Below are 115,343 nucleotides of genomic sequence, written 5' to 3'. Positions count from 1 at the left end.
AAGCTGCCGATACATCAAAGGCAACCACATCACCAAGATCTAATTTAGCTTGTAATTCTGTAGCAGAACTAGGAAAGGCATTAACAGATGTTGCTGTTGCGACAATAATTAAACCAATTTCTTGTTTATCAATATCCGCCATTTCAATAGCTTTAATTGCCGCTTCATAGGCCATACTAGTAACAGTTTCATCGGGTGCAGCTATCCGTCTTTCTTTTATACCTGTACGAGTAGTTATCCATTCGTCACTAGTATCCACCATTTTTTCAAGATCGGCATTGGTTCTTATTTGTTTTGGAAGATAACTTCCTGTTCCTAATATTTTTGTATACATCTAATTATTCGCTCTTGGGTAGTGCAGAAGAAAGGCTGTTGGCAATCTTCTCTGGTATATTGGTTTCGATAGCTAAAATAGCTTGCTCTATTGCTGCAAAAAATGATTTTTGATTGGCACTACCGTGACTTTTAATCACAATACTCTGAAGGCCAAGTAAACAAGCGCCATTATATCGCCCAGGGTCTAAATAACCAAAATTTTTTACTATTTTTCTTTGCAGCCATTTACTCAAAAATTTCATAACAAATGAGTTGTGCCCTAAAAGCATTTTGAACGAAGATAGAAAAATTTTAATTAATCCTTCTACCGTTTTCAAAGTTACATTACCAACAAAGCCATCACAAACTAATACATCAGTTTTACCAGTTAATAGCTCATTACCTTCTAAATAACCAATATAATTGATTTGATGATTAGCTTTTAAAATAGACGCAGCAGCACGAATTTTATCCAATCCTTTAATATCTTCTTCACCAATATTAAGCAAAGCAACTCGAGGATTTTCAATATGAAGAACCGATTTTGCTAGTATTTCACCCATTATGGCAAATTGAACCAGCATATCGCTATCACATTCAGCATTTGCTCCCAAATCAAGTACCACAGTATTTTGATTATTTAACGCCGGAATGGTGGCAACTAATGCTGGTCTATCAATACCAGTTAGAGAATGTAATAATAACTTAGACAACCCCATCAGCGCACCAGTATTACCAGCACTAACACAAGCTTGAGCTTTATTATTTTTTACTAACTCTAATGCAATTCTCATTGACGAACCTTGACTATGCCTAATAGCATAAGAAGGTTTCATATCATTAGTAATGATAGATGTTGATTCTGTCACCATCAAACGACCAGTTTCTTGATACTGGGTAACTAGCTTGATATTTTCTTTAGACAAAAAAAATCTAACTTCCTTTATGTCACCAACAAGGAAGATAGAAAGATTTGGATAATGATGTAATGCTTTAATTGCAGCAGGAACAACAATACGAGGACCAAAGTCCCCGCTCATAGCATCTAACGCAATGGTTAGATTATCCAAAATGTCACCTGAAGATTTCTAATTAGTAATTAATTATTTAGAAATCACTTTTCGGCCGCGATAATAACCATCAGCGGTTACGTGATGACGTAAATGAGTTTTACCTGATTCATCAACTGAGATATTAGCAACAGTTAATGCATCATGAGAACGACGCATACCACGTTTTGCACGAGTTTTACGATTCTGTTGAACAGCCATGGATTTACCCCTTATTCTTTAAACTAACTAAAATTGCAAATGGATTTGGTTTTTCATTCTCAGCTGGAATTTCACCAAACACCATATCTGCCTCTGACACTTCGCAGTGTTTACTATCATGCACCGGCGCAATTGGTAATGAGAGAATAATTTCGTCCTCAATTAACGCTAATATATCTACTTCACCAAACTCGTTAACTAAAACGGGTTCATAATGTTCCGGTAATGTCTCTGCTTGAGCATCGCTCTTAACAGGACTAAATTTATTCATCACATGAACTTCAGTGATAAAAGGTTTAAAACAACGCTGACAAATTTGTTCTAGCGTTATTTTTGCATCAATAGTGATAACGCAAAGCCTTTGCTCATCAAAATCAAAAGACAAATGACATTCGATATCACTTTTTGGACTTTCAATCCTTGTTGCACTTTGAGCTGGATAATATCCAACATAATCAAGTCTTTTCTGTGCTGCTTTGATTGGGTCAATTGTTAATGGTAATTTATTTTGCATAAGATATGCATGCCTACCTTAAAAATTATTAAGTGCAGCTAAAAACCACACAAAGCCATAAGGCGCGCATAATACCTTTAAATCACCATTTCGTCAATGGGCAAGCACATGATAATTTGTTTTAATTGTTGATTATTTCTTAAATATTTATAATTTTTATTTTACTTATTTCTTAACAAAAAATTTTGAGGAACGGGGTTTTTTAGCGCTCACAATTGCTATTTATTTAATCATTTAATAACTTGTGTTATTCGCTTAGTTGAATCCCTTTCTTAATTGCAAATTAAATCAAGTTTATTACGATAAACGCCCAAAACTATCTTTTACAATAGCTCGAAAATCATCGAAATTACGACTATTTAATAATCGCTTAGTTGATCTTTCTTTAACAAAATTGACGACTAAGTTATAAATTCGCATCGCATCTTCATATTCATCTTTGCTAATTGCTAATAAAAAAATAACATGCGCAATTTCATTTTTATTCCATTCAATACCGTGGGGCGCCAAAATAGTGGTAACCACTGTCTTTTTAGCTAACAACCCAACTGAATGAGGAATGGCAATATTTTCACCGATTAAAGTTGATACAATACTTTCTCGTTCTACTACCGATGGATAAAAGTCCTGTCCCACATATCCAGATTCTTCCAACCGCTGACAAACAATCTGGAACAATTCACTTTGCGTCATCGGTTTGTCAATAATTAGGAAAAATTTTTCATCAAAAAAACGCTCAATAATATATGGCATAGTACGATCAACCATAGATAAACGCCCTAATTGTTCAAGTTGATAAGGCGTTGGAAATGGTGCTATTTTCACTATTTGCTTATCTTTTTCGGTTAAACGAACCGTAGACACCACAAAATCTTCTTCAATATGCGTTAACTGTTCATACTCTCTATAAGAAAGCGTTCGATTAATTAAAATATGAGGAAAATCGCGTTTAATTTTTGATTCAATCATACGCAAAGTTGCGTTACCTAATTCACTAACCAATAAAATTTGTACTAACCTTTCATATCCTGCACTATAGTTTCGCTCTAATGCTACCCCTATATGAATTGCTAAATAGCTGATTTCATCTTCAGTCATTTTCACATCAGTAAATTTATGAATATTCGCTAATGCCGATAAAGTAATATCATAAGCAAAAGGATAATATTGTTTAATTTCATGTAATAGCGGATTGGAAGTATGAATTTGATATTTTATACGAGATAGCATCGATGAAATATGAATTAACATATCTTGACGTAACTTCATATCTTGTTTCAAATTATAGTGATAAGAATCATTGATATAAGATAAGATATGTTCAAATAACTCTAAACTTTTGGCTTGGTTAGGTGATTCCATAATAGTGCGCGACATAATCTGCACACATAAATAGTTAAATTCAGCATCAGAAAGGGTACTACCTAAAAAATAGGACAAGCCTTCAGAAACCTCCCGTGCAGCACCAATAACTGTCGAATCAATATGATCGACTTGATATTCTACTAATTCATGCCCTTGCGTAATTCTGGTTATTGAAACGGCACAACAATAGAGCAAATACCCTTGCCCTTCTGCGGTTAATTTTAATTCAAAACGTTCAAACTGATTTTGCAGTACACTTTCCAGATAATCTAAATCAATATCAGATAATATTGTCTGAATTAACCGATTAACATTAATAGTGTCCCCTGTGATATGGTTTTGCCATAATATATCAGTTAAACACGCTCGAATAGCCGACTCTTCACCAACTAATCGCATACCGGAATAAGGACGATTATCCAGCGATAAATGGTATTTATCTAAATATTGCTTAACTTCAATAACATCATTTTGTAATGTATTACGACTCAAAAACCACTCACCAGCAATATCATCCAATTTTACCGATTTTGATTGGGTTAAAAATGCAATCAATAAGGCGGAAACACGTTCTTTATTAGTTCGAGGAACCCGTTCTACTTGCTGGATAATTGGTATGGTCGCATACAGATTAGGATCTGTTATGACAAGATGATAACCAACGTTTTTAATATAATCAACTTGTGCACCATACATGTCTAATACATCGTTAAGAGCCACAATATCAGACCGAATAGTCCTTATTGATACTGAAAAACGATTTGCTAACTCTTTTTGAGGTAGCAATTCGTTTTTTATCGTATCAAAAATATACGCTAATCGTTGATAAGGGAATAGCAATTTAGATGCCATTACTCATCCTGCTAACTTTTGCGTAATCGCTAATAGTTGTTTAACATCTTCAGTTCTTGTCGCCCCAGTTGTTTTATCAATAATTGAGGTATAAATATGTGGAATAACTTTTTTCACACCAGCATTCAAGGCAATTTTTAAAATTGTTTCATAATTGTCTAAATCGATACCACCAGTAGGTTCTAAATAGAAATCATGTTCAGCACAACATTTAGCCACATACTCATATTCATCTATATGTTTTAACCCACCCATAGGGAAATATTTAATTGAGCTTCCCCCCATATCTTTTAATAAAGCAATTGCAGTTTCCACCGGCACAATAGCAGCTGGTGATTTTGAGCTTAGTGGACCTGTAGCAATATTAACTAATCCTACTTTTCCGGTTGGTGATACAAGACCATTGATTACCGTTTCTTTTTGTCCTAATAAAGCGCGACTTGTTGCTACTCCTGTAAAAACTTGATTTACATGTTGAGGCTGTAGAACTGCAGATATTTCTGACACCATAATAGATTGGTTAGGATCACCCGCTCCCAGACCAACTGAAATAGCATTATCAATGGCTAATGCATATTTTTTCATATCTTCTATTGCTTGCTGATTATCTGGATAATTTTTAGATAATACACCCACAACAACATAAGTTTGTGCAGCTTCATAAATAGCACTAGCATTATCGATCGAATTGGCTAATACGTTTAAACAAACACGATCGTTAAAATAATTTGGTGTCAATTGCATTATTTTACTCCTTGGATAATTTTTATAATTTTGTTATAGACAATATCAAGCTGTTCCGCCGTTACACTGCGAACATCTGCATCTACTTTGCCTTCATTGGCTTTATATTCCCGAAAATAGACTGCAATCTCACCTTGCTTCATCAGATCTATCATTTCAAGAGCTGTTTTACCAATAACCTTTGCATCAAATGATATTTCTGCACGAGCAATATCTCGGCCAGCACCATCCCAGACAACTTTTGCCGATAGACCATTAATAGAATTTAATTTTTCGATAAATGGTGTCATTTTGGCAACCATTTCTTGTCCAGTTTCTTGTTTAGGATCGTTAATATATAACTCAATTGCCTTAGTTAGGCCTAAAATCCCTTCTTTACCAACCTTCATTGGTCGGCCAATACCTTGAGACTGAAGTTTAAGCCATTCAATGGTTTGATGACGGCCAATAACTAAGCCACTAGTAGGCCCTTCAATTGCTTTTGCACCACTATAAATAACTAAATCAGCGCCTTGTTGATAATAAGTTTGTAAATCCTCTTCCGCTGCGGCATCAACAATTAATGGAATATTATATTTTTTGGCCACTGTTACGGCTTGCGCAACTGATAACATACTTTTTTGCACACAATGATGTGATTTAACATATAAAATAGCCGCGGTATCAGAATTAATTAATGATTCAATATGCTCTGGTTTACACTCATTTGCATAACCCGCTTCAACTACAATTCCACCACCTAAAGCGACCATCGTACCAATAGGAGCGCCAAAATTTACGTTATGTCCTTTTGGCACAATAATTTCCCTTGCTACCCATTTAGCAGAACTATGTAAATTAAATAATAAATCACGATCATCTTTAACGATTAAACCTGCGACAGCTTGCGCAATGCCAGCAGAAGCACATGATACGACTACAGCGTTTTCGACATTGAGTAATTTAGCAATGTATTGACCAGTTTTATCAACTAAATCTTTTATTTCAAAATATTCATTTAATCCATGAGATACAGTATCAACTACTTCTGCTCTGGGTGTTGAAACACCTAAAATAGTCATTCGCCCCGAAGCATTAATCACTTTTTTTAAGTGGTATTTACTGTATATTTCTTTTTCAGTTTGAGATTCTGAGCTCATTTTTACTACCTTCTTGTGTTATTTCAATGTGTGTAACTTTTTTGGTTGTATTTGTTACGATAGCGGCTAAAGGAACAAACTGTTCATGGCATTCCCTCTTTTCACCTTCTGAATCAGTTAAAGAGACGGTTTGCTGTTTTATATCAAAAATAGTCAAATCGGCATCATAGCCAATGGCTATTTCCCCTTTATTGTTTAAATGCAAAATTTGTGCCGCATTTCTAGTGACACTATCAATAATTCTAGTTTTGCTATAACCTAGACAGATAAATTTATTCATCACATTTGCTAAGTTAAATACAGGACCTTGCAATCGATTTTTAGAATATATATCAGAGCTGATAGTGTTTGGATAAACATCTAAGCATTTAGCTCGCTCAGCTACCGCAAAACTGAAACTTTCACCACCATGACCAATATCTAAAATTACCCCACGTTCAATGGCACGTTTAATTGAATCACGCAGATTATTTTGCTTATCAAATATTTGGTTTGGCTTACCATTAAAACAATGAGTAATAATATCGCCTTTAGTTAATAAATCAGCAATTTCATCAAGTTCAGGCGGATTATTTCCTACATGAATCATTAGTGGTAGACCCGTCTTTTTCTGCATCTCTTTGGCTTTGATTAACGGTAAAATACCATTTTCACCAACAACGCTTCGACTCATCCTAACTTTTATTCCAATAATAAAATTAGGATATTTAACTAAAGTTTGGTCAAATAACGGCACATCGATATCTTGCATATCAGCAAGTTCACTTTGCCTTATTAAGCCAATTTTTGAGATATTTAAAAAAGAATAAACATGAGTTTTAGCCTGCATCGCTAAATCATAAAATTCGTCCGCATCAAGTGCGCCAACACTACCAGCATCAACCACTGCCGTCACACCAGTTTTAACACCAATGAGATCGGGTTCATCGTAATAAATTGGTGAGTGAGCAAAGCAATGAGTATGGGAATCTATCCAGCCGGCACTTATATAGTGTTGATTTTGTAAATCCAACACTTGATTTGATGGTGCGATTATATTTTTGCCAATTTCTACAATTTTGCCTTGTTGAATGACAATATCAGTTATTGAATTATCAATGAGTTTGGCATTTTTTATAATTAAATCATACATAATTTAATCCAATCCCCTCGATCATAATCATGATAGAGGGAACATAATATTATATAATAGGGAAGATACCGCCAAAAATCATGGCACCTAATATTGCACCGCCAGTAATAGGCTTTTTCCATACATAAAATAATAGTGCACCAAGCAATGACCCGATACCAATAGGGATAGATGCAACCATAGCTGATAAAATAATCATTGGACCAAGAAATCGACCTGATGCATTTCCCGCTCCCATCATGACATCTGCGCCAAAGGTTGAACCACCACCACTGTTAACCGTAAATTTACGAATAAGGATGATAAGTAAACCAATTACCATACCGAGTAATAAGCCGGTTAATAACGCTACCAAAAAGTTTTCAATTGGCAATGTATAGCCACCAGCTAATAGCAACGCTGGCACACCTAAACCAATACCTGTTTGTAACGCACCACCAATATCAAGTATCCCAACCAGAGATCCCTCAATGACACGTGCAAATAAAAAGCTAGCACCAAAAGCGGCTACTGCACCATAATCGCCTGTCGTCATACCTGATTTAAGCATTGCAACAAAGGCTATTTCGTTAAAAGCACCAATCCCATATACATAAAAAGTATGCGTTCCAGCGAAAATACCCGCAGAGAGTAATCCACAAAGAATAGGGAATGACCAATCGGCATACCAAAAACTTTTATTAATGGTTGTTTGAGTATTCATAATCTATTGTTCCCTATATTATTTAAACCAATAAGACAAACCATCTCGGAATGAATTAATCATTTTCATATCAAACCCACGGAAATATCCGCTCATGACAAATAAAACAATTACCGCAGCTAACATGATTTTCATCACTCGATTCCAACCACTGTCATCCACTCCTTTACCAATCAAAATACCTAACACTAAACCAGGTACTGCATTACCCATAATTAATTGCGCTAGCCCACCAAACAACGTACCCCAAAAACCACTTCTTCTACCGGCATCTAAAGCTGCCAACCAGAAAATAACCGGCATTACAGTTGCTACCAGTAAATTCGCAGCAGGAACTAAAACTTTAGTCGCGGTAATTTTTAAAGAATCAGGAATAACTGATGTAGTTGTATTTAAAAATAACACAACAATCACACCTACAAATGCACAAGCAAAGGCCATTTTCTTAGGATCATGTAACGTTTGTGCTAAATTTCGGTTTTTTATCATCAATAATGCAGCACCCCAGTTTGGAATGATGCGATGATCAACATCTTGGGTAAATGAACCGGCAGCAACTGATGAAGCCCAAGCATTAAAAAAGAATCCTAAGCCAAATGAAAAATGCGCAGCAGGATCACCCTCACAAGAGTTAAGTTCGCCTAAGGTACGAAATGCCCCCATACCTTGATAAGTTGGAGCATGAAACATTCGAGCTGCACCCGCGCCTACTCCAAATCCACATAGTCCACCAATTACAATGGACTTCAATGCTATAATTAGAATTTCCATGACTTTCCTTTTACGTTATTTAGAGATAAATTTAATATCGTTGAGATCGATAAACGTAACATTTATTGAGACATCAAGCGTGATGTCATAAAATGTCTTTTTTCTAGGTAAAAAGATAAATAAAAAACGTTCTGTAGTTATCTTTTCAATAGCAGAAACAACACTAATATCAAGCGGTTCAATTCGTAGCATGACATTATTAGTATTTTTAAGTACTTGCTTTTGCACTTGATTTAGCGCTATAGCGAACGCACGCTGCTTTGAATCTCCTTGCCCAGTTACTCTTACTTGTATCTGCTCAGTTTTTTTCATATTTCTAACCTATTTAAGAACGAGGATATTTTTTCAAAAATGCTTGGGCTATACGTTGACCAAGTTCAACTGTATCCATAAAACCAAATCCTAGTACTTTACAACCGTCATTAATGGCTGTTTCTCCTTCTTCAATTGAACGCATACCATGTCGTTGAGAATAGCCATATTTATTTTGTGCCGTTATGGCACCTGCACCACCACTGCCACAAAACGAAAGTCCTAAATCTGCATTCTCATTATTCATTACGTCGCCTAATTTCATATCAGCTGCCATACCTGGAATAACAATTGCACGACACCCTTCAATAGAATTAATTCCCTCTGCTATTTTTTGTCCTTTGCCCATTCTATCGCCGATGACAATGATTACTTCTGCCATAATTATTCTCCTATTAATTATTGTTTTTTAGATTTAGTAATTCGTTTAATTTGCTATAGCTACTTCATAATGAACAGCCAGTAAATAAGCCTCTTCCATTGGTAGACTATTGAATAATTTTACTGTTTTACGTGCGAGCATTAAGGATTGCTCTGAGAGCTCATCAAATAAAGAAGGATCAACCTCAGGTAGTTTTTCTAGTGTTTTTGCTCTTTCAACCATTGCTTTAACATGTGATAACAACATCGCTTTTTGTACTTCATTTTGGGTTATTTGATGCTCCGTTAACCAACGATTAATGATTTCTATCGTTTGCGCAGTCACAACTTCGGGATCTAAATCATCTTCGATCATACGGAATTGTATTTGTGGCATAGTCATTCTCTTGTTTTTTTAAAATGACTTAGCCTAAAGGAAATAATTATCAATGTGGAGAGAGACTTTTTCCTATTGCAAAAGGAAATTTATTGTCAGGCTAGCTGAAAGCTGTTGTAAACAAGGATTATTATGTAGGATGTGATTGAAGATTAACTAAATTGATTTTAAATTTAAACAAACTATTGCTTAAAAGTATCATTAATAAATTTTTTTGATATAAAAAACCCCTTTCCTCAAAATTTTTTCAAGCAAAGATAGTTATTTTTGTTATTGAGGCTATAAACCTATGTAGTAGTATTAAAAAAGTAAATTGACAATTTCTTTTTGGTGCTTTTTAAGAAAGTTTACCAGCTTCCAGAGGCGCCACCGCCGCCACTACGTCCACCGCCTCCGCCACCAAATCCGCCGAATGAACCTCCGCCAAAACCACCACCATTATCCCCACCGAAACCGCCTCCTCGACCACCACGTCCGCTACCACCACTCATGGTTAAAATTCCACTTAAAATCGCACTGGCAACAAATGCTAAAAATATTAGAGGTAAGACAATATGTAATGAATAACCATTGAACAAAGTAAAACCACCAACTGATATACCATTTAGTAAACCAGTACCTAAACTTCGGCTAGCACTACGTTTAGTGGAAGTAATCGAAAATAAACTAGCAATAGTGAAACAGATAAAAAAGGATGCTAATCCATAATTAAATAAATTAGCACCAAAATCACCAGCAAGTACCGTTTTGAGATCTGGATCATTATTAGTCGCCGGTACCTGTTGAGGATCATTCAACTTATTAATTAAAACTAAAAGTGCATCATGTATACCTTGATAATAGTTATTTTGTCTAAATTGTGGCACTAATTGTTCACGAATGATATGACTAGCAATTAAGTCCGTAATGATTCCTTCAAAACCATAACCAACTTCAATTCGCATCAACTTATCATCTTTAACAATTAATAATAAAACACCATTATCTTGCTCTTTTTTACCTATTTTCCACTGAATAAACACCCTATCAGCATACTGTTCAACCGTTTCATTATCGAGTTTTGGGATCACTAATACCGCGATCTGTGCTCCATCAGTTCGAGTTTTTTCAAAAGTAATCAAGCTTGATTCCAAATCATCTATTTGTGATGGTTCTAAAGTATCTGACGTATCAATAACACGGTGATCAAATGTTGGAATTTCAGTTAATGCATAACTTACCGCACTAAAAAACAGTAAACAAAAGAGCAGATAATATTTTTTCATTATGTTTATTGTCCAAAATTGACTGCTGGTGGATTAGAAATTTGTTGTTCATTTTCAACAGTAAACTGTTGTTTTGGTTGTACCCCTATAATATTTGCAATCCATTTGGTTGGTAATTGACGAATATAAGTATTAAATGATTGTACTGTTTCTATATATCGACCTCTAGCAACCGTTATCCGGTTTTCAGTACCTTCAAGTTGGCTCATTAAATCTTGATAAAGTGTGTTTGCTTTAAGTTCTGGGTAATTTTCACTAACAGCAATTAAGCGACTTAATGCGGAACTTAATTCTGATTGGGCTTGTTGAAATTTTAAGAATAAAGCGGGATCACTAAGTTGATCTGCATTAATTTGGATAGAACCCACTTTCGCTCTCGCATCTATTACCTGAGTAAAAACGTCTTTTTCATGAGTTGCATATCCTTTTACTGTATTGACTAGATTCGGAACCAAATCTGCTCGACGTTTATACTGATTAATCACTTCCGACCAAGATGCAGCGATTTTTTCATCTTGAGTTTGAATACTGTTATAGTCTTTAAAAAAGAAAAATCCACCAACAATAATTAAAATAAGAATCAGCAATAGTAATTTGGATTTCATGACGAGCCCCTGTAAATAGTTAAACTTTCAAATAGATTAAAAAAGCAATGATAATTAGAAAATACTAACCAGTAGCCTAAAAATTTTGTTACTAAACAAACTTATAATGCTTAATTGAGGAATATATTTTTAAAACTTTTTATAAAAATAATTATGAACTATAAAATACAAAGAAGAGACTTTTAGATAGTAGACTTAATTTACATGGACTGATCGAGTTCTTTAATAGATGTTATGCCCATGTAATGTTATTAGATTATATCTTTTTTTATACAATTTGCGAAGAATTATCATCGGTAATTTTTTATTGGTATTGCTCACAATGCTTATTTTTAAATTTGATTTTTTAGTTTAAAAATTACCTAGATAATGACTTCAAAACATTCAAGTTGAGCCGGTTCAAAATAGATATCTGCGTTATTTGGACGGCTATCTGTATTACGGTGAGTATGTTTGAAATGAGCAGAATTAACCCAATTTTCAAAATCTTGTTTTGATTCCCATTCGGCATATGATGAAAACAATGTGTAATCTTCATAAGTATTTCCTTTAAGGAAATAAAAACGATTAAAACCTTTCATCTCTTTTAAATGACTATCACGATTACGCCATATTTCAATAAAAGTGTCTTCACTACCTAACTTAATTTTAAAACGATTCATTACAATATACATCTAATACTCCTTTCATACACCATACACTCGACAAAAAAATAGCACGTGATAACACGTGCTACTTTAATCGATTTATCTAAAATTTATTGATTTTCTTCTGCTGAATTCAATAACTCCGCTAAGTTAGCTGTAGCTTCCTCAGCTGAAACAGTTGTTGGTTGAATTACATCATCAGATGGCATTGCGCGTTTACGCAAACGCTCTTTATGATATGCATAACCAGTACCAGCTGGAATTAAGCGACCAACAATAACGTTTTCTTTCAGGCCACGAAGTTCATCATTTTTACCAGCAACTGCTGCTTCAGTTAATACGCGAGTCGTTTCTTGGAACGATGCCGCAGAAATAAATGACTCAGTAGTAAGTGATGCTTTAGTAATACCAAGTAAATCATGCAAGTAAACAATTGGTTCTTTACCTTGTGCTTCAAGCTCACGATTAATAATCTTCAAGCGTGAAACTTCAAGTTGTTCACCATCAAGTAAACGAGAACCACCAGGATGAATAACAGTTGCTTTACGTAACATTTGACGAACAATAACTTCAATATGTTTATCGTTAATTTTTACACCTTGTAAACGATAAACTTCTTGAACTTCATTCACAATGTAACGAGTTACTGCATTAACACCTCGTAGACGTAAAATATCATGTGCTGATTCAGGACCATCAGAAATCACATCACCACGGCCAACTTGTTCGCCTTCGAATACGTTAAGTTGACGCCATTTTGGAATCATCTCTTCATATGGTTCACTACCATCTAGTGGAGTGATAATTAAGCGACGTTTACCTTTAGTTTCTTTACCGAATGAGATAATACCATCAATTTCAGCAAGAATTGCCGGCTCTTTAGGTTTACGAGCTTCAAATAAATCAGCAACTCGTGGTAAACCACCGGTGATATCTTTAGTACCTACAGATGCTTGTGGAATACGTGCAAGTGTATCACCAACATTAATTTCCGCACCATCTTCTAATTGTACTAATGCTTTACCTGGTAAGAAGTACTGCGCAAGCATTTCTGTACCTGCCACAAAGATATCATTACCTTTAGCATCAACAATTTTAATCGCTGGACGTAGATCTTTACCAACACCAGTACGTTCAGCTACATCTAAGATCACGATAGATGATAAACCTGTTAACTCATCGGTTTGACGAGTAATGGTTTGGCCATCGATCATATCAACAAAACGAACAAAACCTTTCGCTTCCGAAATAACTGGCATTGTATGCGGATCCCAGTTTGCTACCGTTTCACCAGCATCAACCGCTGCACCATTACCTTTAGTTAGAATCGAGCCATAAGGAACTTTATAAGTTTCTTTCATTCGACCTAATTCATCAATAATAGTTAATTCAGCATTACGTGAAGTAATAACTAGTTTCTGATCTGGATTAGTTACAAATTTAGCATTAGTCAGTTTAATACTACCTTTGTTTTTAACTTGAACACTAGATTCTGCTGCTGCTCGAGATGCCGCACCACCGATATGGAACGTACGCATGGTTAACTGTGTACCTGGCTCACCGATTGATTGAGCAGCGATAACACCGATTGCTTCACCTTTGTTCACTAAGTGACCACGAGCTAAGTCACGTCCATAACATTTCGCACAAACACCAAAATCAGTATCACACGAAACGACTGAACGAACTTTAACGCTATCTACAGATTCTTGTTCAAGTAGATCACAATAACTTTCATCAAGTAATGTATTGCGAGGGATTAAAATATCCGCACTACCTGGTTTTAATACGTCTTCAGCTGTTACACGACCTAATACACGTTCACGTAATGGTTCTTTAACATCACCACCTTCAATCACAGGTGTCATTACCACACCTTCTAACGTGCCACAGTCATCTTCAATAACAACTAAATCTTGAGCCACATCAACTAAACGACGAGTTAAATAACCTGAGTTCGCTGTTTTCAATGCGGTATCAGCAAGACCTTTACGCGCACCATGGGTCGAGATAAAGTATTGAAGTACGTTTAATCCTTCACGGAAGTTTGCCGTAATTGGTGTTTCGATGATTGAACCATCTGGTTTAGCCATCAAACCACGCATACCCGCTAACTGACGAATCTGAGCTGCAGAACCACGAGCACCAGAGTCGGCCATCATATAGATGCTATTAAATGAAGATTGAACTTCTTCTTCCCCTTCACGGTTAATCACTTTTTCAGTTGATAAGTTATCCATCATCGCTTTAGCAACACGCTCATTAGCTGCTGCCCAAATATCGATAACTTTGTTATAACGTTCACCTGCAGTTACTAAACCTGATTGGAACTGTTCTTGAATTTCCGCAACTTCGATTTCAGCTTCATTGATAATTTGTAATTTCTTAGCAGGAATTTCCATATCATCAATACCAACCGATACACCAGAACGAGCTGCATAAGCAAAGCCGGTATACATAACTTGGTCTGCTAAAATGACAGTTTCTTTCATGCCTAATTGGCGATAACAAATATTTAAAATTCGTGAAATCGCTTTTTTACCAAGCGGTTGATTGATAACTGAGAAGCTCATACCTTTAGGCATAATTAACCATAAGATAGCACGACCAACAGTAGTATCAATTACAGAAGTTGTATCTTCCCACTCGCCAATGCTGTTACGATGACTTTCAGTTATACGTACTTTAACTTTAGCATGTAATTCAACTAGACCTAAACGATACAGTTTTTCTGCTTCTTTAGGACCAGTTAATACCATGCCTTCACCTTTAGCATTGACTTTATCACGAGTCATATAGTAAAGACCTAATACCACGTCCTGAGATGGAACGATAATAGGTTCACCACTTGCTGGTGAAAGAATATTGTTGGTTGACATCATTAACGCACGCGCTTCTAATTGTGCTTCTAACGTTAATGGAACGTGAACCGCCATTTGGTCACCATCGAAGTCAGCATTAAATGCCGCACAAACTAATGGGTGCAATTGGATCGCTTTACCTTCAATTAGGATAGGTTCAAACGCCTGAATACCAAGTCTGTGAAGTGTTGGTGCACGGTTTAATAATACCGGATGTTCACGAATAACCTCATCTAAGATATCCCAAACAATTGCATCTTCACGTTCAACCATCTTCTTAGCAGCTTTAATGGTTGTTGCATAACCACGACGTTCTAATTTACCGTAGATAAATGGTTTAAATAGCTCAAGAGCCATTTTCTTCGGTAAACCACATTGATGTAAACGTAAGTATGGACCAACAGTAATTACTGAACGGCCTGAATAGTCTACACGTTTACCTAATAGGTTTTGACGGAAACGACCTTGCTTACCTTTAATCATATCGGCAAGTGATTTTAATGGTCGTTTGTTCGAACCAGTGATTGCACGACCACGACGACCATTATCTAATAATGCGTCTACAGATTCTTGTAGCATACGTTTTTCGTTACGTACAATAATATCTGGTGCAGCTAAATCTAATAAACGTTTTAAACGATTATTACGGTTGATAACACGACGATATAAATCATTTAAGTCTGATGTTGCAAAACGACCGCCATCAAGTGGTACTAATGGTCGTAAATCTGGTGGCAACACAGGTAACACATTTAAGATCATCCATTCAGGCTTATTTTCTGATTGGATAAATGCTTCAATAATCTTAATTCTTTTGGTTAACTTTTTACGTTTTGTTTCAGAATTAGTGGTTGAGAGTTCATCACGTAATGCTTCACATTCAGCTTGAACATCAATATTACGTAATAATTCTTGAATAGCTTCTGCACCCATGCGTGCATCAAACTCATCACCGAACTCTTCTAACGCATCTAAATACTGTTCTTCAGTTAAGATTTGTCCACGATCTAAATTTGTCATGCCACCATCAAGAACCATAAATGATTCAAAATAAAGTACACGTTCAATATCACGAAGTGGCATATCAAGTAATAAACCAATACGAGATGGTAATGATTTTAAAAACCAAATATGTGCAGTTGGTGATGCAAGTTCAATGTGGCCCATACGTTCACGACGTACTTTCGCTTGTGTGACTTCTACACCACATTTTTCACAAATAACACCACGGTGTTTTAAACGTTTATATTTTCCACACAAACATTCATAATCTTTAACTGGCCCGAAAATACGCGCACAAAACAATCCATCACGTTCAGGTTTAAACGTACGATAGTTAATTGTTTCAGGTTTTTTAACTTCACCAAAAGACCATGAACGAATCATATCAGGAGAGGCAAGGCCTATCTTGATAGCATCAAAATCTTCAGTTTTTGTTTGTGCTTTTAGAAACTTTAGTAAGTCTTTCACAATTGACTCCTATGGAGTTAAACCAATTAGATAACTTATCATTACTGATAAGTTATCCCTATAAATAGAAATCATTTTAGTTAGCTAAGATTACTCTTCATCTAACTCGATATTAATACCTAACGAACGAATCTCTTTTAACAATACGTTAAATGATTCAGGGATCGCAGGTTCCATACGATGATCACCATCTACAATATTTTTATACATCTTAGTACGACCGTTCACATCATCTGATTTAACAGTTAACATTTCTTGTAAGGTATAAGCTGCACCATATGCTTCAAGTGCCCATACTTCCATCTCACCGAAACGTTGACCACCAAATTGAGCTTTACCACCCAATGGTTGTTGAGTAACCAGACTATATGAACCTGTAGAACGGGCATGCATCTTATCATCAACTAAGTGATTCAATTTCAACATGTACATATAACCTACAGTTACTGGACGTTCAAATTGTTCACCGGTACGTCCATCATACAAGGTAATTTGACCTGAAGTTGGTAAATCACCAAGTTCAAGTAATGCTTTAATTTCTTGCTCTTTTGCACCATCAAATACCGGTGTTGCAAGTGGCATACCATTACGTAAATTTTGCGCCAATGTCATCACTTCCTGATCGGTAAATTCAGCAACATTTACTTTTTGTGCTGCACCTAAACCAAGGTCATAAGCTTTTTGGATGAAATCACGTAATTTAGCTAACTCTTGCTGTTCTTTTAGCATTGCATCGATCTTCTGACCAATACCTTTCGCTGCCATACCCAAGTGAGTTTCTAAAATCTGACCGATATTCATACGAGAAGGAACACCAAGAGGATTCAATACGATATCTACTGGGCGACCTTTATCATCATATGGCATATCTTCAATTGGGTTGATTTTAGAGATAACCCCTTTGTTACCATGACGACCAGCCATCTTATCACCAGGCTGAATTTGACGTTTAACAGCTAAGTAAACTTTAACGATTTTGAGTACACCAGGTTGTAAATCATCACCTTGAGTGATCTTCATTCGTTTAGCTTCAAGTTTTTTGTTAAACTCAGTTTTAATTTCTTCGTGTTGTTCAGCTAGTTGCTCTAATTGAGCTTGCTTACTTTCATCGGCAATACCAATTGTTAACCATTTTTCACGTGGTAATGCATCTAATTTTTCTGCTTTAATGCCACCAGAAATCAATACATCACGAATACGAGCAAATAATGCTGCTTCAAGGATTTTAAGTTCTTCTGTTAAGTCTTTGCGAACTTGTTTAAGTTGCATCTCTTCAATTTCAAGTGCACGTTTATCTTTCTGTACACCATCACGAGTAAAGACTTGAACATCAATAACTGTACCTGAAACACCATTTGGTACACGAAGTGAAGTATCTTTAACATCTGACGCTTTTTCACCAAAAATAGCGCGTAGTAATTTTTCTTCTGGAGTTAATTGTGTTTCACCTTTTGGTGTTACTTTACCAACCAGAATATCGCCACCTTTAACTTCAGCACCAATATAAACAATACCTGATTCATCTAGTTTAGAAAGAGCCGCTTCACCAACATTTGGAATATCTGCGGTAATTTCTTCTGCACCTAGTTTAGTATCACGAGATACACAAGATAATTCTTGAATATGAATCGAAGTGAAACGGTCATCTTGTACCACTTTCTCAGAAACTAAAATAGAATCCTCAAAGTTATAACCATTCCATGGCATGAATGCCACACGCATGTTTTGACCTAAAGCCAACTCACCTAAGTCAGTTGATGGGCCATCCGCAAGAACATCACCGCGCTCAACTTTTTCACCTAATTCCACACATGGAATTTGGTTAATACATGTATTTTGGTTTGAACGGGTATATTTAGTTAAATTATAAATGTCAATCCCTGTTTCACCAGCATACATTTCATCATCGTTAACATTAATTACAATGCGTGATGCATCAACATATTGTACTGTACCACCACGACGAGCAACTGCAGTTACACCTGAGTCAACCGCTACTGCACGTTCCATACCTGTACCAACAAATGGTTTTTCTGCTTTTAACGTTGGTACCGCTTGACGTTGCATGTTTGCACCCATCAATGCACGGTTCGCATCGTCATGTTCTAAGAATGGAATTAATGAAGCACCAACCGATACGATTTGTTGTGTTGATACGTCCATATAATGAACTTGTTCAGGACTATATAAACCAGACTCACCATTTAAACGACAAGTCACTAAATCTTCTTTAAAACGACCATCGTCATCAAGATTTGAGTTAGCCTGAGCAATAACAAATTCACTTTCGTCGATTGCTGATAAATAGTTAATTTCATCAGTCACCACACCATCGATTACTCGGCGATATGGAGTCTCAAGGAATCCATACTCATTAGTACGAGAATAAACCGCTAATGAGTTAATCAAACCGATGTTTGGACCTTCCGGTGTTTCAATCGGACATACACGACCATAATGGGTAGGATGTACGTCACGTACTTCAAAACCTGCTCGTTCACGGGTTAAACCACCTGGACCTAATGCAGAAATACGACGTTTATGCGTAATTTCAGATAATGGATTATTTTGATCCATAAACTGAGATAATTGGCTTGAACCAAAGAATTCGCGGATAGCCGCTGAAATTGGTTTAGCATTAATCATATCTTGTGGCATTAGTGAATCTAGATCACCTAATGATAAACGTTCTTTTACAGCACGCTCTACACGCACTAAACCAATACGGAATTGGTTTTCTGCCATTTCACCAACACTACGGATACGACGGTTACCTAAGTGGTCGATATCATCGACTTCACCGTGACCATTACGAATGCTGATCAATTTCTTCATTACATCAACGATATCAGTTTTAGTTAAGACACTTTCGCCTTCAATATCGTCACGTCCTAAAGAACGATTAAACTTCATACGACCTACTGCTGATAAGTCATAACGCTCATCAGAGAAGAATAAGTTATCAAATAAAGCTTCAGCTGCTTCTTTTGTTGGCGGCTCGCCAGGACGCATCATTCGATAAATTTCAACTAATGCACCTAGTCGATCTCGAGTAGAGTCAACATTTAAGGTTTCAGAAATAAATGCACCATGATCTAAATCATTAGTGAATAATGTTTCAATTTTCTTATAGCCAGCATTAGTTAATTCAAGCAATAGCTCTAGTGAAATTGGTGTATTAGCAAAAGCAACAACTTCACCTGTTTCTTGATTTACATAATTTTTCGCTAATACTTTATTAACAATATACTCAACTGGAACATCGATCTTAGTTACTTTATCTTTTTCAAGTTCACGAATATGACGAGCTGTAATACGACGACCTTTCTCTGCGTAAACTTTGCCTTTTGATTCAATATCAAATAACGCTGTTTCACCACGTAAACGCTCTGGCACAAGATCCATTTTTAATTTTGATTTGCCCACTTCGAAAATAGTTTTTTCGAAGAACATATCTAAAATTTCTTCAGTTTCATAACCTAACGCACGCAAAATGATTGTTGCAGGAAGTTTACGACGACGGTCAATACGAGCAAAAAGATTATCTTTTGGATCAAATTCGAAATCAAGCCAAGAGCCACGATAAGGAATAATCCGAGCATTGTATAAAACTTTACCAGAAGAGTGTGTTTTACCTTTATCACTATCAAAGAACACACCTGGACTACGGTGTAATTGTGAAACGATAACACGTTCTGTACCGTTAATCACAAACGTACCATTGTCAGTCATTAAAGGAATTTCGCCCATGTAGACGTCTTGCTCTTTAATATCTTTAACTGTTCCTTCTGGCGCATCTTTATCATAAATAACTAAACGTAATTTAACGCGCAATGGTGCTGAGTAAGTGATCCCTCTAATTTGACATTCTTTTACATCAAATACAGGTTCGCCCATCTTAAAGCTCACATATTGTAACTCAGCGCTACCACTATAACTTTTTATCGGAAATATTGAACGAAAAGCGGCTTCTAATCCATATTGACCTTCAGGGTCTTGCTCAATAAACTTCTGGAACGAATCAAGTTGAATAGAAAGAAGATACGGTATATCCAAGACTTGTGGACGCTTACCAAAATTCTTACGAATTCGTTTTTTCTCGGTATAAGAGTAAACCATTAGTTCCTCAACTTGCTTATCTGCTATTTTAGCATGATTAAATATTCATCAGGGTACTACGAAATAATAACGCCTGACACCTCATCGAAAATATCTATAAATATCAATTGATTAGGCTTAATAAATATATTATTTCTTTATTACTTTTTATTGATAATCTTCAAATAAAATTCTTTGACTTATTACAGCGCAAAAAGGCTGGAGGTATAAAACCCCCAGCCAATTAGCTTGTTATCGATAAACTTACTTAAGTTCGACAACTGCACCAGATTCTTCAAGTGCTTTTTTAAGTTCATCTGCGTCAGCTTTACTAACACCTTCTTTAACAGTTGCTGGAGCTGATTCAACAAGGTCTTTAGCTTCTTTTAAGCCTAAACCAGTTGCACCACGAACTGCTTTGATAACAGCTACTTTGTTAGCACCAACATCTTTTAAGATTACATCAAATTCAGTTTTTTCTTCTGCTGCTTCAGCTGGACCAGCTGCTGCAACTGCTACAGCTGCTGCTGCAGAAACGCCAAATTTTTCTTCCATCATAGATACAAGTTCAACAACATCCATTACAGACATTTCAGCAACTGCATCTAAAATTTGTTCTTTAGTGATAGACATAATATAGTTTCCCAAATTTACATTTTTTTAATTAATAAAATTCACAATCATACTACTATTAAGCAGCTTCTTTTTGATCGCGAACCGCTGCAAGAGTACGAACCAATTTGCCAGCTGCGGCTTCTTTCATGGTTGACATCAAGCGAGCTAATGCTTCTTCATAAGTAGGTAATGTTGCTAAGCGATCAATGTTCGCTGCAGTAATCAACTCACCTTCAAAGGCTGCGGCTTTAATCTCAAAATTATCATTTTCTTTTGCAAACGCTTTAAAAATACGCGCTGCAGCACCTGGGTGCTCATTTGAAAACGCAATTAGAGTTGGACCAACAAACGTATCTTTTAAGCACTCGTATTGAGTTCCCTCAACAACACGGCGTAATAAGGTGTTACGAACAACACGCATATAAACACCAGCTTCACGAGCAGATTTACGTAATGCAGTCATTTTTTCTACAGTTACGCCACGAGAATCAGCAACAACTGCAGATAGCGCACCTTTGGCTATTTCATTAACTTCAGCAACAATTTCTTGTTTATTTTGAAGATTTAGTGCCATTGGTATTGCTCCTGGATTAAACTAGGCAAAGCCTAGAATTACTTTAACTAACTACAAATGTAGCTAGCACAATCACGATGAGCAGAATTCCTGTATTATATCTTATCAGGTTCTGTCACCGTCTACGTAGGAAAATTAAGTAATTAAATATCAATTACACCTACGGTCTTGGACGGGGTCTGGTTAAGGCCAGACACCAACCGATTCTTTGTTCAATTATTAATTAAACAGATGCATTTAAAGTTGCTTGATCGATAGCAACACCAGCGCCCATTGTAGTAGAAAGATTAACTTTCTTCACAAATACACCTTTTGAAGATGCTGGTTTTGCACGTTTTAAAGCAACAAGTAATGCTTCTAAATTCTCTTTAAGTTTATCTGCATCAAAATCAGCTTTACCGATAGTAGTATGGATAATACCATTTTTATCATTACGGTAGCGGATTTGACCTGCTTTAGCATTTTTAACAGCTTCAGCAACATTAGGTGTTACAGTACCAACTTTAGGGTTTGGCATTAAGCCACGAGGTCCTAAAATTTGACCTAATTGACCAACAACACGCATAGCGTCTGGAGATGCGATAACAACGTCAAAGTTCATTTCGCCTTTTTTGATTTGATCTGCTAGATCATCCATGCCAACTAATTCAGCACCAGCTTCTTTAGCAGCATCAGCGTTTGCACCTTGAGTAAATACAGCAACACGAACACTACGTCCTGTACCATGAGGAAGAACGATAGCACCACGTACATTTTGATCTGATTTACGTGAATCGATACCTAAATTAACAGCAACATCAACGCTTTCAGTAAATTTAGCTGTAGCAAGTTCTTTTAATAAAGCGATTGCTTCATTGATATCATATAATTTAGTTGCGTTTACTTTTTCGCGGATAAGTTTAGCTTTTTTAGATAATTTAGCCATGAATTAACCCTCCACTTCCAAGCCCATTGAACGTGCAGTTCCTTCGATAGAACGCATCATCGTTTCAATGGTTGCACCATTCATATCAGCAGCTTTTAATTCAGCGATTTCGCGAATTTGAGCGCTAGTTACTTTACCGACTTTTTTCTTATTCGGTTCACCAGAACCAGACTTGATTTTAGCCGCTTTCTTTAATAATACTGCAGCAGGAGGAGTCTTAGTTACAAAAGTGAATGAACGGTCAGAATATACAGTAATAACTACTGGAATAGGTAAACCTTTTTCCATGCTTTCTGTTTTAGCGTTAAATGCTTTACAGAATTCCATAATATTCACACCGTGTTGACCAAGTGCTGGACCAACTGGTGGACTAGGATTTGCTGCACCAGCTGCAACTTGCAACTTGATGTAGGCTTGTACTTTTTTTGCCATTTTAGTTTCCTTCTCTCGGGTGCAAACGCCTCTATTAATAATAGTTATTAATAAATAGACAGCTCCCCTAAGTTAAATGAGGGCGAAATTATCCTACAACTAATACAAAAATGCAACATTTATTTGTTGAAGGATAAAACAAAAGCAGAGTTCATTACTCTGCTTTTATATACAATAAAAAATATTAAAAAGTTTTACAGTACGTCGATAGCGTTAAGTTCTTTAAATGCAAGTTCTAAACGAGCAACTAAAGATTCTTGTCCTTTACGTAACCATACACGAGGATCGTAATATTTTTTATTCGGCGCATCAATACCTTCAGGGTTACCTAATTGACCTTGAAGATAAGCTTCATTCGCTTTGTAGTAATCTAAAACACCAGCCCAGTTTGCCCATTGAGTATCAGTATCGATATTCATTTTAACAACACCATAGCTAACTGCTTCTGCAATTTCTTCTTGAGTTGAACCTGAACCACCATGGAAAACGAAGTTTAATGATTTAGCTGGTAAATTAAATTTCTCAGATACATATTTTTGAGAATTATCTAGAATTTTTGGCGTTAATTTCACATTACCTGGTTTGTAAACACCGTGAACATTACCGAATGATGCAGCAATAGTAAAACGTGGGCTAATTTCGCTTAAACGCTCATAAGCATAAGCAACATCTTCTGGTTGTGTATATAACGCAGAACTATCCATATGGCTATTATCTACACCATCTTCTTCACCACCAGTACAACCTAGTTCTAACTCTAATGTCATTTTCATCGCAGACATACGAGCAAGGTATTGACAACAAATATCAATATTATCTTTTAATGTTTCTTCAGAAAGATCGATCATATGAGAAGAGAATAAAGGTTTACCTGTTTTAGCAAAGTGAGCTTCACCAGCATCAAGTAATCCATCAACCCATGGAAGAAGTTTTTTAGCACAGTGGTCGGTATGAAGAATAACTGGTACACCGTATTTTTCAGCCATAAGATGAACATGTTTAGCACCTGAAACCGCACCTAAAACTGCAGCTTCTTGTCCATCTAATTTTAAGCCTTTACCAGCGATAAATTGAGCACCGCCATTAGAAAATTGAACAATTACTGCTGAACCAACTTTAGCTGCCGTTTCAATTACTGCGTTAATTGTATTTGTATCAACACAGTTAACAGCAGGTAAAGCAAAATTATTCTCACGCGCAATTTGAAAAACTTTTTGAACATCATCACCAGTAACAACACCAGGTTTAACGACATCAGAAATCTTTGTAGCCATTTTAATTCCTATAGATTTATTTATATAAAAAGCAAAGGATGAGTAATTGGCTCATCCTTCTTATCGAAATAGAATATTAAGCTTTTGCTCTCTCTTCTAACATTGCAACAGCTGGTAGTTTTTTACCTTCAACAAACTCAAGGAATGCACCACCACCAGTAGAAATATAAGAAATTTTATCTTCAATACCAAATAAGTCAATTGCAGCTAATGTATCACCGCCACCAGCGATTGAGAAACCTTGGCTATCGGCAATTGCTTTAGCAACAATTTCAGTACCACGACGGAAATTAGGGAACTCAAATACGCCAACAGGACCATTCCATAAAATAGTTTTTGCGTTTTTGATAATTTCAGCTAACACTTCTGCTGATTGGTCGCCTAAATCAAGAATTTGTTCATTTTCTTTCACATCTTTAACTGATTTTTCAGTTGCAGTAGCTGTTTCGCTAAATTCAGTTGCTACACGAACATCGGTAGGAACAGGAATTTGACAGTTAGTCATTAATTTTTTAGCTTCAGGAATTAAATCAGCTTCATAAAGTGATTTACCAACATTATAGCCTTCTGCAGCGATGAATGTATTTGCGATACCACCGCCAACAATAATTTGGTCAGCAATTTTTGATAAAGAATCAAGAACAGTTAGTTTAGTTGATACTTTAGAACCAGCAACAATCGCAACCATTGGACGAGCTGGATTATCAAGTGCTTTACCTAAAGCATCAAGTTCAGCTGCTAATAATGGACCAGCACAAGCAACTGGAGCAAACTTACCAGCACCGTGAGTAGAAGCTTGAGCACGGTGAGCAGTACCAAACGCATCCATTACATAAATGTCGCAAAGTGCTGCATATTTTTTAGATAAGGTTTCATCATCTTTACCTTCACCTACGTTAAAACGTACGTTTTCAAGAACAACAAGTTCACCTTCGTTAACATCAACACCATCAAGGTAATCTTTAACTAAACGAACAGGGAAAGAAACATGTTCTTTTAAGTAATCAACTACTGGTTGTAAAGAGAATTCCGGGTTATATTCGCCTTCAGTTGGTCGGCCAATATGAGAAGTAACCATTACTTTAGCACCTTTTTTAATGGCTTCTTCAATAGTAGGTAATGATGCTTTAATTCGCGCATCTGAAGTAACCTTACCATTTTTAACCGGCACATTAAGATCTGAGCGAATAAATAAACGTTTCCCTTTTAGATCAAGATCTTGCATTCTAATGATAGACATGAGACTTCCTCTTATAAATATAAAAACAATAAAATTTTTGCTATTCTAACATAAAATTTCTAATTAGGTTACAATCAATATCGGTTATATAGTAAACATTTACTCGAAATTAGTGATTTATATTTTTTATAGTAAATTTTTTTATGTAACAGCATTGACAATGGAAAGAAAATCAGGCATATTTCCCCGCCTTATTAATATGTATTTTTATTTAAACTTGGGAGTTGACTTTGGCTAATATCAAATCAGCTAAAAAGCGTGCGGTTCAATCCGAAAAACGTCGTAAACATAATGCTAGTAACCGTTCAATGATGCGTACTTATGTTAAAAAAGTTTACGCAGCTGTTGCAGCTGGTGATAAACAAACAGCTGAAGTAGCATTCAAAGACATGCAAGCAGTTGTTGACCGTCAAGCGGCTCGTGGTCTAATCCACAGAAACAAAGCAGCACGTCATAAAGCGAATTTAATTAAACAGATTAAAGCATTAGCTTAATTTTCTAATCTGTTGACAATAGAGTTAAAGAAAATTAAAAAAAGTGGTGTAAGCCACTTTTTTTATTTATATACTGTTATTTAAATTTATATGAATAAAAGAAAAGAGAGCATATTGTGGTTCAACGTGATTATGTAAGAAAAAAGAGCCAATCAAAATCAAAGGCTAAAAAAAATAAGTCACGGATATTACCATCTTTAATGATAGTTCTTGCGATTATCATTATTGGTTTGTTTTCTACTATTTTATATTTGCTTTCAACAAATCATCCAGAAAAACCGATTGAACGTCCGAAAGTAAAAACCGAGTCACCGGTAGCAACTCTACCTGAACAACCACAAGAACGTTGGACCTATCTTAAAGAATTAGAAACACCAAATGCGAGTAGTGGAACCAATTCCGCTGCAAAAGAAAGACAACAAATCTTAGACAGTTTTATCAATAATTCTTCTACGACACCTACTACATCAACAAATGCTGAAAATAGTAAATGGTTACTACAGTGTGGTGCATTTAAAGAAAAAACAAATGCAGACACATTAAAAGCATCCCTAGCAATGACTGGTACTAGTGGTAATATAACCTTGAGTCAACAGTTATATCGAGTTACTGTTGGTCCATATACAAACAAAACTGATGCACAAAAAGTATTAAACACATTAAAAAATAATGGGATAAATAATTGCATTATTTCTAACTAAGTGAAGGTATATTATGGGTATACTTAAGCATATGCAGTCATTTTTAGTAATGTTATGGGTTCGAATAAATCATGATAGATTAACTACTTCGGCAGCAGAACTAGCTTATACAACCATACTTGCACTAGTCCCTCTGATTACAGTTATTTTTTCATTACTCTCAGCATTCCCTATGTTTGACGAAGTAAGTCTGTCATTAAAACAACTCATTTATAGTAATCTCGTTCCCACTGCTAGTGATACTATCCAAAATTATCTTGAGCAATTTATCGCCAATACAAAAAAAATGACCTTGGTTGGCATTATCGGTTTAATAGTAACATCGCTATTACTGATTAACTCTATTAATAACGTACTTAATCGTATCTGGCGAACCAAACGAAAACGCTCTTTCATGTATAACTTAACTATGTATTGGACCATTTTGACTTTAGGCCCTATTTTAGTTGGCTCAAGTGTTGCTGTAAGCTCTTATATATTTTCACTAAAGTGGTTATCCGATGCTGCTAGTGGCGATGTACTACTAAGTACTTTGCCATTTATTATATCTATTGTCGGGTTTTGGTTACTCTACAGCATTATACCTACCGAATCAGTACCATTTAAAGAAGCCGTAATCGGTGCATTAGTTGCTGCGATATTATTTGAAATTGGTAAACGTGCTTTTGCGCTGTACGTAACATCATTTCCTACTTATCAACTTATTTATGGTGTAGTGTCCTCAATTCCTATTATGCTAGTTTGGATCTATTGTTCTTGGTGTATTGTCTTATTTGGTGCTGAATTTGCAGCAACACTCAACGACTACAATAGACAGAGCAAAGACCACTTAAAACATTCATCCCAATCGGAGTAATATAAAAATGATTGCCTTAATCCAACGAGTAAAACACGCTTCAGTTGCTGTAAATAACCAAATTATTGGCGAAATAGATCAGGGATTATTGGTTTTACTTGGTGTTGAACAAGGCGATAATGAACAAAAAGCGATCCGTTTAAGTGAAAAAGTGCTGGGCTATCGTATTTTCAGTGACAATGATGGCAAAATGAATCTCAATGTTCAACAAATTAATGGCAAACTATTGATTGTTTCTCAGTTTACACTAGCCGCTGATACTCAAAAAGGTATGCGGCCAAGTTTTACAAAAGGGGCTTCGCCAGATATGGCCAATGAACTTTACCAATTTTTTGTCAAACAGTGCCAACAGCATATTGAAACACAAACAGGGCAATTTGCAGCCGATATGCAAGTAGAGCTGATTAATGATGGCCCAGTAACATTTTGGCTACAAGTTTAACCATTCAGTCTTAAAGGAACGATCTTCTAAATTTTTTAAATAAATATAACTCACTTATTTAATTTTATTCAGCCATTTTAATACCAATCCTTGGTGAGTAAGGCCCCAATTATTTAATTTATTTTCATAGAACTGCTTTAATTCGTCCCATTTGTAGTAAGGATAATTGTTGGTTTTTAAAGGTAAATGGACTTCTCGCTCATTTAGCATCACTTTAACTAATATAGGCTGATCAACTTGTTCACTTCTATAAAATATCCATTGAATGTTGGCTGCCATTGGAATAATTTTATCGGCTTGCCAAACATAAGGATAATCAGTTACAGGATTTGCTACTGTATTGGTACCTTCAATTTCCATCAATGTCGCTAAAGGTGATACAGTTTCGGCATGAGCAAAGCGTAAATTAGCATCAATATCATTATTAGCTATCGCGTTATCAGCTGTTGTTAACATATCTAATAATAATGGCGCAGCAATCTTAATTTGGATGCCATTACTATCAAAAGCAGGACCAATTTGTAAATAATTTTTTGCCGTAACAACAGTACTAAACCATAATAACTGATCTTTAGTGAAGTAACCGCTAAAATCAAGATGATTATCGGCTAATACTGGCGGTGAAAAGGATAATAATTCTTGATAAAGTTGATAAACAGCAAGCACAAAATTTTGCGTTTTAACTATAGACTTTTCTGATAGCGAGATACCATTATTCAATTGATGAATAAAATCAGATGTGAAGATCAAACTTGCGATATTTTTACTCATCTCTACTGATTTAGTATCATTTTCTAATGATTTTAGTGTATTTTTAATTATTCTATTTTTCTTATATTTAGCATAAGCAGGTGAATATTCAAAAAAACGTAACAACGTTTGCTGATCTTCTGGTTGTTGATTAACGTTTAGATTAAGATATTTGGTTTTGAATGTATTAATAAAGATTTCAGCCGTTTCTTTAGCCCGTGGAGAAGTTGATGAAATAACCGCTATTTTTTGACCTTTAAACACTGTTGGATTATTCGTTAACATCCGTTGACTAATTAAACTTATATCTTTTCGTCCAAGATCACTAAGCTCACCATAGTGATTTTTATTAAGTTCTCTAATAGTAATAATCTGCGTTAATAATAATTTCCCTTTTTCAGTTAGTTGATTATTTTTTTCCGCCAAAACTAAAATATTATAAGCAATATCTTCATATTTAGCTTTACTGATATAACGAGAACCATGACGACCAATATGATCAATATAAAACGCTTGATACCCACTAGGAGCAGGAGTAAGGGATTGTCTTGCATTATATTGATATGCAGTCTTTGAACCTGAAATCATCGTTTCAGCAAAACTCAATGGCGTAAAAAGCGTAAGCATAATAGCTAACATCTGATTTGCAGGCTGAATAATAAAAAAATTTTTTATAAAAGACATAATTACCCCTAACTATAATTAATAATATAAGAGCAAAATAGCAGACCAATATTTTTAAGCTAATTGTATAACATTAATAACATTATTTAACTGAAGATTATGCAATTATTTTAATAACACTCTTTCAATTTTTAAAAAAAAGATTATCTTATTATATATTTTATCCAACTAATTTAATTGAATTAAAACATAATGAAATTATATGGCCTTTCTGGTACTAAAATTAGTAGTGCATTTATTTCGTCATGCATTAATACTCCTTATAACACAACTCGTTTTCTTAAAGATTTGATTGCCGGAATAACTGTTGGCATTATTGCTATTCCGCTAGCTATGGCGTTAGCTATAGCAAGTGGTGTTGCACCTCAACATGGGCTATATACAGCGATTATTGCTGGTTTCGTGATAGCACTTACAGGCGGTTCACGCTTCAGCGTTTCCGGTCCAACGGCAGCTTTTGTGGTAATTTTATACCCGGTCTCGATACAATTTGGTTTATCGGGCCTATTAATTGCCACCTTACTTTCAGGCATATTTTTAATATTAATGGGTATAATTAGATTAGGCCGCTTAATAGAATATATTCCTCTACCGGTAGTATTAGGTTTTACCTCTGGTATTGCAATAACAATTGCAACGATGCAAATTAAAGATTTTTTCGGTTTAACACTGGAACATATGCCTGAAAGCTATATCAATAAAGTTATTGAATTAGTGAAGACATTGCCAACGATTAATATCGCCGATACATCTGTGGGATTAATCACACTTGTTGTACTAATCATTTGGCCAAAATTTCGAATGAAAATCTCTGGCCATTTACCAGCATTAGTCGCAGGTGTATTAACAATGTTAATCTTCAATCAATTTGGATATCAAATAGAAACAATTGGCTCACGATTTACTTATACATTGGCAGATAATACTACTGGTCATGGTATTCCGCCAGTTTTACCAGAATTTATCTTACCATGGGAACATGCTAATTTTACTTGGGATTGGGCAACATTAAGTGCTTTAATTCCAATCTCAATTACTATGGCAATGTTATGTGCTATTGAATCACTACTTTGTGCCGTAGTTTTAGATGAGATGACACATACTAAACATCATTCGAATAGTGAATTGATTGGCCAAGGTCTAGGTAATATTATCGCCCCATTTTTTGGTGGAATTTCAGCAACAGCAGCTATTGCACGTTCAGCAGCAAATGTAAAAGCCGGAGCGACTTCACCTATTGCAGCAGTATTGCATGCGTTAATTGTTTTATTGGCCCTCATCTGTTTTGCACCACTATTATCCTTTATTCCCTTATCAGCAATGGCCGCACTATTATTAATTGTTGCATGGAATATGAGTGCCGTGCAGCGAGTTATTTATATTATTAAACGTGCCCCTAAAGATGATATTATAATCATGCTTATTTGCATGTCACTGACTGTATTATTCGATATGGTTATCGCTATAACAATTGGTATTGTATTAGCTTCTATCTTATTTATGCGTCGTATTGCAAGAATGACTCGTTTGGTCGAATTAAGTCATGGAAATGAGAAAACATTAGTACTACGTATTAGTGGTCCATTGTTCTTTGCCGCTGCTGAGCGTACCTTTTTAGAGTTATACCAAAAAATTAATGGTTATCAACATATCGTTTTACAGTGGGATGCAGTACCTATTCTTGATGCAGGTGGTTTAAATGCGCTTATTCACTTTATTGATGAATTACCTGCGCAAGTGGATCTCTCAATTTGCGAATTACAATTTCAACCATTAAAAACTTTAGCCCGCGCAAAAATTGTACCAATTCCAAACAAATTAATGTTTTATTCAACTTTAGATGAAGCACTGAAAGATAAAATTTAAATGCGAAATTCGTTTTATTATATTGCTTAAATACTATACTTAGTGAAAACATAGTATCTGATTTTCACTAAGTATTTTGCATCACCTATATACCTTGTCCTTTTCCAAAATAATATAAGTAAAAGTTAGCCTTGCAAGATAGTACTTGTTTAATTCTTTACATTAACAACAAAAATAGGAAATTAATATGACAACTAATAAAAACACTATTCAAGATGTTAAGCATAAAGCGAATTGGTTTATTGTAATTGGTGTGATTTTAATTGTTCTCGGTTGCTTGGCATTGGGTTATCAATTCATGGCTACCGTTTTTTCTGTTTATTTTATCGGGTCACTGCTGTTAATCGCCGGCATCATTCAAGTTATACACGCATTTAATATCAAAGGTTTTGGCCAAACAGCCTTATGGGCAATCATGGGGATTTTATATATCTTTATTGGAGGGATGGCTTTTTTCCAACCGATTACCGTCTCATCAGCACTAACTTTACTGATTTCATTATTATTGACTATTAGTGGATTTAGCCAAATTTTTGCAGCAATGAGTAATCGCAATATCCCTCGTTGGGGATGGGTAGTTTTTTCGGGAATTATTAACATCATTTTAGGGCTAATGCTAATAGCTGGTTGGCCATATGATAGTGTTTGGGTATTAGGAATGTTTTTAGGTATCGATCTAGTTTTCCAAGGTTTTGCCTATATTGCTATTGGTTTCGCATTAAAAAATCACTAAATAGCGATAGTTTATCTTATTGCTCACAACACAGCTTGTGAGCAAGCAAAATTCCGCAACATATCAAAAATAAAAATCTGATAATTAGCAATGGCTATTTATAACTTTTATTGGTTTTCGCTTTAACCTCACGCATTGATTGCAAAATTCGATGATAATTATCTAATCTTGATGGTGCGATAGCTCCTTCTGATACCGCTTTTTGTAATAGACACCCTGGTGTATCTAAGTGATTGCAATCTCTAAATTGGCAACCACCTAAATAATCATCAAACTCAACAAAACCACCAATAACTTGCTCTGGCTCTAAATGCCATAAACCGAATTCTCGGATTCCCGGCGAATCAATAATATCGCCACCATTAGGTAAATGGTAAAGTCGAGTTGAAGTTGTGGTATGTTGGCCAAGACCCGATATCTCAGAGACCTCACCAGTTAACGTCGCTTGATCATGAGGTAATAGCAAATTAATGATACTTGATTTGCCCACACCAGATTGGCCAACCAATATCGATATTTTGTCATCCAGCACCTTTTGTAAAGGTTCAATACCCTGCTGTGATAGACATGAAACATATAAAACTTGATAACCAATTTTAGTGTAAATTTGTAACTGCTGCTCAATTTCCTGTTTTTTGTGCTTATTAAGCAAATCAATTTTATTTAATACGATAATTGGGGTAATTTTAGTCGCTTCACATGCAACCAAATAACGATCGATGATATTAAATGATAATTCAGGTAATACCGCAGAAATAATAACAATTTGATCGACATTTGCAGCAACAGGCTTAACGCCATCATAAAAATCAGGTCGCACTAATTCAGAATGGCGCGGATGAACAGCTTCAATAATACCATTAGTATTTGGTTCTAAACTTTCACGCCATAATACTTTATCACCCGTTACCAAAGATGGCAGCGTACGACGAATACTACAACGATAAATAATTCCAGTGTTATCTTCAACATCAGCAGATTTGCCAAAGCGACTAATCACCACCCCTTCTTGTGGCGCAGAGAAATTAGACAGATTTTCATCTAGCTTAGTTTCTAAACGCTGCTGATGCTTAGCGGCCATACGCCTTTGTTGATTTTTTGAAAGTTGTTTTTTTGCCACGATAACTAATTTTTTGCTCAAACGATTTAGTACTTATGCTACACTACTCGGCATTAAAAAGAAAATTAATACCGCAAATTATGACTACACAATCAAATATAAACAGTAATAATCTAATCTGGATTGACCTTGAAATGACAGGGCTCGATCCAAACAGAGATCGTATTATTGAAATTGCCACCATCGTAACTGACTCTAATTTAAATATCCTTGCTGAAGGTCCAGTTATTGCTGTTCATCAATCAGATGAACAACTTGCACTTATGGATGATTGGAATCAAAAAACTCATGGTAAATCAGGCTTAATCGAACGTGTTCGACAAAGTACCATTGCCGAACAGCAAGCAGAACAACAAACAATTGAATTTTTAAAACAATGGGTGCCGGAAAACTGTTCACCAATCTGTGGCAATACCATTGGTCAAGATCGCCGTTTTCTCTTTAATTACATGCCAAATTTAGAAAAGTATTTTCATTACCGTTATCTAGATGTTAGTACGATTAAAGAATTAGCCAGACGTTGGAAACCGGAAATTTTAAAAGGTATCAGTAAACAGAGTTCACATCAAGCGTTGGATGATATTCGTGATTCAATTGCCGAATTAGTTTATTACCGACAACACTTTTTTAATCTAACTAATGAATTATCATGAGTATTTTATACACGATTTTACTTTATTTAATTCAACCGTTTGTCTGGATAAGACTACTTTGGCGTAGCCGTAAAGCGCCAGATTATCGTAAACGCTGGTTAGAACGTTATGGATTTTGCAAAAATGAAGTCAAATCAGGTGGAATTTTAGTACATGCCGTATCGGTCGGCGAAACCCTTGCTGCAATTCCGCTGATTAAAGCACTGCAAAACCAATATCCACGGTTACCCATTACAGTCACAACCATGACGCCTACAGGATCAAAACAAGTTAAATCATTACTAAAAGACAGTGTTAGCCATGTCTATTTACCTTATGATTTACCTTGCGCAATACATCGTTTCTTAAAAACAGTCCAACCTAAATTAGTAATAATTATGGAAACAGAGCTTTGGCCAAACTTAATTAGCCAATGTCATAACAAAAAAATTCCATTGATCATTGCTAATGCCCGTTTATCTGAACGTTCAGCCAAAAGATACCATAAACTAGGGAAAGCAATTAATAAATTACTCGCTAAAATCAGCACCGTTGCCGCCCAAAATAAACAAGATGGTGATAGATTTATCTCATTGGGTCTACCAGTCGATCACTTAGAGGTAACAGGTAGTATTAAGTTTGATATTGAACTCACTGACAAACAGCAACAAAATATTACGCAGTTAAAACAGCAATGGCAATTACATCGGCCTGTATTAATCGCTGCCAGCACCCATTCAGGGGAAGATGAAATCATTTTATCAGCATTTAAACAACTTCTTAAAAATCACCCTAACTTATTGCTTATTTTGGTCCCTCGCCACCCAGAACGTTTCAAAACCGTTGAAAAATTAATTGCAGACAATGGTTTGAATTATATTAAACGTAGTAGCAAACAGAATCCAACATCTGAAACACAAGTAATTTTGGGTGATACTATGGGAGAGCTGTTAGAACTTTATGGGATGGCAAATATTGCCTTTGTTGGCGGTAGTTTAATTGAGCATGGCGGTCATAATCCGTTAGAACCAGCACTACACCATATTCCAATTATTAGCGGTAAACACTTTTTTAACTTTAAAGTCATTGGCGAACAATTGATCGATGCTAATGGTATGCTGGTAAGTGATAGTGATATTGATTCGCTCTATTTAACCATAAATAGTTTATTAAATGACGAAAATCGCTGTCAGCAAATCGGCGAAAATGCCTATCAAGTATTAAAGAATAATCAAGGTGCTTTAAATCGTCTATTGACAGTTATTCATCACTATCTTGAGGAATGACTTGTGAATAAAAAACAGGGGTTATTGATAGTTAATTTAGGAACACCAAGTGCCGCAACGCCAATGGCAATTCGCAACTACTTGACTGAATTTTTACTCGATCGTCATGTTGTCGATCTACCTGCTTTTATTTGGTATCCAATTTTAAAATACCTTGTACTACCTAAACGCGTCCCCTACATCATCAACCATTATCAAAAAATATGGATTGAGGGTGAATCACCATTACTTCATTACAGTAAACGCTTAATTAATCAATTACAATTAGCATTACCTAATATGCAATGTGAATTAGCTATGACCTATGGTGAACCAAACTTACTCTCGGCGTTAAACAAGTTAACGTCATGTGAACAAATTACATTATTACCGTTATTTCCACAGTATTCTACGACGACAACTCAAGCGGTATTAGATAAAGTTAAGCAATTTATTGCAGATAATAATATCAATATTAATCTTAGCTATATTCATGATTATGCCGACCACCCAAGTTATATTGATGCTCTTTATTCACAAGTCCAGCAAGCGTTTTCAATCCAAGGGCAGCCTGATGCATTACTCCTTTCTTATCATGGTATTCCCAAACGCTATATTGATAAACGCCAAGACGACTATGTGCAAAGATGTCAGTTAACCACTAAATTATTGACAAACAAATGCCAAGCAAATGGTATCGACTCAACAATAATAATGGCTTATCAATCAAAGTTTGGTAAAGGGAAATGGGTTGAACCCAACACTAGCGATATATTAGAAAAATTGGCTAAAACAGGCACTAAATATGTTCAGGTTATCTGTCCAGGTTTTTCAGCGGATTGTATTGAAACCCTTTATGAAATTGATGAACAAAATCGAGAAATATTCCTAAATGCTGGTGGTAAAAAATTTTATTATATCCCTGCCTTAAACGATACGTATCTACAGGTTGAATTAATCAAAGGTATACTTGAAAAAACGCCTTTCCTCAAAAAATTTTAACTGATTAAGATTTATTTTTAACAGGAATTAAATCTTATCAACACAAGTTTAAATTGATTAATATTAAAGCTAAATAACCAACTAATCTAACTAGTGTGATGAACCTGTGTTACGATGATAGTTAAAAATTATTTGCGCTCAAAGGAGAATACTCGATGAAAATAATCATCATTGGCGCTCAAGCTGCTGGTGCCAGTGCCGCAGCAAAAGCCAAAAGAAAGGATCCCAATGCAACCATTTGCATTTATGAGAAATCAGATATTGTTTCATTTGGTGCTTGTGGACTACCTTATTTTATTGGCAATCATTTTCAAGATGAAAATGAAATGATATCTAGAACACCAAATCAATTTGCAAAAGATGGGATTGAAATCAAAACGTTACATGAAGTTATTGCTATTGATGCAAAATTAAAAAAAATTACAGTCAAAGATCTTAATACCAATAACTGTTTTGATGATGATTATGACAAATTACTTATTGCGGTTGGAGCAGCACCAATAATTCCACCTTTAGAAAATCGCCAACTGGAAAATATTTTCACTTTACGTGATATATATGATGGTCTGGCAATAAAAAGTGCCTTAGCTAATCCACAAAATACCAATGTTGTAGTCATTGGTGCTGGCTACATAGGGCTTGAAGTAACCGAATCTTTAGTGGAATTAAACAAAAATGTAAAATTAATTCAATTAGATGATAGAGTATTGGTCGATGCCTTTGATGCGGAACTTACCGAGATTATTGAAGAAAACTTAAAACAACGTTGTGATTTACATCTACAAGAACGAGTACAAGGTTTTGAAGGTGTACAGAAAGTTACCCATGTTATTACCGATAAAGCTAAATATGCAGCAGATATTGTCATTATAGCTACAGGGGTAAAACCTAACAGTGAAGTATATAAAGATTTGGATATTGAAACGCTTAATAATGGTGCAATTATTATCGATAATTATGGCCAAACAAATATTGCAGATGTTTATGCTGCTGGTGATTGTGTCGCACTATATCATCGAGTTAGTCAATCAATGACTTATATACCACTAGCTACTGGTGCCAATAAATTAGGTAAAACAGTTGGTGACAATTTAGCTGGTGGAAATAACCAATTCCCAGGCACACTTGGTACATCAGCATTGAAAGTATTTGATATTGAAGCCGGCCGAACAGGTCTAACAGAATCACAAGCAATCAAAGCAGGGATTCCTCACAAAACGGTAATCGTCAAAGATAAAAATCACAGTAACTATGTCGAAGGGCAAACTGGCATAATCGCTAAACTCATTTATCACGCCGAAACCCGTATTTTATTAGGTGGCCAAATAGCGGGAGGAAACGGTGCTGCATTAAGAACCAATAGTTTAGCCACAGCCATCTGGGCCAATATGAAAATTGATGAATTAGCCATGATGGACTTTTTATACGCACCACCTTTTTCAAGACCATGGGATATTTTAAATATAGCTGGTGGTATTGCTAAATAGTATTAAAACATATTAATTATTTACAATATGTTAGGTTATTAACATTAAAAATCTGTGGTAGGGTTAATTTATTATTAACCCTACCACAATAAGATCATTAAAGAATTAATTCAATTTTATCCAAAAGCTGGGGGTAAACCATGTCAGATGCCATTTTTCAGGGGACTTTTTTTGAAAAGTTCTTATCTATCACCCATTATCAAACCTTAATAGGCATTGGCTTATTGCTGTTTTGCTTTTTTGCGATAATGCGACCACTGCAAACCAAAAAAGTTAATTTTTCTATTCGTATGCTAGTTGGCTTAGTACTTGGCGCCGTACTGGGTTTAGGTATTCAAGCAGCTGCAGGTTTTCCAAATAGCTCAACAATTTGGATGCAAGAAACCGCAACATGGTATGGCCTATTCGGCCGAGCCTTTATAGCCTTTATTCGCATGCTGGTTATCCCACTCATTTTCCTCTCAATTGTAAAAGTGATTATTGATTTTTCTGGTAAAGAAAATTTACCGCAAATCGCATTCAGAGGTATTTTTTGGCTACTGTTCACTACAGCAATTGCCTGTATTATCGGGATTATCTTAGCTAATGTATTATCATTAGGTGAACTAAGTTCAACCGCAGCCAAAACTGCGGTTGCCAAACAATACACCAATATTATTGATACATTCGTCAATCTTATCCCTAGTAACATCATTGCTTCCATGGTAAAAGAGAATATTGTTGGTTTAGTCATCTTTTCGGCATTAATGGGACTCGCTGCTAATCGCATGGAAAAAAAGAACCCTCAACCTATTGCCCTTTTCAAAACCTTTATTGAAGCACTTTATAAAATTATCATGTCAATTGCCATGACGGTCATCAAATATATGCCTTATGCGGTAATTGCCTTACTTGCTCGTACCATTATTTCAAATGGCATACCTGCAATTATTGAAGTTTCAAGCTTTGTATTAGCAATTTACCTTGCAACCATATTAATGCTTGTAGTACATATTGTGATTGTGATGATGCATGGAGTTTCACCAATCATATTTATTAAAAAAGCGCTTGGCACATGGTTACTGGCCTTCACCAGCCGTTCATCAGTTGGTACATTACCTATGACAATATCAACATTGACGGTCAGAATGGGGGTAAATACCGGCACGGCTAATCTAGTAGGATCATTGGGTAGCACAATGGGAATGAATGGTTGTGCTGGATTTTTCCCTGCACTGCTTGCCGTAATGGTTGCCCATATGGTAGGGATTAATACTGATATCCAATTTTATATTATGCTAGTGATTGTGGTGGTTATTGGTTCGATTGGTATCGCTGGTATCCCGGGTACCGCAACTGTTGCAGCAACAGTCGTGCTATCAGGTATGGGAATGGCAGAATACTTTCCTCTAATCGGTATGGTGCTAGCCGTTGATCCCATCATAGATATGGCCAGAACCTTAGCCAATGTATCTGGTGCAATGACAGCAGCAATTGCAACTGATCATGAAGTTGGATTGATGAATATGGATATCTATAACGATCCTAACGTCACCTTGGATAATGAGCAGTCAGAAGTTTAATGATCAAAATACGCTTTCGATTTATTATTCTAAACAAATAGCAAAAAGACGCCAATTGGCGTCTTTTTAATATCAATGATAAGACAAATTAAATCGTTTTTAACCATGCTTTAACATCATCACCTAAACTCTTGTGACGCATTGCATAATGTACAAAAGTTTGGACATAACCTAATTTATTACCACAATCATGGCTTCGCCCTTTAATGCAATACGCATCGACAGGATCATTTTCTAGTAACATTGCAATTGCGTCAGTTAATTGAATTTCTCCGCCAGTACCTAATGGTGTTTTGGCTAATAAAGGCCAAATTTTTTCAGACAATACATAACGCCCTACCACAGATTGATTGGACGGTGCTTCTTCGATGGCTGGTTTTTCAACTACACTATACATTTGTGTTACATTACCAGCAGATAAGTCTTCACCGCCACAGTCAACAATACCATAAGTCGAAACAAGTTCTTTTGGTACTGGTTCAACCATGATTTGGCTATGTTTAGTCGCATGATAATTATTAATCATCGCCGCTAAATTATCTTGAGAGAGATCACTATCATACTCATCAATAATCACATCGGGTAACACAACAGCAAAAGGCTCATTACCAACTAAAGGATAAGCACAAAGTACCGCATGACCAAGACCTTTGGCTAAGCCTTGGCGAACACTTGTAATAGTGACATGTTTTGGCAATATCCCTTGTACTTCTTGCAAGAGTTGACGTTTAACTCGTGCTTCTAACATGGCTTCAAGCTCGAAGCTGGTATCAAAATGGTTTTCAATCGAATTTTTAGACGAATGTGTAACAAAAATAATTTCAGTTATTCCTGCAGCAATACACTCTTTGACAACATATTGAATAAGTGGTTTATCTACCACAGGTAACATCTCTTTAGGAATCGCTTTGGTTGCAGGTAACATTCTCGTACCAAGACCTGCAACAGGAATAACCGCTTTTTTTACTTTCCCCTTTAAAGATGGTTCAAAATTTGACGACATTTTAGTTCCTTAAAAAATAAATTAACTAATAATATTATTATAACTTTCCACTCAACGATGTCCATTTACAAATGTGTTCTTAACGCGCACTGAATTTAGCATATACAAGATCCAAATAATGCCCCAAAGAGTGCTGTTTGTTATAATAACAATATCACGGATTTCAAGTTTAAATGTAGTAAATTGATAAGTAATAAACCGGTCTAGAAGATTAAATATAATAACAAAAAATTCCAAACAGATCATTGAAGATGGGAATTTATAATTTTTAGTAAAGAACAGATAGAGCAAATAGATACTAAAAAAAATAATAATCAAATTGATACCGATTTCAATTGGATAAATCCAGTTAAGATTTTCAATATAAAAATTGGAGTCTGGATTAGTCAATTGAGACCATCCCATAAAGACAATGGCTGAACTAAAAACCAACAATAAACTACTGATTAAACCAAAAATTAATCTTATTGCAACAATAATAAGCCAGCCACCTAATCCCTTAAGGGGTGAGTTGTCAGTCATATAAATTCCTTATTTGATAATAGATAACTCTTTTGATTCAATTATTGACGGATTATCCCTGTCTTTAGCTAAAGAATCAATGGAAATATATATAATCTGACAGTTTTCTAATACCGCTTCTTTCTATTTAGGACAAATATACATATCTTCAAAACCATCATCATACATTGATGCTCGTTCAAATATATTAGCACTCCACCAAAATGTCTGTTTTGGATAATCTCGCATAAAAGTTTGACTTGTTAATTTGCCCTTTAAACCAACATAACTAGTTACTAAATGCCGACTATCTCAACTTTGAGAAGGATAAATATGAGGATATGTTGAAAGATTGCTTTCAAGTTGGTTTAACTTAAATTCAATACCTGAACGATTTGGATACTAGCAATTTTCTATTATTAAAGGTGCAGTTCGAAAATTTAACGAACCACACCCTACAAGTAAAAATATAAAGAAAATATTAAAAACACGATACATCATTTATTGTTCACTTATAAAATATTTATAAGTAACTTCAGCTACTATTTATATCTTTTCACTAACATTTTCAGCAGTATTCGTAATTGCTTTACCACCAGATTGAACATCTTTACCAACACCTTTAAACGTGTTACAACCGACAATCAATGTTGTCATCACAATACTTACCATTAAAATAAATACTTTACGTAACATATGGATTCCCCTCTAGTTAGTAATATTACAATTTTATTGTGGCAAATGCTTCTGCTACACGATGTATATTATGGTGGTTTAATCCCGCCACACACATTCTTCCGCTGCCCACCAAATAAACGGCGAAATCATCTTTTAGCTGTGTGACTTGCTCTTTAGAAAAACCTGTATAACTAAACATACCTCTTTGTTTAACTAAATAATCAAAATTTTGTGTCGGTACTGCTGTTTTTAATAAATCGACTAAGGTTGAACGCATGGTTACAATACGATTGCGCATAGTTTGAACTTCTTTAAGCCATAAGGCTTTAAGCTCGGTATTATTTAATACATATGATACCAGTTTTGCTCCATACGCAGCTGGGCTAGAATAGTTACGACGAACTGTCGCTTGTAACTGCCCAAAGACACAATTCGCTGCTTGACTATCATCACATAATACGGATAATCCACCTACCCGTTCTCCATACAGTGAAAATGTTTTGGAAAAAGAATTACTAATCAAACCACATAATCCTTTCTCAGCGACTTTTTTGATTGCATAACTATCGCTTTCGATACTTTCACCAAAACCTTGATAAGCAATATCCATAAATGGGATAAGATCACGATTTTGTAAAACTTCAATCACTTTATCCCACTGCGGCTGTGTTAAATCGGCGCCGGTAGGATTATGACAACAAGGATGTAATAACACGATACTTTTAGCCGGCAAGCTATTTAATGTATCTAGCATAGCGTCAAATTTTACACCACAAGTTGCTGGGTCAAAATAACGATATTTGTTTACTTTAAAACCTGCACCACTAAAAATAGCAATATGATTTTCCCAAGTTGGATCACTAACCCATACTTGAGAATTAGGAAAATAGTGATAAAGAAAATCAGCACCGACTTTAAGGGCTCCTGATCCACCTAACGTTTGAATAGTTGCAATTCGTTTAGCTTGAATTGCAGGATTATCTTCACCAAAAAGCAGCGATTGAATCGCTTGGCAATAACTAGGTAAACCACTCATTGGCAAATAAAGTTGCGCACCTTGTTGATGTTGATAAATATAATCACGAGCCGTTTTAATACATGATAATTGCGGAACCTCACTGTTTTCATCATAATAATATCCAATACTTAAATTGATCTTATCCTGACGACTATCATTATTAAATTCTGCAACTAATGACAAAATTGGATCACCGGCATATGACTCTACTTTTTCAAACATTTTTCCAACCTAATTAACTAGTAAATAGCAATGTATAATTGTAGATTATTGCACCAACTTAAATAGCAATCAATCACTAAATAACAGTTTAAATATAAATAATTTTAGGCGAATAAAATCGACTGTTTAACAGTCTGATAAAGATAGAAAAACGTCATAATTGATGACAAAAAAATAGGAAATTTAGCAAAAAAGCCACAAGAAAACCCTTTCCTCAATTTTTTTGCGTCATTAGCACTTTTTGGTGCTAATGACTTTGGCAAACTTATTTAACAGCAATAACTTCTATTTCAACTTTAGCATCTTTCGGAATTCGAGCTACTTGCACACAAGAACGAGCTGGAAAGCTTGCTTGATTTTCGGTAAAAAATGCTTCATAGACACTATTAACATCAGCAAAATCATTCATATCGGCTAAAAAAATAGTTGTTTTAACGATATTGTTAACTTGATAACCGGCCTCAGTAACAATGGCTTTAACATTAGCTAAACTTTGCTTAGCTTGTTCTTTAACGCAAGTTGGCATCTCACCGGTTGCTGGATTAATTGGGATTTGACCTGATGCAAATAACATATTGCCCAAATCGACACCTTGCACATAAGGACCAATAGCAGCAGGTGCTTTATCGGTATTAACTACTTTTGCCATATATAACTTTCTCCTTTTATTTATTATGACTCTCATTTCAACAGGAACACAATTTTGTGTCAAGCCATAACAAATTTATGATCATGGGACTTCTGCAAATTTTCTGATATGATAGGCGATAATTTTTTTCATTTGTTGAGAGTTAGTATGTTTGAGAATTTAACTGACCGTTTATCACAGACATTCCGCAATATTAGTGGTCGTGGGCGTCTGTCTGAAGATAATATCAAAGATGCGCTACGTGATGTCAGAATGGCATTACTTGAAGCCGATGTTGCGCTACCTGTAGTACGAGAATTTATTAACCAAGTTAAACAAAAAGCCATCGGTTTAGACGTGAATAAAACGTTAACCCCAGGCCAAGAGTTTATTAAAATCGTTCAAGCTGAACTTACTTCGGCAATGGGTGAAGTTAATAGTTCACTTAACTTAGCTACTCAGCCTCCGGCGGTTATGCTAATGGCTGGTTTACAAGGTGCCGGTAAAACAACCAGCGTTGCAAAACTAGCAAAATTCTTAAAAGAGAAACAGAAAAAGAAAGTATTAGTTGTTTCTGCCGATGTCTATCGTCCCGCAGCGATTAAACAATTAGAAACACTTGCTAAAGCAATTGATGTCGAGTTCTTCCCATCAGATATCAATCAAAAACCAGTTGATATTGTTAATAAAGCAATCTCACATGCCAAATTACAATTTTTTGATGTACTGATTGTCGATACCGCCGGTCGATTACATGTTGATAGTGATATGATGGATGAAATCAAAACGCTACATGATGCAATCAATCCTATTGAAACACTATTTGTTGTCGATGCTATGACCGGGCAAGATGCCGCCAATACAGCTAAAGCATTTAATGATGCCTTACCCCTTACCGGTGTCATTTTAACTAAAGTTGATGGTGATGCTCGTGGTGGTGCGGCACTATCTATCCGCCATATTACCGGCAAACCAATTAAGTTTTTAGGGATGGGCGAAAAAACGGATGCATTAGAGCCTTTTTATCCTGATCGTATCGCTTCGCGCATTTTAGGCATGGGAGATGTTCTCTCTTTAATTGAAGAATTACAGAGTAATGTTGATCGTGAAAAAGCGGAAAAAATCGCTAAAAAGTTAAAAAAAGGCGATAAATTTGACTTTAATGATTTCCAAGATCAGCTTAAACAGATGCGTAATATGGGCGGAATGGGGGCCATGCTGGCTAAATTACCAGGGGTAGGTCAACTACCGGATCACATTAAAGCGCAAATGGATGACAAAATCACCATCAAGATGGAAGCAATAATTGGCTCTATGACATTAAAAGAGCGAGCAAATCCTGAAATCATCAAAGGATCACGCAAACGCCGTATTGCAAATGGATCAGGTACACAAGTACAAGATGTCAACAAACTACTTAAACAGTTTGAAGATATGCAAAAAATGATGAAAAAAATGAAAGGTGGTGGCATGATGAAAATGATGCGTCAAATGAAAGGCTTAATGGGCGGAGGCATGGGTTTTCCGCCTCGATAAACGTTCACTATACTTCTCTTTCACTTAATTACTATCGCGTGTTTGAGCGCGATAGTAATTCAATACACTCAATCCTCTCGATTTAGCGCTTTAATTTTACTTGGTCGATGCATAGTTAATACCGTACCAATCGAAGAAACAATAATAAACATAATAGCTAACCACTGGTAATGTGTTAACTGTTCATGTAAAACAATTAATCCCGAAAATGCCGCAAATACTGGCGACAAACTCATTAAGGTACTAAAAGTTTGGGCTGGTAAACGCGGTAATGCGACCATATCAAGACCATAAGGAATCGCTGACGCTAGCAGTGAAACCATAAAAGCTAATGGCAAAATATCCAAGGAAAACATTGTACTACCACTTTGCCATACACCAATAGGAAAAAGTAATACTGAAGCAACTATCGATCCAACTGCAACACTAGGTGCTCCATATATTTCGCCAGCTTTACGACCAAAAAGAATATAACCAGCCCAACAGCTTCCAGCACATAAAGCTAATAAAAGACCAATCGGATCTAAATCACTGGCTGCTTGATGAATAGGCAACAACATAATCAATCCAATTATGGCTATACCTAACCAAATAAAATCGATTAATCGCCGACCTGAAAACATAGCCACCATAATTGGCCCCGTCAATTCAATTGCCACAGCGATACCTAAAGGAATACGAGATATAGCATTATAAAATGATAAATTCATACAGCCCATGGCAATACCATACAAAATAATATATTTAATTGCTGGTTTAGAAATCGTTTTACGCCATGGTTTAAAGACTATAACCAACAAAATAGAGGAAAAAAATAAACGCCATGCAGTCATTGCTTCTGGTCCAAGTACTGGGAATAAATATTTAGCAAATGAAGCACTTGCTTGTACAGAAATCATCGATATAAAAATTAAAAAAACCGGCCAAGATCTTTTGAACATAATAATAACCTTATTTGAACACTGAGATTGTTATCAAAAGGGCACAACTTGTTTGCATAACATAATAAAATCCTATTTGATATTTTTACCATTAATAGTAAAAAACAATGTTAATTAAACAAATTGTATAAATAATATATTTAAAATTATCAAATAAAATTCACAGTTAGTTTTCCCTTTTTACTGATAACAATGCCAGATCTTGTAGCGCTTTTTTATAAGGAGAATCTGGTAAAATTGAAATCACATTAAACGCTTTGTTTGCCTCTTGCTGAGCTATTTTTAAAGTAAATTCAAGCGATCCGCATGATTTCATCACCTCTAAAACATGCTCTAACAAATGACGGCCATTTCCTTGTTCAATCGCTTGCCGAATTAAAGCGGCATCCTGTGGATTAGCGTGATGCATTGCATGTAATAATGGTAATGTCGGTTTACCCTCATTAAGATCATCACCCAAATTTTTACCCAATTTTTGATTACTATCGGCACTATAATCTAATAAGTCATCAATAATTTGAAAAGCAGTACCTAAATATTTTCCATATTCTTGCAAGGCAAATTCTTGTTCTGGGGGCGCTCCAGCAAGGACCGCCGCTGAATGAGAAGTCGCTTCAAATAGTCTTGCTGTTTTACGATATATGACTTGTAGATATTGTTCGGTAGTAATATCAGGATCATTACAATTAAGTAGTTGTTGGACTTCACCTTCTGCGATAACATTCGTAGCTTCAGACATAATTTGTAATACTTTAAACGATTCAGTACGAACCATCATTTGAAAGGAGCGGGTATAAATATAATCGCCCACCAAAACACTGGCGGCATTACCAAATAATGCATTAGCTGTTGATTTACCTCGTCGTAAATCTGACTCATCAACCACATCATCATGCAATAAGGTGGCAGTATGAATAAACTCAATAAAAGCAGCCGTTATAATATGTTTATCACCCTGATAATTCAGTGCTTTAGCAATGAGTAAGGCAATGATTGGACGAATACGCTTACCGCCACTACTAATAATGTAATTACCTAATTGATTGATCAATACAACATCAGAGCTAAGCTCTGCTTGTATTGCTTGATTAACCTTCACTAAATCTTCTTGTACTAGATCGAGTATCTGTTTTATCGATGGATTATTCATCAGTCTAACCGCTACAAATGAGAGATATTTACTTACTATTATCTGATAAATATTTTTATGCAACAAGTTATTGATAAATCATATTTAAAAAAATGCTACAAATGATAAGCATTTTCATTTAGAATACACGCCCTAAGGGAAAAATTATTACTGCTATGAAGATCAATTTTGATATAGATATCAACATCGAAAAAGAGCCACAATCACCTGCTAATAAACAAAAGGATGATTATATATACATATTTGTCTCTATCGCTGTAATATCACATCTACTTTTATTAGGATTATTATTTAGCTCGGCGTTGTTCGCAAGTAATATCATGGTTGATGAAGGTGATGATTCAATTAAAGCCGTAATGGTTGACCTTACTCAGTTAGCAGCCCCTGAACAATCATTAGTTGAAAATACGCCTGATATTCAAGGCGTTGAAAACAGCGAAATCATAGATAACAAACCTATCGAAGAACAACCGGTTGAACCTGTTGTAGAGCCGGAAATCGTTAAAGAAGAAACTCCTGAGCCTACACCAGAAAAAGAACCCGAAAAACCTACTGTTGAACCAGATAAACCAACAATAGTAAAACCAGAACCAAAACCAAAACCGAAACCAAAAAAGAAAAAGCCACCAACACAAAGAGCATCTCGTCAACAAGTTAGACAAGAAGCAATTAGTGATAATATGGCAAAAACGTCGGTGGCAGCTAAAATTTCTGATAATCAGCAATATTCGAGCAATCCAACACCGATCAGCCGTAATCGCCCAGAATATCCAAGAAGAGCTCTTGACATGCGCTTAGAGGGTCATGTTATTGTGATGTTTGATGTCAATAGTGAAGGACGTGTTGAAAATATCAGAATTATTGAAGCTCAACCCAATAATATTTTTAATCGCTCAGTGATCACGGCAATGAAGACATGGAAATACAAACCAATTGCCGGTAAAGATATCAAAATGAAGATTATCTTTAATCGCGATAGTTCAATTAGTTTAGGTAATAACTAAACTGATATTTATCAATCCATAACTATCATTCAATAGTATTTATTTGAAATAAAACTTAATGGCGCTAATCGTAACTTCTTGATTAGCACCTTACTTGATCATAAGTTTATTTATTGACTTGCATTAACTGTTCAATTTGTTGAGGATCTTTAGGCACCGTTGCGGTTAAAACTTCATTGCCTGAATCAGTAATTAAAATATTATCCTCTATACGGATGCCAATACCTTTATAACGTTCAGGAACATCCGCTTCTTGATTAATATAAAGCCCTGGTTCAACCGTTAACACCATACCAGGAGCCAGAATACGGTCACGATCGCTCCCGACATCATGTACATCAATACCTAACCAATGCCCTAAACCATGCATATAAAATGCCATGTAAGCTTTATTTGCAATTAACGTCTCTATATCGCCCTGCATAATGCCAAGTTTAACCAGGCCTTCAACCATAATGCGAATAATTTGTTGGTTTACTATTGATATGGAAGTACCTGGTTGTAATAATTTGATTGCCGCGTATTGTGCCGCTAACACAATGTCATATATTTCACGTTGTACCTGACTGAATTTACCATTTATAGGAAACGTACGGGTGATATCCCCAGCATAATACTGATATTCACAACCAGCATCAATTAAGACTAAATCGCCATCTTTCAATTGGTCGCTATTATTTTCATAATGCAATATACAACCATTATTTCCCCCACCAACAATAGTGTTATAAGATGGCGAACGAGCACCATACCAAGCAAATTCATGTAAAATTTCCGCTTCTAACTGATATTCATACAAACTAGGCTGACACTTTTGCATTGCGCGAATATGTGCCTTAGCACTTATTTCACAAGCTTCGCGCAATATAGCCATTTCGAAATCCGATTTAAACATACGCATTTCATGAACAATAGGTCGCCAATCAATTATTATACTTGGGGCAACTAGTTTGCTGCGAACACCTTGCCTTAAATTATGTAATGTTGTTTTAACTATTTCATCAGCATATTCGTATAACTGGTCAGCATGATAAATAGCCTTTTTACCATTCAATAAATTTGGCAAAATATTATCAATATCATCAAAAAGATGAGCTTCATCTACACAAATTTTTTCTAATGCAGCTTGCTGACCTAACCGATATCCGGTCCATGTTTCCGCTAAAGGATCCTTTTTTCGATTAAATAATATATAGCGAGCTTGATTATCAGATTCCTTGATTACCACCAATAGTGCTTCTGGCTCAGCAAAAAAAGTAAAATACCAAAAATCACTATCTTGTCGATAAGGATAGTGAGTATCATTACTTCGTGTAACCTCTGGTGAAGCAAAAAACAAAGCGACGCTATTTGGCTCCATTTGTGCCAATAATTTATTTCGCCTTGCTAAAATTTCTGTTTTGCTATGCATATCTACCATAACTTGCACCTTAAAAATCAATAATATTGAATATTAATGAATAGTTGGGGTTATATCAGATTCGTTAAACTCATCAAAACAGAGCATTGCCGTAATTCGAACGTATTCTTTAATTTCTTCAAATGCAAAGCCTAACTCTTGCTGATCTTCATTTTCATCATAACCCAATTTAACGATTTGTCTCAGGTCGTATATTGCCTCACCAACATCACCTTTAACACGATTAATTTTAGGTTGAACCAAACCAATTCCTAATAAAAAATGATTAACCCATCCGACTAAATCATCAATCTGAGTAAATAGATCTTGATCGCCAAGTAACAATTGAAATTCAAAATCTTCATCAATAAGTTGTTGTTTAGTTGAATGATATAATTTTTCAATTTCTTTGTTTAAAGGTTCAGCAATGCTTTGCCCATCATTTAACATATCCTTAGTTAAAATTTTCCAGCTTTCATCATGATTACCTCCTGCTAAAATACCTGATAAAAAACCATGTAATTCAGCCGCGGTCATGCCGATTTTATTTTGGATAAGTTGGCGATTAAGCTCATTGTAATTATTGCTATTAGTCATTAAATCCACCTTAGTCTTAAATACCGTGAAAACACACCCCTGCACTTTCACGGATTAATAGTATATAATTTATGCCTAGCTATAAATAATAAACAGGTTATTGTGCTTTATAAAGGAAATATTTTGAACATTTTTAGATTGATCGTAGCATTGCCCTCGCTATTTTTATTCTTTGTCATGTCGTTAACTGCATGTAGCTCATGGGCCCCCAATAAAGGCGTGATTGTTCTTAATGTACAGAATCAAACAAATACCTCTATAACTAGTCAAGATTTACCTAAAAATTATCATTTAGGTAATAGTGAGCAAGAGCTTGAAAAATTTGAATATTTTTGCCACGAAGAGATCCGCGCTTCCCAACTTGATGGTAGTGAAGAAGTTGTGTTTGAAAATATCAAACGAGGAATTCACGGGCAGGTAGAATTTAAAAAATGTCGTGATAAAATCACCCGAATTTACCGATATTAACTATAATATCGGCTAACTTGGTTGATTATCACTCATAAGATTAGACGAATTGTTAAAGATCTGTGAAATCTTACTAGCCTTTCACGCTGTTTTTATTTATATTGTCGTCTGAAAAAACATATTTTTGGGAGTAAAATAATTATGTATAAACAAGATGTAACCATTACTGCATCGAATGGCCTTCATACTCGCCCTGCTGCGCAATTTGTAAAAGAAGCAAAAAACTTTAATGCTGAAATTACTGTCACATCAAACGGAAAAAGTGCTAGCGCTAAAAGCTTATTCAAATTACAAACATTAGGCTTAACTCAAGGCACAACGATTACTATTTCAGCCGAAGGTGAAGATGAAAAAGAAGCAGTAACTCATTTAGTAAAATTAATTCCTGAATTGGAATAGTACTCCCAATTATTATTGAACGGTTTTAATATTGAATAAGGATTAAATGTTATGGTATCAGGTATACTTGTTTCCCCGGGTATCGCTTTTGCAAAAGCGCTATTATTAAAAGAAGAACCTATTGTAATCAATAATAGGCAAATTCTTGATAACAAAATTGACGCTGAAATTGAGCGCTTTAAAGAAGCGCGTCAAAAATCAAGCGAACAATTAAATGCTATCATGGAGAGAGCAAAGACCACATTAGGTGAAGATAAAGCTGCCATCTTTGAAGGCCACATAATGCTTCTTGAAGATGAAGATCTTGAACAAGAAGTTATCTCACGTATCCAAAGTAAACACTCAAGTGCTGATGCTGCCGTACAATCTGTATTTGAAACGCAAGCAAAAGAGTTAGAAAACTTAGATGACGAATATTTAAAAGAGCGTGCTGCAGATATCCGTGATATTGGCAAACGTCTATTAAAAAACATTCTCGGTATTGAAATTGTTGATCTAAGTGCTATTAGCCAACCTTGTATCCTAGTTGCAACTGATTTAACACCATCAGAAACTGCACAATTAAATTTAGATATGGTATTAGGCTTTATCACTGATGCAGGTGGCCGTACGTCACATACCTCTATCATGGCTCGTTCTTTAGAAATTCCAGCAATTGTTGGTACCTCTAATGCAACACAAGCAATCAAACAAGGTGATTTTGTTATTTTAGATGCAATTAACAATGCAATCTATATTAATCCTGATCACACAACTGAAGAAAAATTAAAACAAGTTCAAGCAAAATATATTGCTGACAAAGAAGAATTAGCAAAATTAAAAGATTTACCTGCGGTAACTCTTGATGGTCACCAAGTGGAAATTTGTGCCAATATCGGTACGGTACGTGATATTGCCGGTGCGGATCGCAATGGCTATGAAGGTGTTGGCCTTTATCGTACTGAGTTCTTATTTATGGATCGTGATGCGTATCCAAATGAAGAAGAACAATTCAAAGCATATAAAGAAGTTGCCGAATCAACTAATGGCTTATCAATTATCGTTCGTACCATGGATATTGGTGGTGACAAAGATGTACCTTATATGCATTTACCGAAAGAAGAAAACCCATTCTTAGGTTGGCGTGCAATTCGTATCTGTTTAGATCGTAAAGAGATATTACATGCACAATTACGCGCAATTCTACGTGCATCAGCTTTTGGTAAATTACGTATCATGTTCCCAATGATTATTTCAGTTGAAGAAATCCGTATCTTAAAATCTGAAATCAACATTCTTAAAGAACAATTAACCGCTGAAGGTAAAGCGTTTGATAAAGAAATTGAAATTGGTGTTATGATCGAAACCCCTGCAGCAGCAGTTATTGCTCGTCACTTAGCTAAAGAAGTTGACTTCTTCAGTATTGGTACTAACGATTTAACCCAATATACACTTGCTGTTGACCGTGGTAATGAACTTATTTCACATCTTTATAATCCGTTTTCACCATCAGTGTTAACATTAATTAAAAATGTCATTGATGCTTCTCACCAAGAAGGTAAATGGACAGGAATGTGTGGTGAACTTGCTGGTGATGAAAGAGCAACAATCCTATTATTAGGTATGGGGCTTGATGAGTTTAGTATGAGTGCTGTATCAATTCCTAAAATCAAAAAATTAATTCGTAATACCAATTACGAAGAAGCGAAAAAATTTGCTGACACTGCACTAGAAAAAGCAACCGCTAAAGAAATAACTGATTTAATTGAAAAATATACCGCTGAAAAGCAAATTTGTTAGGAGGCCATAATGGGTCTATTTGATAAAATAAAACAATTTGTCTCTGACGATAACAAAAATAGCATTGAAATCATAGCACCTCTTAGTGGAGATATCGTTAAAATCGAAGATGTGCCTGATGTTGTTTTTGCTGAAAAAATCGTTGGTGATGGCGTTGCAATTAAACCATCTGGCAACAAAATTGTCGCACCATTAAATGGTAAAATTGGCAAAATTTTTGAAACCAATCATGCTTTTGCGATTGAGTCAGATGAAGGTATTGAACTTTTTGTTCATTTTGGTATAGATACCGTTGAACTAAAAGGTGAAGGTTTTACACGTGTTGCTGAAGAAGGACAACAAGTTAAAATTGGTGATACCATCATTGAAATTGATCTACCTCTACTTGAAAGTAAAGCTAAATCAGTTTTAACACCTGTTGTAATTTCAAATATGGAAACAGTAGTTGAACTAACTAAACTAACTGGTTCTGTTGAAGCAGGTAAAACACCAATTATGCGTGTTAAAAAATAATTATCTATAAAAAAACCTTCAGTTAAAACTGAAGGTTTTTTCTATCTTCTGCAAAACTCGTCTTAACGCCATTTCTTGTATTGATTAATTAAGTTGTTAGTTGAATTATCATGAGAACTCACAGGTTTATCATCGGCTAATTCAGGTAAAATCCGACCAGCTAACTGCTTACCGAGTTCAACACCCCATTGATCAAAACTAAAGATATTAAGAATAACACCTTGTGTGAAAATCTTGTGTTCATACATAGCAACTAATGCACCTAGTGCATAAGGTGTGATTTTCTTGACTAAAATAGAGTTGGTTGGCTTATTACCGGCAAAAACTTTAAATGGAATAATAGATTTAACTTCATCAAGGCTTTTACCTGCTGCAAGGAACTCTTGTTCTACCTGTTGCTCGGTTTTACCAAAAGCTAAAGCTTCTGTTTGAGCAAAGAAATTTGAAAGTAATTTCGGATGATGATCACCAACCGGATTATGACTAATTGCTGGTGCAATAAAATCACAAGGAATTAGTTTTGTACCTTGATGAATCAATTGATAGAAGGCATGTTGGCCATTAGTACCAGGCTCTCCCCAAATAATAGGTCCAGTAGTATAAGTCGTTTTATTACCATTACGATCAACACTTTTACCATTTGATTCCATATTACCTTGTTGGAAATAAGCAGCAAAACGGTGCATATATTGATCATAAGGTAAAATTGCTTCAGTTTCTGCGCCACAGAAGTTATTGTACCAAAGACCAATTAACGCAAGTAATGTTGGAATATTTTTCTCAACCGGCGCTGTTTGGAAGTGTTTATCCATTGCATGGCCACCAGCTAAAAACTGTTTAAAGTTTTCAAAGCCAATGGAAAGAACGATTGATAAACCAATTGCCGACCAAGACGAATAGCGACCACCAACCCAATCCCAAAATTCAAACATATTGGCAGTATCAATACCAAACTTTTCAACTTCTTTAGTATTAGTTGATAATGCAACAAAATGCAGTGCTACTGCTTTATCATCTTTAGCAGCATCAAGTAACCATTGACGGGCAGTTTGAGCATTAGTCATCGTTTCTTGAGTTGTAAAAGTCTTCGACGCAACTAAAAAGAGTGTTGTTTCTGGATTCAGATCTTTTAATGCTTCTACAATATGAGTACCATCAACATTAGATACAAAGTGCATCGTTAAATGGTTTTTATAAGGTCGAAGGGCTTCAGTAATCATGTGAGGGCCTAAATCTGAACCACCAATGCCGATATTAACAACATCGGTGATAGCCTTGCCGGTATAACCTTTCCATTCACCACTAATCACTTTTTTACTAAAGGACTCCATCTTAGCAAGCACTGCATTGACATCATCCATAACATTTTTGCCATCAACATAAATCGGAGTATTAGATACATTACGAAGTGCAACGTGTAATACAGCTCGATCTTCTGTGCGATTAATTTTTTCACCGCTATACATCGCTTTAATTGCACCATTTAAATCACACTCATCCACGAGCTGATAAAGAATATCTAATGTTTCTTGCGTTAAACGATTTTTTGAAAGATCAACCAAAAACTCATCCTCAAATGGAATACTCAGTTTTTCGACTCTCTTGGGCTCGTCTTTTAATATTTCGGCTATAGTTTTATTATGATGTTTTTGATAACTGGCTTGAAGGGATTTCCAAGAAGATGTAGAGGTTGGATCTATTGATTTTAACATAACTCATTCCTTAAATAATATAGCATTGCTACTCATAATATAACTATGCCTAACATGATGCAAGATAAGGATTTATCGATTTAAATACATAAAGCAGGAAAATAATAAAAGTTATTTTCTTTTCCTTAACAAATAACTTGAATATAATGTTAAAGATAAGACACTTAATACACTAAACCGTTCAAAATATGTTTTTCTAAACAATTAGTATCAATAAAATAAATATATTTCTTACATTATTATATTAGGATATTTCATGCCAAATATTCAGACACTTGTACCAGCATTAGACAAAATTGTCCGTATTTGTGATTATTTAGATAACCACAGAGGGGCTACTTTTAGTCAAATATTTCAGGATCTCAATTTACCTAAAAGCAGTACATCAACACTATTAAATGCATTAGTTATGCATGGTATTTTGCGACAAGATCAAAATAAGTATTATCTTGGGTTAAAATTACATGAATGGGGAGATAAATCCTTAGAACAGTTTGATATCACTAAAATAGCCGAACCGCTAATGATTAAACTGCGAGATAAAACCAACTTGACCTGCCATTTAGGTGTTCTTGACGGTCTTTATTCTGTTTACATTGCTAAAATTGAAAATGATCAGGCTATTGGTATTCGTACTTGGATTGGTAAAAAATTGCCTTTACATAGCTCTGGTATTGGTAAAGCATTAATAGCTTGGTTACCAGACGAAAAAATAGATCAACTCATTCCCGAAGATAAATTAATCAAATATACCGACACAACAATAACCAGCAAGAAACAGTTAAAAAAAGAGCTTGCTAAAATTAGGTCTCAAGGTTGGGCTTATGATAATCAGGAAGATGTTCAAGGTGTTCATTGTATCGCTGCACCAATCTTCAATAAAAATAACGAACCCATCGCCGCTATTAGTATTTCAGGAGTTCTTTTTCAACTACCTGTGGATAAAATTGATAAATATTCACAATTAGTACGTGATGCATGCCAAAAATTGACGGATAAGTTTTAAATAATATTGAATCACTATGATTCAATATTATTTAAACTCATTAGATAAATTAGCTGTTAAGCTATTTTCTTAAATAACTCAATCAGTTTTTGTTTATCAAAAAATACTGGATTGGCTCCGGCACAAGCATCTTTCATCGAATTTTCAGCCAATAATTCAAAATCTGGATTATCAACACCAATTTCTTTTAAAGATTTAGGGATACCTACCTCTTGTGCCAAATCTTTAATTCGTTTTATCACATAATCAACACACTCTTGATCCGTTTTATTTTTAGTATCTAATCCGATTGTTTCTGCGATAACTCTAAATTTTTCTGGCGCATGTTTAGCATTTTCTTCTTCAACTACCGATAATAACATTGCATTACATACCCCATGAGGTAAATCATAAAGACCACCTAGTTGATGAGCCATAGCATGAACATTACCTAGACCGGCATTACTAAAGGCAATCCCATTTAAAAAACAGGCATAACTCATCTGTTCTCTTGCTTCGATATCGTTACCATTTTTAACCGCTCGAGCTAAATATTTAAAGGTTTGACCAATCGCATATAATGCTGTTGAATCAGTAACATCCATCGCGCCTTTAGCCACTACAGCTTCAATAGCATGAGTTAATGCATCCATACCTGTTGCCGCAGTTAAATTGGCTGGTTTTGAAATCATTAAATCAGGATCACTAACTGTTATTGACGCCAATGTATTCGGATCAACCATAATCATTTTTACATGCCTACTTTCATCGGTAATAACATAGTTGATCGTCACCTCAGCAGAGGTACCGGCTGTTGTTGCTATTGCCACAATTGGTAAGCATTTATGTTTACTTTTATGCATCCCTTCATAATCAGTAATTTTACCGCCATTCGTCGCTAACACAGCAACTGCTTTACCACAGTCCTGAGGTGATCCACCACCAATTGAGACAACAAAATCACAGTTAGATTCTTGACATAATTTTAGTGCATTTTCCACATTAGCAACGGTTGGATTTGGTTTTACATCGTAAAAAATAACCGATTCAATGCCCTCTTTTGCTAAGATATCTACTACTCTATCTACAGTACCATTGCCCACTAAAAACTTATCACTAACAACAAATGCTTTCTGGCAATTCAGTTTTTTAATCGGTACACCTAACTCAGATAAGCATCCTTTACCTAATAAATTAACCGGTGGAATGTAATAAATCATATTTACCTCTTAATTAATAATATTCAAAAATTCCCACAAAAAGAACTACATTTCATTATACGGAAAAATTTAATTACCAAAAAAATTATTTTCGACAATGAGAGGATGATCACAAAATTAATTTTCTTTTGAATTAATACATTGCAATTCTAAATTTTTTTACCAATAATTTGTTCTCGTGTAAGAAATAATGTTCCGCATTATGAACAAGGAGAAAAAATGAATTTAGCAAAATTTAAAGGTATATTCCCTCCAGTCCCTACTATCGTTAATAAAAAAGGGGAACTAGATAAAAAAGGAATGGGCAAATTATTAGATCATCTAATCGATAACGAAGCTGATGGTGTTTTAATTCTAGGTAGTGGTGGTGAGTTCTGCCATATGCCGCCTAAGTTGCGATATGAAGTTGCTGAATTCGCAGTAAATTATATCAATAAACGTATTCCCGTTATGCTTGGCATATCAAGCCCAAGCACAGCTGAGACAATTCAATATGGCAAACATGCAGCCCAAATTGGTGCTGATGCAGTTTTAGTTGTTAATCCTTATTATGCTTTATTAAATAGTGATGCGATTTATAACCATTATAAAACTGTCGCTGAAAATATCGATATCCCTGTACTACTTTACAATTTTCCGGCATTAACCGGTCAAGATATAGGTATTGATGTTATTACAAGACTGGCAAAGGATTTGCCTAATATTATTGGTTTGAAAGATACTATTGATAATATCAGCCATACCCGTGAAGTCATCAACAGAGTTCACGCCTTCCGTCCAGATTTTATCATTTTCAGTGGCTTTGATGAATATATGTTAGACACCCTTATTCTTGGCGGCCACGGTGGTATTCCTGCAACCTTTAATTTTGCACCAAAAATTACTAAAGGAATTTATAAAGCTTTCGTTAAAAAAGATTATGAAAAAGCATTCAAATTACAACGTCAACTTGCAAAATTAATGCCAGTCTATGCAATTGAATCACCTTTCTTTGGCGTAATCAAACAAGCAATAAAACTTTCTGGTGTCGATATTTCGACGGAAGTTTTAGCTCCAGTAGAAAAGCTACCAAAACAGAAAAAAGACTTATTACTTCAAGTTTTAAAGTTAGCGCAAATACCTATTAAAAATAAATAATTGGAGGCATCCATATGAATAATATTGAAGATAAAACAATACCCAAAGGTCGTTGGAAACATATAATTCCGGCCACTATTCTTGTCTATATAGTGGCATATATGGACAGAACCAATATAGCTATTGGTATTGCCGGAGGAATGAATAAAGATTTGGGCATGACCGCATCCTTTGCTGGGCTCGTCGCAGGGATATTTTTTATTGGTTATATCTTTTTACAAATACCTGGCGGTCAAATTGCAGAACGCTATAGCGCAAAAAAATTTATTGCATGGACAATTGTTGTTTGGGGTGGCTTTGCTGCCATCACAGGGTTTGTTCGAGATCCTATTCAACTACTTATTATACGCTTTATCCTCGGCGTCGCTGAAGGTGGCGTTTATCCAGCTATTTTAGCACTCATTGGCCATTGGTTCCCTAACCATGAAAGAGCTAGAGCAATTGCATTTTTCCAAATGAATTTAGCTGCCGCATCTATTATTACAGGTCCTCTATCTGGCTGGTTAATTGAAGCTTGGGGATGGAGAGAAATGTTTATAATTGAAGGAATTATATCTTTAGCATTACTCTTCGTTTGGATGCCTCTCGTTTCTGACTATCCTCATCAAGCTAAATGGCTCGATCAAAGAGAATTAAATTGGTTAAATCAAAAGTTTGAAGAAGATAAAGCACTTATAAAATTAGATGATAAAGCGAGTGTAAAAACAGTATTAAGCAGTATCAACTTATGGAAACTTGTTGCTATCTATTTCTTCTTCCAAATTGGTTTCTATGGTTTTGCACTTTGGATGCCAATGTTAATTAAACAATTAACTGGAAGTGGTATGTCTATTGTCGGCCTTTTAACTGCAGCACCATACATTCTTTGCATTTTTGGACAATATTATATTGCTAAATTATGTGACCAAACCATGAATCGTAGATTATATACCGCAATTCCAATGATTGGTTTCGCTATCTGTTTAACTTTATCAATATTATTAGAAAACAACACATGGCTTGCATATGGAATGATGGTTCTATGTGGCTTTTTCCTACAAGCATATGCAGGGCCATTTTGGACTTTACCACCATTATTATTCCCATCAAATGTTTTAGGTGGCGTCCGAGGAACAATCAATGCTCTAGGCAATTTAGGAGGATTTATTGGACCGTACCTTGTTGGTTTATTAACCGTTACAGTAAGTAAAAATGCAGGATTATATACCTTGGTTGGCGCATTAATCATTGCAATCATTTTATTGTTTACTTTACCAGCAATAACAGCAAAACCAACAAAATAACAAAATTTAAAAATGCATTGGAGGATATTATGCAACAAAAATGTAAATTTGCCAGGGATCTATGGTCACAATTAGATGCATTACGAATGGGAATGAATTATACCGTTGAAGATACGGAAAAACCTCAAGTCCTGATTGATGACTGTTTTGGCGAAAGTCACCCAGGTAGTTATCATCTTGATAGTTTAGGTTATGAAGTTGTTCTTGGCGTGCATGAACGAGGCGGTCGTTCAGTACGTAGCCATGTTACAGATATTTGTGATGGCTGGGGACAAGGTCATGATGGCATGAATTATATATTAGCCTCAAGGGAAGCGATTGCTAATATGGTTGAAATCCATGGCTCTGTCATACCATATGATGCAGCCGTACTTATTTCTAGCTGTGATAAATCAGTACCTGCTCACTTAATTGCAGCAGCACGACTTGATATACCATTAGTTCATGTGCCAGGTGGTTCAATGCGCCCGGCACCTAATATGACAACATCTGATTTAGGTGGTGCCACAGCACAATATAAAAAAGGTGAAATTGATATAAGACAGATTCAAACCTTACAAAGGTGTGGTTGCCCTACCGCTGGAGCATGTCAATTCATGGGTACCGCAAGTACAATGCAATGTATGTCAGAAGCACTTGGCCTAGCATTACCTGGAAGTGCATTAGCACCATCGACAATGTCCGAAATTCGTAGGATGGCCAGATCTGCTGGACATCATGCCATGTATCTAGCCAAAGAAGGAATAACATCACGTAAAATACTCACACCAGCAGCATTTGAAAATGCCATTAAAGTACACGCTGCTATCAGTGGTAGTACAAATGCGCTTATTCACCTACCAGCAATTGCACATGCATCAGGATTTGAATTAACCGCAGATGTATTTGATCGCATCAATAATACCGTACCATACCTTACCAATGTACAGCCAAGTGGAAAATACGTAACAGAACTATTATGGTTTGCCGGCGGTATTCCAATGGTTCAATGGATGATTAAGGATTTACTCGATCTTGATGTAATGACAGTTACTGGGCAGTCTTTAGGTGATAATTTGGAAATGATGCAACAAACTGGTTTCTTTGACCGTAATTTAGGGTATTTGCATAATTACAAATTAGAACGAAATGATTTAATTCGAAATCCTAACAAAGAAAAAATGGGATCTATCGCTGTTTTAAAAGGTAATATAGCGCCAGATGGTGCAGTTATAAAATATACAGCTTGTAGTCCTGATATGCATAAACATACTGGACCAGCCAAAGTTTATAATTCTGAAGAAGCTGCTCAAGAGGCCATTATTAATAATAAAGTTAATCCTGGTGATGTTATTTTCATTCGTTATGAAGGACCAAAAGGTTCAGGTGCCCCAGAAATGTTAATGACTACTGATGCGATTGTCTTTGATAAACGACTTAATGGCAGTGTAGCATTAGTTACTGACGGCCGTTTTTCTGGCGCAACACATGGACCATGCATAGGACATGTATCACCAGAAGCTGCCGATGGAGGTCCAATCGCACTAGTTGAAGATAATGACATTGTCGAAATTGATGTGCATGCAAGAAAACTTAATATCATTGGCATAAATGGAGAGAGCAAAACAGCACAAGAAATTGCTGAAATATTTGCTAAACGGAAAGAAAAATGGACACCGCCAGATTACTCCAAACGAAAAGGTGTATTTAAACAATATACAGAAAGAGCTAAATCGTTAATGGCCGGTGCATATATGGAATAATAAATTAAATCTAAAGTGCCATCTAACAACATTAGTGGCACTTTAAATCATTTATTAAAAATAAATATAATCTATCAGTTCATTCTTAATGATCATTCAATAATGCTCCAAATAACAATCCTAAATAACTTGTCTATAGAGTAATGTAGAGAGTATTATGCTATTAAGTAATATTAATAACTATATACCACCTACCTCAGAATTAAAAATTCAAAATAAAAAGCGAGAAAATTAAGTGATATTAGCGAATAATATTGATGATAATATTTTAAGGGATCTTATCATATATTGGGCAAACCGAGCAAAAGAGTACAGCCAAACCAATCAAGATGAGCTAGCAACTGAAAAAAGAATTATCTGGCAAAAGTTAATTCTGCATCATGCTCCACAAAAAGAAAAGCTACGTGTATTAGATATAGGAACTGGGCCCGGTTTTTTAGCTATCACATTAGCTTTAGCCGGACATGAAGTAACTGCTGTAGATGCTACTGAAGAAATGATAAATCAAGCAAAAAACAATGCAATACAATACCAAGTAAAGGTTAATTTTGTTTTATCAGATGTTCATCGCTTACCATTCGAAGATAATAGTTTTGATTTAATTATATTGCGTAATGTAACGTGGAATTTGAGTAATCCAACTTTAGCATATCAAGAATGGTTTAGAGTGTTAAATACTAAAGGTAAATTACTTAATTTTGATGCCAACTGGTACCTATTTCTTTTTAATAAAGATCTTTATTCACAATATCTGCAGGATAGACAAAATACCATGAATTATGGCATTGAAGATCATTATCGACAAACCAATACGCAAGAAATGGAACGAATAGCTAAATTACTACCATTGAGTAAGGAAATTAGACCTGAATGGGATAAGAACATTTTACAATTAATTGGTTATAAAAATATTCATATTGAAAACGATATATCAAAAGTTGTTTGGGATGAAATTGAACAAATTAACTATCATTCAACGCCAATGTTCTTAATAGCAGCAGAAAAACAATAAAAACATATTTCTCATAGAAATATAATTACTTTGGTTCGAGTTACTGAAATTGATTTGTAAAAATAATTGAGGAGTCTATACCATGTTGTTAAGTTTTAAATATGAGTTAACCACTCATAAAAACATACAGAAATGAGTAAAGATGTAATAACCATAACGTTTAAACCAATGTTATTGCCAATAGAAATATCGTCCTAATCTTTATCAATCAATATTCCTATTAATTGATTATTTTTTCCCGATAATGATTATCTTTGCTCTGATTGATAAGGTTTATTTGTAAAAATAATTGAGGAGTCTATACCGCCTTACTAATATATGCATGTTATCTTATTGATATCGTTTCTAATTAAAAACCACGCTATTTCATTATTTCGATTTAAATCACAACACTCAAATTTAAAACATCTTATGAATTAAACTATTTTAAATTCCTTTATATTGGAACACCCAAAAAAATTCCAATATAAAGGAATAACCAATTGTAAATTATAAATTTTTTATGATCAAGTTCACAATAATGCGATTAAATAGTTGTACCAATATTTGATAAAAGTACAATTTACCTTATCCAATATACAGGATGAAAGTACAATATATAGGAATGTATGTCTAAAGTACCCGCTTTACAAAGAACAATTAAAATACTTAACTTTATCTCATCTAAAGGTAGATGCAGTGCTGCAGAAATAATCAATAACCTACAAATTCCTAAAAGTTCTGCTTATCTTTTACTAGAAGAACTAAAGTCATATCAATTTATTAAACAAGATCAGAATGGTGATTATTTTTTATGGATAAAACTAGTTGAGTTAGGTGAGCTTGCTTCAAATTGTTTTGATATTAGAGAAATAGCAAAAAAACACCTTGCCAGATTAACCAATAATACTGGGCTTTTAACTCATTTAGGAATTTTAGATAATAAAACCGCTTATTATATTTTGAAATGTGAATCACACAGCACGATCAGTGTTCGTTCTTATGTAGGAAAACAAGTATCGCTTTATCGTTCTGGCGTCGGCAAATGCTTATTAGCCTTCCAACCTAGCGAAAAAATATCCGAAATCGTTAACCAATTTTCTTTTGAACAAAAAACCGCAAATACAATTATGTCCATCAGTTCATTACATACAGAATTGGCCAAGATTCGTCAACAAGGTTGTAGTTTTGATAATGAAGAAGATTATATAAATATAAGATGCATAGCGGCACCTATATTTAATGCACAAAATAATATTGCTGCGGCAATATCGGCTGTAGGAACAACATTTCAAATAACCGACCATGTATTACCGGAAATTACGATTAAAATCAAGGAATGTGCAAAAGATATCTCAAAAGAATTGGGTTGTCTTATGTACGAATAATTTTTGTAACTTTTAAAGGAGAAATTAAATGAAGCTACCAAAAATAAAAGAAGTAAGAGCTTATTTTATGGGAGGAGCAACCGCCGAGAAAGGTAGTGGCGGGGCAGACTATCACGATCAGGGCGGCCACCACTGGATCGACGACCATATCGCCACGCCAATGAGCAAGTATAAAGACTATGAACAATCACGTCAATCTTTTGGTATTAACGTTCTTGGAACACTTATTGTCGAAGTTGAAGCTGATAATGGACAAATTGGATTTGCCGTATCAACTGGCGGAGAAATGGGATGTTTTATTGTTGAAAAACATCTAAATAGATTTATTGAAGGAAAATGTGTTTCTGATATCAAACTAATTCACGACCAAATGATGAATGCAACCATGTATTATTCTGGTTCAGGTGGTTTAGTGATGAACACTATATCATGTGTTGATTTAGCCCTTTGGGATCTATTTGGTAAAGTAACTGATCTACCTGTATATAAATTATTAGGTGGTGCAGTCCGTGATGAAATTCAATTTTATGCAACTGGTGCTCGCCCTGATTTAGCAAAAGAGATGGGCTTTATTGGTGGCAAGATGCCTACACATTGGGGACCACATGATGGAGATCAAGGCATCAAAAAAGATGCGGAAATGGTTGCCGACATGCGCGAAAAGTGTGGACCTGATTTTTGGCTAATGCTTGATTGCTGGATGAGTCAAGACGTAAATTATGCCACAAAACTTGCTTATGCTTGTGCGCCTTATAACTTAAAATGGATTGAAGAATGTTTACCTCCGCAACAATATGAAGGATACCGAGAGTTAAAACGCAATGCACCGCCAGGAATGATGGTCACATCTGGTGAACATCATGGAACAATTCAATCATTTAGAACATTATCTGAAACTGGAATTGATATCATGCAACCAGATGTTGGTTGGTGTGGAGGCTTAACCACATTACTTGAAATTGCTGCAATTGCGAAATCAAAAGGACAACTGGTCGTACCTCATGGTTCATCCGTTTATTCTCACCATGCAGTAATTACATTCACAAATACCCCATTTAGTGAGTTTTTAATGACGAGTCCTGATTGTTCAACACTCCGTCCGCAATTTGATCCAATATTGATTGATGAACCCGTTCCTGTAAATGGAAGAATTCATAAATCAGTACTTGATAAACCAGGATTTGGTGTTGAATTAAATCGTGAATGTAAATTAATTCGTCCTTATTCTCATTAATTATATGAGGAAGAATAAGTTTATTTATTGATTTATTGCAGTTTTAAAAGGAACTTAAAACTGCGATTTTAGATTCAATAAAATTATTTTCTTCATATGAACATCATTTATATCTCTGTAATTTTTATGGAGAGGGGGATTTTTATGTCTAATATTCTCGAAAAAGCGGTAAGCAAAACCCGTTTAAGACTTGTTCCATTCATGTTAATACTATACGTATTAGCATTTTTAGACCGTGCAAATATTGGCTTTGCCAAATCAGCATATCAATTAGATACAGGGCTCAGCAATGAAGCATTTGCACTTGGAGCCGGTATTTTCTTCGTAGCTTATGCTTTTTTAGGCGCACCAGCCAATTTATTAATGCGTAAATTTGGTGCTCGTTACTGGATTGGCGGTACAACTTTAGTATGGGGATTATTATCCGCCGCAATGGCTTATGCTGACTCTGAATGGAAATTTTTAACCGTTCGTGTACTGCTTGGTATGGCGGAAGCTGGTTTCTTCCCGGGGATGATCTATTTAACTTCGCAATGGTTCCCACAAAAGCATCGCGCAGGAATAATGGGGTTATTTTATATGGGAGCACCTTTAGCGCTAACATTTGGCTCACCGCTATCTGGTGCTTTATTAGAAATGCATGGCTTTTTAGATCACCCAGGTTGGTACTGGATGTTTATTATTGAAGGTATTCTTGCTGTTATAGCTGGTATTGTTACTTTTATTTATCTTGATGACAACATCAGTAATGCTAGATTTTTAAATGAAATTGAAAAACAAGCATTACAAGAAAAATTATCATCAGAAGAGAGTGTAAAAACAACATCTAAAATAATCGATGCTATCAGTAATGTCACTGTTTGGCATCTAGCCATTATTTACATGATAATTCAAATTAGTGTTTACGGGCTAATTTTCTTTTTACCAACACAAGTAGCTCAATTAATGGGAACAACGGTTGGTTTTAAAGCCTCACTCGTAGCCGCAATTCCTTGGATTGCAGCATTATTCGGTACTTATTTTATTCCTCGATATTCAGACAAAGTTGGAGAAAGAAGAAATATCGCTGCTATAACATTATTGGTAGCAGGTTTAGGTATTGGAATATCTGCACTTGCAAGTCCTAGTATTGCAATTATTGCCCTTTGTTTTGCGGCGATTGGTTTTATTGCGGTACAACCGGTTTTCTGGACTATACCAACTAACCTTTTATCTGGAGCAGCCCTAGCAGCAGGCATAGGATTTATTAATATGTTTGGTGCATTTGGCGGTTTTTTAGCACCAATTATTCGTGTAAAAGCAGAAACGCTTTTTAATAACAATATAGCAGGCTTACTAACTTTAGCACTGATAACAATAATCGGCACTATAACTATATTCATGCTAAAACAAACTAACAAAAATAGTTAACAAACAGAGCTTATTGATTTTATCAATAAGCTCCTAATACATTAGGGATAACATAATGAAAAAACTATTGGAAAATAAATTTAAACAAGAAATTACCAAAGGAAATTTACAAATTGGCCTTTGGTTATCTTCAGCGACATCTTATATGGCTGAAATTGCTGCAACCTCAGAATATGATTGGTTACTACTTGATGGTGAACATGCACCAAATACAGCACAAACATTACTCACCCAGCTACAAGCAATCGCTCCATATGCCAGTCATCCTGTCGTGCGCCCTTTAGAAGGTAGTCAAGCTAACATAAAACAGATTTTAGATATTGGTTCTCAGACATTATTAATACCAATGGTTGAAACAGGCGAACAAGCAAAGGCTGTAGTTTCAGCGACACGTTATCCACCCGAAGGAACCCGTGGCGTAGGTGCTAGTGTAGCAAGAGCTGCCCGCTGGGGGAAAATTGAAAAGTATATGCAACAAGTCAACGATTCGCTGTGTCTATTAGTACAAGTTGAAAGTAAAAAAGCACTCGAAAATCTTGATGAAATTGTTATGACCGAAGGAGTAGATGGCGTATTTATTGGCCCTGCAGATTTATCCGCATCCTTAGGTTATCCAGATAATGCTGGGCATCCGGAAGTACAAAAAATAATTGAAAAAACAATTAAAAGAATTAGGCAATTAGGTAAAGCTGCTGGGTTTTTAGCTGTTGATATCGAAATGGCGCAAAAATGTATCTCATGGGGAGCAAATTTCGTTGCTGTAGGTGTGGATACAATGCTGTATATGCAGGCTATTGATGAAAGATTAAAACACTTTAAACAGTTAAAAAGCCCCAATAAATCATCTTCAGTTTCATATTAATAAAGAAAGAGGTTAAAAATGAGTCATAGAATGATTTTGAATCAAACCGCATATTTTGGGGTGAATTCGATTCATAATATTATCGATGAAGTAAAAAAACGCGGCTATCAAAAAGCTTTAGTTGTTACTGATAAAGAACTGATTAAATTTAAAGTTGCAACTAAGGTTACTGAGTTACTTGATTCGGCAGAATTAGATTATCAAATATTTGATGAAGTTATGCCTAATCCAACAATTAGTATAGTAAAACAAGGAATAGAGATATTTAAGCAATCAAATGCAGATTATTTAATAGCGATTGGTGGTGGTTCACCGCAAGATACCGCTAAAGCGATTGGAATTGTGATAAATAATCCTGAATTTTCTGATATTCGTAGTTTAGAAGGTTTAGCGGAAACCAAAAAACCGTCTATCCCAATCATTGCCATTCCAACAACATCGGGAACAGCAGCAGAAGTAACGATCAATTATGTTATTACCGATGAAGAAAATAAGAGAAAATTTGTCTGTGTAGATCCTCACGATATACCTGTTTTGACTTTAGTTGATCCTAATATGATGATTAGTATGCCAGCCAGTTTAAAAGCAGCAACGGGGATTGATGCACTGACTCATGCAATAGAAGGCTATATCACAAAAGGTGCATGGGAGATGAGTGATATGTTTCATTTGAAAGCAATTGAAATTATTGCTCGTTCACTACGCGATTCGGTGAATGGTGATCTCAATGGCGTTGAACAAATGGCTTTAGGTCAATATATTGCTGGAATGGGATTCTCAAATGTTGGTCTCGGCTTAGTTCATGGTATGGCACATCCATTAGGTGCTTTTTATAATGTTCCTCATGGTGTTGCGAATGCAATATTGCTTCCTCATATCATGCAATATAATGCACCGTACACAGGTGAAAAATATCGTCATATAGCCAAAGCAATGGGGATAAAAAATACTGAAGATATGACAATTGAAGATGCTCGAAATGCAGCCGTGAATGCCGTTTTCCAATTAAATAATGATGTCAAAATTCCAACAAACTTACATATGGTTGGCGTGAAGAAGGAAGACATAACAGCATTAGCCGAAGCAGCGTATGCTGATGTATGTACACAAGGAAATCCAAGAGAAACAAATATATCAGATATTGAAAAACTATATCACTCAGTTTTTTAATTTTAGTAACTTAACATAATTAACAATATTTAATAATTATCAAATAGATGGAGTTATTCATTTAATAAGTCCATCTATCATTAAAGTTAATCATCAATTGTCAAATTACGAGTCGTTAAATCAAATGGCGTTAATTGATAAACGTAATAGTTAAGCCAATTACTAAATAGTAAATAAGCATGACTTCGCCATGTTGCTTTCGGAGTTAAATTAGGATTATTTTCTGGGAAATAATTAAAAGGAATTTCAGGGTTTATACCAGCTTTCAAATCACGATAATACTCATTAGCCAAAGTAAATGAATCATATTCTGGATGCCCAGTAACAAACGCCATTCGTTTATCGGCGGTTGCCATTAAGTATGGGCCAGTTATATCTGACTCAGCTAAAATATTTAAATCGGTATAGTTTTTAATTTTATCAATTGGAAAATCAGCATTACGAGAATGTGGTGCTAAAAATGTATCATCAAAACCACGGGTTAAAATAGCATTTGGTTGCAAGATTTGGTGTTGATAAACACCGGATAACTTTTGTGAACGGGTGAATTTAGGTAAATCATATAAGACATTTAATGCCGCTTGCACCGCCCAACAAACAAACATGGTTGAGGTTACATGATCTTTCGCCCAAGTAATAATTTCAGCTAACTTAGGCCAATACACAACATCTGAAAAAGCGACTTTACCTAATGGCGCTCCAGTAATAATAAGTCCATCAAAATTCTGTTCACGAATATCATCAAAATCACAATAAAAGCTATTCAAATGTTCTATTGGCGTATTTTTAGATTCACGCTGATCTATTCTTAATAACTGAATATTCACCTGTAAAGATGAGTTAGAAAGTAACCGCAAAAATTGATTTTCAGTTTCTATTTTTTTCGGCATCAAATTTAAGAAAAGAAGCTTAAGTGGACGAATTTCTTGAGTATTAGCACGCGTTGAAGTCATCACAAATACATTTTCATTTCGAAGAACATCAACTGCCGGTAATGAATCAGGAATACATATAGGCATAACAAAAGCTCCTAACAATAATAAATTATCTTCTATAACACTGAAAAAACGGACGTCTAGAAATCTATATAGCTAAATATAGAGCGTTTTAAAAAATTTGTCGAGTATTTATTGGAAAATAAATAGAATATTTTAAACAAAATCAGAATAATAACTGCGTTATTTGGTTAATACTGCTGCAAAATAAAACTAAAAAGCTCGAGTATCTGTCCGCCAAGTATCGGCTGTTAGTGCTTCACCAAAATAACTATTGATAAGCTTTTGAGTAATGTCACTTAATGGCGAAGCTAAAACTTCGGCTGTATTACCATATTCGACCACTTCACCATTATGCATAACGATAATTTGGTCACTAATATGTTTGATCATTCCGATATCTTGTGTGACATAAACATAAGATATCTGTTGCTCTTCTTGTAATGACAACATTAAATTAACAAGTTGTGAACGCATTGAAATATCTAATGCAGCTAAAGCTTCATCAAGAATTATCACTTTAGGCTTTAAAATGAGTGCTCTAGCCAAAGCGACTCGTTGTTTTTGCCCTGCAGCCATCACTGACGGATAATAAGAAGCATGTTCCGGTAATAAACCAACTTGTTTTAAAACAGCATTGATTAATTTTTCCCGTTCATGACTGCTATAATTGGCATTGCGTTTAAGTGGAATTTCAAGCAATTGGCCAATACGAAGCCGTGGATCAAATGAACTTTCAACATGTTGAAATATCATTCGAATCAGTTGCGAACGATGGCCAAAATCGCCATATTCTACTTTGTTACCATCAACCCAAATATCGCCACTATCTGGTTTAATCATACCAACCAGCATTTTAGCTAATGTCGATTTTCCGGAACCATTTTGTCCAATAATGGCTAACGTTTTCCCTTCATTTAGCGAAAACGACAAGGGTTTGACCGCATCAATTTGTAAATGACCAAAGAGTCCTTTAGGGATTTTAAATCGCTTTGATAAATTTCGGACTTTTAATATTGGGTTCATTAACTATTCCTATATCTCAAACTACTCATCAGTATTTAATGGAAAATGACAGGCTACCGAATGATCTTTGATTGGGATAAGTTCTGGTGCTTGTATACATTTTTTTTGTGCATAAGGACAACGAGGCCCCAACCGACAACCAATGGGTAAATGTTCCAATGATGGAATAACGCCAGGTAAGGTATTTAAAGGGCTTTTATGAGGCATCGCTTTACCAAAATCAGGGATAGCATAAATCAATGCCTGAGTATAAGGGTGATAAGGTGATTTAATCAAATCTTCACTATCAGCAACCTCAACAGTTTGTCCGCAATATAGGACATTGATACGATCAGTCCAGCGAGTAACCATTTGCAAATCATGGCTAATCAGTAAAATAGTCGTACCCATATTTTGATTCATACTCGCAAGCAAACGAAATATTTGCGCTTCGGTTGTCGCTTCCATGGCATTGGTTGGTTCATCGGCAATAAGTAATTTAGGTTGATTAGCTAATGCTATCGCAATCATCACTTTCTGACATTCGCCTTCCGTTAATTCAAATGGATACGATTTAAGTATTTCTTTATGATCTTTAATCCCAACACGATGTAGTAACTCAATCGCGCGATTCTTACGCCAAAACAGTCGTTGCCACCAATGTCCTTTAAATGTTCTTCGCGGAATCGCCTCAATTAATTGTTGACCAATTTTCATAGACGGATCTAAACAAGATTGTGGCTCTTGGAATACCATGGATATATTATCACTAATCACTTTTCGCCGTTGTTTCGGTGTCAACTTCAATAAATCAACATCATTAAAATAGAAACGATCAGCAGAAATCTTCCAATTATGATTAGTGACACCCAGTATCGCCTTAGCAATTAGACTTTTACCTGAACCTGATTCACCAACTAGCCCACGAATTTCACCTTCTGATAGTTTTAAATTGACGCGATCAATCGCCCGTAATAGGCCATCAGGAGTAATAAACTCAATAGTTAAATTACGAATGTCTAATAGTGCCATGATTAATGCCCTACTCGCTGACCATATAACCCAAAATTGAATAAATAAACCAAAATAATCGTAATAGAGACAGCAATTGCTGGAGCTAAAAAGGCCAATAAATTAACATCCATTATGTCTTTCATCTTAAACATCATCATGCCTAAATCAGGCCGAGAAAAATCATTCGCAAAGCCTAAAAACGTAATGGTTGTGATAGCTAAAATAACCGAACCAAATAATGACACTATCTCGGTCAAATAAACCGGTAAGATATTAGGTACAATATAATGATTTAAAATAGTAAATGAAGATAAACCATCAAGTCGATAGGCGGTAATGTAAGTTTTATTCCACTCTTTAATAACCCGTTGATGGACATTATAAATAAACCGTGGCGCATAAGATAAACCTATGACCACTAAGGTATTGGTTATATCGTTTTCTAATAGCAAACTAATTACAATCACACCCAATAATGGTGGCACAACCATAAAGAATTTAAAGATAAATAAGATAAACGGCCGAATAAATGCGACAAAAAACATCAAATAATTAATCACACCACCAATGATAATGACATAAAAAACCACTTTTAATGTCATTGAGATAGTTGAACGATAGCCAATCAATAAATAATCGAAAATATCTTGCCCTTGAGCTGTTGTTCCTAATACATGATTGATATCACCAGTTGGCCACCAGGCGGGAGGCAAAGAAGCGACATATACTGGATTTAAATGAGCATGAAAAAACCATTTAGTTGATAATGCAATAAAAGCTATGCCCAAAATCCCATAAAAACTGATAATTAAGTACAAATTGCTATGCAATTTATGCAAACATAACTTCATATGCTTAGCTAACAAGCTCATCCTAGACATAGTGTTCCTTATGACGTAATGGATAAATAGCAATAGCTGATATCTCACCCAATAAAGTTAATAAACTAATCACTGTTCCACAAGCAAGGATTGCTATCGAAATAATAAAATAATTATGATTACGATAAGCCAACATAACCCATTGGCCAAGACCAACACGGTTAAACAAGATTTCAATCACCATCGTTGAAAATAGTAGAGTCGTTGTATTATATGTCAATTGTGGGATTGTCGCCGGAATTGAATTTGGTAATAAATGTCGACGTAAAATTTTAAATGGTGAGCGCTCGCGGATAATTGCCATTTTAATATAGTTTTGCCTTGAGGTATTTTTAACATTTTCACTGACTAATTGAATAGTCACAATGCTTGGCTGAATCGCTAAAATAATTGTTGGCAAAAGTAAATAATGCAGTTGATCCAAAATTGCCGGTAATTTGTCTGCTCGCGATGAAAGGATAATATCTAATAAAGAACTCCCCGTTACTGATATTGATATATCGAAGTTCATTGACATTGGCAAGGTTGATGAAAGATAGAACATCACTAAAGTTGCTAACATAACAATCGGACAAGAATAAAAGATTAAACAACCAAATCGAATTGTGGTATTGAGCCAATTTATATTACTTAAACCAAGAAAAATCCCTAACGGAATACCAATAAATAACGCAACAAGTAACGCTAAAATACAAAGCTCAAATGTCGTTAATAACGTATCGAAAAAAGGAACGGTTTCACCAGATATTAACCTAAATTGACCTTGCAATAGTTGCTTAAAAAAAGCGCTATATGCATCAAAAAAAGTTAAATCACTAAAAATAGATTGGGGAACAAAATAAACCAGACAAAAGCTGATCTGGGCAAGTACGCAGATAATAAATAAAAACGTCACTATTTTTTTTAAAATATAGATAATCATTGTTTATCTTTATCGCTATTATGAGTTAAGAATAACGGCGACATTTGTCACCGTTATTTATCTATACACTACTCAGGTATAACCGGTTTACTTGCTGCAGCATAAGCGTGATCTTGCGCACTTAAGCCACCCGCATTACCTTTACCTTCATAATGATAATCTAACTCTTCTCGGGTTTTTATCCCGCTATTAGATTCTACATAATCTGGAGCAGGAGCCTTTGTCATTGCTGATGAAGAATAACCAGCAGTCGTTTCTGTTGCAGGTATGGTGACAACTTCATCGGTCTGAGGTTTATTTTCTTGAACATCAACATCAGTTTGAGAGCTCGTTACTGATGCTTTTGGTTGTTGTTGTAGTTTTGAGTCACTAACAACTGATTGTTCAACACTATTAGTATTCACCTCATCTTTAATTACGATTGGTAATAAAAGTGAAGGAATGACTGGTACAACATTATTTGGTTGTTCACTATTCACTTGGCTATAATCAACCGCTACCCGACCTAATGCTAGCTCTAACGATGCAGCTGCAAATGATAACGGCATTGGTGACTGTTTTAGTTCAGTATTTTTGCCACGACGTTTGGTACGAGGTGTATTCATACGCAAATGTCGAGATGTGCGTCGTTGACGTTTTGGTTGTGATTCGCCACCAGCTTTATTTTCACCCGTTTCTGGAACAATAATTGGTAACAACAAAGAAGGAATTACAATACGCTCTTTTTCGTTCTGAATTGGCGCATCACTATTTTTAATCCGAACACTCTTAGTTAAGTTTCGTTGTTGTCTGCGTGGTTTAGCTTCTTTTTGTTTTAGCTGTGCAGTTTCATTAACTACTTTATCTGCCTTATCTGCCTTGATACTATTCGCTGTACCGGCGTTACCATTGTTATTTTGCTTGCTACGGCGGTTATTACGTGTTGGCTCTTTAACTTCTTCAGTAGTTGTATTATTTGCTACAGATGCCGCATTATTGTTACGATTATTACGTTGACGTCGATTATTTGAACGTTGATTGTCTCGTCGTTTATTTTGCTGAGGCTTAACTTCAGGCTTTGGTGTCTCTTTTTCAGTAACAAATAGTTGGCGAATCTTTTTAAACAATCCACCAAATAAACTAGTTGATTCCTCTACTTTCTTCGGCTCAACTTTTGCTTTTGGCGCTTTGCTTGCTTCTACTTTAGGGCCAGATAATACTGCTTGCTCTACCACTAATTCAGCAACTTGATCTTCTTCCTCTTCTTCTAGTTCACGAATCAATTTAGGTAAATTGTAGCTTAATACATCGGTCTCTTCACCACGACGCTTACGAATAACTTTATAAAGAGGTGTTTCCATCTCTTCATCACCAGCAATAACGATTTTAACGTCTGGATGCATTCTTTCGATATTGGTAATGGCTCGACGTTTTTCATTAAGCAAATAACTTGCAATTGGTACAGGCACAATCACGTCAATCTGCACGGTATTATCTTTCATCGCTTCTTCTTGAATTAAGCGAAGAATTGACAGTGATAATGAGTTATTATCACGAACCGTACCTGTCCCTTGGCAGCGCGGACAAATATGGTGAGTAGCTTCACGCAACGAAGGACTTAAACGTTGACGAGACATCTCAAGTAGACCAAAACGAGAAATACGTGTGGTTTGAATTCTTGCTCGGTCAGTTTTCATCGCTTCTTTCAAGCGATTTTCAACTTCACGCTGATTACGGATTGGCGTCATATCGATAAAATCGATAACAATTAAACCACCTAAATCACGTAAGCGTAATTGACGAGCAATCTCTTCCGCTGCTTCAAGGTTAGTATTAAATGCAGTCTCTTCAATATCGCTACCGCGGATAGATTTCGCTGAGTTGATATCAATAGCGGTTAATGCTTCGGTCGCATCAATAACAATAGAGCCACCAGATGGTAATCGAACTTCACGTTGGAATGCTGATTCAATCTGCCCTTCAATTTGGAAATGGTTAAATAATGGTACATCACCCTCATAAAGTTTTAGGCGACTCACATACTCAACTCGGCCTAAATCAGCTAATCGTTTTTTAGCAATTTCAAGCACTTTGGGATTATCAATAAGAATATCACCAACATCATCACGCAAATAATCACGGAATGCACGAGTAATAATATCGCTTTCTTTATGGATTAAACTTGGCGCTGGATGATTTTTAGATTCGTTCTGAATTGCAGTCCAATAGTTGACTAAAGCATTCAAATCCTGTTGCAACTCTTCTTGGCTTTTACCAACCCCTGCAGTTCTCGCAATAACCCCCATACCTTTTGGTTTTTCTAGCGCATCAATAATACGCTTAAGGTCAGCACGCTCTTCACCTTCAATACGACGTGAAACGCCACCGGCTCTAGGATCATTTGGCATTAAAACTAAATAGCTACCAGCTAAACTAATATAAGTGGTTAAAGCAGCACCTTTTTTACCACGAATTTCTTTTTCTATTTGAATAAGAACTTCTTGGCCTTCTTGTAAATGTTTAATACTACGACGACCAGAGATATTGGAAGGGAAATAGCTTTCAGCGATCTCTTTTAGAGGTAAAAAACCATCTCGTTCACCACCGTAAGAGACAAATGCAGCTTCTAAACTAGGATTGATTTTAGTGATTTTGCCTTTATAAATATTGGCTTTTTTTTGTTCGTGACCAAGGCTTTCGATATCTAAATCATACAAGCGTTGGCCATCAACAAGGGCAACACGCAGCTCTTCTTGCTGGGTTGCATTGATTAGCATTCTTTTCATTATTCTACACTCTTCATTAATCTAAATTAACTGTAGGTAGAATTTTATTATTAACAATAAACGCTTATTTTTAACAATGATAAACAATAGTACTTACTTAAATATTTTTTATACCGTATTCATTATTTTATTTGTGTTATTTTTGTTATTATTTTATGTGAAATCAGTATAACTTATCCAACATCAATACACTTTTTAGAGGTAATATTACATTCAAAACACCTATGCACTTTTTGAACACCACTAAACATACAATTATTGATATTATTTCAATGATGAGTTTGCAAATTCTATTTTTCTACAATTTAACAAACCACTAAATCTTTATATGATTGTTTAAAATAAACATATTAATTAATTATAATAATTCTACTTACGCTATTTTATTTTGACAAACTGTAATGTCTAACGCCATTGCTGCATTACATGGATAAAATATCCGTGTCTATTATTCACGTTTCAGCAACGGATAGCAAGCAAATTAAACTGACTATTTTATAAACAATTTAATGCTGATTTTGAACTGCCTTAAAATTAGACTGAAAACACAATAAAAAAAGCTTTAATCCCTAATTTTTCATCAATTAATTAGAGATGACTTTGGCAAATTTTTTATATCAATTTATAACATATTTGATGAATTTAAAAACTTAACTTTAACAATTGTGTATATGCCAATTTAATCCGTATAATATTAGGCAACTATCGATTATAAAATGAACTACGAGATAATATTAAGTTATGGAATCGCCTGAAAAAGTAGCATTGCTTGATTTTACCCAGCGTTGGATCGCTCAATTTGAACATGCACCACAAAGTGAAGAATTACATGGTTTACCCTCTCCTTGCATTATCAAAACTGAAAATCTTGCCGTTTATTGGCAACCCTTTTTACTTAATCCACCAAGAGATTTAACCATCGCAGAACAAGTTATTAACATCAGAATCCACCCAAGTGCACATATATTTTACGGCACACAATATGCTGCAAATCTGACAGCAAAATTTGCTGACGTTAATTTAATTTTATTGCAAGCGTGGAATGATGATGACTTTTCAAATTTAGAAAAAAATTTAATTGCTCACCTATCACAACAAAAAAAGTTAAAGCGAACGCCGACCATTTTTATCGCCTCAACCAATGAAGATACTGAAATCGTCGCATTAAATAATTTGACTGGTGAAGTGGTTAAAGAAGATTTAATAACTGGGCAATTGACAACATTATCATCTGATTTAGCGTCATTTCTTGAAAAACTTATCGTTATAGCATAATAATTTGCTTTCGATAATCACTAAGCTGTGGTACAAATGAGGTTCAACCGCATTGAGGTTTACAAATTGTAACTTGCCAAACAATGTGTATATAATGCAATAAGTGTCACTAAAAGAAATAGGTAACTTATGTTTGAATATTTATTAGCAGCACCAGCAGATCCTATTTTAGGCTTAGCGGATCTCTACAACAAGGATGAACGCACCAACAAAATTAATTTAAGTGTTGGTGTCTATAAAGATGAAACCACCAAAACACCTATTTTAGAAAGTGTAAAAAAAGCTGAACATCTATTGCTAGATGATGAAACCACAAAAAGCTATTTACCCATTGATGGTGTTAATTCATTTAATATTGCCACCCAAATTTTACTGTTCGGTAGTGAAAATCAACGAGCGAGAACTGCACAAGCCCCTGGCGGAACCGGTGCATTACGCATCATGGCTGATTTTTTATCTCGCCGTACGAAAATAAAACGAGTATGGATAAGTAATCCATCGTGGCCTAATCATCGCAGCGTATTTCAAACTGCGGGATTAGAAGTACGAGAATACCATTATTATAATGCTCAAACTCGAAGCATTGATTTTGATGGTTTAATGAGTGATTTAAATCAAGTTGTCGCCGGCGAAGCCGTGCTATTTCATGGTTGCTGCCATAACCCTACCGGTATCGATCCGACCCCAGAACAATGGCAAGCGATTTCAGAGTTAGCCTTAAAAAATGGTTGGTTACCACTATTTGACCTCGCTTATCAAGGGTTTGGTCAAGGCATAGAAGAAGACGTATATGGACTTAGATTGTTTGCGAATAATCAACCTGAATTACTGATTGCTAGCTCTTACTCAAAAAATTTCGGTTTATATAATGAGCGTGTTGGTGCATTCACTTTAATTGCTGCGGATAGCGAAATTGCCGATCGGGCATTTAGTCAGGTCAAAACCATTATCAGAGCCAATTACTCTAATCCTCCAGCCCATGGAGCTAAAATTGTCTCTTATATATTAAACAATACTGAGTTAAAAGAAGAGTGGATTGATGAATTAACTAGCATGCGTCAACGAATTCATCGTATGCGCCAACTATTTGTGAAAACTTTACAAGATAAAGGCGCTAACCAAGATTTTAGTTTTATTGCCAAACAAAATGGTATGTTTTCATTTAGCGGTTTAACTGAAGAACAAGTGCTTAAATTGCGTAATGATTATGGCATTTATATTGTTAATTCAGGACGAATCAATGTTGCCGGAATGACTATCGATAATATGTCTAGACTTTGTGAATCAATTGTCGAGGTTTTATAGCATATCTGTTTCGCAAACTATTATTTAATACAGTTGAATACATTGGCCGTTAATGTAAAATTTAATCACCAATGTATTCAATTTTTTAACCATAAAAATTTCTTTCATAACCTCAAACAATATTATCTATTAAGTCTTGAATTGATCTTAGCCATTACCTCACATTAACTATTGGTAAAATATTCGCTGTTATCGGCTTAAAAAACCCCTCTCCTCAAAATTTTTTGTTAAATAGTCAGCGTTTTAAACAATAAGTTCATACTACTGGCTCAATCATTAATTCTATTATTCTTTTTAGTTATATCATTAGACAAACTGGCTATTAGACGTTAATTCAATAATTAATAATAATTGTTCAATCAGCTATAGCATTTTTATCGAGGATAGTTTTGTGGCATCGCATATTTTAGATTTTTTAATTTTAGGCAATAACTTTGGTACTAGCGAAATGCGCCAAATATGGTCTGAGCAAAATCGTTTAGAAAAGCAAGTGCTAGTTGAGGTCGCCTTAGCCAAAGCACAAGGTGAATTAGGTGTTATTCCTGCTGATGTTGCTGAGACAATTATTAGCAAAGCTGATGCATCAAAATTATCTCTTGAACAACTAGCTCAAGAAGCAGCCAAAGCCAAACATTCACTAATGTCAACAATCAACGCCTTGCAAAAACAGGTTGGCGATGCCGGTGAATACATTCATTATGGCGCAACCACTCAAGATATTGTTGATACAGCAACTGTCCTTCAGATACAACAATCATTCGCTATCATTGAGCGAGATACAAAATTAATTGCCAATCAATTGAAACTGTTAGCTAAACAATATCAATATTTACCTATGGTTGGTCGTACCCACGGTATGCAAGCTCTACCAACGACATTTGGCTTCAAATTAGCGGTTTGGTTAGATGAATTTGTTCGACATTTACAACGTTTATCAGAAATAAAACAACGCGTTTTAGTCGGCAATATTAGTGGGGCTATTTGTACTTACGCATCAATGGGAGAACGCGGCCCACAAGTTGAGCAACGAGCATTAACGTTACTAGGACTCAACACGCCAAATATAGGTTGGCAAGCTGCTCGTGACCGTTTTTCAGAATACGCTTCAGTAATTGCCCTTATTAGTGGCACCCTTGGCAAAATAGGTAACGAATTTTACAACCTTATGCGAACCGAAATTAACGAAGTCGAAGAGCCTTTTTCCGATGGTAAAATTGGCTCAACCACCATGCCGCATAAACGTAATCCAGCCGCATTAGAAGGTTTAGCCAGCCTTACCGCCCCTCTATTAAAAAGTGTGGCACTTATCCATGAATCAATGAAGGTTGAACATGAACGAGATGCCATGAGTTGGCGAGCTGAATGGATCGCGCTCCCGGAAATCAATCTTTATATTTCGGCACAACTACAAACGGCTTTAGCGGTGTTAAAAGGTTTAAAAGTGAATGCCGATCAAATGTTAGTTAATTTGGCAAAACAAAATGGCCTACTATTATCAGAAAAAGTGATGTTTGAAATTGGCAAACGTTTAGGCAAACAAACCGCTCATCATTTGGTTTATGAAAACGCGATGCAGGCATACGAACAAAATCGACCATTTAAATCAGTATTATTAGAAGATCCTCGTTTAAATAAACACTTTACTGAATCTGAACTTGATAATTGGTTAGATCCAATTAATTATCTCGGCAGTGCAGCAGAAAAAGTCGAACAAGTCATTAAATATGCCGAGCACAGCGGAGTATTATTATGAGTTTTCGCTTAATCAACCGTTCCGATATTACTGCATATCAGCAATTATTGCACCGAGCCTATCAAGCTACATCACAATTAGGCATCCATTTTGCTGCAGCAACGGTCGAAGCAGAAGAGATAATTCAACATATTGATTCGAATCCAGTTTATCTATTTGAAAAAGATCATAAATTGATATCCACACTCAGTATTCGCATGCCATGGGGAAATAACCCAGGTCCTTATGGATTACCTCATTTAGGCTGGTTTGCAACCGATCCAGCTTATAAAGGTCAAGGATATGGTAATGCTTTATGGGATTGGGTTGAAAAAGAAATTTTAATTAATCAACTTAAACTGCCAGCAGTAACTTTAGGTACAGCAGCCAATCATCCATGGCTAGCTAAAATATATCGCCAAAAAGGCTATCAACAAATTGGGCAAGCAGATTTAACTAGTGATCATACTACCCTTTATTTTGAAAAAATATTAAATAACCAAAACTATTGCGAATGGAAGAAAAGGAGTAATCGATAATGAAAAGAATAATAACGCTGTTTTCTGCTATTTTATTGACCAGCCTAAGCTTAATTGGTTGTGATAACCAATCTAACAATCAAGCAAATGAACCAAATATTATTAAAGTAGGCACCACTGGCCAAAGTTACCCTAATGGGTATAAACAAGATGGTAAGTTAGTTGGATTTGATGTTGAAGTGACCGAAGCAATTGCCAATGAATTAGGTTATAAGATTGAATGGGTAATTGCTGAGTTTGGTGGATTAATGGGTCAATTTGACTCAGGCCGTTTAGACACAGTAGCGAATGCGGTGGCAGTAACCCCAGCTAGACAAGCAAAATATGATTTTACTCAAGCCTATAGTTTTTATGGCAGTCAAATTGTTACTCATAAAGAAAATAACAACATTAATCAGTTAACTGATTATAATGGCAAAACTATCGCCGGAGTACTTGGTTCAAATCATATTAATAACCTTAAAAAGGCATTTCCAAATAACGAAATCACTATCAAAACTTATGAAACTCGAGATGGTGCAATGCACGATGCTGAATTTCAACGAGTCGATGGCTATGTCAATTCCAAGCCTATCTTATTGGCAGAGATCAAACGAAAAAATCTACCATTTAAGTTAGTTGGCGATCCAATCACGATTGAACAAGTTGCTTTTCCTTTTAATAAGGATGAAAAAGGTAAAGCTTTACGCGAGAAATTTAATCAAGTGATCGAAAAACTACGTGCTAATGGCACATTGAAAAATCTATCAATTAAATATTTTGGTGAAGATATTACCTCATGAATTTCAATATAAACTATTTTGTTAGTGTATTCCCGCAGATATTACCCTATCTGCCGGTTACACTTTTTATTGCGATTGTCTCAATTATGTTTGCCATTATATTGGGGCTTGCTATCGCACTGATTAGAAACAATAAGATCGTTATTATTGATTCTTTTTTGGCACTATTTATCTCTTTATTTCGTGGTATTCCCTCGGTCGTTTTATTGTTTATTATTTACTATGGTTTACCACAAATATTTCCAATTATGAAACAAATGGGAGCAACTACCGCAGCGATCATCTGTTTTAGCTTAAAATATTCCGCTTATTTAGCCGAAATCTTTCGTGCAGGCTTAGCGTCAGTAGATCATGGACAAAAAGAGGCAGGATTAACCTCTGGATTAAGTACTATCCAAGTTTATCGAGGCATCATATTACCGCAAGCGATGATCAATGCTTTACCCAATACTGGTAATATGTTTATTTCATTACTTAAAGACTCGTCTGTAGCATTTTTTGTCGGTGTACAAGAACTATTAGCGGCAGGAAAAATGTTAACCGCAAATTCTTTCCTCTATTTTGAAACTTATTTAGCCGTCGGTATTGTTTACTGGCTAACGGTTGTAGCCTATTCATGGTTACAAAAGCAGCTAGAACGTAAGCTGACTAAACCATATCATCGTTAAGGAGAGCATGATGATTAATGTATCTCATTTATCTAAACGATTTGGCAATAATGAAGTATTAAAAGAAATAAATCTCAGCATTAAACAAGGTGAAGTAGTTGCAATTATTGGACCATCAGGATCGGGAAAATCAACTTTATTGCGTTGCCTTAATTTACTTGAAAAACCAAATACTGGGACTATCCGTATTGATAAAACCATACTTAATTGTGAACATTATAATCACAAGCAAGAAACTAACTTACGTAAACAATCGGCAATGGTTTTTCAACACTATAATTTATTTAAAAATAAAACCGCATTAGAAAATATTACTTATCCATTAGTTGTCGGCCAAAAAATGGCTAAAGATGAAGCCAAACAGTATGGGTTATCATTGTTAGAGCGTGTTGGCATGCTAGCTTACGCTAATCAATACCCAATCACCTTATCAGGTGGACAACAACAACGTGTTGCTATTGCTAGGGCATTAGCTGTTAGACCTAAAGTCCTATTATTTGATGAACCAACTTCTGCATTAGATCCCGAACGAGTACATGAAGTCTTGCAAGTGATGCTAAAACTGGCCAAAGAAAACATTACTATGTTGATAGTGACCCACGAGATGGAGTTTGCCAAATATGTCGCCGATCGTATCATCTTTATGTCAGATGGTGTCATCGTTGAAGAAGGGCAAGCAAAATCATTGATTGATAATCCACAACATCAGTTAACCCAACGCTTTTTACGACAACTTTCTGATGAGATTGATTTTGAAATCTAAACTTATCTTTATAACCTAATTAAGTTGTTTATAGTTTGGTATGAGAAATTAAAGCCTTTGCCAATGCGACCTCAGCAATTGTTTAATATCCATTCCATTGGCTAAGGCATGAATATCGCTCAATAACTGTTGGGCTTTAACTTCATTTGGCAATGCAGCAAATAACTTGGCTGCCAGTTCTTGTTGACTATATGGATTTTTCGGTGAACCCTTAGGTATATCCACTCGCTGACTAATTTTTTGGTTATTATCAAAGACAATTTCAATAACCACATAACGTTTATTATATGCATCAGGATGTGGGGGTAATTGGATAGCATAACTACGCTGCATTTTTTGCATTAAATTTTGGATATTGTCAGCTATTGTTTTTTCCGTAAATTGTTCAAAATCTGGCGCAATACCAAGTAAAATTAAGGCCAAAATATATTCTGCTGAAAAACGCCCCTGCTCAGCTGATAATGGCTGTTTATAAATTAACGCAGCATCACTATTAACAGGTGCAAAGAAAAGTGTAATATGCTTAATATTGTCCACATTAAATTTAGGATGTTTATACAGTAATTTACCAGCATCAGCAATATATGAAGCAGCAGAACAATATGAATAAGTTTTAAACCATAATCCCGGTTTAATAATCTTCCATGGTTTTGCCCACACAGTTAAATCTAAATCATCATTACCTTGGCCATATATTGATAAAAAACCTAAGTTTTCATCAAGAAAGTCTTTATCTGCCGAAATGCCTGCTCTTAACCAGTCAACAGCTTGTATAGCATGTTGTGCGGCTAATCCAGCATGTAAAAACTTTATGGGTGTCCCCATCAATAAGCGCATGCCTGATGCTTGTGTGGCAGCTAAAGTTAATGCTTGAGCAATAAATGGTTCATCATACAAATAACAAATAGCGGCTGTTGCAGCAATTCCCCCTAATGTTATTGTTGCATGCCAGCCTTTTTCATAATGTTCAGGATTGACACATCGTCCCAATAAGGCCATAACTTCAATACCAATTACATAGGCAGTTAAAAAACGTCGCCCATCTAAATTGGTTAATGAATCATCTAAGCGAATACTCGCAAATAAAGCCGATAGGATAACCGCTGATGGATGACCACGTACATCTGAATGCACATCATCATAATCTAAACAATGAGCTTGAAAACCATTAAATAATGCAGCTTGCCGACTAGTTGCTTGTTTTTTTTGACCAATTAACCAAGCACGATTATGGCCACCTTCATCATTGATCCATGCAAGTAATTTCTTAACATTTGTTTCATTAGATGCCTGCAAACTACTAGCAAAGTAGTCTATAACCCCATTAATTGCACATTCAAGGACTGACTGTTGCTCAATAATTGGTGTATTTTTTATTAAGAAACTCAATTTATGACCTAATTGCATTATAAACTCTCATCTAGATCTCAATAACATATTGAGCCAATAGTGGATAATAAATATTCGATGAAAAGATTATATCGCTATATGTTAATAACTCGAAATAATCATTATTAACCAAATATGCTAAGATATTGCTACCTTTTAACATTACAAAAATACAGCTAATTATGTCAATTTGTTATATTGCCTTAGGCAGTAATCTTAACGATCCATTAGAGCAAGCTAATCAAGCTATTGCGGCCTTAAAACAATTACCTGAAACAGTTGTTTCTGATATATCGCCATTTTATCGTAGCAAACCATTGGGGCCACAAGATCAAAATGATTATCTCAATGCAGTCATCAAATTAACCACGTCTCTGACACCAATAGCACTATTAGATCATTTACAAACCATTGAAAAGTCACAAGGTAGAGTCCGTAAAGAAAATCGCTGGGGGGCAAGAACATTAGATTTAGATATATTGTTATATGATGACTTAGTTATAGATACAGAAAGGCTTACCATACCGCACTATCATATGAAAAAGAGAGAATTTGTGCTTTATCCTTTATTTGATATTTCACCTAACTTGATATTACCTGATAACGATAAGCTATTTAATTTATTAACAAAATGTCCCATGAATGGATTGAAAAAATGGCATGAATAATTAATCTTATTAATAACATATAGTTGTAGATTTTTGTGGTTTAAATGCAAAAAAAATAATAAAAAAAATTTGCCAAAGGCTAAATTATTGCTATAGTTTACCGCTCGCAAATAATCTGTACTTAAGGGGATTGCTGTGAAAAAGGAACAAAAAGTAAATACATCTTCTCTTAGCTTGCTTGCTATTGCAGGGCTTGAGCCTTATAAAGAAGCGAAAGATGAGGAGTACATGAATCCTAAGCAATTAAAACATTTCAAACTTATCTTAGAAGCATGGCTGTCACAGTTACAAGGTGAAATGGGTAAAACAGTTTCTCACATGCAAGATGAGGCTGCAAATTTCCCAGATCCGGCTGACCGCGCTACTCAAGAAGAAGAATTTAGCTTAGAGTTAAGAGCGCGTGACAGAGAACGTAAATTAATTAAAAAAATTGAAAAAACATTAAAGAAAATCGAAATCGATGATTTTGGTTTTTGTGATTCATGCGGAGTTGAAATTGGTATTCGTCGCTTAGAAGCAAGACCGACAGCTGATCTTTGTATCGATTGCAAAACATTAGCTGAACTTCGTGAAAAACAAATGGGTATGTAATTTCCATTTAAATTATTATTTTATTCAATACGCCCATGCAATATATTGGTCGTTTTGCACCCTCACCATCTGGACCATTACATTTTGGTTCGTTGGTGACGGCTCTCGGTAGTTACCTACAAGCCAAAGCCAATTTTGGTAAATGGCTTGTTCGCATTGAAGATATTGACCCTCCACGAGAAGTCAAAGGCGCTTCATCCTTAATATTAAAAACATTAGAAGCTTTCGAACTGCATTGGGACGACCAAGTTTTATATCAATCAAATTGTAGTGAGCGTTACCGAGCCGTATTACAATCGCTTATTACTCAGCAAAAAGCTTATTATTGCGATTGTACCAGACAAAGGATCCATAATCTTAGCAATGGGATATATGATGGCTTTTGTCGTGAGCGACAGTTAGCATCAACTAACCAACAACAATGTGCCATTCGATTAAAGCAAAGTCAGCCAGTCTTTTCTTTCGATGATAAAATTCGTGGTCAACAAACTGTTGATCCAGCCAATGCTCAAGAGGATCTTATTATTCATCGCAAAGATGGGCTATTTGCTTATAATTTAGTTGTCGTATTGGATGATAATTACCAAGGAATAACTGAAATTGTTCGAGGTGCAGATCTACTACCAGTTACTGCTAAACAAATTTCGCTTTATCGATTATTTAATTTTACTATTCCTAATTATTGCCATTTACCATTAGCTTTAGATAATCATGGAAGTAAGCTGTCAAAACAGAACCATGCTAGCCCTATTGATAGTAAAAATACGAATTTATTAACTGCACAAGCATTACGGTTTTTAGGCCAACAATTACCGGAAAGCTGGCAAGATGCCTCACAAACACAGTTATTAGATTGGGCAATAACTCACTGGAAAATTAACCAAATACCGAAACAAAACCAAGTGTTAACCACCGATATAAGATAAATTAGGTGAAATGCCTAGATTATGCTCATGTAATAAATGTTTTTCTGGTTTTATTAATAGTGAAGCTAACACGCGTGCTTTAAGTTGTGCTTTCTGTTCTGGACTGTTTAGCAAATCCCGTAAATCAACAGCTGCATCACCAAAAAGGCAATAATGTAATTTACCAAGCGATGAAACCCGTAATCGGTTGCAACTTTTACAAAAATCCTTTGAATAAGGCATAATTAGACCAATTTTACCCTGATAATCACTATGAGCATAAACTTTAGCTGGGCCAGATAATGCCTCTTTTGCTTGTAATTTCCAACCTTGTTCAATAAGTTGAGACTCCATCACTTGACCAGCTAAATGATAATGATTAAATAATTGACGGCTTTCGGTTGTTTCCATCAGTTCAATAAAACGTAATTCTACTGGTCGGTGTTTAATCCAAGCTAAATAATCACTCAGATGATCATTCATATTTTTCATTAGAACGGTATTAATTTTAACTTTCTCAATACCAACATCTAATGATTTTTCAACTCCTTGCATTAACTCTTGGAGTTTGTCTTGGCCAGTTATTCGTTTAAAAATATAAGGAGAAAAACTATCAATACTAATATTAATAGCATTAAGCCCAGCTTGTTGCCAATAATGGACATTTTTTAATAATCTTGAGCCATTGGTGGTAATTGCCAATTGTTTAATACTTGGATAAGCCGAAATAATTGACAAAATATCCATAAAATCTCGACGCAAAGTCGGTTCGCCACCAGTTAAGCGAATTTTATGCACACCAAGTTCGGTAAATGTTGATATGACATTATCAATTTCATTTAACGATAAAAATTTATGATCTTTATTAGGTCGATACCCATTAGGTAAACAATACTGACATTGAAAGTTACATAGCTCAGTAATTGATAAACGCAAATATTGAAAGCGACGCTGATAATTATCCACTAATTGCATATATAATAAACACCTTATCCAAATCGGGAAGCATAGCCATTTCTGTGCTATACCGCGGCTAAATTACCATATGAATAATATTATCACTTAGGCAAATTAGCTTCAGAGTTTGGTTCAGTCTAGCATAGCGTTTATTTTTTGACTATGGACAATTATTTAATATCAATCTAATAAAAAACAATTTATTTTTATCTAACATTCAACATGGTTATTACTATGCTCCGTAGCGATAATGCTAAACCAATCAGGTAAAATCGGCGTTCGACAATAATAAAAATCACTCTGAAAAATCTTTAGTTTTATAAAATTTGCCGTTTGTGGATCTTTGAATATTTCTGAAGAATGAGCCTCATGCAACGCCTTAAATCGTTCCATTTCCTTTTCAATAACATGTAGCCATGGTTTACAATAACCTAAACAGGCTAATACCTAGTTAGTAAAAAAGGAGCCTCCCTTAATGGCCCATAACAGAAAAATCCCCATAATTATCCAGCCCCAACAAATAGATTTGATGAGAGTAAGACAATCGTTTAATGAATCATCATTAAACAGGTTAAAGATTAAAAAAGATTATGCTGGCGGTAGCACATATTATCATCATAATAAAATTAACTTTAAGCATAACTATTGTTGATACATGAAGAAAGCAAAGAAAAATAAAAGCATGTTGTTTTGGAATACGAACCGCATAACATTCATAAGTATCATCGCCAAACGTTGGTTTTACTAACATCTCAACATAATTACTTTCTTTAAAAATAATTTAAGAAAGCCACCCGTCAACAGGATAATTGCCGATATAACAATAAAAATAAAATTAATAATTGATTGATTATTATGTATTATTTAATATATCTCGATATTGGATTAATTTTTTAAACTAAATTATCATTTGTCTAAAAAATGGATTGTTTGTTATTTATATGGTAGTAACATAATGAATAAAATTATAATTTTATCCGGCTTAATACTTTTTTCTCTTCCATCACATAATGCTTTTGCCGAAACGATATCGCAAACAGTATGGTCATTAGCAATGAATAATAATGACGGTGATGCTCAATATAAAATTGCTCAAGCTTATAACCCATCCATTAGCAATTATGATTTGAATTGTAGCCCTCATCAATTTTATCTTGAATCAAAAAATAAAGAATTAAGAGGATGTCAAAATAAATCTAACGAAAAATATATTGAATTCTTAACCAAAGCAGCCAAAAACTCACATCCAAATGCACAAACAAATTTAGGTATTGCCTATATTGAAGGTAAATTAGTTACTAAAAATATCCAAAAAGGATTGTATTGGTTGGAAAAAGCAGTTAAAGCGGGACCTTATGCAGGTAAAGCACAATATGTTCTCGGTATCCTCTATAAAGAGGGTTTATATGTTAAACAAGACTATACTAAAGCAATTAAGTATTATGAATTAGCAAGTAAAAGTAAAGATTGGGGATTTACTGGTAGTGCACAATATGAACTCTATTGGTTGTATAAACATAAATTAAATGATCCCATAAAATCTTTATACTGGCTTGAGCAATCTTTAACTAAAATGAAAGATAAAAGAGCATTAAAGGTAACATATGAGTTAATTGAATATTTCTTAAATGGTGGTCAAGCAGACGGTACAAAATTAGATCACCCCAATTATTTATGGGCTGCTAAATATCTAATTTATTTTGTTAATTATGATAAAATAGAAAAAAATATCAGACAAAAAATAGCTTTTCAATTAGCTTGGTTTTATTTAAATGGTTTAGGCGTGGAAAAAGATCCTGAAAAAGCTGCCATATACTATCATTTAGGTCTTGAACTTGATACAAAAATTGAATCAATTGATGATCAATTATTGGGAAAAGAATTTTTACTGAATGTTATTAAACCCATTTATAAAAACCATACCTCACACATAGAACGACATCACGAATTTGCACATTCAGATCTTTATAATAAACAAATGAAAATTAACACGTTGGAGAATCAAGCCTATGCTACCAATGCAAGTAAATTTGTTGCATTGATATTTGGTGAAAATTCAGAAGATGAGGAAAGGTTTTATACAAAACTAGTTGATCAAATACAATCTACAAATCGTCCTGATTCAAATCAAGCTGTCATTATTTCTTCGATATTAGCCCTAGCCAAAGAAAGGAAAATAGCTTACGGTTATTATCAAGATGCTCAAAGGATTAATGGAAAAACAATAGATCAATTAATTGAGCTTTACCAATCAGCTTTAAACCTTGAACCTAAAAACCCCAAAATTTTATATGGTTTAGGTACAGTATATGATTTTTTAATCCAAGAACCAAAGACCGCTATAACCTATTACCAACAAGCAGCAGATTCAGGATACAAACTTGCTCAATATCGTTTAGGTGTCATCTATTATATGGGTAGAGGTGTTAAACAGAACTACCGAGAAGCTTGGCGGTATCTTAATTTAGCGGCCGAACAAAATTACTTTGCAGCTCAAAACTTTTTGATAACAATTGACAAAACTCATCCTGATTTTGACTGGTTGACTACGCAATATTTAGAGCATGAACAAAATTACCGTTCACCAACGGTTTTAGTTGATGGTAAAGATTGGTTAACAGTTGAAAAGGAAAATAATCCAACAGCTAAAATTAATTATCTTTTGTTGAAGCATAATGAACGTAGAATTGGGAGTGAAAGTTGTGATATGACCTACAATGCTGCCATCGCAGGTGATATCACTGCTCAACAATACTTTGTCGAAAAATTAAATCGTGATGAATTTCACTGTAAACTACTACAATATCCACTTTTTACTTGGATAGACAACAGCAATATTGATGATGACAGAAAACAATTTTTAAAAGCACATTATTACAAAAGTACTTATCAGTGGGACAAGTATGATGTAGAGCTAAAATCTTTAATCGATAAGCAAAATCAATATGCGCTTATTGAATCAACATATCAAGCTAATCGGTATTATGATAATAGAGATGAGGAATTGCTTTTAAGTTTAAAAGAACGATTAAAAACTGGAAATCGATACGCGGCTAGATTACTAATTAGTTATTACACACCCCAAAGCGAACATGTTGATAACGCCTATCAACTGCAAAAAATTATTCTATTAAGAAATGATTTAGATGATGATATTAAATTTGGAAACTACGACTCTTTTACTTTCAATGTTTTATTTAATGGCTCATCTTTAAATCAACGTGATTATTATTATCCTGTAAACAGCGATAAACTTTCATCTTCTGAAGTTTATAAAATCTGGTTTGAATTGGCCAATATGCATGAGCAAGGTATTGAAGTACCTAAGAATAATAGTTTAGCTTATGTTTGGTATAGTCTATTATCAGAACATCAACAACCTCAAGCTGCAGAAAAAGCTGAAGAATTAAAACAGCAACTAACCGCAGAACAATTGACTCAAGCGAATAATCGGCTAGAACAATACAGTAAGCTATATCGTTTTATTCCAGTAACGCATTTGGATATACATTAAAAATTAAAATTTGATCACAAACAATATAGCCTCTTAATATAGGCAAGTTAATACGGAATATAAAAGATGAATGAAACGATAGTCACAACAACTAAATCCGAAAAACGACGACAAAGAATTGGGTTTCTTATTTTGATATTTATATTAACAATATTCAGTGTAATTTACTTATGTTATGAATCACTATTTTCCCCAAAACCACGAGTAGGTAAATATTTTCAGACAGAGAACAGTTATGTTGAATATGTTGAAAAATTTAATTGCATTATAAATATTAAATATGAAGGTGAAAAAGAATGGGAAACCTCTTTGAGTATAAGCTATGATGATGCGCAAGACAAACGCGAAAATTGCATACCTTTATAAACCAAATTATATCAAATATAGGTAAATCATCTTACCTAGATTTTTTATTACACAAATTCTAATAATATTGTGATTGTGTTATGTAAAATTTTTATCCACTTTACTTATTTAACTAGTTCAAGTATATATAGTCCTCTTGTCAATAAAACCGTCAAATGGAGGTTGTGATGATCACCCATATTAGCCCATTAGGATCAATGGATTTACTTGCGCAGGCTGAAGTTGATATTTTAAAGAAATCAGCAAATAGTGAACTATATCAATTATTTAGAAATTGTTCACTAGCCACACTAAATGCAGGTAGCAAAACTGATAATACTCAAGAATTATTAGATAGATTTAAATCTTTCGAAATTAACGTTATCAGCAAAGAACGAGGGGTCAAATTAGAGCTTATTGATGCTCCTGAAACCGCATTTGTCGACAAAAAAATTATTCGCTCCATTCAGGCCAATCTATTTGCGGTGTTGCGTGATATCCTGTTTTTAAATAGCCAAATTAGTGCAATTAAACATTTGGTGCCTAATGATAAACTAGAAAAAGAACACTCCTATTATATCACTAATCTTGTTTTCTCAATTTTACGTAATGCCAATGCATTACATGTGGGAGAAGAGCCTAATTTAATTGTCTGTTGGGGTGGGCATTCCATTAACGAAAGTGAATATTATTATGCTCGTCAAGTAGGTATGCAGCTAGGGTTACGCGAACTCAATATCTGCACAGGCTGTGGACCAGGTATTATGGAAGCACCAATGAAAGGAGCTGCGGTTGGGCACGCTCAACAACGGATCAAAGATAGTCGCTTTATTGGTATGACCGAGCCATCCATTATTGCCGCAGAGCCACCCAATGCACTGGTTAACGAACTTATTATTATGCCAGATATTGAAAAAAGACTTGAAGCCTTTGTGCGTATGGCGCATGGTATTGTTATCTTTCCTGGAGGCCCAGGTACCGCAGAAGAATTGCTTTATATTTTGGGGATTATGCTTAATCCTGCTAATAAAAATCAAACTTTACCAATTATTTTAACTGGTCCTAAAGAGTGTGAAGATTATTTTGCTGCAATTGACCAATTTATCCGCAACACCTTAGGAGAAGAAGCAACTAAACTGTATGAAATTATCATTGATTCGCCAGAACAAGTCGCTCGCATCATGAAACATGGTGTCAAACAGGTTAAATCATCACGTTTAGCAACTGGAGATGCTTATGGATTTAACTGGTTACTTAAAATCGATGAATCATTACAGCATCCATTTGAACCAACCCATGAAAATATGGCATCACTTAATTTACATAAAAATCAACCTGTTGAAATGTTAGCAGCTGACTTACGTCGAGCTTTCTCAGGTATCGTAGCTGGTAATGTTAAAGAATTCGGTATGAAGCAAATTGCCGAACATGGACGTTATAAATTACAAGGTGATCCAGAGATCATGAAACAATTAGATAATTTACTGCTTAGCTATGTAAAACAAGACCGTATGAAGCTACCTGGAGGTAGTGCTTACCAACCTTGTTATGAAATTTGTTATTAACGCTAAAATTAAATAACTTCTTTTCCGCCGATAGTTAAATGCTAAGACTAAATTGCAGAATTAAATCGGCGGAATATTTTCAGCAAGAAAAAACCTACAAATCACTTAAAATATCTAGTGCTTCAGATACTTTCTTAACCGCAAAGATCTGCATATTTTCTGGTTTCTTTTTCGGCATATTGGCAATAGGTACTATCGCTTTTTTAAAGCCATGTTTAGCCGCTTCTGAAATACGCTCTTGACCACTTGGTACCGGTCTGATTTCACCACCTAATCCTATTTCACCAAAAATTACCACATCTTGTGGTAAAGGACGGTTGCGAAAACTCGATACCAATGCAGCAATTAATGCTAAATCGGCACTGGTTTCGGTTACTTTTACACCACCGACAACATTAACAAAAATATCCTGATCAGCCATTTGTAAACCACCATGACGATGCAAGACCGCTAATAACAGTGCCAATCGGTTCTGATCAAGTCCGACAGTTACTCGTCTTGGATTACCATAAACAGAGTGATCCACTAACGCTTGGATCTCAACTAATAATGGCCGAGTGCCTTCCCACAGCACCATTACTGAACTACCAGATAACATCTCTTCACCACGACTTAAAAAGATTGCTGATGGATTACTAACCTCTTTCAAGCCTTGTTCAGTCATGGCAAACACACCTAGTTCATTTACCGCTCCGAAGCGATTTTTATGACTACGCAAAGTACGGAATCGAGAATCCGCATCACCATCAAGTAAAATCGAGCAGTCAATACAGTGCTCAAGCACTTTAGGGCCTGCCAGCGAACCATCTTTAGTCACATGGCCAACCATGATAATGGCAATTCCTTTGGTTTTCGCAAAGCGAGTTAAATAAGCTGCTGTTTCTCGAACTTGTGCCACACTGCCTGGCGAAGATTGGATATCAGCAAGATGCATCACTTGAATTGAATCGATAACCATTAATTTTGGTTGAGATTGTTCGGCCAGTAAACAGATCTGCTCGATACTGGTTTCAGACAACATATTAATATTATCAGTAGGTAAACCTAAACGATGGGCACGCATTGCTACTTGTTGCAATGACTCTTCACCAGTAACATAGAGTGTATTCATTTGTGCAGACAGTTTACTCATTGTTTGCAATAACAAAGTACTTTTACCGGCACCAGGATTACCACCAATTAAGATAGCACTACCTGGTACCACGCCACCGCCAAGTACTCGGTCAAATTCAGAAAATCCAGTTGAAAATCGAGGTAAGGCCTCTAAACTAATCTCAGATAGTTTTTGGATCTTAGTTTGCCCTGCACCACCAGCATAACCGGTTAATCGATCATTGCGTGATGAGGTACTGGCTAACCTCACTTCAGTAATAGTATTCCAAGCATGGCAAGCACTACATTGACCTTGCCAACGAGGATAATCGGCGCCACAATCATTACATACATAAGCACGCTTTACTGTTTTGGCCAAATTTTTCTCCTAACCTTCACTTAATAAACTGGTAGATAGAATGCACCATAAACCAGTTAAATCAGCATAATTGATACTAATTCTTGCTTTTTCAACGACTTTCGGCTTGCCGTGATAAGCAACTCCAAGTCCGGCAATTCGAATCATCATTAAATCATTAGCGCCATCGCCAATTGCAACCGTTTGTTCAATCGGAATATCTAAAGAAGCGGCCAATTGTTGTAGCGTTCGCGCTTTATATTTAGCATCAACAATTTGCCCTATCACTTTACCAGTTAACTGGCCTTTTTTAATTTCTAACTCATTGGCATGAGCAGCAACCAGTTTCAACTTCTGTTTTAAATGGTCAGCAAAATAGGTAAATCCACCAGAAACAATAGCAACATGCCAATTTTTTTTATGTAGCTCTTTAACTAAATAAATTAATCCCGGCGTTAATGGTAAGCTCTCTTTTACCTGATCTAAAATAGTTTGTTCTGCACCTTTTAAGGTAGCTACGCGTTTGCGTAAACTGGTGGCAAAATCAAGTTCTCCTCGCATAGCAAGTTCAGTAACTGTAGCAACTTGTTCACCAACACCTTGTAGCTTTGCCAGCTCATCAATACATTCAATACCAATAGCTGTTGAATCCATATCCATAACCAATAAGCCTGGAGAATGTAAGGTTGGTAAATTATCGATTGGTGCAACATCAATCCCTAAGCTTAACGAAATTGATTTGGCTTTTTTCGGCATTACCCCTGCAATACGCACAATTTGATAGGTTTTAATTTTCCACGAAGAAACCACAACCATCGGCATTGCCAGCTGTCTTTGAAATTTTGACAGTAAGGTTTTATTTAACTTTTTACCATAAATAATCCAACCGGTTTTTCCGGCATTGTAATCTAATGGAACTACTTCACAACCATTTAAAGATAAAGGTAAACCTTGCCAATATTGTATATTTTCGGAGAGATCACTATAGGTTAATGTGTAAGCCATATTTCGAGAGTCTTAAAAATGCAAAACAGATTCGGAATTTATCATATCTGCCAAAGATTGTCCAAGTAACGATGATAAGATGTTATTGATTAAATTTTATGGCTTAAAAAACCCCGTTCCTCAAAATTTTTTGAGGAAAAGTTTAATTCATCATTAATCATTGCAAATCAACTAACAATTAAAAAGGCAAAAATAACAACTAAACTCCTTCACCCCATAAACAGAGTTGTTCAAGCGCGGGACCAACTTTTTCACCAAGTGGAGTTAGTTTATATAACACTTTAAGTGGTGGTTTTTGGCCATAAACACGGCGAATAATAAGCCCATCTTGTTCCAATTTTTTAAGTTGAATGCTTAATGTCATATCGGTAACTTCCGGAATCAATATCTTTAACTCACTAAATCGTTTTTCCCCTGAAAGTAAATAATAAAGGATTACACCTTTCCATTTTCCACCAATTAAATCCATTGCTAAACTTATTGGGCAATAATAAGTTTTATTGTTATAGCGTTTTGACGGCCGTTCTTCACCACTTTGCATACATATTCCTAACTATACTATCAAGTTTGATAGATATTGCTTAAAAAATATTTGTCAATAAACTAAATAGAGTAACTCAATTTTTTATAGTATAAAAACAAAGGAAATATTATGCCATTAATTATTTTAGCTCATCCTAATATTGAACAATCAACAGCCAATAAAACTATCGTTGAAACCTTACAAAATAAAGTTAAAGATCTTGAAGTTCGAAATATTCATCAACTTTATCCAAACTATCAAATTAATGTGCAAGAAGAACAAGCCGCATTGCTGAGACACGAGCTAATCATTTTACAATACCCGATGTATTGGTTTAATATGCCAGCGATCCTAAAATTATGGTTTGATGATGTATTTACCTATCAATTTGCCTATGGTTCAAAAGGCGATAAATTAAAAGATAAAAAATTACTAACCAGTTTAACTATCGGACAAGTTGAGAAAAATTATAGTGATTATGACGCTAATATAATCGATCATCTACATCAACCGGTAAAACTATCCGCACTTTATAGCCAAATGCAATACCTAACACCAGTTGTTTTATATGGGGTATCACCAGTAACCGCTGAGCCAAATGAAATAAAGGCCAAAGCAATACAACATAGTGAAAAATTAGTTGCAATGATTGAAAAATATAAGCAATAGAATAATGGTGATGATTTATATTTGCACAATAAATCATCAAACATTATTACTAATAACTATTCTTTCCTTAATACAGCATAGAAAAAACCATCGCCAGCCAATTCAGTCGGTAAAAACTGCCTAAGTTCTCCCTGCTGTTTGGCGTTGGGGGTTTGTTGTAAAAAACGGGCGATTTGTAACTTATTCTCCTCTGATAATACCGAGCAAGTGGCATAAACTAAAGTGCCACCTGTTTTTAAATAAGGCCAGATACGAGTCAAAATAGCATATTGTAGTTCAGTGAGCTGAGCGATATCGCTATCACGTCGTAACCATTTTATATCAGGATGACGACGAATAACCCCGGTAGCCGAACAAGGTGCATCAAGCAAGATGCGATCAAACTGATGCCCATCACACCACTTCTCAGGGGTTAAACCGTCACCAACTTTGACTTGTGCATGTTGTTTTAGGCGTGTTAAGTTTTCATCAATTCGTTTAACGCGGTTGGCATCAATATCTACAGCTAATACATTAGCTGCAGGCGCAAGTTCTAAAATATGAGTGGTTTTACCGCCAGGAGCGGCACACATATCTAAAATTTGCTCACCATTTTTAGGTGCTAATAGATAAGCCGCGTATTGTGCGGATAAATCTTGTACTGTTACCGCTCCTTCAGCAAAAAACGGTAGCTTAGTCACATTTACCGCCGTATTTAAGCGAATAGCACAAGGGATATCAGCAAAAGACTCGGAAGCAATTTGTTGTTTTTCAAGTAATTGTTGGTATTCACTAACCGAATAATGGTTAAGATTAACTCGTAACCACATAGGTGGTTTCTGATTATTCGCATTAACAATTGCTTGCCACTGCTCTGGATAAGCTGATTTTAAACGATTTAATAACCAACGAGGATGTAAGGTCTGACTAATTTGTTGTTTACTATCTTGCTGAAATTTTTGTTTTAATGATGCCTGTTGGCGTAAAAATTCACGTAAAACACCATTAATCACACCTTTTAATTGCGTTTTTTTTAAATCATTAACCGCACCAACTGTTTCACCTACAGCGGCATGTTCAGGAATTCGGGTATAAAGAATTTGGTACAATCCAGTTAGCAATAAGTAATGTAAAATTCTATTTTTCCCAGTTAAGACCTTGCTCATTAAGTTATGAATATAGAAATCCAGTTCTGGTAGTACTCGCATTACACCAAAACAGATCTCTTGCACTAATGCTTTGTCTTTATCAGCAACTTGATGATTAAAAGATGCTAAAGCCGTACTAAGTGATTGCCCTTCTTCAAGTACCGCAAAGATAGCTTTTGCACAAAGCGCACGAATATTTTGGTATGACTTTTTATTCATAACTAATAATAGCCTTAATTCTTTTGATTGTTTAAAGAATCAATGATCCCACCCATCCAGCAATAAATAACGGAATATTGAAATGGGTAAAAGTTGGAATAACACTGTCTCTAATATGGTCATGCTGTCCATCACTATTTAAACCAGCAGATGTGGCTAAAATAGTATCTGAAGGTGGTGAACCGGCATCACCGATAGCTCCTGATGCACCAATTAAACAAACTGTTGCAATTGGTGAAAATCCTAATTGAACGCATAACGGAACATAAATTGCCGCAATAATAGGAACAGTAGAAAATGACGAGCCAATTCCCAGCGTAATGACCAAACCAACTAACATCATCATGAAAGAGGCCACGACTTTGTTTCCAGCAAATAACGCTGCACTATTAATGACTAAAGGTTCTATTTCATGCGTCTGTTTTAATACTTCGGCAAACCCTTGCGCAGATATCATCACAAAACCAATCATTGCCATCATTTTGATACCATCGGTGAAGATTCCATCTGCTTCGCCCCATTTGATTGAACCTGAAACAATAAAGCAAATAAAACCAATTAACGCACCTAATATCATCGATCCAGTACAAAGTTGCACAGTGAAAGAAAGAACAATCGCTAATAATGAGATAATAAGTGAACGAGCACTTACATTACTAAACTGTTCGGCATGACTCTCTTCACGGATAAGTTCATACTGTCTCGGTTTACGATAACTGACAAAAATAGCCCATAGTAAACCAACAAACATACCAAAAGCAGGAATAGCCATAGCATGCATAACATTAACATGACTAACATCCATTCCTGACGAAATAATATTTTTTAACAAAATTTGATTTAGAAAGATATTACCGAATCCGACCGGTAAAAACATATATGGCGTAATCAAACCAAATGTCATAATACACGCAATCATTCGTCTATCTAGTTGTAATCTCGACATCACATATAAAAGTGGTGGAATTAAAAGCGGAATAAAGGCGATATGAATTGGAATAATATTCTGTGAGGAAATACTAACTAACCCGATAATAATAACTAATAACCATTTAATTCGTGTTTTGGCATCATTAGTAGTTAATTGTTTAATGGCTTTATCAGCTAATAATTCTGGTAATCCTGATTTAGAAATAGCCACGGCAAACGCACCTAACATAGCATAAGATAAGGCAATATTAGCCCCGTTACTAATACCTGTATTAAAAGCGTCTATGGTTTCTTTTAGGGTTAGATGACTGCATAAACCACCTGCAAATGCACCAATAATTAAGCTAATTACCACATGAACTCGGCAAAGCGAAAGCACTAACATTAAAATAACAGCAACAACAACTGCATTTACCGAGGAAAACAGCTCAAGAATAGTATTCATAAATAGATTCTTCGTAGCGAGATAAAGGTGGTTATTCTAGGCGATAGCTATTTAAAGTGCAATTGTTAGTATACGCTTACTCGCATAAAGCCTTTTTTAATCACCAATTAACTGACCATGTTAAAATGTGAATCAATAAAACAAATAATATTGTTATATCTTTAGGTTGTAGCACACTTGATCTCGTGTCATTATAAAAGCAATAACAAAACTGAGATTACAATTAAATAATTATCCTATTGAATTAAATAAGGTAAGGTCAATATTGCCAGCTTTTTGGCTAAACAAAATCAATAAACACAAACATCATGGTATATGATCAGTTTTGGACAAAATTTAGATTAGTTACGGAGAATTTCAAATGAGAAGTAATATTGATGGTCATTTTCTATTGATTGGTTTAATGGCTTATCCGATTCGTCATAGTTTGTCACCGCAAATGCAAAATACCATTTACTCTAAATTAAATATTCCATTTATTTATTTAGCATTTGAAGTTGATCAACCAAAGCTACCCGATGCAATAAAAGGTTTACGAGCGCTTGGGTTACGAGGTAGTGCTATTTCAATGCCCAATAAACAACTTGTTTGCCAATACCTTGATAAATTAACACCTGCGGTAGAAATGAGTGGGGCTTGTAATACCATTTCAAATGATAATGGCGTATTGACTGGTTATAACACTGATGGCATTGGCTATATGCGTATGCTAGCAGAAGCTGGCATTAATATGCTTGATAAAAAAATAACCATTCTCGGTGCCGGAGGTGCGGCAACCGCAATTGCCGTACAAGCAGCGCTTGATGGCGTAAAAGAAATTGCTATTTTTAATCAGAAAGATGAGTGCTATACAAAAATAGAATCGGTAATAAAAAAATTAAATGAACAGACAAAATGTAAAGTACATATTAACGATCTAGCTGATGAGAATGAGTTAAGAAAACAAATTGCTAATAGCGATGTACTTTGCAATGCCACTGGTGTGGGAATGAAACCATTAGAAGGACAAAGTTTAATTACCGATCCAGCAATGTTGCGATCAGATCTCGTTGTTACAGATTGTATTTATAGCCCACGCAAAACTAAGCTATTAGAAATGGCCGAACAACAAGGATGTAAAACACTCAATGGCATCGGTATGATGCTATGGCAAGGAGCGGCACAAATAAAAATTTGGACAGGCGAAGATGCACCAATTGATTATGTCAAAGAACAAATGGGATTTAATAATTAATTTTGTGGTGAACAGGAAATAAAATGAATATAGTAACAGTTAAACAGCTTGAGATAGGTAAAGGTACTCCGAAAATAATTGTGCCAATTATTGGAAAAACCGAAGATGAACTCATTGATGAAGTAAAGTTTTTACAATCTATTGATTTTGACGTTTTAGAATGGCGAGTTGACCACTTTACGCAAGTTGATAATATTGATGCAGTCAAATCCATAGCACAAAAAATAGCGACCTTATTGCCCAATAAACCAATTTTATTTACTTTCCGTACCGCAAATGAAGGTGGCGTAAAACCATGGCCATTAGATGCTTATATGCAACTAAATAAAGCAATGGCAAGCAGTGGCTTAGTTGATTTAATTGATGTTGAAGTCTTTATTGGCGATGACAATGTAAAAGAAATTATCGATATTGCGCATAAAAATAACGTATTCGTGGTAGCCTCAAACCATGACTTTGAAAAAACACCATCACAAGGTGATATTGTCTATCGATTAAGAAAAATGCAAGACTTAGGTGCAGATATTCCTAAAATTGCCGTGATGCCACAAAATACTAATGATGTATTAACATTACTTGCCGCAACCAGCGAAATGAATGAAAAATTTGCTACACAACCAATTATTACCATGTCAATGGCCGGTCTTGGTGCAATCAGCCGCATTGCAGGAACAACCTTTGGTTCAGCTATGACATTTGGTGCCGCCAAAAACGCCTCAGCCCCTGGTCAACTTGATGTTAAACAATTACGTTACATTTTGGATGTAATGTATCAAAGCAAAGCTTGATAATAAACCGATGCCATCACGATTTAAACTAGATTGTGATGGCTAGTTTTCATCCATTAATACAACCATTGTAACGACTAAATTTCAAAAAACTATATAGTTTTGCTATTAATATGCCTTTATAATGGGTTGCTATCGTCAATCTATAAATTAAAACAATCTAGCTGAAAGATTATGCAAATTTACTAACAGTTAAACAATAACACATATATACTTGGATTAATGTTTGTTGTTAAAAAGTAAAATAACAATATTAATTTGCAATTTATGATGCATCGATAATTCAGTCGATAAACGAATGGCTAACAATGATTTAACTATATAATTAGCCACAAACTATGAGGTTTATTTTTATGTTTTCTTGGTGGACAAAAATCTATTTTTCACTAATTCAGATCCCAGTTAAGCTTTTTGTTAAAAGTAAACCAATCCCTACCTCTCCCATTACTGAATTGGATCTCGATATCCATCGGCCAATTTTGTATGTACTTCCTTATAATTCACAAATTGACTTAATGGTAGTGAGATCACTGTGTCTTAAATATAATTTACCCGATCCTTTGTTAGGCATTGATATTAATGGTAATACTATTCCTGCTTACGTTTATATTGATAAAGGGCCAGGTATTTTTGCCTCCAAAAAACAAAAAAATAAATCAATTGAAATTTTAAGAGAATATATCTCAGCACATCAACAAAATGATGAACTTGATGTACAAATGTTACCAGTATCTGTTATGTTTGGGCGAAAACCGGATAAAGAAGGAAAAAAAACACCTTCACTACAAGTTTTAGGCGCGACGTATAAACTTTACAAAATATTAATGTCTGGCCGTGACTGTTACACTCGATTTTCTCGAACGGTATCATTTAAAAACATTAAGGTTGATGATAATCAAGATATCTCTGTTTTAGCCCATAAACTTGCTCGTGTCGCACGCATACACTTTGCCAAACAAAGGGCTGCCTCTGTTGGTCCAAAGTTACCAGTGCGTCAGGAGATGCTTAACAAACTACTAACTAATCCTGCCCTTGCCGAAGCTATACAAGAAGAAGCTAAAAGCAAAAAAATAGATCAGGATAAAGCCAAAAAGAATGCCTTATCACTACTTAACGAAATTGCGGCTAATTTTTCTTACCGTATGCTTAGAGTGACCGATTTAGTTCTGACTTGGGCGTGGAATAGACTTTATCAAGGTTTAAAAGTCACCAATGCTGATCCAGTTCGAGAATTAGCTGAAAATGGCCATGAAATTGTTTATGCACCATGTCATCGAAGTCATATGGATTACTTATTACTTTCTTATGTACTTTATCGACAAGGACTGGTGCCACCACATATTGCCGCAGGTATCAATTTAAACTTCTGGCCAGCCGGCCCTATTTTTAGACGTTTAGGAGCATTTTTTATTCGCCGTTCATTTAAAGGTAATAAACTTTATACCGCTGTATTTCGGGAGTATTTAGCTGAGTTATTTATCCGAGGTTATGCAGTCGAATATTTCATTGAGGGCGGTCGATCACGCACTGGTAGGTTACTTGATCCTAAAACAGGAATGTTAATGATGACAGTCCAGACATTATTGCGTGGTGATCATCGACCGATAACAATCGTTCCTGTTTATATAGGTTATGAACATGTTTTAGAAGTTGCCACTTATGCCAATGAACTTCGTGGCGCGAAAAAAGAAAAAGAGAGCTTGTGGCGTACAATTAAAGCATTTTTAAAATTGAAAAAATTAGGATTTGGTTATGTTAACTTTGGTGATCCTATCCCTTTAAATCAATTTTTAAATCAACAAATTCCCGATTGGCGAGATGCGATTGATCCAACAGGAACACAACGCCCTAGCTGGTTAACGCCCACAACTAATCTGCTGGCTACACAAATAATGGAACACATAAATTCATCTGCTGCAATTAATGCGATGAATTTATGTTGTTCAATATTGTTAGCTGCTGACCAATGTACATTGACTAAAGTAAAATTATTAGAAAATATTGATTATCTTTTAAAAATATTAAAAAACATTCCTTATTCCGACTTAATTACTATTCCGAATCAAACTGCCGAACAGATGTTTGAACACGCCAAAGAAATGGGCAAATTCGTCATTACCACAGATGAAGTTGGTGAAATGGTAGGCCTAACTTCCGATCAAGCAGTATTAATGACCTATTATCGTAATAACATCCAACATTTATTGATCATTCCAGCAATTGTCGCGCGAATTTTACTAAAAAATAACCGCATTTCGATCGATGAAGTACTGATGCAAGTCAAGCTACTGTTCCCGTTAATAAAATCAGAACTATTTTTATATCATAACGATGAACAGTTAACAGAATATGTTAATAAAATTATTATCACTTATGCAGAATTGAATCTAATCAGTTACACGCCGGATAAATTAACCTTGAACTACTTAAAAATGTCAGGATTACAGTTATTGGCATCATCCTCAAAAGACACATTACAACGCTATGTCATTGCATTTTCATTGTTGCAAAAAGATCCAACCATTAGCCGAGCAAGTCTAGAAAAAGAAGGCCGCTTAATAGCAGAACGTTTATCGATACTTCATGGTATTAATGCACCGGAATTTTTCGATAAAGGAGTCTTTTCAACATTAGTTGCCTCACTAAGAGAACAAGGTTATTTAGATGATAAAGGTGATGCTAATTTAGTGAAAATCGAAACCATGAATAAGATTCTTAAACCACTCATTACCACTCGTGTAATGCAAACCATCGATGAAATTAATCCAAAAGAATAAATTGGTTAAGGCTTACTTGATTATTATCAGTAAGCCGAATATACTGCATTTCTAACCTTAATTTAAACATTTCTTCATTTAACTAATTTTACCAACAATATATTTAATCTCGATAAAAATTTTAACCAACTAAATAACAAGCAAAATTATTGATATATGTCAAACTTTTGAAAATTTATCCCTTTATTTCCATTCAATTAAATATTATCATTACAATTAATAAGGATGTTTTTTAATACTAACATAACAAACTAAATAAAGTAATGTCAGCTTTTTAAGGAGTTCATATGCTATTTAACCGTAGGCAGTTCTTTAAGATCTGTGCTGGTGGCATGGCTGGAACCACAGTAGCTACGCTGGGTCTTGCCCCAAGCATAGCGCTTGCACAAACTCGCCAATATAAATTATTAAAATCAAAAGAGACGCGAAATAATTGTACATACTGCTCCGTTGGATGTGGAATGCTTCTTTATAGCCGAGGAGACGGAGCAAAAAATGCCGAATCATCTATTTTTCATATTGAAGGTGACCCTGACCATCCAGTTAGCCGTGGCTCTCTTTGTCCAAAAGGTGCCGGAGTACTTGATTATATTAAAAGCGAACAACGGGTTAAATATCCTGAATATCGTGCCCCTGGTTCTGATAAATGGCAACGGATTAGTTGGGACGAAGCAATTGATCGTATAGCCCGGCTAATGAAAGCTGACCGAGATAAAAACTTTCAAGAAAAAAATGCACAAGGTACAACAGTTAATCGCTGGACAACAACCGGCTGGTTGGTTACCTCAGCAGCAAGTAATGAAACGGGTTGGTTAGCGTTTAAAGTTGCTCGTTCATTAGGGATGTTAAGCCTTGAAACCCAAGCTAGGGTTTGTCATGGTCCTTCTGTTTCTAGCTTAGCTGCGACATTCGGTCGAGGCGCGATGACCAATAATTGGAATGATATCAAAAATGCTAATGTTGTTATCGTTATGGGGGGTAATGCAGCGGAAGCCCACCCTGTTGGATTTAAATGGGCTATTGAAGCTAAAATTACTAACGGTGCGGAACTGATTGCAATTGATCCACGTTTTCATCGAACTGCCTCCGTCGCCGATCATTATGTACCAATTCGTGCTGGTTCTGACATTGCTTTTTTACTTGGCATTATTAACTACCTTATCTCACATAACGAAGTCAACTTTGAATATCTGGTTACCCACTCTAATGCCAGTTTAATTGTCCGTGATGATTTTAACTTTGATACTAATAGTGGTTTGTTTAGTGGTTATGATGCCGCTAACCGCCAATACGATCAAACCAGCTGGGCATATCAAAAAGATGAAAATGGTTATGCATTAAGAGATAAAACACTAAGTCACCCACGTTGTGTATGGAATTTATTAAAACAACACGTTAGTCGTTATACACCAGAAGTGGTGAATCAAATAACCGGTAGTCCAATAGACGGTTTTTTACATGTTTGTCGATCTCTTGCTAGTACCAAAACCAACGATCGTGCAGCAACTTTCTTATATGCCTTAGGTTGGACTCAACATACTTATGGTTCACAAATTATTCGTACCGCGGCAATGATTCAATTGATTCTTGGTAATATTGGTGTCATGGGTGGAGGTATAAATGCACTTCGCGGTCACTCCAATATTCAAGGATTAACAGATGTTGGTTTACTGTCTAATCGTTTACCTGCTTATCTTGACTTACCAAAAGAATCGCAAACTTCACTTGAGCAATATCTGACAGAAAAAACCCCTAAACCACTCGGTCCAAATGAGGTCAATTTTTGGGGTAATTACCCGAAATTCTTTGTTAGCTTTATGAAAGCAATGTACGGCGAGAGTGCCACTCAAGATAACAATTGGGGGTTTGATTGGTTACCAAAATGGGATAAAACCTATGATGTTTTAAGATTCAGCAAAATGATGCGTGATGGTCAAGCTAACGGTTTTATTTGCCAAGGTTTCAACCCATTAGCAGCACTACCTGATAAAAATAGTATTCGTGATGGATTATCTAAGCTTAAATTTTTAGTTAGTATTGATCCAATGCCAACCGAAACCGCTGAGTTTTGGAAAAATCATGGCGAATCCAATGATGTTGATCCAAGCAAAATTCAAACAGAGGTATTTAGACTTCCTGCTAACTGCTTTGCTGAAGAAAACGGAACAATTGTTAACTCATCACGTTTATTACAATGGCACTGGGCAGCAGCAAGACCTCCTTATGAATCACTTTATGATCCAGAAATTATTGCCCGCATTTATCTAAGAATTAAAGAGCTTTATGAAGAAGAAGGTGGTGCTTATCACGAACCAATTAACAATTTAAGCTGGGATTATCTAGATCCAGAAGGTCCATCGGCTGAAGAACTAGCTAAAGAGTGTAATGGTCGAGCATTAACTAACTTAACTGATGATAATGGCAATATTATTTTGAAGAAAGGCCAACTATTAAGTGGTTTTTCACAATTAAAAGCTGACGGCTCCACCTCATCAGGGATCTGGATATTCTGTGGCTCTTGGACTGAACAAGGTAACCTAATGGCACGCCGAGATCCTAGTGATCCATCCGGTAAAGGTATCCATGCTGGCTGGGCATGGGCATGGCCAATGAATCGACGAGTGCTGTATAACCGCGCCTCTGCCGACGAAAATGGTAAACCATGGGATCCAAATCGAGTATTAATCAAGTGGAACGGTACAAATTGGGATGGTAATGATATCGCTGACTTTACAGGTACATTATCACCAAGCTCTGGTGCTGGTGCATTTATCATGAATAATGATGGTTTAGGTGGATTATTCTGCTTAAATCGTTTGGTTGATGGCCCATTCCCTGAACATTATGAGCCATTTGAAACACCAATTTCCAATAATCCAATGCATCCTAAACAGGTGAATAATCCTGTTGCTAGAGCATTTAAAGAAGATCTTGCTCGTTTGGGTAAAGCTGACGAGTTTCCTTATGTCGGCACAACTTATAGTATCACTGAACATTTCCATTTCTGGACTCAACATGCAAGACTAGCATCAATAACACAGCCAGAACAATTTATAGAATTAAGTGAAAATCTTGCCAATAAGAAAGGCATAAAATTAGGCGATACGGTAAAAGTTACCTCTTATCGAGGTTATATCAAAGCGAAAGCAGTTGTGACAAAACGTTTACCAACTTTGACTGTTGATGGTAAAGAGATCGAAACCATAGGAATTCCAATTGTATGGGGATTCACTGGGCAAACAAAAAAAGGCTTCTTGGTTAATGAATTAACACCTCATTTAGGTGATGCTAATTCACAAACACCAGAATATAAATCTTTTTTAGTTAATATCGAAAAAGTTACTACAGCGGCATAAGAAGGAGGATAAATTATGTCATTACAAACTCAAGATATTATTCGCCGCTCAGCAACTAACGCTTTAACCCCTGCACCTCGTGTACGAGATTATCAGCAGGAAGTTGCCAAGTTAATTGATGTAACTACTTGTATCGGTTGTAAAGCTTGCCAAGTCGCTTGTAGCGAATGGAATGACCTGCGTGCCGAAATAGGTAATAGCGTCGGTGTTTATGACAACCCTGCCGACTTAGAGCCTAAAGCATGGACCGTTATGCGCTATTCAGAAGTTGAAATTAATGGCAAATTTGAATGGCTTATTCGTAAAGATGGTTGTATGCACTGTTCTGATCCTGGCTGTCTAAAAGCATGTCCGTCTGAAGGGGCGATTATTCAATACGCTAATGGTATTGTTGATTTTCAATCGGAACACTGTATTGGATGTGGATATTGTGTGGCCGGCTGTCCATTTAATATTCCTAGAATTAGTAAAGAAGATAATCACTCTTATAAATGTACCTTATGTGTTGATCGCGTCGCAGTTGGCCAAGAGCCAGCCTGTGTAAAAACTTGCCCAACGGGAGCAATTCATTTTGGCACCAAACAAGATATGATTCGTCATGCCGAGCATCGAATTACTGATTTGAAAAAACGTGGATTTGAACACGCTGGTCTCTATAATCCAGAAGGTGTGGGTGGCACACATGTTATGTATGTTTTACATCATGCCGATCAACCTGAACTTTATCATGGCTTACCAAAAGACCCACAAATTAGTGAAATTGTTAAATTCTGGAAAGGTGCTTGGAAGCCACTATCAGCAGCTGCTTTTGTCGCTACTTTTGGTGGATTGCTGTTCCACTATATGGGTGTCGGTGCGATTGAAGTCGATGAAGAAGATATAGAACACGAAAAAGAAGCAGATAAACAAGCAAGAAAACGTTTAGGATTGCCTATTTTTGGCCGAAAAAATACGCCTAATTCGTCGCAAACGGAGGCTCATCATGAATAAAAAAGGAATGATATTAAGAACACCACTTATTGTACGTTTCTGTCATTGGTGTATGGTCTGTTTGTTTATTCTAACGGCACTATCTGGTTTGTCCCTGTTTTTTCCATCCATTAAGCTATTTGGATTATTTCTTGGTACACCACAACTAGTTAGAGCGTTGCATCCAATCATTGGTTGTGTCGTATTCGTTTTATTAATGTTTATGTTTATAAAACTCGCACATCATAATATTCCAAATAAAAATGATCTGTTATGGATTAAAAACTTTAAACACGTTATTATGGGTAAAGAAGAAGGTATTCCGATCGGTAAATATAATGTTGGTCAGAAATTTCTATTCTGGTGCATTATGAGTCTGATCTTTGTATTATTTGTCACAGGCTTAATTATGTGGCGTCGCTATGTTTCCGATTATTTCCCAATTCAAATAGTCCGTATTGCCATATTTTTACATTCTTTTGCAGCTATATGTCTTATTTTATTAGCCATTGGGCATGCTTATATGGCACTTTGGGTAAAAGGTTCAATAAAAGGTATGATAACTGGCTATGTTTCTCGAGCTTGGGCGCTTAAAAATCATTCATCATGGTACGAAGAAGAAATGAAAAAAGTTTATCAGCAAGAACTTAATGCCGAAAGTGAAACTAAGGTTGAACAATCACCGCAAACTGAGCAAAAACCTGCTTTATAAAGTGTAATAGTAGATCTGCTGATATTAATCAGCAGATTAGCTAAATGGCTAAATCAATTCTGGATAAAACCTCAAAGTGGTAATCAATAATGAGTATAAAAATCATTTCGCAAGAACAACTCGAACAACAAAATATAAGCTCAGTAATTAGGCAGATCCCATTGCTATTTTATCCATCAACAAAAACACTTTATATTCACCGCGCGGCACGTTTAAAAACTTTAGCCGAAAATAACCCATTAAGCGATTATTTACTATTTTGTGCAAAAATAGCAGAGCAACAAGCCAAATTAATTAACCAACAAAACACCATTGAAGCACCAAATTTACTCAATAATGACTTAGCGCCATTAAGTTTAGAGAATTTAGCATTAAATGATATTTGGCAAGATTATTTATCTGAACTATTAAATTCTTTTTCAGATACCAGTGAACAAATCGAAGCCGTAATTCAACGATTAAAACAAAATAATCCTGAACAACTGCAAGAAAAAGCGATTAGTTTACTACAAGGTAAATTTGATCTGGTCGAAGGCAACGAATCTATATTTATTTGGTCTGCATTATCGGTTTATTACAGTCAACTGGCTAATCAAATTAAAGGAAAAGCAGTCGCTGAAAATACTGATCAAAGTTGGCTATGCCCTGTTTGTAATAGCCTACCGGTTGCTAGTGTGATTCAACTTGGCGGTAATAATGGTTTAAGATACCTTCATTGTAGTTTGTGTGAAAGCGAATGGTATGTACCACGGATAAAATGTACTTGTTGCGATAATATGCAAGATATCCAATATTTCTCATTAGATAACGAAATGGCAGCAATAAAAACTGAATGTTGTGATGCCTGTCAAAGCTATTTGAAAATTTTAGATCAAGATAAAGATCCACACATAGAAGTTATTGCCGATGATGTTGCATCATTAATCTTAGATATAAAAACAGAAAAAGAAGGATTCGCAAAAAGTGGGATAAACCCTTTTGTTTTTGCACAAAAATAAAATTTCTCAATCTGGAACATTTTATCTTTTTATAATAATTAATTATAAAAATATTACTTAACATTTTAAATTATTAAGACTAGAATAGTATCACTGTACTAGTTTATGAGTTCTTGATAATGAGACGTTATTTATTATTGATAGTGATGTTAGTAATTACATCATTTTCCTGTTTAGCTGATACCATAAAAAATGTTGCGATAACCGCAATTGTTGAGCACCCGTCATTAGATCAAATCCGTGATGGGGTAAAAGATGAGTTAATCGCAAGTGGTTTTAAATTGAATGAAAACTTGCAGGTACAATATCGAAGTGCCCAAGGTAGCAGTGCTACAGCCGCACAAATTGCACGCCAATTTGTCGCAGCTAAACCTGATGTTATCGTCGCTATAGCTACACCAAGTGCCCAAGCAACGGTTGCCGCGACTAAACAAATCCCAGTCGTCTTTGCTGGAATTACCGATCCAATTGCAGCTAAATTAATCAAAAACTGGGAACCAACACATAACAATGTTACAGGTGTTTCAGATTATCAAGAAATAGGCCCTCAAATTGAGTTTATGAAGAAAATTGTACCTAATGTAAAAGCTGTAGGTTATATTTATAGTCCTAGTGAAATTAACTCAACTGTAGTGCTAAAAAACCTACAACAGCAACTTAGCCAACAAAATATATCATTAATCGCGGTACCTGCTCAACGTACCGCAGATATCTCAACTGCGGCTAATACACTTAAAGGAAAAGTTGATCTTATTTATACGACAACAGATAACAATGTTGTTTCGGCTTATGAATCATTAGTTAAATTTGCCAACGAAAATAAAATACCTCTGTTAGCATCATTCCCCGATGCAATTGAACGTGGTGCAGTTGCCGCTTATGGTATGAGTTATTACGATGTTGGCCGCCAATCAGGCAAACTTGTGGTAAGAGTTTTAAATGGTGAAGCACCAGGAGATATTACGCCAGAGATAGGTCAAGCATTACGTTTGGTGGTCAATATTGATGCAGCTAAGAAGCAAGGGATTGATTTATCAGCAGATGTTATCGAATCAGCCTATAAAGTTATCGGTCAAAAATAAATTCTTATCTCAAATAACCATCAAATGCCTTGCTCATTTCAATGAGCAAGGGTTTAAAAACCGCTTTCCGCAAAAATAACCTCTATCGTTTATTGGTAAATAACGTATTTATTTCTACAAAAATAGCACAAACTGTAACAAATAATTTACACATATACTTTCTTTTAACTATAGAAAATTGTCCGAATTTGCTTTATAGTAAGCAAATATTTAGATTGAATGTAAAATAAATATTACAGGAATAGCAAATGCGAAATTCAATATTCAAACTTTTTATGTTACTCAGTTTATCCGTAGTAACATTTTTTTCATCGGCAGATAACAAAACCGAACAGAAATTTGTTGCCATCACTGCTATTGTCGAACATCCAGCCTTAGACAATGTCCGTAAAGGTGTTGAAGATGAGTTAAAAGATAATGGCTATATTGCTGGTGAAAATCTAAAGTTACAATTTGCTAGTGCCCAAGGTAGCAGCGCTAATGCTGCACAAATAGCTAAACAATTTGTTGCCAATAAACCAGATGCTATCGTTGGAATTGCCACACCGAGTACTCAAGCGTTAGTTGCAACAACCAAATTGATCCCTATCGTTTTTACTGCGGTAACAGATCCGGTTGCGGCTAAATTGACGCCAAGTTGGGATGCATCTAAAACGAACGTAACCGGTATTTCCGATGCTTTACCACTAGAATCACAAATTGATATGATGTTAAAAATCAAACCTGATGCGAAAAATATCGGTTATGTCTACAGCCCAAGTGAAGTTAATTCAACAATTGTACTTAAACAATTACAAGTTGCACTTGAGAAACGAGGCATGAAAATCATCGCTGCACCAGCACAACGAACCTCTGATATTTCAACTGCAGCAAGAAGTTTAAAAGGAAAAGTTGATCTGATCTATACAACAACCGATAATAACGTCGTTTCGGCTTATGAAGCTTTAGCAAAAGTTGCCAATGAAAACAAAATTCCGCTAGTAGCATCTGATCCTGATTCAGCTGAACGAGGAGCGACTGCCGCTTTAGGAATGAGTTATTATGATCTTGGCCGTCAAGCTGGTAAAATTGTTATTCGAATCCTTAACGGTGAAAAACCTGGTGATATTGCACCACAGGTTGGAAATATTACACAACTAACAATTAATAAGAAAGCTGCTGAACGTCAAGGTGTAACGCTATCGGAAGAAATATTAAAATCAGCAGCAAAAGTTTTCGAAAAATAATTTAAACCGTTTTAATAACTAAACCGCCAAATTTGGCGGTTACTTTTTAGTGGATTTTTTCATGTCATTTGAATTTTTATTAGGCTCAATTGGAATAGGACTTATTTATGCATTAGTTAGTCTGGGGGTGTTTATCTCATTTAGATTACTTGATTTCCCAGATTTAACAGCTGATGCAAGTTTCCCACTTGGTGGTGCAGTATGTGGATTGTGTATGTACGTTGGTATTGATCCATGGATAGCAACATTTTTAGGTATGTTTGCTGGTTGTATTGCGGGTGCAATGACTGGAGTACTCTATGTTAAACTCAATATATTACAATTACTATCTAGTATTATTGTGATGATAGGTCTATATTCTATTAATTTAAGAATTTTAGGGATGGGTCCATATATTATGGACGAAACCCCAAGAATGGCAGGATCCCCTAATCTACCATTACTATATGCAAAAACTATTTTTTCACCATTTATGGCTGAAGATTACAGCAATCAATATCTAGTACAACCAATGATGATTTTAGCGTTTGTTGTGGTTTTTTTGCTGCTACTGAATTTATTTCTTAATACCCAAGTTGGATTGGCACTAAGAGCAACCGGTACTAATCAACGGATGGCAAAATCTCAAGGCATTCCAACAGGTGCAATCACTATTTTAGGGATGGCAATATCAAACGGATTAATCGCTCTAGGTGGTTCATTATTTGTGCAAACACAAGGTGGGGCTGATATCACTATTGGGGTTGGTACTATTGTTATCGGTCTTGCTTCAATCATTATCGGTGAAAGCATATTCCCAACAAAACGCATTTGGGCAGTTATGATTGCAGTTATTTTTGGTGCAATCTTATATCGGTTATTTATCGCTTTCGCACTGAGTAATGAATTCTTACAAAAAATTGGAGTAGGTACTGAAGATCTAAATCTTATTACAGCAATATTGGTTATATTGGCATTAGTATTACCAAAACAATTAAAGAAATATGCAAAAAGAAGAGGTAAGTAAGCATGATTAGGGTGGGACAATTACAATTGACGTTTAATCAAGGAACGCCAATTGAGAATCATGTATTACGTGGTTTGAATCTCAGTATCAGAAAAGGTGAATTTGTTACAATAATTGGTAGCAATGGTGCAGGAAAAAGCTCGTTGCTTAATGTTATTAGCGGTGATCTAATTGCTGATTCTGGCCTTATTATCATCGATAATAAAAATGTTACACGCTGGCCTGCTTGGAAAAGAGCCGGAATGGTGGCACGAGTATTCCAAGATCCTATGGTTGGAACTTGTGAAAACTTGACCATAGAAGAAAATTTAGCTATTGCTTACAATCGAGGCAATAATTTCACTTTACGACCAGCTTTAAATCGTAATCTGCGTGTTTTATTTAAAGAAAAATTAGCAACGCTAAATTTAGGTTTAGAAAATAGACTTTCAGATATGATAGGCTTGCTTTCTGGTGGACAAAGACAAGCCGTCAGCCTACTCATGTCAACTTTACGATCATCAAAGATATTATTACTTGATGAACACACAGCGGCTCTCGATCCAAAAACTGCCCAATTTGTTTTGGATCTAACGAATAAAATTGTTAAGAAAAACCAATTAACCACTATGATGGTGACTCATTCAATGAAACAAGCATTAGAATATGGCACTAGAACAGTGATGCTACATCAAGGACAAGTAGTACTTGATGTGTCAGGAGAACAACGAGATAAATTAACTGTCACAGATTTATTAGACATGTTTGAAAAAACTCGTGGTGAAAAAGTAACTGACGATGCCTTATTATTAGGTTAATAAATCAAGAAGCAATATTTATTAGCTAAATATTGCTTCTTAACCAACAAAATTAGTATAAATAATTTCATCATTTTTCTTGTAATTGTTGGCGAACATTCATTAAAGCAAATCCAAGCAAATTTTTTCCACGCCACATTAACGGATTATCAATATTAGGATCATCCTGGGACAAGCCAATCCCCCATATTTTATCAACTGGACTTGCTTCTACTAATATCCTTTGTTTGGTTGATAATATAAAATCAGTTAACTTTGGATTTTGTGAAAATTTAGCAAAATTACCATTTATGACTATATTTGAACAGTGCTCATCCCAAATATCTGGTATAAAGCCTTTCACTTGACGCCCTAACGCCTTTGCTAATCCCGGAGAATTAGCAGTAAGTATTTTTGATAATATTTGCTCATCACCAAATAATCTTGCTTTCTCAGCCATCATATAGTGTTCCGCGGTTGGATAGTAAATATTATCAACCTCAAAATGACTTGGATACCATTGGCTAAAACAACTCTTTGTTATGATAGAAGGTTGCTTTTCTACATGTCCCCAAAAGTATATATATTTGTATCGTTTACCACTTCTATATTGCTGGCGTAATTCTAATAGATCCATATAAATTCCTTATCATCACTAACGAATATGTTATATGTATATTCATCAATATACCAATATCGTATTAGTAAAAAATATTTTATTTTTTTAATAGAAAAGAACCATATCCATTCATATAGCTATTTATCCATTAAAAGCATTTAAGATTATGTATGATGTGTAAAAGAAATATAACGTTGTATTTTATAATAAGGTTGTGTATAGAAATTATTTAACTATTCTTAGAATGCAAAAAAGCCCAGCATTGCTGCTGGGCTCGTATATTTAAAAGTCTGGCGGCACCCTACTCTCACATGGGTAATACCCACACTACCATCGGCACTACGGCGTTTCACTTCTGAGTTCGGCATGGGGTCAGGTGGGACCACCGCGCTATTACCGCCAGACAT

The 115,343-nt window shown here is 35.3% G+C and carries 103 protein-coding genes, 1 rRNA gene and 1 riboswitch (1 of these 105 running past the window's edge); of the genes, 51 read left to right on the top strand and 53 right to left on the bottom strand.

What is annotated here, in order from left to right; translation table 11 throughout:
• From B6D18_RS01385 to pgk, 24 genes are all read right to left on the bottom strand, one after another.
• Positions 1-334, bottom strand: partial view of a beta-ketoacyl-ACP synthase III gene (locus B6D18_RS01385; protein WP_086362802.1) — the start only. It extends 620 nt beyond the left edge of the window; 334 of the gene's 954 nt are visible here — the first part of the coding sequence; the start codon lies at positions 332-334; its stop codon lies off the left edge, out of view.
• 4 nt (positions 335-338) lie between these two features.
• Positions 339-1,385, bottom strand: a complete 1,047-nt coding sequence (gene plsX, locus B6D18_RS01380; RefSeq protein WP_086362801.1) for a phosphate acyltransferase PlsX — start codon at positions 1,383-1,385, stop codon at positions 339-341.
• Between the two features lie 33 nt (positions 1,386-1,418).
• Positions 1,419-1,586 (bottom strand): 50S ribosomal protein L32, encoded by a 168-nt coding sequence (gene rpmF / locus B6D18_RS01375; RefSeq protein WP_025316508.1) that lies wholly within the window; start codon positions 1,584-1,586, stop codon positions 1,419-1,421.
• A 4-nt stretch (positions 1,587-1,590) separates the two neighbouring features.
• Positions 1,591-2,100 carry a 23S rRNA accumulation protein YceD gene (gene yceD / locus B6D18_RS01370; RefSeq protein ID WP_086362800.1) on the bottom strand — a complete coding sequence of 170 codons (510 nt, stop codon included), beginning with the start codon at positions 2,098-2,100 and terminating at the stop codon, positions 1,591-1,593.
• Between the two features lie 297 nt (positions 2,101-2,397).
• Positions 2,398-4,317, bottom strand: coding sequence for a transcription antiterminator (locus B6D18_RS01365; RefSeq protein WP_086362799.1), 1,920 nt, complete (start codon positions 4,315-4,317; stop codon positions 2,398-2,400).
• Between the two features lie 3 nt (positions 4,318-4,320).
• The gene (locus B6D18_RS01360) at positions 4,321-5,061 is read right to left on the bottom strand and encodes a KDGP aldolase family protein (protein ID WP_086362798.1); all 741 of its coding nucleotides are present in this window, start codon (positions 5,059-5,061) and stop codon (positions 4,321-4,323) included.
• Positions 5,061-6,200: a DgaE family pyridoxal phosphate-dependent ammonia lyase gene (locus tag B6D18_RS01355; RefSeq protein ID WP_086362797.1), complete on the bottom strand. Its 1,140-nt coding sequence runs from the start codon at positions 6,198-6,200 to the stop codon at positions 5,061-5,063. Before B6D18_RS01355 ends, B6D18_RS01360 begins: the two co-directional genes overlap by 1 nt.
• Positions 6,178-7,332 (bottom strand): amidohydrolase/deacetylase family metallohydrolase, encoded by a 1,155-nt coding sequence (locus B6D18_RS01350; RefSeq protein WP_086362796.1) that lies wholly within the window; start codon positions 7,330-7,332, stop codon positions 6,178-6,180. The genes B6D18_RS01355 and B6D18_RS01350 overlap by 23 nt, the downstream gene beginning before the upstream one ends.
• Before the next feature lie 49 nt (positions 7,333-7,381).
• On the bottom strand, positions 7,382-8,035 hold the full coding sequence (locus tag B6D18_RS01345; protein WP_086358844.1) for a DUF4310 family protein: 654 nt from the start codon (positions 8,033-8,035) through the stop codon (positions 7,382-7,384).
• Positions 8,036-8,053: 18 nt separating this feature from the next.
• Complete coding sequence (locus tag B6D18_RS01340; protein ID WP_086362795.1) at positions 8,054-8,806, bottom strand: DUF4311 domain-containing protein; 753 nt, start codon at positions 8,804-8,806, stop codon at positions 8,054-8,056.
• Positions 8,807-8,821: 15 nt separating this feature from the next.
• Positions 8,822-9,118: a DUF4312 family protein gene (locus B6D18_RS01335; RefSeq protein WP_086358842.1), complete on the bottom strand. Its 297-nt coding sequence runs from the start codon at positions 9,116-9,118 to the stop codon at positions 8,822-8,824.
• 13 nt (positions 9,119-9,131) lie between these two features.
• Positions 9,132-9,500, bottom strand: coding sequence for an SFCGS family glycine-rich protein (locus B6D18_RS01330; protein ID WP_034884881.1), 369 nt, complete (start codon positions 9,498-9,500; stop codon positions 9,132-9,134).
• Positions 9,501-9,545: 45 nt separating this feature from the next.
• Entirely contained in the window at positions 9,546-9,875 is a 330-nt protein-coding gene (locus B6D18_RS01325) for a PRD domain-containing protein (RefSeq protein ID WP_216818795.1), read from the bottom strand.
• A gap of 347 nt (positions 9,876-10,222) precedes the next feature.
• Positions 10,223-11,140: a YgcG family protein gene (locus B6D18_RS01320; RefSeq protein WP_086362794.1), complete on the bottom strand. Its 918-nt coding sequence runs from the start codon at positions 11,138-11,140 to the stop codon at positions 10,223-10,225.
• Between the two features lie 5 nt (positions 11,141-11,145).
• A complete protein-coding gene (locus tag B6D18_RS01315) occupies positions 11,146-11,745 on the bottom strand; it encodes a LemA family protein (RefSeq protein WP_086362793.1) in 600 nt (199 codons plus the stop codon).
• Between the two features lie 362 nt (positions 11,746-12,107).
• Complete coding sequence (locus B6D18_RS01310; RefSeq protein ID WP_086362792.1) at positions 12,108-12,419, bottom strand: antibiotic biosynthesis monooxygenase; 312 nt, start codon at positions 12,417-12,419, stop codon at positions 12,108-12,110.
• Between the two features lie 83 nt (positions 12,420-12,502).
• Positions 12,503-16,723: a DNA-directed RNA polymerase subunit beta' gene (gene rpoC / locus B6D18_RS01305; protein WP_086362791.1), complete on the bottom strand. Its 4,221-nt coding sequence runs from the start codon at positions 16,721-16,723 to the stop codon at positions 12,503-12,505.
• A 90-nt stretch (positions 16,724-16,813) separates the two neighbouring features.
• On the bottom strand, positions 16,814-20,842 hold the full coding sequence (rpoB, locus tag B6D18_RS01300) for a DNA-directed RNA polymerase subunit beta (protein WP_086362790.1): 4,029 nt from the start codon (positions 20,840-20,842) through the stop codon (positions 16,814-16,816).
• Positions 20,843-21,085: 243 nt separating this feature from the next.
• Entirely contained in the window at positions 21,086-21,454 is a 369-nt protein-coding gene (gene rplL / locus B6D18_RS01295; RefSeq protein WP_034884317.1) for a 50S ribosomal protein L7/L12, read from the bottom strand.
• Positions 21,455-21,512: 58 nt separating this feature from the next.
• Positions 21,513-22,010 (bottom strand): 50S ribosomal protein L10, encoded by a 498-nt coding sequence (gene rplJ, locus B6D18_RS01290; RefSeq protein WP_086362789.1) that lies wholly within the window; start codon positions 22,008-22,010, stop codon positions 21,513-21,515.
• Between the two features lie 223 nt (positions 22,011-22,233).
• Complete coding sequence (rplA, locus tag B6D18_RS01285; protein WP_086362788.1) at positions 22,234-22,935, bottom strand: 50S ribosomal protein L1; 702 nt, start codon at positions 22,933-22,935, stop codon at positions 22,234-22,236.
• A gap of 3 nt (positions 22,936-22,938) precedes the next feature.
• Positions 22,939-23,367: a 50S ribosomal protein L11 gene (gene rplK / locus B6D18_RS01280; protein ID WP_034884321.1), complete on the bottom strand. Its 429-nt coding sequence runs from the start codon at positions 23,365-23,367 to the stop codon at positions 22,939-22,941.
• Between the two features lie 194 nt (positions 23,368-23,561).
• Positions 23,562-24,641 (bottom strand): class II fructose-bisphosphate aldolase, encoded by a 1,080-nt coding sequence (gene fbaA, locus B6D18_RS01275; RefSeq protein WP_086362787.1) that lies wholly within the window; start codon positions 24,639-24,641, stop codon positions 23,562-23,564.
• A 76-nt stretch (positions 24,642-24,717) separates the two neighbouring features.
• Positions 24,718-25,881, bottom strand: a complete 1,164-nt coding sequence (gene pgk, locus B6D18_RS01270) for a phosphoglycerate kinase (RefSeq protein ID WP_086362786.1) — start codon at positions 25,879-25,881, stop codon at positions 24,718-24,720.
• 230 nt (positions 25,882-26,111) lie between these two features.
• Between pgk and rpsT the strand changes: the two genes are divergently transcribed.
• The 4 genes from rpsT to dtd all read left to right on the top strand — a co-directional run bounded on the left by rpsT (position 26,112) and on the right by dtd (position 28,374).
• Positions 26,112-26,375, top strand: a complete 264-nt coding sequence (gene rpsT / locus B6D18_RS01265; RefSeq protein WP_034901681.1) for a 30S ribosomal protein S20 — start codon at positions 26,112-26,114, stop codon at positions 26,373-26,375.
• A 116-nt stretch (positions 26,376-26,491) separates the two neighbouring features.
• Complete coding sequence (locus B6D18_RS01260) at positions 26,492-27,076, top strand: SPOR domain-containing protein (protein ID WP_086362785.1); 585 nt, start codon at positions 26,492-26,494, stop codon at positions 27,074-27,076.
• A gap of 13 nt (positions 27,077-27,089) precedes the next feature.
• On the top strand, positions 27,090-27,932 hold the full coding sequence (locus B6D18_RS01255) for a virulence factor BrkB family protein (protein ID WP_086362784.1): 843 nt from the start codon (positions 27,090-27,092) through the stop codon (positions 27,930-27,932).
• 7 nt (positions 27,933-27,939) lie between these two features.
• Positions 27,940-28,374 (top strand): D-aminoacyl-tRNA deacylase, encoded by a 435-nt coding sequence (gene dtd / locus B6D18_RS01250; protein ID WP_086362783.1) that lies wholly within the window; start codon positions 27,940-27,942, stop codon positions 28,372-28,374.
• 54 nt (positions 28,375-28,428) lie between these two features.
• On the opposite strand, the gene B6D18_RS01245 is transcribed toward dtd, so the two are convergent.
• Complete coding sequence (locus tag B6D18_RS01245; RefSeq protein WP_086362782.1) at positions 28,429-29,808, bottom strand: histidine-type phosphatase; 1,380 nt, start codon at positions 29,806-29,808, stop codon at positions 28,429-28,431.
• Positions 29,809-30,000: 192 nt separating this feature from the next.
• On the opposite strand from B6D18_RS01245, the gene dauA reads away from it, so the two are divergent.
• Together dauA and B6D18_RS01235 are read left to right on the top strand one after the other, a co-directional pair.
• Positions 30,001-31,674, top strand: a complete 1,674-nt coding sequence (gene dauA, locus B6D18_RS01240; RefSeq protein ID WP_086362781.1) for a C4-dicarboxylic acid transporter DauA — start codon at positions 30,001-30,003, stop codon at positions 31,672-31,674.
• Between the two features lie 187 nt (positions 31,675-31,861).
• Positions 31,862-32,407 (top strand): HdeD family acid-resistance protein, encoded by a 546-nt coding sequence (locus tag B6D18_RS01235; RefSeq protein WP_086362780.1) that lies wholly within the window; start codon positions 31,862-31,864, stop codon positions 32,405-32,407.
• A 94-nt stretch (positions 32,408-32,501) separates the two neighbouring features.
• Here B6D18_RS01235 and rsgA read toward each other — a convergent pair whose 3' ends face one another.
• Positions 32,502-33,527 carry a small ribosomal subunit biogenesis GTPase RsgA gene (gene rsgA, locus B6D18_RS01230; RefSeq protein WP_086362779.1) on the bottom strand — a complete coding sequence of 342 codons (1,026 nt, stop codon included), beginning with the start codon at positions 33,525-33,527 and terminating at the stop codon, positions 32,502-32,504.
• A gap of 80 nt (positions 33,528-33,607) precedes the next feature.
• Between rsgA and orn the strand changes: the two genes are divergently transcribed.
• The 5 genes from orn to B6D18_RS01205 all read left to right on the top strand — a co-directional run bounded on the left by orn (position 33,608) and on the right by B6D18_RS01205 (position 39,475).
• Positions 33,608-34,180, top strand: a complete 573-nt coding sequence (orn, locus tag B6D18_RS01225) for an oligoribonuclease (protein WP_065614655.1) — start codon at positions 33,608-33,610, stop codon at positions 34,178-34,180.
• Positions 34,177-35,445: a lipid IV(A) 3-deoxy-D-manno-octulosonic acid transferase gene (gene waaA / locus B6D18_RS01220; RefSeq protein WP_086362778.1), complete on the top strand. Its 1,269-nt coding sequence runs from the start codon at positions 34,177-34,179 to the stop codon at positions 35,443-35,445. Before orn ends, waaA begins: the two co-directional genes overlap by 4 nt.
• A gap of 3 nt (positions 35,446-35,448) precedes the next feature.
• On the top strand, positions 35,449-36,426 hold the full coding sequence (hemH, locus tag B6D18_RS01215; protein ID WP_086362777.1) for a ferrochelatase: 978 nt from the start codon (positions 35,449-35,451) through the stop codon (positions 36,424-36,426).
• A 155-nt stretch (positions 36,427-36,581) separates the two neighbouring features.
• Positions 36,582-37,913 carry a CoA-disulfide reductase gene (locus B6D18_RS01210; protein ID WP_086362776.1) on the top strand — a complete coding sequence of 444 codons (1,332 nt, stop codon included), beginning with the start codon at positions 36,582-36,584 and terminating at the stop codon, positions 37,911-37,913.
• A 140-nt stretch (positions 37,914-38,053) separates the two neighbouring features.
• Positions 38,054-39,475 (top strand): cation:dicarboxylate symporter family transporter, encoded by a 1,422-nt coding sequence (locus tag B6D18_RS01205; RefSeq protein ID WP_086362775.1) that lies wholly within the window; start codon positions 38,054-38,056, stop codon positions 39,473-39,475.
• 88 nt (positions 39,476-39,563) lie between these two features.
• Here B6D18_RS01205 and galU read toward each other — a convergent pair whose 3' ends face one another.
• From galU to B6D18_RS01180, 5 genes are all read right to left on the bottom strand, one after another.
• Positions 39,564-40,478: a UTP--glucose-1-phosphate uridylyltransferase GalU gene (gene galU, locus B6D18_RS01200; protein ID WP_086362774.1), complete on the bottom strand. Its 915-nt coding sequence runs from the start codon at positions 40,476-40,478 to the stop codon at positions 39,564-39,566.
• A 51-nt stretch (positions 40,479-40,529) separates the two neighbouring features.
• Complete coding sequence (locus tag B6D18_RS01195) at positions 40,530-41,000, bottom strand: DUF2569 family protein (RefSeq protein ID WP_086362773.1); 471 nt, start codon at positions 40,998-41,000, stop codon at positions 40,530-40,532.
• Between the two features lie 525 nt (positions 41,001-41,525).
• A complete protein-coding gene (locus tag B6D18_RS01190) occupies positions 41,526-41,675 on the bottom strand; it encodes an entericidin A/B family lipoprotein (RefSeq protein WP_086362772.1) in 150 nt (49 codons plus the stop codon).
• 25 nt (positions 41,676-41,700) lie between these two features.
• Positions 41,701-42,897 carry an amino acid aminotransferase gene (locus tag B6D18_RS01185; protein ID WP_086362771.1) on the bottom strand — a complete coding sequence of 399 codons (1,197 nt, stop codon included), beginning with the start codon at positions 42,895-42,897 and terminating at the stop codon, positions 41,701-41,703.
• A 265-nt stretch (positions 42,898-43,162) separates the two neighbouring features.
• Entirely contained in the window at positions 43,163-43,546 is a 384-nt protein-coding gene (locus B6D18_RS01180; protein WP_086362770.1) for a RidA family protein, read from the bottom strand.
• Positions 43,547-43,693: 147 nt separating this feature from the next.
• Between B6D18_RS01180 and ffh the strand changes: the two genes are divergently transcribed.
• A complete protein-coding gene (ffh, locus tag B6D18_RS01175) occupies positions 43,694-45,061 on the top strand; it encodes a signal recognition particle protein (protein WP_086362769.1) in 1,368 nt (455 codons plus the stop codon).
• 68 nt (positions 45,062-45,129) lie between these two features.
• Here ffh and B6D18_RS01170 read toward each other — a convergent pair whose 3' ends face one another.
• Both B6D18_RS01170 and ispB read right to left on the bottom strand, forming a co-directional pair.
• A complete protein-coding gene (locus tag B6D18_RS01170; protein ID WP_086362768.1) occupies positions 45,130-46,002 on the bottom strand; it encodes an EamA family transporter in 873 nt (290 codons plus the stop codon).
• A gap of 166 nt (positions 46,003-46,168) precedes the next feature.
• Positions 46,169-47,152 (bottom strand): octaprenyl diphosphate synthase, encoded by a 984-nt coding sequence (gene ispB, locus B6D18_RS01165; RefSeq protein WP_086362767.1) that lies wholly within the window; start codon positions 47,150-47,152, stop codon positions 46,169-46,171.
• A 155-nt stretch (positions 47,153-47,307) separates the two neighbouring features.
• On the opposite strand from ispB, the gene B6D18_RS12560 reads away from it, so the two are divergent.
• Entirely contained in the window at positions 47,308-48,156 is an 849-nt protein-coding gene (locus B6D18_RS12560; RefSeq protein ID WP_086362766.1) for a TonB family protein, read from the top strand.
• A gap of 106 nt (positions 48,157-48,262) precedes the next feature.
• On the opposite strand, the gene pepP is transcribed toward B6D18_RS12560, so the two are convergent.
• Together pepP and B6D18_RS01150 are read right to left on the bottom strand one after the other, a co-directional pair.
• Positions 48,263-49,576, bottom strand: coding sequence for a Xaa-Pro aminopeptidase (pepP, locus tag B6D18_RS01155; RefSeq protein ID WP_216818794.1), 1,314 nt, complete (start codon positions 49,574-49,576; stop codon positions 48,263-48,265).
• 33 nt (positions 49,577-49,609) lie between these two features.
• Positions 49,610-50,152 carry a UPF0149 family protein gene (locus B6D18_RS01150; RefSeq protein ID WP_086362765.1) on the bottom strand — a complete coding sequence of 181 codons (543 nt, stop codon included), beginning with the start codon at positions 50,150-50,152 and terminating at the stop codon, positions 49,610-49,612.
• Positions 50,153-50,275: 123 nt separating this feature from the next.
• On the opposite strand from B6D18_RS01150, the gene B6D18_RS01145 reads away from it, so the two are divergent.
• From B6D18_RS01145 to crr, 4 genes are all read left to right on the top strand, one after another.
• Positions 50,276-50,620, top strand: a complete 345-nt coding sequence (locus tag B6D18_RS01145; RefSeq protein WP_144063933.1) for a hypothetical protein — start codon at positions 50,276-50,278, stop codon at positions 50,618-50,620.
• 141 nt (positions 50,621-50,761) lie between these two features.
• Complete coding sequence (gene ptsH / locus B6D18_RS01140) at positions 50,762-51,019, top strand: phosphocarrier protein Hpr (protein ID WP_034901724.1); 258 nt, start codon at positions 50,762-50,764, stop codon at positions 51,017-51,019.
• 51 nt (positions 51,020-51,070) lie between these two features.
• Positions 51,071-52,798 (top strand): phosphoenolpyruvate-protein phosphotransferase PtsI, encoded by a 1,728-nt coding sequence (ptsI, locus tag B6D18_RS01135; protein ID WP_086362763.1) that lies wholly within the window; start codon positions 51,071-51,073, stop codon positions 52,796-52,798.
• A 9-nt stretch (positions 52,799-52,807) separates the two neighbouring features.
• Positions 52,808-53,311, top strand: a complete 504-nt coding sequence (crr, locus tag B6D18_RS01130; protein ID WP_086362762.1) for a PTS glucose transporter subunit IIA — start codon at positions 52,808-52,810, stop codon at positions 53,309-53,311.
• 62 nt (positions 53,312-53,373) lie between these two features.
• Here crr and pgi read toward each other — a convergent pair whose 3' ends face one another.
• A complete protein-coding gene (pgi, locus tag B6D18_RS01125) occupies positions 53,374-55,023 on the bottom strand; it encodes a glucose-6-phosphate isomerase (protein WP_086362761.1) in 1,650 nt (549 codons plus the stop codon).
• A 256-nt stretch (positions 55,024-55,279) separates the two neighbouring features.
• Here pgi and B6D18_RS01120 point away from each other — a divergent pair, with 256 nt between their 5' ends.
• Complete coding sequence (locus B6D18_RS01120; protein ID WP_086362760.1) at positions 55,280-56,029, top strand: IclR family transcriptional regulator; 750 nt, start codon at positions 55,280-55,282, stop codon at positions 56,027-56,029.
• A gap of 56 nt (positions 56,030-56,085) precedes the next feature.
• Here the strand turns inward: B6D18_RS01120 and B6D18_RS01115 are convergent, their stop codons facing one another.
• Positions 56,086-57,228 carry an iron-containing alcohol dehydrogenase gene (locus B6D18_RS01115; RefSeq protein ID WP_086362759.1) on the bottom strand — a complete coding sequence of 381 codons (1,143 nt, stop codon included), beginning with the start codon at positions 57,226-57,228 and terminating at the stop codon, positions 56,086-56,088.
• 219 nt (positions 57,229-57,447) lie between these two features.
• Between B6D18_RS01115 and B6D18_RS01110 the strand changes: the two genes are divergently transcribed.
• From B6D18_RS01110 to fucO, 9 genes are all read left to right on the top strand, one after another.
• The gene (locus B6D18_RS01110) at positions 57,448-58,365 is read left to right on the top strand and encodes a dihydrodipicolinate synthase family protein (protein ID WP_086362758.1); all 918 of its coding nucleotides are present in this window, start codon (positions 57,448-57,450) and stop codon (positions 58,363-58,365) included.
• 14 nt (positions 58,366-58,379) lie between these two features.
• Positions 58,380-59,648: an MFS transporter gene (locus B6D18_RS01105; protein ID WP_086362757.1), complete on the top strand. Its 1,269-nt coding sequence runs from the start codon at positions 58,380-58,382 to the stop codon at positions 59,646-59,648.
• A gap of 29 nt (positions 59,649-59,677) precedes the next feature.
• Positions 59,678-61,390, top strand: coding sequence for a dihydroxy-acid dehydratase (ilvD, locus tag B6D18_RS01100; protein ID WP_086362756.1), 1,713 nt, complete (start codon positions 59,678-59,680; stop codon positions 61,388-61,390).
• A gap of 235 nt (positions 61,391-61,625) precedes the next feature.
• A complete protein-coding gene (locus B6D18_RS01095) occupies positions 61,626-62,402 on the top strand; it encodes a class I SAM-dependent methyltransferase (RefSeq protein WP_216818793.1) in 777 nt (258 codons plus the stop codon).
• Between the two features lie 608 nt (positions 62,403-63,010).
• Positions 63,011-63,769 carry an IclR family transcriptional regulator gene (locus B6D18_RS01090; RefSeq protein WP_086362755.1) on the top strand — a complete coding sequence of 253 codons (759 nt, stop codon included), beginning with the start codon at positions 63,011-63,013 and terminating at the stop codon, positions 63,767-63,769.
• Positions 63,770-63,797: 28 nt separating this feature from the next.
• Positions 63,798-65,003, top strand: a complete 1,206-nt coding sequence (gene rhmD / locus B6D18_RS01085; protein WP_086362754.1) for an L-rhamnonate dehydratase — start codon at positions 63,798-63,800, stop codon at positions 65,001-65,003.
• A gap of 144 nt (positions 65,004-65,147) precedes the next feature.
• The gene (locus B6D18_RS01080) at positions 65,148-66,413 is read left to right on the top strand and encodes an MFS transporter (protein WP_086362753.1); all 1,266 of its coding nucleotides are present in this window, start codon (positions 65,148-65,150) and stop codon (positions 66,411-66,413) included.
• Positions 66,414-66,468: 55 nt separating this feature from the next.
• On the top strand, positions 66,469-67,275 hold the full coding sequence (yfaU, locus tag B6D18_RS01075) for a 2-keto-3-deoxy-L-rhamnonate aldolase (protein WP_086362752.1): 807 nt from the start codon (positions 66,469-66,471) through the stop codon (positions 67,273-67,275).
• An 18-nt stretch (positions 67,276-67,293) separates the two neighbouring features.
• Complete coding sequence (gene fucO / locus B6D18_RS01070) at positions 67,294-68,445, top strand: lactaldehyde reductase (RefSeq protein ID WP_086362751.1); 1,152 nt, start codon at positions 67,294-67,296, stop codon at positions 68,443-68,445.
• Positions 68,446-68,531: 86 nt separating this feature from the next.
• Here the strand turns inward: fucO and metA are convergent, their stop codons facing one another.
• The 6 genes from metA to rne form a co-directional block, all read right to left on the bottom strand.
• Complete coding sequence (metA, locus tag B6D18_RS01065) at positions 68,532-69,464, bottom strand: homoserine O-succinyltransferase (protein WP_086362750.1); 933 nt, start codon at positions 69,462-69,464, stop codon at positions 68,532-68,534.
• A gap of 189 nt (positions 69,465-69,653) precedes the next feature.
• On the bottom strand, positions 69,654-70,466 hold the full coding sequence (locus B6D18_RS01060; RefSeq protein WP_086362749.1) for an ATP-binding cassette domain-containing protein: 813 nt from the start codon (positions 70,464-70,466) through the stop codon (positions 69,654-69,656).
• 21 nt (positions 70,467-70,487) lie between these two features.
• Positions 70,488-71,477 (bottom strand): putrescine export ABC transporter ATP-binding protein SapD, encoded by a 990-nt coding sequence (sapD, locus tag B6D18_RS01055; RefSeq protein ID WP_086362748.1) that lies wholly within the window; start codon positions 71,475-71,477, stop codon positions 70,488-70,490.
• 2 nt (positions 71,478-71,479) lie between these two features.
• A complete protein-coding gene (locus B6D18_RS01050) occupies positions 71,480-72,340 on the bottom strand; it encodes an ABC transporter permease subunit (protein WP_086362747.1) in 861 nt (286 codons plus the stop codon).
• The gene (locus B6D18_RS01045; protein WP_086362746.1) at positions 72,333-73,262 is read right to left on the bottom strand and encodes an ABC transporter permease subunit; all 930 of its coding nucleotides are present in this window, start codon (positions 73,260-73,262) and stop codon (positions 72,333-72,335) included. Before B6D18_RS01045 ends, B6D18_RS01050 begins: the two co-directional genes overlap by 8 nt.
• Positions 73,263-73,330: 68 nt before the next feature.
• Positions 73,331-76,027, bottom strand: coding sequence for a ribonuclease E (gene rne, locus B6D18_RS01040; RefSeq protein ID WP_086362745.1), 2,697 nt, complete (start codon positions 76,025-76,027; stop codon positions 73,331-73,333).
• A gap of 741 nt (positions 76,028-76,768) precedes the next feature.
• Here rne and syd point away from each other — a divergent pair.
• The 7 genes from syd (at position 76,769) to B6D18_RS01005 (ending at position 83,091) form a co-directional block, all read left to right on the top strand.
• Complete coding sequence (gene syd, locus B6D18_RS01035; RefSeq protein ID WP_086362744.1) at positions 76,769-77,302, top strand: SecY-interacting protein; 534 nt, start codon at positions 76,769-76,771, stop codon at positions 77,300-77,302.
• A 129-nt stretch (positions 77,303-77,431) separates the two neighbouring features.
• Positions 77,432-78,607, top strand: coding sequence for an amino acid aminotransferase (locus tag B6D18_RS01030; protein ID WP_086362743.1), 1,176 nt, complete (start codon positions 77,432-77,434; stop codon positions 78,605-78,607).
• Positions 78,608-78,998: 391 nt separating this feature from the next.
• Complete coding sequence (purB, locus tag B6D18_RS01025; RefSeq protein ID WP_086362742.1) at positions 78,999-80,360, top strand: adenylosuccinate lyase; 1,362 nt, start codon at positions 78,999-79,001, stop codon at positions 80,358-80,360.
• Positions 80,357-80,878, top strand: a complete 522-nt coding sequence (locus tag B6D18_RS01020) for a GNAT family N-acetyltransferase (protein WP_086362741.1) — start codon at positions 80,357-80,359, stop codon at positions 80,876-80,878. Before purB ends, B6D18_RS01020 begins: the two co-directional genes overlap by 4 nt.
• A complete protein-coding gene (locus B6D18_RS01015; RefSeq protein ID WP_086362740.1) occupies positions 80,878-81,660 on the top strand; it encodes an amino acid ABC transporter substrate-binding protein in 783 nt (260 codons plus the stop codon). The genes B6D18_RS01020 and B6D18_RS01015 overlap by 1 nt, the downstream gene beginning before the upstream one ends.
• On the top strand, positions 81,657-82,328 hold the full coding sequence (locus tag B6D18_RS01010) for an amino acid ABC transporter permease (protein ID WP_086362739.1): 672 nt from the start codon (positions 81,657-81,659) through the stop codon (positions 82,326-82,328). The genes B6D18_RS01015 and B6D18_RS01010 overlap by 4 nt, the downstream gene beginning before the upstream one ends.
• A gap of 10 nt (positions 82,329-82,338) precedes the next feature.
• A complete protein-coding gene (locus B6D18_RS01005) occupies positions 82,339-83,091 on the top strand; it encodes an amino acid ABC transporter ATP-binding protein (protein ID WP_086362738.1) in 753 nt (250 codons plus the stop codon).
• 48 nt (positions 83,092-83,139) lie between these two features.
• On the opposite strand, the gene B6D18_RS01000 is transcribed toward B6D18_RS01005, so the two are convergent.
• On the bottom strand, positions 83,140-84,498 hold the full coding sequence (locus B6D18_RS01000; RefSeq protein ID WP_086362737.1) for an MmgE/PrpD family protein: 1,359 nt from the start codon (positions 84,496-84,498) through the stop codon (positions 83,140-83,142).
• Positions 84,499-84,662: 164 nt separating this feature from the next.
• Between B6D18_RS01000 and folK the strand changes: the two genes are divergently transcribed.
• The 3 genes from folK to gluQRS all read left to right on the top strand — a co-directional run bounded on the left by folK (position 84,663) and on the right by gluQRS (position 86,665).
• Positions 84,663-85,148 carry a 2-amino-4-hydroxy-6-hydroxymethyldihydropteridine diphosphokinase gene (gene folK, locus B6D18_RS00995; RefSeq protein ID WP_086362736.1) on the top strand — a complete coding sequence of 162 codons (486 nt, stop codon included), beginning with the start codon at positions 84,663-84,665 and terminating at the stop codon, positions 85,146-85,148.
• Between the two features lie 135 nt (positions 85,149-85,283).
• A complete protein-coding gene (gene dksA, locus B6D18_RS00990; RefSeq protein WP_086362735.1) occupies positions 85,284-85,739 on the top strand; it encodes an RNA polymerase-binding protein DksA in 456 nt (151 codons plus the stop codon).
• Between the two features lie 35 nt (positions 85,740-85,774).
• Positions 85,775-86,665, top strand: a complete 891-nt coding sequence (gene gluQRS / locus B6D18_RS00985; RefSeq protein ID WP_086362734.1) for a tRNA glutamyl-Q(34) synthetase GluQRS — start codon at positions 85,775-85,777, stop codon at positions 86,663-86,665.
• Here gluQRS and moaA read toward each other — a convergent pair.
• Positions 86,645-87,619 (bottom strand): GTP 3',8-cyclase MoaA, encoded by a 975-nt coding sequence (moaA, locus tag B6D18_RS00980; RefSeq protein WP_086362815.1) that lies wholly within the window; start codon positions 87,617-87,619, stop codon positions 86,645-86,647. The genes gluQRS and moaA overlap by 21 nt on opposite strands.
• Positions 87,614-87,739: riboswitch (molybdenum cofactor riboswitch) on the bottom strand. It overlaps the preceding gene by 6 nt.
• A 72-nt stretch (positions 87,740-87,811) precedes the next feature.
• Positions 87,812-87,994, bottom strand: coding sequence for a hypothetical protein (locus tag B6D18_RS00975; RefSeq protein ID WP_086362733.1), 183 nt, complete (start codon positions 87,992-87,994; stop codon positions 87,812-87,814).
• A gap of 562 nt (positions 87,995-88,556) precedes the next feature.
• Between B6D18_RS00975 and B6D18_RS00970 the strand changes: the two genes are divergently transcribed.
• Together B6D18_RS00970 and ppnN are read left to right on the top strand one after the other, a co-directional pair.
• The gene (locus tag B6D18_RS00970) at positions 88,557-91,115 is read left to right on the top strand and encodes a tetratricopeptide repeat protein (RefSeq protein ID WP_086362732.1); all 2,559 of its coding nucleotides are present in this window, start codon (positions 88,557-88,559) and stop codon (positions 91,113-91,115) included.
• Positions 91,116-91,648: 533 nt separating this feature from the next.
• On the top strand, positions 91,649-93,025 hold the full coding sequence (gene ppnN / locus B6D18_RS00960; RefSeq protein WP_065614640.1) for a nucleotide 5'-monophosphate nucleosidase PpnN: 1,377 nt from the start codon (positions 91,649-91,651) through the stop codon (positions 93,023-93,025).
• Positions 93,026-93,119: 94 nt separating this feature from the next.
• Here the strand turns inward: ppnN and radA are convergent, their stop codons facing one another.
• The 3 genes from radA to B6D18_RS00945 form a co-directional block, all read right to left on the bottom strand.
• On the bottom strand, positions 93,120-94,496 hold the full coding sequence (gene radA / locus B6D18_RS00955) for a DNA repair protein RadA (RefSeq protein WP_086320860.1): 1,377 nt from the start codon (positions 94,494-94,496) through the stop codon (positions 93,120-93,122).
• A 9-nt stretch (positions 94,497-94,505) separates the two neighbouring features.
• Positions 94,506-95,480 carry a phosphoserine phosphatase gene (serB, locus tag B6D18_RS00950; protein ID WP_086362730.1) on the bottom strand — a complete coding sequence of 325 codons (975 nt, stop codon included), beginning with the start codon at positions 95,478-95,480 and terminating at the stop codon, positions 94,506-94,508.
• Positions 95,481-95,679: 199 nt separating this feature from the next.
• Positions 95,680-96,021: a helix-turn-helix domain-containing protein gene (locus B6D18_RS00945; RefSeq protein WP_086362729.1), complete on the bottom strand. Its 342-nt coding sequence runs from the start codon at positions 96,019-96,021 to the stop codon at positions 95,680-95,682.
• Between the two features lie 111 nt (positions 96,022-96,132).
• On the opposite strand from B6D18_RS00945, the gene B6D18_RS00940 reads away from it, so the two are divergent.
• A complete protein-coding gene (locus tag B6D18_RS00940; protein ID WP_086362728.1) occupies positions 96,133-96,672 on the top strand; it encodes an NAD(P)H-dependent oxidoreductase in 540 nt (179 codons plus the stop codon).
• 56 nt (positions 96,673-96,728) lie between these two features.
• Here the strand turns inward: B6D18_RS00940 and rsmB are convergent, their stop codons facing one another.
• Positions 96,729-98,018 carry a 16S rRNA (cytosine(967)-C(5))-methyltransferase RsmB gene (gene rsmB / locus B6D18_RS00935; RefSeq protein WP_086362727.1) on the bottom strand — a complete coding sequence of 430 codons (1,290 nt, stop codon included), beginning with the start codon at positions 98,016-98,018 and terminating at the stop codon, positions 96,729-96,731.
• A 31-nt stretch (positions 98,019-98,049) separates the two neighbouring features.
• Positions 98,050-99,393 (bottom strand): Na+/H+ antiporter family protein, encoded by a 1,344-nt coding sequence (locus B6D18_RS00930; RefSeq protein ID WP_086362726.1) that lies wholly within the window; start codon positions 99,391-99,393, stop codon positions 98,050-98,052.
• A gap of 361 nt (positions 99,394-99,754) precedes the next feature.
• On the opposite strand from B6D18_RS00930, the gene B6D18_RS00925 reads away from it, so the two are divergent.
• The 11 genes from B6D18_RS00925 to B6D18_RS00875 all read left to right on the top strand — a co-directional run bounded on the left by B6D18_RS00925 (position 99,755) and on the right by B6D18_RS00875 (position 114,338).
• Positions 99,755-100,627 (top strand): shikimate dehydrogenase, encoded by an 873-nt coding sequence (locus tag B6D18_RS00925; protein ID WP_086362725.1) that lies wholly within the window; start codon positions 99,755-99,757, stop codon positions 100,625-100,627.
• A 23-nt stretch (positions 100,628-100,650) separates the two neighbouring features.
• Entirely contained in the window at positions 100,651-101,415 is a 765-nt protein-coding gene (gene aroD / locus B6D18_RS00920; RefSeq protein WP_086362724.1) for a type I 3-dehydroquinate dehydratase, read from the top strand.
• Between the two features lie 353 nt (positions 101,416-101,768).
• Positions 101,769-104,192: a glycerol-3-phosphate 1-O-acyltransferase PlsB gene (gene plsB, locus B6D18_RS00915; protein WP_086362723.1), complete on the top strand. Its 2,424-nt coding sequence runs from the start codon at positions 101,769-101,771 to the stop codon at positions 104,190-104,192.
• Between the two features lie 287 nt (positions 104,193-104,479).
• Positions 104,480-107,548, top strand: coding sequence for a formate dehydrogenase-N subunit alpha (gene fdnG, locus B6D18_RS00910; protein ID WP_086362722.1), 3,069 nt, complete (start codon positions 104,480-104,482; stop codon positions 107,546-107,548).
• 15 nt (positions 107,549-107,563) lie between these two features.
• Positions 107,564-108,538 (top strand): formate dehydrogenase subunit beta, encoded by a 975-nt coding sequence (gene fdxH, locus B6D18_RS00905; protein ID WP_086358780.1) that lies wholly within the window; start codon positions 107,564-107,566, stop codon positions 108,536-108,538.
• Positions 108,531-109,229 (top strand): formate dehydrogenase subunit gamma, encoded by a 699-nt coding sequence (locus B6D18_RS00900; RefSeq protein ID WP_086362721.1) that lies wholly within the window; start codon positions 108,531-108,533, stop codon positions 109,227-109,229. The genes fdxH and B6D18_RS00900 overlap by 8 nt, the downstream gene beginning before the upstream one ends.
• 89 nt (positions 109,230-109,318) lie before the next feature.
• Positions 109,319-110,227: a formate dehydrogenase accessory protein FdhE gene (gene fdhE, locus B6D18_RS00895; protein ID WP_086362720.1), complete on the top strand. Its 909-nt coding sequence runs from the start codon at positions 109,319-109,321 to the stop codon at positions 110,225-110,227.
• Between the two features lie 119 nt (positions 110,228-110,346).
• A complete protein-coding gene (locus B6D18_RS00890; RefSeq protein WP_086362719.1) occupies positions 110,347-111,309 on the top strand; it encodes an ABC transporter substrate-binding protein in 963 nt (320 codons plus the stop codon).
• A gap of 248 nt (positions 111,310-111,557) precedes the next feature.
• Positions 111,558-112,535, top strand: coding sequence for an ABC transporter substrate-binding protein (locus tag B6D18_RS00885; RefSeq protein ID WP_086362718.1), 978 nt, complete (start codon positions 111,558-111,560; stop codon positions 112,533-112,535).
• Positions 112,536-112,596: 61 nt separating this feature from the next.
• On the top strand, positions 112,597-113,541 hold the full coding sequence (locus B6D18_RS00880; protein WP_086362717.1) for an ABC transporter permease: 945 nt from the start codon (positions 112,597-112,599) through the stop codon (positions 113,539-113,541).
• A 2-nt stretch (positions 113,542-113,543) separates the two neighbouring features.
• Complete coding sequence (locus tag B6D18_RS00875; RefSeq protein ID WP_086362716.1) at positions 113,544-114,338, top strand: ABC transporter ATP-binding protein; 795 nt, start codon at positions 113,544-113,546, stop codon at positions 114,336-114,338.
• Positions 114,339-114,408: 70 nt separating this feature from the next.
• Here the strand turns inward: B6D18_RS00875 and B6D18_RS00870 are convergent, their stop codons facing one another.
• A complete protein-coding gene (locus B6D18_RS00870) occupies positions 114,409-114,954 on the bottom strand; it encodes an NADAR family protein (RefSeq protein WP_086362715.1) in 546 nt (181 codons plus the stop codon).
• Between the two features lie 270 nt (positions 114,955-115,224).
• Positions 115,225-115,340: ribosomal RNA gene (rrf, locus tag B6D18_RS00865) — 5S ribosomal RNA — on the bottom strand.
• Positions 115,341-115,343: the final 3 nt, after the last annotated feature.

The sequence above is a fragment of the Gilliamella sp. A7 genome (genome assembly GCF_002142015.1).
Taxonomy (GTDB): domain Bacteria; phylum Pseudomonadota; class Gammaproteobacteria; order Enterobacterales; family Orbaceae; genus Gilliamella; species Gilliamella apis_A.
The sequence above is the reverse complement of the archived record's forward strand: the minus strand, read 5'-3'. Positions and strand labels throughout refer to the sequence as shown.

What these genes read in the sequence shown, in the direction of transcription:
- rpmF (WP_025316508.1), bottom strand. Translation starts at nt 1,586, where the DNA reads ATGGCTGTTCAACAGAATCGTAAAACTCGTGCAAAACGTGGTATGCGT.
- yceD (WP_086362800.1), bottom strand. Translation starts at nt 2,100, where the DNA reads ATGCAAAATAAATTACCATTAACAATTGACCCAATCAAAGCAGCACAG.
- B6D18_RS01365 (WP_086362799.1), bottom strand. Translation starts at nt 4,317, where the DNA reads ATGGCATCTAAATTGCTATTCCCTTATCAACGATTAGCGTATATTTTT.
- B6D18_RS01360 (WP_086362798.1), bottom strand. Translation starts at nt 5,061, where the DNA reads ATGCAATTGACACCAAATTATTTTAACGATCGTGTTTGTTTAAACGTA.
- B6D18_RS01355 (WP_086362797.1), bottom strand. Translation starts at nt 6,200, where the DNA reads ATGAGCTCAGAATCTCAAACTGAAAAAGAAATATACAGTAAATACCAC.
- B6D18_RS01350 (WP_086362796.1), bottom strand. Translation starts at nt 7,332, where the DNA reads ATGTATGATTTAATTATAAAAAATGCCAAACTCATTGATAATTCAATA.
- B6D18_RS01345 (WP_086358844.1), bottom strand. Translation starts at nt 8,035, where the DNA reads ATGAATACTCAAACAACCATTAATAAAAGTTTTTGGTATGCCGATTGG.
- B6D18_RS01340 (WP_086362795.1), bottom strand. Translation starts at nt 8,806, where the DNA reads ATGGAAATTCTAATTATAGCATTGAAGTCCATTGTAATTGGTGGACTA.
- B6D18_RS01335 (WP_086358842.1), bottom strand. Translation starts at nt 9,118, where the DNA reads ATGAAAAAAACTGAGCAGATACAAGTAAGAGTAACTGGGCAAGGAGAT.
- B6D18_RS01330 (WP_034884881.1), bottom strand. Translation starts at nt 9,500, where the DNA reads ATGGCAGAAGTAATCATTGTCATCGGCGATAGAATGGGCAAAGGACAA.
- B6D18_RS01325 (WP_216818795.1), bottom strand. Translation starts at nt 9,875, where the DNA reads ATGCCACAAATACAATTCCGTATGATCGAAGATGATTTAGATCCCGAA.
- B6D18_RS01320 (WP_086362794.1), bottom strand. Translation starts at nt 11,140, where the DNA reads ATGAAAAAATATTATCTGCTCTTTTGTTTACTGTTTTTTAGTGCGGTA.
- B6D18_RS01315 (WP_086362793.1), bottom strand. Translation starts at nt 11,745, where the DNA reads ATGAAATCCAAATTACTATTGCTGATTCTTATTTTAATTATTGTTGGT.
- B6D18_RS01310 (WP_086362792.1), bottom strand. Translation starts at nt 12,419, where the DNA reads ATGTATATTGTAATGAATCGTTTTAAAATTAAGTTAGGTAGTGAAGAC.
- rpoB (WP_086362790.1), bottom strand. Translation starts at nt 20,842, where the DNA reads ATGGTTTACTCTTATACCGAGAAAAAACGAATTCGTAAGAATTTTGGT.
- rplL (WP_034884317.1), bottom strand. Translation starts at nt 21,454, where the DNA reads ATGTCTATCACTAAAGAACAAATTTTAGATGCAGTTGCTGAAATGTCT.
- rplJ (WP_086362789.1), bottom strand. Translation starts at nt 22,010, where the DNA reads ATGGCACTAAATCTTCAAAATAAACAAGAAATTGTTGCTGAAGTTAAT.
- rplA (WP_086362788.1), bottom strand. Translation starts at nt 22,935, where the DNA reads ATGGCTAAATTATCTAAAAAAGCTAAACTTATCCGCGAAAAAGTAAAC.
- rplK (WP_034884321.1), bottom strand. Translation starts at nt 23,367, where the DNA reads ATGGCAAAAAAAGTACAAGCCTACATCAAGTTGCAAGTTGCAGCTGGT.
- fbaA (WP_086362787.1), bottom strand. Translation starts at nt 24,641, where the DNA reads ATGGCTACAAAGATTTCTGATGTCGTTAAACCTGGTGTTGTTACTGGT.
- pgk (WP_086362786.1), bottom strand. Translation starts at nt 25,881, where the DNA reads ATGTCTATCATTAGAATGCAAGATCTTGATCTAAAAGGGAAACGTTTA.
- B6D18_RS01255 (WP_086362784.1), top strand. Translation starts at nt 27,090, where the DNA reads ATGGGTATACTTAAGCATATGCAGTCATTTTTAGTAATGTTATGGGTT.
- dtd (WP_086362783.1), top strand. Translation starts at nt 27,940, where the DNA reads ATGATTGCCTTAATCCAACGAGTAAAACACGCTTCAGTTGCTGTAAAT.
- B6D18_RS01245 (WP_086362782.1), bottom strand. Translation starts at nt 29,808, where the DNA reads ATGTCTTTTATAAAAAATTTTTTTATTATTCAGCCTGCAAATCAGATG.
- dauA (WP_086362781.1), top strand. Translation starts at nt 30,001, where the DNA reads ATGAAATTATATGGCCTTTCTGGTACTAAAATTAGTAGTGCATTTATT.
- B6D18_RS01235 (WP_086362780.1), top strand. Translation starts at nt 31,862, where the DNA reads ATGACAACTAATAAAAACACTATTCAAGATGTTAAGCATAAAGCGAAT.
- orn (WP_065614655.1), top strand. Translation starts at nt 33,608, where the DNA reads ATGACTACACAATCAAATATAAACAGTAATAATCTAATCTGGATTGAC.
- waaA (WP_086362778.1), top strand. Translation starts at nt 34,177, where the DNA reads ATGAGTATTTTATACACGATTTTACTTTATTTAATTCAACCGTTTGTC.
- B6D18_RS01210 (WP_086362776.1), top strand. Translation starts at nt 36,582, where the DNA reads ATGAAAATAATCATCATTGGCGCTCAAGCTGCTGGTGCCAGTGCCGCA.
- B6D18_RS01205 (WP_086362775.1), top strand. Translation starts at nt 38,054, where the DNA reads ATGTCAGATGCCATTTTTCAGGGGACTTTTTTTGAAAAGTTCTTATCT.
- galU (WP_086362774.1), bottom strand. Translation starts at nt 40,478, where the DNA reads ATGTCGTCAAATTTTGAACCATCTTTAAAGGGGAAAGTAAAAAAAGCG.
- B6D18_RS01195 (WP_086362773.1), bottom strand. Translation starts at nt 41,000, where the DNA reads ATGACTGACAACTCACCCCTTAAGGGATTAGGTGGCTGGCTTATTATT.
- B6D18_RS01190 (WP_086362772.1), bottom strand. Translation starts at nt 41,675, where the DNA reads ATGTTACGTAAAGTATTTATTTTAATGGTAAGTATTGTGATGACAACA.
- B6D18_RS01185 (WP_086362771.1), bottom strand. Translation starts at nt 42,897, where the DNA reads ATGTTTGAAAAAGTAGAGTCATATGCCGGTGATCCAATTTTGTCATTA.
- B6D18_RS01180 (WP_086362770.1), bottom strand. Translation starts at nt 43,546, where the DNA reads ATGGCAAAAGTAGTTAATACCGATAAAGCACCTGCTGCTATTGGTCCT.
- ffh (WP_086362769.1), top strand. Translation starts at nt 43,694, where the DNA reads ATGTTTGAGAATTTAACTGACCGTTTATCACAGACATTCCGCAATATT.
- B6D18_RS01170 (WP_086362768.1), bottom strand. Translation starts at nt 46,002, where the DNA reads ATGTTCAAAAGATCTTGGCCGGTTTTTTTAATTTTTATATCGATGATT.
- ispB (WP_086362767.1), bottom strand. Translation starts at nt 47,152, where the DNA reads ATGAATAATCCATCGATAAAACAGATACTCGATCTAGTACAAGAAGAT.
- B6D18_RS12560 (WP_086362766.1), top strand. Translation starts at nt 47,308, where the DNA reads ATGAAGATCAATTTTGATATAGATATCAACATCGAAAAAGAGCCACAA.
- pepP (WP_216818794.1), bottom strand. Translation starts at nt 49,576, where the DNA reads ATGGTAGATATGCATAGCAAAACAGAAATTTTAGCAAGGCGAAATAAA.
- B6D18_RS01150 (WP_086362765.1), bottom strand. Translation starts at nt 50,152, where the DNA reads ATGACTAATAGCAATAATTACAATGAGCTTAATCGCCAACTTATCCAA.
- ptsH (WP_034901724.1), top strand. Translation starts at nt 50,762, where the DNA reads ATGTATAAACAAGATGTAACCATTACTGCATCGAATGGCCTTCATACT.
- ptsI (WP_086362763.1), top strand. Translation starts at nt 51,071, where the DNA reads ATGGTATCAGGTATACTTGTTTCCCCGGGTATCGCTTTTGCAAAAGCG.
- crr (WP_086362762.1), top strand. Translation starts at nt 52,808, where the DNA reads ATGGGTCTATTTGATAAAATAAAACAATTTGTCTCTGACGATAACAAA.
- pgi (WP_086362761.1), bottom strand. Translation starts at nt 55,023, where the DNA reads ATGTTAAAATCAATAGATCCAACCTCTACATCTTCTTGGAAATCCCTT.
- B6D18_RS01120 (WP_086362760.1), top strand. Translation starts at nt 55,280, where the DNA reads ATGCCAAATATTCAGACACTTGTACCAGCATTAGACAAAATTGTCCGT.
- B6D18_RS01115 (WP_086362759.1), bottom strand. Translation starts at nt 57,228, where the DNA reads ATGATTTATTACATTCCACCGGTTAATTTATTAGGTAAAGGATGCTTA.
- B6D18_RS01110 (WP_086362758.1), top strand. Translation starts at nt 57,448, where the DNA reads ATGAATTTAGCAAAATTTAAAGGTATATTCCCTCCAGTCCCTACTATC.
- B6D18_RS01105 (WP_086362757.1), top strand. Translation starts at nt 58,380, where the DNA reads ATGAATAATATTGAAGATAAAACAATACCCAAAGGTCGTTGGAAACAT.
- ilvD (WP_086362756.1), top strand. Translation starts at nt 59,678, where the DNA reads ATGCAACAAAAATGTAAATTTGCCAGGGATCTATGGTCACAATTAGAT.
- B6D18_RS01090 (WP_086362755.1), top strand. Translation starts at nt 63,011, where the DNA reads ATGTCTAAAGTACCCGCTTTACAAAGAACAATTAAAATACTTAACTTT.
- rhmD (WP_086362754.1), top strand. Translation starts at nt 63,798, where the DNA reads ATGAAGCTACCAAAAATAAAAGAAGTAAGAGCTTATTTTATGGGAGGA.
- B6D18_RS01080 (WP_086362753.1), top strand. Translation starts at nt 65,148, where the DNA reads ATGTCTAATATTCTCGAAAAAGCGGTAAGCAAAACCCGTTTAAGACTT.
- yfaU (WP_086362752.1), top strand. Translation starts at nt 66,469, where the DNA reads ATGAAAAAACTATTGGAAAATAAATTTAAACAAGAAATTACCAAAGGA.
- fucO (WP_086362751.1), top strand. Translation starts at nt 67,294, where the DNA reads ATGAGTCATAGAATGATTTTGAATCAAACCGCATATTTTGGGGTGAAT.
- metA (WP_086362750.1), bottom strand. Translation starts at nt 69,464, where the DNA reads ATGCCTATATGTATTCCTGATTCATTACCGGCAGTTGATGTTCTTCGA.
- B6D18_RS01060 (WP_086362749.1), bottom strand. Translation starts at nt 70,466, where the DNA reads ATGAACCCAATATTAAAAGTCCGAAATTTATCAAAGCGATTTAAAATC.
- sapD (WP_086362748.1), bottom strand. Translation starts at nt 71,477, where the DNA reads ATGGCACTATTAGACATTCGTAATTTAACTATTGAGTTTATTACTCCT.
- B6D18_RS01050 (WP_086362747.1), bottom strand. Translation starts at nt 72,340, where the DNA reads ATGTCTAGGATGAGCTTGTTAGCTAAGCATATGAAGTTATGTTTGCAT.
- B6D18_RS01045 (WP_086362746.1), bottom strand. Translation starts at nt 73,262, where the DNA reads ATGATTATCTATATTTTAAAAAAAATAGTGACGTTTTTATTTATTATC.
- rne (WP_086362745.1), bottom strand. Translation starts at nt 76,027, where the DNA reads ATGAAAAGAATGCTAATCAATGCAACCCAGCAAGAAGAGCTGCGTGTT.
- syd (WP_086362744.1), top strand. Translation starts at nt 76,769, where the DNA reads ATGGAATCGCCTGAAAAAGTAGCATTGCTTGATTTTACCCAGCGTTGG.
- B6D18_RS01030 (WP_086362743.1), top strand. Translation starts at nt 77,432, where the DNA reads ATGTTTGAATATTTATTAGCAGCACCAGCAGATCCTATTTTAGGCTTA.
- B6D18_RS01020 (WP_086362741.1), top strand. Translation starts at nt 80,357, where the DNA reads ATGAGTTTTCGCTTAATCAACCGTTCCGATATTACTGCATATCAGCAA.
- B6D18_RS01015 (WP_086362740.1), top strand. Translation starts at nt 80,878, where the DNA reads ATGAAAAGAATAATAACGCTGTTTTCTGCTATTTTATTGACCAGCCTA.
- B6D18_RS01010 (WP_086362739.1), top strand. Translation starts at nt 81,657, where the DNA reads ATGAATTTCAATATAAACTATTTTGTTAGTGTATTCCCGCAGATATTA.
- B6D18_RS01005 (WP_086362738.1), top strand. Translation starts at nt 82,339, where the DNA reads ATGATTAATGTATCTCATTTATCTAAACGATTTGGCAATAATGAAGTA.
- B6D18_RS01000 (WP_086362737.1), bottom strand. Translation starts at nt 84,498, where the DNA reads ATGCAATTAGGTCATAAATTGAGTTTCTTAATAAAAAATACACCAATT.
- folK (WP_086362736.1), top strand. Translation starts at nt 84,663, where the DNA reads ATGTCAATTTGTTATATTGCCTTAGGCAGTAATCTTAACGATCCATTA.
- gluQRS (WP_086362734.1), top strand. Translation starts at nt 85,775, where the DNA reads ATGCAATATATTGGTCGTTTTGCACCCTCACCATCTGGACCATTACAT.
- moaA (WP_086362815.1), bottom strand. Translation starts at nt 87,619, where the DNA reads ATGCAATTAGTGGATAATTATCAGCGTCGCTTTCAATATTTGCGTTTA.
- B6D18_RS00975 (WP_086362733.1), bottom strand. Translation starts at nt 87,994, where the DNA reads ATGGAACGATTTAAGGCGTTGCATGAGGCTCATTCTTCAGAAATATTC.
- B6D18_RS00970 (WP_086362732.1), top strand. Translation starts at nt 88,557, where the DNA reads ATGAATAAAATTATAATTTTATCCGGCTTAATACTTTTTTCTCTTCCA.
- ppnN (WP_065614640.1), top strand. Translation starts at nt 91,649, where the DNA reads ATGATCACCCATATTAGCCCATTAGGATCAATGGATTTACTTGCGCAG.
- serB (WP_086362730.1), bottom strand. Translation starts at nt 95,480, where the DNA reads ATGGCTTACACATTAACCTATAGTGATCTCTCCGAAAATATACAATAT.
- B6D18_RS00945 (WP_086362729.1), bottom strand. Translation starts at nt 96,021, where the DNA reads ATGCAAAGTGGTGAAGAACGGCCGTCAAAACGCTATAACAATAAAACT.
- B6D18_RS00940 (WP_086362728.1), top strand. Translation starts at nt 96,133, where the DNA reads ATGCCATTAATTATTTTAGCTCATCCTAATATTGAACAATCAACAGCC.
- rsmB (WP_086362727.1), bottom strand. Translation starts at nt 98,018, where the DNA reads ATGAATAAAAAGTCATACCAAAATATTCGTGCGCTTTGTGCAAAAGCT.
- B6D18_RS00930 (WP_086362726.1), bottom strand. Translation starts at nt 99,393, where the DNA reads ATGAATACTATTCTTGAGCTGTTTTCCTCGGTAAATGCAGTTGTTGTT.
- B6D18_RS00925 (WP_086362725.1), top strand. Translation starts at nt 99,755, where the DNA reads ATGAGAAGTAATATTGATGGTCATTTTCTATTGATTGGTTTAATGGCT.
- aroD (WP_086362724.1), top strand. Translation starts at nt 100,651, where the DNA reads ATGAATATAGTAACAGTTAAACAGCTTGAGATAGGTAAAGGTACTCCG.
- plsB (WP_086362723.1), top strand. Translation starts at nt 101,769, where the DNA reads ATGTTTTCTTGGTGGACAAAAATCTATTTTTCACTAATTCAGATCCCA.
- fdnG (WP_086362722.1), top strand. Translation starts at nt 104,480, where the DNA reads ATGCTATTTAACCGTAGGCAGTTCTTTAAGATCTGTGCTGGTGGCATG.
- fdxH (WP_086358780.1), top strand. Translation starts at nt 107,564, where the DNA reads ATGTCATTACAAACTCAAGATATTATTCGCCGCTCAGCAACTAACGCT.
- B6D18_RS00900 (WP_086362721.1), top strand. Translation starts at nt 108,531, where the DNA reads ATGAATAAAAAAGGAATGATATTAAGAACACCACTTATTGTACGTTTC.
- fdhE (WP_086362720.1), top strand. Translation starts at nt 109,319, where the DNA reads ATGAGTATAAAAATCATTTCGCAAGAACAACTCGAACAACAAAATATA.
- B6D18_RS00890 (WP_086362719.1), top strand. Translation starts at nt 110,347, where the DNA reads ATGAGACGTTATTTATTATTGATAGTGATGTTAGTAATTACATCATTT.
- B6D18_RS00885 (WP_086362718.1), top strand. Translation starts at nt 111,558, where the DNA reads ATGCGAAATTCAATATTCAAACTTTTTATGTTACTCAGTTTATCCGTA.
- B6D18_RS00880 (WP_086362717.1), top strand. Translation starts at nt 112,597, where the DNA reads ATGTCATTTGAATTTTTATTAGGCTCAATTGGAATAGGACTTATTTAT.
- B6D18_RS00875 (WP_086362716.1), top strand. Translation starts at nt 113,544, where the DNA reads ATGATTAGGGTGGGACAATTACAATTGACGTTTAATCAAGGAACGCCA.
- B6D18_RS00870 (WP_086362715.1), bottom strand. Translation starts at nt 114,954, where the DNA reads ATGGATCTATTAGAATTACGCCAGCAATATAGAAGTGGTAAACGATAC.